Source organism: Bradyrhizobium sp. 197 (assembly GCF_023073375.1).
In the GTDB taxonomy this organism is placed as follows: domain Bacteria; phylum Pseudomonadota; class Alphaproteobacteria; order Rhizobiales; family Xanthobacteraceae; genus Bradyrhizobium.
The window spans coordinates 1-113,113 of record NZ_JADPJJ010000079.1 but is presented as its reverse complement, the minus strand read 5'-3'; the positions used below and the strand labels follow the sequence as shown (position 1 = coordinate 113,113).

Here is a 113,113-nt window from a genome sequence, read left to right as displayed (position 1 = left end):
CTCTCGATCCTGGCGTGATACGGCTCGTCGCCTGCGGGAATGTCTAGCTTTGCCAAAAACGCCTTGCGGAAATCATCCGACCTGAAAAGGCCGTGCAGATAACTGCCTTGCACACGTCCGTCGCGCGAGATCGCGCCTTCCGGTTCACCATTCAGCTTTGCGAATGGCCGCGCGCGGTCGGGCCCGTCGGTGCGGCCGATGTGGATTTCGTAGGCTTCGATCGGCTGATCCGTCGCGGCATGCACGGCCGCGATGCGCGTCAGCGTCTTCTGCGGGCTCATCACCGTTTCTACGTCCAGAAGTCCGAGACCCGGTGTGTCGCCCGCGGGGCCCTCGATGCCATCGGGATCAGTGACGCTGTGTCCGAGCATCTGATAGCCGCCGCAGAGGCCGAGCACATGGCCGCCTCTGCGGTAGTGCGCCAGGAGATCGATGTCCCAGCCCTGCGCGCGCAGGAAGGCGAGGTCGCCGCGGGTGGACTTCGAGCCGGGAATGATGACGAGCCTGACGTCGCCGGGAATGGCTTCGCCCGGCCGCACCATCACGAGATCGACGCCAGGCTCGAGTTTTAGCGGATCGAGATCGTCGAAATTGGCGATCCGCGACAGCGCGAGACATGCGATCTTGCATTGCCCCGGCTTGCGCGCATCGCTCAGGCCCAGCGCATCCTCGGCCGGCAGCTCGCCGGCGCGCGTGAACCAGGGCAGCACGCCGAAGCCGCGCCATGATGTTTTCTGCTCGATCAGCTTGTAGCCGTCGTCGAACAGCGTGGGGTCGCCGCGGAACTTGTTGATGACAAAACCCTGGATCATCGCGGCATCGTCCGGGTCGATCACCGTCTTGATGCCGACGAGTTGCGCGATGACCCCGCCGCGGTCGATGTCGCCGACCAGTACCACCGGCACATCGGCCTTGCGCGCAAAGCCCATATTGGCGATGTCGGCCTCGCGTAAGTTCACCTCGGCCGGACTGCCGGCGCCTTCGACCAGCACGAGATCGGCGCGCACCTTCAGCCGCCCAAAGCTCTCCAGCACGGCGCCCATCAATGACGGCTTCATCGCCGCATATTCGCGCGCGCGCGCGGTCGCGATGCGTTTCCCCTGCACGATCACCTGCGCGCCGACATCGGTCTCGGGCTTCAGCAGCACCGGGTTCATGTCGGTGTGCGGCTCGACGCCGGCGGCGAGCGCCTGGAGCGCCTGGGCGCGGCCGATCTCGCCGCCGTCGACGGTCACGGCCGCATTGTTCGACATGTTCTGCGGCTTGAACGGGAGCACGCGCAGGCCGCGTCGCGTGAAGGCCCGCGCGAGGCCGGCGACGATGAGCGACTTGCCCACGTCCGAGCCGGCCCCCTGGATCATCAATGCGCGCGCCATCGCGTCGTGCTCAGAACTCGACGCCGGCTTGCGCCTTGATGCCGGAGCGGAAGGGATGCTTGACCAGCGTCATCTCGGTGACGAGATCGGCGATCTCGATCAGCTCGTCCTTGGCGTTGCGTCCCGTGAGCACGACATGCGTCATCGGCGGCTTCTGCGTAGCCAGAAAATCGACGACCTCGGCGATGTCGAGATAGTCGTAGCGCAGCGCGATGTTGATCTCGTCGAGCACGACCATGCGCAGGTTGTGGTCGAGAATTAGCTCCTTGGCCTTCTCCCAGCCGGCGCGCGCGGCGGCGATGTCGCGGGCGCGGTCCTGCGTCTCCCAGGTGAAGCCTTCGCCCATGGCGTGGAACTGGCAGAGGTCGCCGAAATGGCCGGTAAGCATGCGGCGTTCGCCGGTATCCCAGGCACCCTTGATGAACTGCACGACCGCGCAGGGGAAGCCGTGGGCGACGCAACGGACGATCATGCCGAAGGCGGAGGAGGACTTGCCCTTGCCGGCGCCGGTGTGGACGATGATGAGGCCCTTTTCACCGCTCTTGGTCGCTATGATCTTGTCGCGGGCGACCTTCTTCTTCGCCATTTTCGAGGCGTGGCGGGCGTCGGTCTCGTCGACCGTTTGGGTATCCGGTTCAGGCGTCATCGGACGGGGTCCTTCGGCTTGACAAGAGGCGGCCGGGGGCAAATGGTGGCCCGGCGTTGGTTCCTGTCCTACGACAGGCGAAGAGGGAATGCGATAGGGTCCGAATCGGCAAGATTTGGTTCCAAAATGCAGCCGCCCCCGCGACCGTGACCGGAGAGATGCCCGAAGCCACTGACCCCTTGGGGATCGGGAAGGCGGGGATCGAAGGGGAAACCCTGCTCCGGAAGCCGGGAGACCTGCCAGCGCGGACGATTTTGGACCGGCGGACGGGGTGTTCCGCGACGGGGAAGCGGGCCTTCGCAAGAATGGTTCGTGCGCCTCTTCGCTTCCCGCTATTTATTCTGGAAGAGGCGATGACCGTCACACTTCACGTCTGCATCACCTGCCGTGCCGGGGAGTCGCTCGGCGAGGGCGAGGCGACACCCGGCAAGCGCCTGCATGGTGCGATCCTCGATGCCGGCGTGCCCGACGGCGTCAATGTAGTTCCGGTCGAATGCCTGTCTGCATGCAGCCAGGGCTGCTCGGTCGCGCTCAGCGCGCCCGGCCGCTGGTCTTATGTCTATGGTCGCCTGTCGGATGCGAATGCGCCCGACGTGGTCGCGGGCGCCGCCGCCTATGCCGCCGCGCCCGACGGCCTCGTGCCCTGGCGCAGCCGTCCCGAGATCTTCCGCAAGCAATCGCTTGCCCGCATTCCCCCCATGGCCGTCGTGCCGGAGACCGCCGAATGAATTCGCTCGCAAAAGTCCCGGTCACGGTGGTCACGGGATTTCTCGGCTCCGGCAAGACGACGCTGATCCAGCATCTGCTCGCCAACGCCAACGGCAAGAAGCTTGCGGTGCTCGTCAACGAGTTCGGCAGCCAGGGCGTTGACGGCGAGATCCTGAAATCCTGTGCCGATGCCAATTGCCCGGAAGAGAACATCATCGAGCTCGCCAATGGCTGCATCTGCTGCACCGTCGCCGACGATTTCATTCCGACCATGGAGAAGTTGCTGTCGCGGCCGGTAAGGCCCGATCACATCCTGATCGAAACCTCGGGCCTGGCGCTGCCAAAGCCGTTGCTGAAGGCATTTGACTGGCCGGAGATCCGTTCGCGCATCACGGTCGACGGCGTAATCGCGCTGGCCGATGCCGAAGCTGTCGCCGCTGGTCGCTTCGCGCCCGACCCGATTGCTGTCGAAGCGCAGCGCGCGGCGGACAAAAATCTCGATCACGAGACGCCGCTGTCGGAGGTGTTCGAGGACCAGATCGCCTGCGCGGACATCGTGCTGCTGACCAAGGCGGATCTTGCGGGCGCGGCAGGCCTCGAAGCGGCCAAGGCGGCGATCACCGCCGAGATGCCGCGCCGCGTGCCGATGTTGCCGGTGACCGATGGCGCGATCGACGCGCGCCTCATTCTCGGTCTCGGCGCTGCCGCCGAGAAAGATCTTGCTGCGCGTCCTTCGCATCACGACGGCGAGGAAGAGCACGAGCACGATGATTTTGCTTCGGTCGTGATCGATCTTCCTGAAGTCGCCGATGTCGATGCGCTGGTCGCATCGGTCCAGCGTCTCGCACGCGAGCAAAACGTGCTGCGCGCCAAGGGTTACATCGCGGTTGCGGGCAAGCCGATGCGCTTGCTGTTGCAAGCAGTCGGTGAACGCGTGCGCCACCAGTTCGACAAGCCCTGGGGCGCTGGTCACAGGCAGTCAAAGCTCGTCGTGATCGGCGAGCACGGAAATATTGATGAAGCCGCGATCAAGGCGGGACTCGGTATCTGATGCACGTCGTCTTCCGCGAGAGCCGCGGTCTCGAGGAGACCGCGACGCCAAGGGACATCGGCCAGGACCCGGCCGATCTCGTGGTGCTCTCGTATTCGGATTCCGATCTTGCGGCGTTCGCGGCCGGCTGGCGCCGTGGCCGCGACACTCTGCCGTCGCTGCGGCTCGTCAATCTCGCAGAGCTCCGTCATCCGCTTTCGGTCGACACCTATATCGAGCGTACGCTGTCGCAGGCGCGCGGCATTCTGGTGCGTCTGATCGGCGGTGAGTCCTATTGGACGTATGGGCTCGCGGCTCTGCAGCAACTGGCTAGGGATCGCGGCATCGTCCTGGCCGTGCTGCCGGCCGACGGCCGCGACGACACGCGGCTGGACGCATATTCGACCTTGCCGGTCTCGACGCTGCGGCGGCTCAAGGTGCTCTGCGACACCGGCGGCCCCGTCGCGGCGCAAGCGGCGATCGCGCAACTCGCGCTGGCCTCCGGTCTCTATGCCGGGCCGGTTATCGGCGAGATGAACGTTCCCGAGATGGGTTTTTACGACCCCGCGCGCGGCGTCATTGCGGCGCCGACTGACGGCGAGGGCAAGCCGCGCGCGCTGGTGACGTTCTATCGCTCCTATCTCACCGCCGCGGACACCGGCCCGGTCAATGCCCTGATTGCCGCGCTGCGCGAGAAGGGATTTGATGCGCATGGCGTGTTCGTCACCTCGCTGAAGGCTGCGGGCATCTCGGATTGGCTTAGGGGGTATTTCGCGAAGAATCCTCCGGCTGCGATCGTTAATGCGACGGCGTTCTCGGCGGTGGGCGAGGACGGCACGACGCCGTTCGATGCTGCATCCTGTCCGGTGTTCCAGGTCGCGCTCTCATCGGTGCGGCGCGAGGACTGGACCGAGTCGCTGCGTGGTCTGTCGCCCGGCGATCTCGCGATGCATGTGGTGCTGCCGGAGGTCGACGGCCGTCTGTTCGAGGGCGTGGTGAGCTTCAAATCGGCCGCGATGCGCGATCCCGATCTGCAATTCTCGCATCTTGCGCATCGCGCGGATGAAGAGCGCGTGAACGCCGTCGCCGCGCGCGTTGCAGCCTGGCGGCGCCTTGCCGAGAAGCCGGCTGCCGACAAGCGGTTGGCGCTCGTGCTCTCGAACTATCCGGGTCGTCCGCACCAGATCGCGCATGCGGTCGGTCTCGATGCGCTTGCTTCGGTCGAAGCGTTGCTGTCCGACCTCGCGGAGGCCGGCTTCGATGTCGCGCCGATCCATGGACTCGGCGAGACGCTGCTCAAGCAGACCTTGAGCTGGAGCATTGCCGATTACCGCGCGGCGCTCGCGCGCCTTCCGCAAGTCTTGCAGGATGATCTCGCGCAAGCCTGGGGCGCGCCGGAGACCGATCCGAGTTGCCGCGATGGCGCGTTTCATTTCGCGGCCATCGCGTGCGGCCAATCGATCATCGCGGTTCAGCCGGAGCGCGGCGATGCGACCGCGCGCGATGCCGACTATCACGATCTCGCTCGCACGCCACGCCACGCCTATGTTGCGTTCTATCTTTGGCTGCGGGGGCAGGGCTGTGATGCCGTCGTGCACATGGGCGCGCATGGCACGCTGGAATGGCTGCCCGGAAAATCCGTGGCGCTGTCGCAGACGTGCTGGCCGGAAGCCCTGACCGGCGATTTGCCTGTCATCTATCCCTTCATCGTCAACGATCCTGGCGAGGCCGCGCAGGCCAAGCGGCGTTTGGGTGCCGTCACGATCGGCCATCTGCCGCCACCACTGGCAGCATCAGCGGTGCCGGACGGGTTGCGCAGGCTCGAACAGCTCCTGGACGAGTACTCGACCGCCGATGGCCTCGATCCCGCCCGCCGCCAGCGTCTGATCGCCGCGATCCGTGACGAGGCACGCGCGGCTGGCCTCGAAGACGATCTTGGCCTCGATGCAGCGGCCGCGCCGGCCGAAGCGATCCCGCGGATCGACCGCTTCGTCTGCGATCTCAAGGAAAGCCAGTTCGGCGACGGCCTGCACGTGTTCGGCCGCGGACCCTGCGGCGACGCGGAACGAGACGCTCTGCGAGCCGCGCTTGCAGGACAGCGTGTCGCGCCGGGGCCGTCAGGTTCGCCCTATCGCGGGCGTCAGGACGTGCTGCCCAGCGGACGCAATCTCTTTGCCGTCGATCCGCGCGCGGTGCCGACGCCGTCGGCGCATGCCCAGGGCGTCAAGCTCGCGGAAGAATTGCTACGTCGTCACCTGCAGGATCACGGCGACTGGCCGAAGGGCCTTGTCGTCGATCTCTGGGGCTCGGCGACGATGCGTACCGCGGGCGAAGAGTTTGCGATGGCGCTGCATCTGGCCGGTCTTTCGCCGCGCTGGGATCACGCCTCCGGCCGTCTGACCGGCTACGACATCATCGCGCCGGCCGAGCTTGGCCGGCCCCGCATCGACGTCACGCTGCGTGTCTCGGGCCTGTTTCGCGATGTCTTCGCCGGCCTCGCGCAATTGTTCGAAGCCGCCTCCGAGGCGCTGGCGACCCGTGAGGACGAGGGCGATGAAAATCCGTATCGCCATCGTACGTCGCGCGTGTTCGCGCCGCGCCCCGGACAATACGGCGTCGGCCTCTCGGCGATCCCTGACGCCTTCACGCCCGAGACGCGCGAAGCCGCCGGCGAAGCCTGGCTGTCGGCATCGTCCTGGGCATTCTCCGCGGACGGCGCGATCAAGCCCGATCGCGCCGGCATCGAATCGCGGCTCGCATCCGCCGATGCTTTCGTGCACGTCCAGGACTTGCCGGAAACTGATCTTCTGCTCGCCGCCGACTATGCCGCACATGAAGCCGGCGTCGCGGCGGCTGCAGCGCATCTCGGCGCGGCGGGACCATCGCTCTATCATCTCGACACGACGCGGCCCGAGCAGCCGCATGCGCGTACGCTGACCGAGGAAATTTCGCGCGTGGTCCGCGCGCGCGCGGCCAACCCGGCCTGGATCGCCGGCATGATGCGCCACGGTTTTCGCGGGGCGGCCGAGATCACGGCAACGCTCGAGCACATGGCGGCCTTCGCGCATCTGGCCGGCGCGGTGCCGCCGCATCTGTTCGACCTCTACTATGATGCGACGCTTGGCCATGACGACGTCCGCGCCTTCATGGCCCGCGAAAATCCGGCAGCGCTGGCAGCGATGGAGACATGTTTCACGCGCCTGCATGAGGTCTCGCTCTGGCGAACGCGCCGCAATTCGATCGCGGCTGCGCTGCGGGAGGCGTCATGAGCGCTTCCGTGGTCAAGGGCTGGTGTCCCGGCGCGCTGCGCCCGATGCAATCGGGCGACGGGCTCGTGGTTCGTGTACGTCCGTTCGGCGGACGGCTCGATGCTGCACAAATCTCCGGACTGGCCCGTCTCGCCGAACGCCATGGCAACGGCCTGATCGACGTGACCAGTCGGGCCAATCTCCAGATCAGGGGCGTCAGCGACACCAGCCACAGGCTGCTGCTCGACGGCCTTTCGGAACTGGCGCTGCTCGACCCCGACGCTGACACCGAATCCCGTCGCAACATTCTTGTGACGCCGTTCTGGCGTGCCGGAGACACGACACAATCGCTCGCCGCCGAGCTTGAGGAGGCGCTCGCTGACAGCAAGCTCGAACTTCCAACCAAGTTCGGCTTCGCCATCGATGACGGCACCTCACGCGTGCTTGCGGGCGATTCCGCGGACGTACGAATCGAACGCGATCGATCCGGCGGACTGCTGGTGCGGGCCGATGGCGACAAACTCGGCCGCTCCGTCGCGCGCGGCGAAGCCGTGACCACCGCGCTCGCGCTCGCCAACTGGTTCGCGATCTCAGGCGGCGCCAGGGGCGGGCGAGGGCGGATGGCGGCGCATCTGGCCGCCGGTGCAATCCTGCCGGCGGCATTGCTCGGCGCTGCCGAGCCGGCGCCGATCATGGCCGCGGCGCGTCCCGGCCTCTATTCGCAAGGTGCGATGGTCGGCGTCGCCTTCGGACAGATGGCGCATGCGACGCTCGACCAGTTCGCCGGTTTCGGACATGCGCTGCGCATGACGCCGTGGCGGATGGTTTTGAGCGAAGGCAAGCGGGTGATGCTGAACGCGACTGGCCTGATCACCGAGGCCCACGATCCTGCGCTACGCGTGATCGCCTGCAGCGGTGCGCCACGCTGTCGCGAGGCGCATGCCGATACCCGCGGTCTGGCCGCGGCCCTGGCTCCGAACATCGGCGCGGCCGCACGGCTCCACGTCTCTGGTTGCGCCAAGGGCTGCGCCCATTCCGGTGCCGCCGCCATCACTCTGGTCGCGACCGGCGCAGGCTTCGATCTCGTGCGCGGTGGGTCGACACGCGATGAGCCCATCCTGCGGGGGCTGAGCCGCGACGATATCGTCAGAGATCCCTCCATCCTGATGGGGGGGCACTGATGCCGCACTCGTACGAGACCGACGGCGCGGCGATCTACCGGCACTCCTTTGCGACCATCCGGGCCGAAGCCGATCTTGCGCGCTTCACGCCGGACGAGGAGCAGGTGGTGGTGCGGATGATCCATGCCGCCGGAATGGTCGGCCTGGAGGCGCATATCCGCTTCACATCAGGCATGGCGACAGCCGCGCGCGCAGCCTTGCAGAAGGGCGCACCGATCCTGTGCGACGCGCGCATGGTCTCCGAAGGAATTACGCGCGCGCGGCTTCCCGCGGCCAATGCTGTCATCTGCACGTTGGGCGACGAGACCGTTCCCGCGCTCGCGCAATCCATGCGCAACACCCGCTCGGCTGCGGCTCTCGAATTGTGGCGCCCGCATCTCGATGGCGCGATCGTGGCGATCGGCAACGCGCCGACCGCATTGTTTCATCTGCTCAACATGCTGGAGGACCGCGACTGTCCCCGGCCAGCGGCGATTATCGGCTGTCCCGTAGGCTTCGTCGGCGCCGCCGAATCCAAGGCTGCGCTGATGGCCGAACCGCCGGTGCCGGCGCTCACGGTCGAGGGCCGCCTCGGCGGTTCCGCGATCACGGTCGCCGCCGTGAACGCGCTGGCGAGCCGGAGCGAATAGCGATGGGACGCATCATTTGCTGCGGTCTCGGCCCCGGTGATCCCGATCTGATGAGCGTGCGCGCCGACCGCACGGTGCGCGGCGCGAAACACGTTGCCTATTTCCGCAAGAAGGGCCGGCCCGGCCAGGCGCGCCGCATCGTCGAGGGCATGCTGGCTACCGACGTCACCGAATATCCCATGGAATATCCTGTTACGATCGAGATCGCCTTCGACACGCCTGAATACGTCCAGCTGCTTTCCGGTTTCTACGACGAATGGGCGGAACGCCTGGCGCGGCTGGCGCGCGGGGTCGATGTCGTCGTGCTCTGCGAGGGCGATCCTTACTTCTACGGCTCTTTCATGCATCTGCACACGCGCCTGCAAACCCGCGTCGAGATCGTGGTGATCGCGGGCATTCCCGGCATGGTCGGTTGCTGGAATGGCGTGGGACAGCCGATCGCGCTCGGCGACGACGTGACGACGGTGCTGATGGGCACGCTCGCCGAGGACGAGCTTGCACGCCGCATGCGCGATTCCGATGCACTTGTGATCATGAAGACCGGGCGCAATCTCGCAAAGGTGCGCCGCGCGCTCGCTGCCGCCGGACGGCTGGACGATGCCTGGTTGGTCGAGCGCGGCACCATGCCGGGAGAGCGCGTGGTGCGGCTCGCGGAGATCGATGCCGCCGACTGTCCCTATTTCGCGATCGTGCTCGTGCACGGCAAGGGCCGGCATCCGGACGCCGCCGAATGACGGGAACCCTGACCATTGCGGGTCTTGGGCCGGGCAGTGATGCGCTGGTGACGCCCGAGGTCTCCGCCGCGCTTGCCGCCGCGACCGACATTCTGGGCTATGCGCCCTATGTCGCGCGGGTGCCGCCGCGGCCGGGTCTCAAGCTGCATCCGTCGGACAATCGCGAAGAGCTGCAGCGTGCGAGCGAGGCCTTGCGGCTCGCGGCCGAAGGCGGCCAGGTCGTCGTCGTGTCCTCCGGCGATCCCGGTGTCTTCGCGATGGCCTCGGCCGTGTTCGAGGCGCTCGAACAGGCGCCGCAATGGCAAGAGCTGCCGATCCGTGTGCTGCCCGGCATCACCGCGATGCTGGCGGCTGCCGCGCGCGCCGGCGCGCCGCTTGGCCATGATTTCTGTGCGATCAACCTGTCGGACAATCTCAAGCCGTGGGCGGTGATGGAGAAGCGCCTGCGGCTCGCCGCGGAAGCCGACTTTGCGATTGCGATGTATAATCCGCGCTCGGCGAGCCGGCCGGAAGGGTTTGGCCGTGCGCTTGCGGTGCTGAAGGAGGCCGGCTGCGGCGGGCGTCTCGTGATCTTCGCGCGCGCGATCAGCGCCGCCGATGAAAAGATCGAGACCGTCACGCTGAACGAGGCGACGCCTGAAATGGCCGACATGCGCACGCTGGTGATCGTCGGCAACTCGCAGACACGCCGAGTCGGTCGCTGGGTCTATGCACCGAGGCAGGTCCGATGACCGAGCCACTGCATGATCTCGGCCACGCTCTCGACTCGCAATCGTTCCGGCAGGTGCGGCCGCGAGATCATGATCACGGGCAGCCCGAGCCTGCGGGCGGCGTCGATCTTGGCGCGCGCGCCGTCGCCGCCGGAATTGCGGGCGACGATCCGGGTGATACCTCGCGCGCGCATCATTTCCAGCTCGCCCTCAAGCGTGAACGGCCCGCGCGACACGATGACGTCCGCGGCGAAGGGCAGCGGCGCTTCGGGCGGATCAACGAATCTCAGCGTATAGGCGTGCTGCGGCTTGGCCGCGAATGGCGCGATGTGCTGGCGGCCGATGGCGAGGAACACATTTTCCGCCGCCTCGGGCAGCGCGGCGACGGCAGCGTTGACGTCTGCGACCTCGATCCAGTTGTCGCCGGGAATCTTGGTCCATGGCGCACGCTCAAGAGCGATCAGCGGCGTTCCGGTTTCCGCGCACGCCTCGATCACGTTGCGGCTCATCTCGGCCGCGAAGGGGTGCGTCGCATCGATCACATGCGTGATGTCTTCACGGCGAATGTAGTCAGCAAGTCCGCTGGCGCCGCCAAAACCGCCGATGCGGGTCGGCAGCGGCTGATCGGCAGGTGCACGGGTGCGGCCGCCATAGGAATACACGGCGTCAATGCCTGCGCGCGCGATCTCCGCCGCGAGCAGGTTTGCGTCGGCCGTTCCGCCCAGAATGAGGGCGCGCGTCATGGCTGATCCCTGGCTGACCATTATCGGTATCGGCGAAGATGGCCTTGCCGGGCTGTCCGAAGCAAGCCGAAAGGCGCTTGCCAATGCTGAAACCGTCTTCGGCGGGGAACGGCACCTCGCGCTTGCCGGTGTGACCAGCCGGGGTCGCCCGTGGCCCGTGCCGTTCGATGCAGATGTCGTGCTGAGCCGCCGCGGCCGCCCGACGGCGGTGCTCGCCTCCGGCGATCCGTTCTGGTACGGCGCTGGCGCGGGCCTCGCCGAGAAGCTGGACGCCGGCGAGTGGGTCGCGCATTCCGCGCCGTCGACGTTTTCGCTAGCCGCCGCGCGGCTGGGCTGGCACCTCGAAGCAATTGCCTGTCTCGGTCTCCACGCCGCGCCATTCGAGCGTCTCGTGCCGCATCTGGCGCGAGGTGCGCGCATTATTTGTCTCGTACGCGACAGCAAGGCGGCCGGCGATCTCGCGAAATGGCTGACGGCGCGCGGTTGGGGTGCCTCGTCATTTTGGACGCTCGCCGCGCTCGGCGGGCCGCGCGAAGATATCAACGAGCATCGCGCCGATGGCTTTGCGGGTGATCTTGCCGAGAGCCTGGTTGCAGTGGCCGTTGAGGCGACGGGCATGCAGGGCCTTCCTCGCAGCTCGGGATTATCAGACGATCTCTTCGTCCATGACGGCCAGATCACCAAGCGTCCGGTCCGTGCGCTCGCGCTTTCGGCGCTGGCGCCGCATCCCGGTGAACGGCTGTGGGACATCGGCGCCGGTTCGGGCTCGATCTCGGTTGAGTGGGCGCTGTGCGGCGGTACGGTGATCGCGGTCGAGGCGCGCGAGGATCGTGCCGCGAACATTCGCAACAATGCTGCGGCGTTCGGGTTGGCACATCGGATCACAGTCATCACGGGAAAAGCGCCCGAAGCTCTGGTTGCGCTGGAAGTGCCGGATGCCGTCTTCATCGGCGGCGGTCTCGACGTCGCGATGTTCGACGCCGCCTGGTCGCGCCTCGTGCCCGGAACGCGGCTCGTTGCGCATGCGGTGACGCTGGAGACAGAAGCGCTGCTCGGTGAGCTGCACCAGCGCCACGGCGGCGAATTGATGCGGGTCGAGATTGCGCACGCCACTCCGCTCGGCCGCTACCGGTCCTGGGAGGCGGTGCGGCCCGTGGTGCAATGGAGCGCGGTCCGATGAAGGTCGCCGGGCTCGGATTCAAAAAGGATGTCACGCTGGCTTCGCTGCGTGAGGCGCTGCTGGCGGCCGGCGGTTCCGAAGGCCTCGCGGCTATCGCGACTGTGGGTGACAAAGCCGAGGCAGAAGCCCTCAAGCAGCTCGCGCACGAATGCGGCGTGCCGATCAAGGCGATCGCCGCCGAAATGCTGGCCGGCATCGACACGCCGACACAGTCAGAACTCGTTGCGGAAAAGTTCGGGACGGGATCGGTCGCCGAGGCCGCAGCGCTCGCGGCAGCCGGACCTCGCGCGCGACTGATCGCAACGCGGGTGGTCTCGCAGGATCGCACCGCGACCGCGGCCATCGCAGAAGGAGACGGCACGTGACGGTGCATTTCATCGGCGCCGGACCGGGCGCTCCCGATTTGCTGACACTGCGCGGCCGCGATCTGATCGCCACGTGCCCGGTCTGCCTCTATGCCGGCTCGCTGGTGCCGGAGGGCGTGCTGGCGCATTGCCCGCCCGGCGCGCGCATCGTCAACACCGCGCCGCTGTCGCTCGACGAAATCGTCACGGAGATCGCCGCCGCGCATGCCGACGGCAAGGACATCGCGCGGCTGCATTCGGGCGACCTCTCGATCTGGTCGGCGATGGGTGAGCAGCTCCGCCGCCTGCGCGCGCTCGACATTCCCTACTCCGTGACGCCGGGCGTGCCTTCCTTCTCGGCCGCCGCAGCCGCATTGGAGGCCGAGCTGACGCTGCCCGGCCTTGCCCAGACCGTGGTTTTGACGCGCACCCCGGGCCGCGCCAGCGCGATGCCCGAAGGTGAGAAGCTCGCCGCGTTCGCCGCCACCGGCGCGGTGCTCGCGATCCATTTGTCGATCCATTTGCTCGACAAGATCGTCGCCGAGCTGACGCCGCATTACGGCGCGGATTGCCCGGTCGCGATCGTCTGGCGTGCGAGCTGGCCCGACCAGCGCATCGTCCGCGCCACGTTGGCAACGCTCGATGCCGCTGTGGGCGGCGAGATGGAGCGCACCGCGCTTATCCTGGTCGGCAAGACGCTGGGCTCGGCGGATTTTTCCGAGAGCCGTCTCTATGCCGCCGATTACGACCGCCGCTATCGCCCCGTGGGCGCAGAGCCGCGCTTTCCGGAGGTGTCGTGATGGCGGCAGGTCTCGTCATCTCCGCGCCGGCCTCCGGCGTCGGCAAGACGACGCTGACGCTGGCGCTCGCTCGCGCCTGGCGCAATAGCGGATTGCGGGTGCAGTGCTTCAAGAGCGGGCCTGACTATATCGACCCTGCGTTTCATGCGGCCGCTACGGGACGCGCCTCCGTCAATGTCGACAGCTGGGCGATGGATCGCGGGACGATCTCGCATCTCGTCAGCCGCGGCACCGACGCCGATGTCGTGCTGGCCGAAGGCTCGATGGGCCTGTTCGACGGCGTCGCCGCGCGGGGCGTCTGCGGTACCGGGGCGACTGCCGACATTGCAGAGATGCTGGACTGGCCGGTGCTGCTGGTGATCGATCCCTCGGGACAGGCACAGACGGCGGCAGCGATCGCCGCAGGCCTTCGCGACTATCGTCCCGGCGTGCGCCTTGCAGGCGTCGTGCTCAATCGCGTTGCCAGCCCGCGCCATGAAGCCCTCGTGCGGCGTGCGCTGCTGGATGCCGGCATTGCCGTGTTCGGCGCGCTGCCGCGCCATGCCGAGATCAGCCTGCCGAAGCGGCATCTCGGACTGGTGCAGGCCGAGGAGCAAGCGGAGATCGGCAAGTTGATCGACGAGGCCGCCCGCTTCGTCGCCGAGCATGTCGATCTCGATGCGGTGCTGCAATCGGCTGCCAGCTGGTCGCCGCAACCTGCCGCAAGCGGCGTGAACGCGACGCCGCCCGGCCAGCGCATTGCGCTTGCCCGTGACGCTGCGTTCTCCTTCGTCTATCCGCATATGCTGGAAGCGTGGCGCGCGGCGGGTGCGGAGATATCGACATTCTCGCCGCTGGCTGACGAAGGTCCTGATCCGGGCGCCGATGTGTGCTGGCTGCCCGGCGGTTATCCCGAGCTCCAAGCCGGGAAGATCGCGGCCAATGCGCGCTTCCGCAGCGGATTACGCGCCTTCGCAGCGACGCGGCCGGTGCACGGCGAATGCGGAGGCTATATGGTGCTGGGTACCGCTTTGACCGACGCCGACGGTATCCGCCACGAGATGACGGGCTTGCTCGGCCTGGAGACGAGCTTTGCCAAACGCCGCATGCATCTGGGCTATCGCTTGGCCGAACTCACAGCGCCGATGCCGGGTCATCAGGCGGGTGCACGCCTGCGTGGCCATGAATTCCACTATTCGACGATCCTCGCGCAGCCCGACACGCCGCTGGCGGTCGTGCACGACGCGACAGGTGCGGTCATCACCGAGACCGGCTCGCGGCGGGGACAAGCCACCGGCACGTTCTTTCATCTGATCGCGGAGGACCGGTGAGCGGTTTTGTCTCCTTCGTCTCCGCCGGCCCCGGCGATCCCGAGCTCCTCACGCTCAAGGGTGCCGCGCGGCTGCGCGAGGCCGACGTCGTGCTCTATGATGATCTTGCTTCGGGCGCGATCCTCGATCTGGCCCGTCCCGGCGCCAATCTCGTCGCGGTGGGAAAGCGGGCAAGGCGGCCCTCGACCAAGCAGCACCACGTTAACCGCCTCCTGGTCGACTACGCCGCAACCGGTGTGCGCGTAGTTCGCCTGAAGTCGGGCGATGCCGGTATCTTTGGCCGGCTCGAGGAGGAGCTCGAGACGCTGCGCGATGCGGGCATCGGCTATGAGATCATTCCGGGCGTCACCACGGCCTGCGTCGCTGCGGCCCAGGCCGGGATTCCCCTGACCCGGCGCCATACCTCGCGCCGGGTGCAGTTCATCACCGGCGCGGACGTCACGGGCGAGCTGCCGCCAGACCTCAACTGGGCGGCGCTGGCCGATCCGGAGGCGACGACCGTGGTCTATATGGGCCGCCGCACGTTTCCGGCGCTTGTCGCAAAATTGATCGAGCATGGGCTCTCCCCAACCGCGCCGGCCTTGTTCGCCGAATCCCTCGGCCGTCCCGATGAACGATTGGTCCGCACCACCATTTCGGAGCTTGCCGAGCAGCTTGCCCGGGGCGGGGCGGCCTCCACGGCGGCCGTGATCCTGTTCGGCGCGCTGGCGGGGGATTATCCGTCATGACGGCCTCGGCCGCCCTTCGCCCCTTGACGCCCGGCTTGCGAAAGGGGCACACAGGAGACGCATGGTGCTCGACGCGGCGCAAAGCGCCGGAGCATAATCGGGAATGGGGATGGGCGGACCCAGTTGCGGCGCCCAAAACCCCAGCCGCCCCCGCGACTGTAAGCGGTGAGGGACTTCGATCAGCCACTGGGCCGCAAGGTTCGGGAAGGCCGGAGACTCCCAGTGAACCGCGAGCCAGGAGACCGGCCCTGCACGTTTTTAGGCCAAGGCCGTCGGGTGTGACGGCAAGAAGGATCTGAGCCATGCATATCGAACCCGGACTAGTCTCGGACGCCAAGCTCGTGTTGAGCTACGCAACCGGCATCGCCGTCGGCGGCGTTGCGTTGAAGCTCGCGGTCGAGACCGTGCGCGAGCAGGGTATCACGTCGTTCGCGGCGCGCACGCTCGCCACCACGGGCCTCGTGTTCGTCTTCTTCGAGATCCTGCCGCACTTCCCGGTCGGCGTGTCCGAAGTGCACTTCATCCTCGGCTCGACCCTGTTCCTGCTGTTCGGTGCTGCGCCAGCGGCCTTCGGCCTCGCGTTCGGCCTGCTGTTCCAGGGCATCTTCTTCGAGCCGCCCGACCTGCCGCAATATGGCATGAACGTCACCACGCTCCTGGTGCCGCTGTTCGCGATCCAGGCGATCGCCACGCGGATCATTTCGCGCAACACCGCCTATGTCGATCTGAAGTACCGCCAGGCACTGGCGCTTTCGACGACGTATCAGTTCGGCGTCATCGCCTGGGTGGCGTTCTGGGCGCTCTATGGCTCCGGCTTCGGCGCGACCAACCTCGCCAACATCGCGACGTTCGCGGCGTCCTACGCGCTGGTCATCGTGATCGAGCCGCTCGCCGATCTCGGCGTGCTGGCGCTGGCAAAGTCGTTGCGCGGCGTCACCGCGCCCGGCCTCGTCACCCCGCGTTTGCATAGCGCGGCCTGAGAGACAAGCGAATGGGCGGCTGTCATGGTCGCCCTTCGCAGCCTCGATGTTCACGCTCTCCCTGATAGGCATCGGTCCCGGCAATCCCGAGCAGCTGACGCGCGCCGCGATCGCTGCGATCAACGCGGCCGATCTCGTCCTGATCCCCCGCAAGGGGACCGCAAAATCCGATCTCGCCGATCTCAGGCGGACGATCTGCGCGGATGTGCTCACCAGCGACACGACGCGCATCGCCGAGTTCGATCTTCCCGTGCGCGATGCGGCTGAAGCGGACTACCGCAAGGGCGTGGACGATTGGCACGATGCCGTGGCCGAGACCTGGTCGCAGGCCATCGCAGATCATCTCGAAGCTGACGGCAAGGTCGCGCTGCTGATCTGGGGCGATCCATCGCTTTATGATTCTTCGCTGCGCATTGCGCGGCGGCTCAATCCCTTGCCTGAGATCGAGGTCGTGCCCGGCATCACCTCGATCCAGGCGCTGTGCGCGGCGCATGCGCTACCGCTCAATGATATCGGCGAGCCATTCCTGGTGACGACGGGCCGCCGCTTGCGCGATGGCGGCTGGCCGCAAGGTGTCGATACCGTGGTGGTGATGCTCGACGGCGGCACGGCGTTCCAGTCGCTCGATCCGGAAGGGCTTCACATCTGGTGGGGCGCCTATCTCGGCATGCCGGATCAGGTCATCATGTCCGGCGTGCTGGCCGAGATCGGCCCGCGTATCGTCGCCGTGCGGCAAGAGGCGCGCGAGCGGCATGGCTGGATCATGGACAGTTACATCCTCAAGCGCAGGCCGTAAGGCAAGCGAGGCAACATGCTCCCCGAATGGGTCTACCAACAGTGCCCCGATATTTCGGCAGTCCATCGCGAGGCGGCGGTCGCGCGGCAGGCGCAATTGACGAAACCGGCCGGCGCGCTCGGACGGCTCGAGCAGCTCGCGATCGAGCTTGCGGGCCTGCAAGCAACTGAGCAGCCGCGCGCGGCGCGGGTGCCGATCATCATCTTCGCCGGCGATCACGGCATTGTCGCGCAGGGCGTCTCGGCCTATCCGCAACAAGTGACCATCGCGATGCTGGCGAATTTTGCCTCCGGCGGCGCCGCGATCTCGGTGCTTGCGCGTGAACTGGGATCAAACCTGGAGGTCGTCGACGCCGGCACGCTGGCGCAGCAGGAGATGGCGGGAATCGTTACCGACAAGCCGCGTAGCGGCACGCGGGATTTCAGCGTCGAAGGTGCGCTCACCCCCGCGGAGCTGGCGTTTGCCTTCGAAGCCGGCCAGCGCGCAGTTGCTCGCGCCGCGGCCAGCAAGCCCGATCTCCTGATCTTCGGCGAGATGGGCATCGGCAATACCACGACATCGGCGGCGATTGCGGCGAGCCTGCTCGGCATGGGTGCCGAGGAGATCGCTGGCAGCGGTACCGGCGTCGACGCGGCCGGCCGTGCGCACAAGGCGCGGGTGATCGACGCTGCGATTGCACACCATGGCGTTGCGGGCGCTTCGCCTGAGAAAATCTTGTGCGCCGTCGGCGGCCTCGAAATCGCGGCTATCTGCGGCGCCGTCATTGCGGCTGCGCAGCGCCGCGTCCCTGTGCTGCTCGACGGCTTCATCGTGTCGGTGGCGGCGCTGGCGGCGACGCGGCTCAACCCCTCTTGCCAGCCATTCTTGTTGTCATCGCATCAATCGGCGGAGCAGGGGCACCGGCTGGTGCTGCGCGCGCTGAACGTGCAACCGCTGATCAGCCTCGATCTCAGGCTCGGCGAAGGATCGGGCGGGGCCATCGCGCTGCCATTGGTGCGATCCGCCTGCGCTCTCCACAACGGCATGGCGACCTTTGCGCAGGCCAATGTGCCGGATCGTCCGGCCTGATCAAAGCATCCGCTGGTTGACGGAGACGACGCGCCAGCCGGTCGCGAGCCGGTCGATCCGGGTCAGCGACAGCGGATCGATGACGAAGCGCAGGGCCGCTTGAGGCGTCAGATCCAGCGCGATGCACAGCGCCGCGCGGATGGTGCCGGAATGCACGACGAGCGTGGCCGATCCGGCTCCGATCCGCGAGAGCCCCAGCCGGACGCGCGTGACCTGATCCTCAAAGCTTTCGCCGCCTGGCGGCCGTCCGCGCCCTGGATCGTTCCAGAACTGCGCATAGGCGCCTCCTCCGGTCGCTGCGAGATCGTCATGCCGACGGCCGGTCCAGGCACCGAAATCCTGCTCGCTGAATTCGCCCTCCAACTCGGGTTCTAGCCCCAGCGCGCGGGCCGTCTCGACCGTGCGCCGCGACGGGCTCGCAAAGCTCGTGGCGTTCTGCGGCAGACGCTGCCGCAGCGCCTCCAACTGCGCGCGACCGCGGAGATCGGCCGGCGCATCGGCTGCATGGATCGTCCCGGCGATCCCGTCGACGGGCGCATGCCGTATCAGCCAGAGGAAGGTCTCGCCTTCCATGCTTATCTCCAAGGAAGTTGGTCGTTGTGGCAATAACGCCTGCTGGCACATTGACTCTGTCTGGATCGTAATCCTAGATGCTCGTGACGGTTTCCCCGAGAGGGGATGAAAAGGGAATGCGGTGCGGGGACTTTGTCCCCAATGCCGTGGCTGCCCCCGCAACTGTAAGCGGCGAATCTTGCGTCACGAGCCACTGGGTATCTCGGTCCCGGGAAGGCGACGCAAGGTAGTGACCCGCGAGCCAGGAGACCTGCCGTCAGCCGTGGTCACACGCGAAGATGTCGGTCGGGGAGTACAGACATTCGGCTTCATCGGAAGGCTGACAAGCCACGGTGAGACCTCGTTCGCTGTGACGTGCCACTGACGTCATACCGAGGTCTGAACCATGTTTTCCGTCCATGCCACCCGGCTGCGCAAATTCCTTGCGTCCGCTGCGCTCACGTCCCTTGCCGTCCTTGATCTGCCCGCTGCGATGGCGCAGCAGGTTCGCGAACCTCTGCCGCCCGTCGAGATATCGCCCGCTCATCCCCGGAAGCTGGCCAGGCCGGCCGCCCGGGAAGCGCAGAGCCCACGCCGCGCAGCAGCGCGCCGGCCGGCGACTGCATCCGCAGTGCCCAAGCCTGTCGTGCCGACCGCAGCGGCGCAAACGCCGCTCAACACCAATGCAGTCCCCGAGAGCGCCTCGCGTCTCGGTCTAACCGTGCGGGAGATCCCCGCCACCGTCGAGGTGATTTCAGCGAAAACTATGCGCGAGCAGGGCTATCGCACTGTTTCCGAGGTTGCGCAGGGCGCCGTCGGCGTCACCTCAGGGGATAACCCCGCCGAGCCTGCGGCGTTCTCGATGCGCGGCTTCACCAACAGCCAGATCAACATGCTCTACAACGGCATCAAGATCGGCCCGCAGAACATGACCTCGCGGATCATGGACACGGCCAATCTCGAAGCAGTGGAATTCCTGAAAGGCCCGGCCTCGCTGATCTCGGGCGAAGGTGCCGCCGGTGGCGCGATCAACACCGTCACCAAGCAGCCGCACACCGGACCAATCCGGAACGAAGCCGATTTCTCCTGGGACTCGCTGAACTCGTTCGGCGCGCATTACGGTTCGGGCGGCAGCACCAACGTAGCGGGACTCGACTATCGCTTCGATGTCAGCCGTGCTTCGCTCAACGGCTTTGCCGACGACACCAACACCAAGACGCTCGACGTCTCCGGCCAGCTCAACTACCGCATTTCGGACAGTCTCAAGATCTGGGGCGCGATCGAGTATCGGGAAGACCGTTCGAAAGCCTATTGGGGTGCACCGCTGGTGCCGATCGCCTTCAGCGGCTCGCATGCGACGACGGGGATCGTTTCGGGCAATTACTTCAACAGGACTGATCTTGGGGCTGTCACCATCGACGACCGCACTTTCAACACCAACTACAACGTCCTCGACAATCGAAACGTGGCGCAGGAGGTGTGGCTGCGCGGTGGCTTCGAGCTGAGGCTTGCGCCTGACCTGACGCTGAAAAGCCAGGCCTATGGTTATGGTGCAGAACGCACCTGGTTCAACAATGAAGTTGAGGCGTTCGACTCCACGACGAACAGGGTGTATCGCGAGCGCTTCTATGTCGCGCACAGCCAGCGCCTTGCCGGCAACATCACCGACTTGATCTGGGATGCCAACATCGCCGGCTTCGACAACCGCTTGGTCACGACGCTTTCGTCGAGTTATCTCGACTTCGTCAGGCCGGGCGCGGCAAACTTCCCGAACGACGATGTCTCCCTGGTCAATCCCGACCGCGGCTATTACGGCCTGCTCACGACCAAGCAGCAGACCGCCCGCATCGACAACGAGGCACTGTCGTTCGAGGACCGGCTGAAGTTGACGCGCAGCTTCGCGCTGGTCGGCGGCCTCCGCGTCGAGCATATCGGGCTCGACCGCAACTCGACCGACAAGACCGGGCTGGAGAACGCGAACTTCCCGTTCTCGAAATCCTGGGTCCCGACAACGGGGCGTATCGGTTACACGTGGGAAGCCGTTCCGGGTCTGACCTTCTTCAGCCAGTACGCCACCGGCGCCGACATCGCAGCCAACAACATCTTCCTGCTCAGTCCGACCGATCCGCTCAACCTGACCACTGCGCGCACCTATGAGACCGGCGTCAAGCACCTGTTCTGGGACAACCGGGCAGAGTGGTCGTTCTCGGCCTATGACATCCTGCGCAAGAACGTCTATGCCGCGGCCGGCGGCATGCAGCTCAACCTCGCCGGGCGGCAGGAGTCGAAGGGTGTGGAGCTGGCGGCATCCGTGCGGCCGATCGAGCCTCTGCGTCTCTGGGGCAACATCGCCTATGTCGATGCGCGCTATGCCGATTACAATTTTGTCGGCGGCTCGTTCTCCGGCAATACGCCGCCGAATGTGCCGCGCATCGTCGCGAACGCCGGTGCCTCCTGGCGCCTCTTCACGCCCTGGCCGGTGGAGCTCGGCATCACCGGCCGCCATGTCGGCGACCGCTACAACACCGATGCCAACGTCGTGACAATGAAGGCCTACACCGTCGCGGACGTCTACGCCTTCGTCGACATTCCCAAAACGGTGTTCGATGCGGTCGACCAGGCCCGCCTGACCTTCCGCGTGCGCAACATCGCCGACAAGCGTTATGCGATCTGGGGCGATCCGTTCTATCCCGACCAGATCCTCTTGGGTGCGCCGCGCACCTATGAGATCTCGGCTGCGTTCAAATGGTAGGATGCTGATCGATGATGAGCGCGATCGTTCTGCTGCATCGCTGGCTCGGGATCGCGTTCTGCCTGCTGTTTGCGATGTGGTTCGCGACGGGAATCGTGATGCACTTCGTTCCGTTTCCGTCTCTGACGGAGGCGGAACGCTTTGCCGGACTGGCGCCGGTGGATCGCGCAGAGGCGAGGATCGCGGTTGCCGATGCGGTGACCGCGAGCGGAATTGGGGATGCGACGCGCGTTCGCCTGATCCAGCGCAGCGACGGACCTGTCTATATCGTCTCGGCGCCATCGCGTGCAGGCGCAGTCCGCGCCTCCGATGGGGACGACGCGTCGGTCGCGTCTTCCGACATTGCACTGGCTATCGCGCGAGATCACGCTCGCAGCCGTGGACTCGATGCCGCGCGGGCCGCGATTGTCGCGCGCGCGGACTATGACCAATGGAGCGTACCGAACGGCTTTGACCGCCATCGGCCGTTGTTTCGCATTGCTCTCGGCGACGCCGCCGCAACGGAGGTCTACGTCTCCTCGCTCACCGGCGAGATCGTTTTGGATACGACGCGCAGCGAGCGCGGCTGGAATCTCGTCGGCAGCGTGCTGCACTGGATCTATCCAACGATCCTGCGAAGCAACTGGTGGCTGTGGGATCGCGTGGTCTGGACCTTGTCGTTGCTGGCCCTGATCGCAGCTTTGCTTGGCGCTGTGCTCGGCCTTACGCGGATCAAGTTTCGCGGAGGTCTGATCGGCTCACCCTATCGTGGCTGGCATGCCCTGCATCATCTCATCGGACTCGCGGCGACGGTCTTCGTGCTGACATGGATTTTCAGTGGCTGGCTCTCCATGGATCACGGGCGGCTGTTCTCGCGCGGGCAACTGACCTCGGCAGAAGCCGGCGTGATGAACGCTTCACCGAATTGGACGGCGGCCGCATCGCTCGATCCGCAGCCAATATCGCTGTCGGCCCGTGAAATCGAATGGTTTGCCTTCAACGGCAATCTCTATCGGCGGGATCGGATGGGCTTTGCCGGCCAGACCTTGATCGAGGCAGGCGATGCGCCCCGCGATAGATCAACGGGATTTCTGGATGCGCACGAGCTCCAGGGGCTGACCGCGCGCCTCGCGGCCGGCTGCGGCGCACCGTCCGTACTTGCCGACAGCGACGACTATCCCGTGCAGTCCACCGTCCCGGGTGCCCCGGTCTACCGCTTGCGCTGCGGTGATCTCTGGTTCGACATCGACGGCGCCGACGGCAATTTGCTGCAAAGGCTGGATTCGTCGCGGCGGGCTTATCGCTGGTTCTACGGCGCGCTGCACACGCTGGATTTTCCCGCCCTGATGGCGCATCCACGTCTACGCGATGTTCTGATTGTCGGACTATGTATGTTGGGACTGGTGTTCTCGGTCACCGGGATCGTCATCGGCTGGCGCCGGTTGCGGTTCTCATTGTCAGTCCGAGCTATTGGGCCGGGCCGCAGCGGCCGAAACGCATAGCCGGGGACTTGCGCGTCCGGCCGAATTCTCGAAACATGGGGCCATCAAGTGACGGAGACCCCTGTGACGCAGCTGACCGACGTCTTTTGAAGCCGACGTCGCCATCTACTCATTTCATATGATCATCGCCGATGCCATCAAGGAAACGGTCGAGGAGCACATTCCGGCGCTGGTGAAGCAGGGGCATGGATCAATCAAGATTTTCATGACCTATGACCGGCTCAAGGTCGACGACGATCCACCATCACAGCAGTTTTGCTCCAAAATTTCGTTCCGGATCCATGTCCGCCACGAGCCGGCCGGTGGGCTTGGCAAGCAAAAACAACCTCGTTCTACTGTGCATGGGGTTGGTTTCGCGTTTTTGGTTTTGCCCGCCCTCAGCCCTGGCGGCGCAGGAATCCGGTGATCGTGACCTTTTCCCAGATGCCGGCCGCCGCAAACGGATCGGCTCGGTTGAAGGCTTCGACTTCGCTGCGGCCGGGCGCCTCGATCAGGAACAGGCTGCCGATCATCCTCTCGCCGTCGTCGGAGACGAGCGGCCCTGACATCACGATCTTGACGCCGAAGCGCGAGGTGTCGCTCAGGAACGATCTATGGGCGTCGTAATTGGCGAGCCGCGTCGGCAGCGCGCCAGTGCGGTCGATGGCGTGAATGGCGAACAGCATGATGTCTCCGTTTCCTGCTCGGATTCTTGGGACGGCCGCGACGGCGGCCGTCCATGTTTGTCTTGATGGATACGCTTACTTGCCGCCGAGCTTGCCGGCTTCTTCGAAAGTCGGGCAGTTGCGCTGCTCCAGCGGCACGTCGAACGGCTGGTAATTGTCCTTGGTGATGACGGTCGGCTTCAGCACGATTTCGGCGATGACGGGCTGGTTGCGCAGGGATCGGATCGCCATCATGGTGCCGAGGCAGCCTTGGAAAAATCCATTGTAGTCGCCGCTCGCGAGCAATTTGCCGGACTTGATCGCGTCGATCGCTTCCTTGGTGCCATTGATGCCGATCACCTGCGCCTTGCGGTTGGCGCCGTCGAGCGCCTCGATCGCGCCGACCGCCATGGCGTCGTTGGCGGCGAGCACGCCGTCGATCTGCGCGTTCGACTGCATCAAATTCTCCATCACCTGGAGCGCCTGGAGCCGCTGATAGTTGCCGGGCTGCGAGGCCAGCAGTTTTGCGCCGGCGTTTTCCTTCAGCGCGTCGTTGAAACCGCGGACGCGGTCGACATTGGTCAGCGAGCCCTTGACGCCCTCGATGATGACGATGTTGCCCTTGCCGCCCAACGTCTTGAGCAGGAAGCGCGCGGTCTCGAGGCCGAGGCTGTAATCGTCGGCGCCGACGAAGGAGAGGAACTTGCCGCCGGCGGAGCGGTCGGTGATGTTGATAACGGGGATCTTGGCTTCGTTGATCTTCTCAACCCCCGGCACCATCGCCTTGTAGTCGACCGGCGTGAAGACGATGGCGCTCGGCTTCTTCACCACGACGTCTTCGATCTGGCTGAGCTGTTCTGGGATAGAGTCAGGCTTGGTCGGAATGTACTGCAGCGTCTTCGCGTTCAGCGTCTTCGCCATGTTATCGGCGCCGACCCGCACCGTCTGGAAGAACGGGTTGGTCTGGTTCTTGGTGAAGACGGCGATGGTCTCGCCGTCGGCACGAACTTCGGTGGTGAGTGCGGCCGCCATCAGCAGCAGCAGCGCCAAATAACACGACGGGTAACCCAATTTCTTATTCATGTTTCCTCCATCCCTCATTTTGCTTGTTGGAACTCCAGAACTCATTGCGCGCGGCGGCGGGTCTTCATGTCGAGCCAGACCGCGAGAATGACGATGATGCCGGTGACGAGCGGCTGCCAGTTTGCGCTGACCGACAACAGGTTCATGCCGTTCAGCACCAGCGTCAGTATCAGCGCGCCGATAAAGGTGCCGAAGACAGTGCCGACGCCGCCGAACAGCGAGGTGCCGCCGATCAGCACGGCCGCGATCGCGGGCAGCGTCAGGCTTTCGCCGATGTCGGCTTCGGCCGAATTAAGCCGCGACAGGAAGATGATCGAGGCGAGCCCCGCCATGGTGCCCGATACCGCGTAGACCAGCAGCAGGCGGCGCGCGACCGGAATGCCGGAGAGCCGTGCCGCGACCGGATTGGCGCCGATCGCATAGATCTCCTGACCCCAGATCGTTCGCTGCGCAAACAGCGTTCCGATCCCGAGGAACACCAGCAGCAGGTAGACCGGGATCGGCAGGCCGAACAGATAGCCGCTGCCGATCTGGCGGAAGCCCGCCGGGAAGCCGTGCAGGGTCTCGCCCGCCATGTACCAATAGGTGAGACCGTTCAGCACCCAGAGCATGCCGTAGGTGGCGATGAAGGAGGGGATGCGCAGCGCCGTGACCATGATTCCGTTGAGGAGCCCAACGATGCCGCCGCAGGCAAGCCCGGTGAGGATGCCGAGCGCGGGCGAGCCGGTCTTGTGGATCACGGTGCCGGCGATGCAGGCCGACAGCGCGACATTGGCGCCGACGGAGAGATCGAGACCGGCAGTCAGCACCACCAGCGTCAAACCCGAAGCGATGAAGAAGGTCAGGCTCGCCTGCCTGAGCACGTTGAGGATGTTGCCGAGGCTCAGGAAGGAATCGCTAAGCACCGCCAGCACCGCGCAGATCAGCAGTGCCGCGAGCAGGCGATAGAATACCTGGATCGCGTCCTGCGACAGGAACGAGCGCGGCGGCGCGATGGCGTCTTTGCTGATGTCGGTCATGCGCGGCTCCGCAGGCCATCCAGAAACAGCGCGACGATGACGAGGACGCCGACGCTTGCGACCTGCACCGAGGACGGCATCGAGATCAGGTTAAGCCCGTTGCGTAAGACACCAACCGAGACGACACCGAGCACGGTGCCGAGAAGCCAGCCATTGCCGCGCTCGAACGAGGTGCCGCCGACCGCAACGGCGGCGATCGCATCGAATTCGAGACCGAGGCCCGCGGTAGGGTGACCCGAGTTCATCCGCGCTGTCATCAGCAGGCCGGCGATGCCGGCCATGGCGCCACCGATCGCGTAGACCGCGATCAGCAGCCGGTTCGGCGAGAGGCCGGCATAGCGCAGCGCCTCCCGGTTGCCGCCGAGTGCGAAAATGTAGGTGCCGAAGCGGGTGTGATAGAGCAGGCCGTGGAACGCCGCATAGGTCACCAGCGCCATCACGATCGGCACGGGAATGCCCAGCAGCGTCGCCGAATAGATGTCGCGCACGCTGTGGGGAATCCCGACCACGCTCTGGCCGTCACTGACGATCAGCGACAGGCCTTGCGCCATGCCGAGCGTGCCGAGCGTCGCGACGAAGGGCGGGATGCCGAGGATGGCGACCAGCCAGCCATTGATCGTGCCAAAGGCCGCGCCGACCAGCAGGCCGGCGCCGAGGCCCAGCAGCATCGAGTGGGTCGCGAGCGAAACGATGGCGACGCAGAGCGAGGTCAGCGTCAGCACCGCGCCCATCGACAGGTCAAGCCCCTCGGTCATGATGATCAGCGTCATCGGCAGCGCGAGCATGGTCAGGATGGTCGACTGCACCAGCACGTTGGAGAGGTTGGCGACGGACAGGAAGCCGGGCGCGATCGCGCCGAACACCACGATCAGCAGCACCAGCACGATGGCGACGCCGGGAATCCGTTGCAGTGGATTGGACTGTGAAACGACCGCGGCCTCACGCATGATGCATCCCCAGTCGCACGATGTTCTCCTCGGTGAGCTCGCTGCGCGTCAGGTGCCCGGCGATGCGCCCCTCGCGCATCACATAGGCGCGGTCGCAGACATGGCAGATCTCGACCTGCTCGGACGAGATCATCAGCGCCGCCGCGCCTTCCGCGACAAGGCGATCGATCAGGGCGAAGATTTCAGACTTGGCACCGATGTCGATGCCCCGGGTCGGCTCGTCGAAGATGAAGAGCTTTGATCCCGCAGCCAGCCATTTGCCGATCACGACCTTCTGCTGGTTGCCGCCGGAAAGAAGGCCGACGGTCTGGCGTGCGCTTGGCGTCGCGATGCGCAGCTGCCGGATCAAGTCGTCGGAAGTGCGCTGCGCGCCACGCTGATCGAACAGGCCGCTCGGGAACAGCTTTCGCAGCGCCGATACCACCAGATTGTCACTGACCGATCGCAGCAGCGCCAGGCCCTCGCTCTTGCGGCTCTCCGGGATCAGCGCGATGCCGCGGCGGGCGGCAAGATCGGGTTCGCCGGACAAAGCCTTGCCGTCGAAGAAGATCTCGCCTGAGCTCACGGGATCGGCGCCGAAGATGGCGCGCGCGACCTCGCTGCGGCCCGAGCCGACCAGGCCGCACAGGCCGACGATCTCGCCCCGGCGCACCTCGATATTGATGTCCGAGATTCCGGTGGAGGCGCTCAGCCCCTTGACCTCGAGCAGCAGCTCGCCGGGCTTGTCGGAAAAATTACGCGGATAGGTCATGTCCACGTTGCGACCGACCATCATGCGGACGAGCTGGTCCGGCGTGACGTCGGCAGGGCGAACGCCGTCGATGCGGCGGCCGTCGCGCAGCACCGTGATGCGGTCGCCGAGCGCGAACACCTCGGCCATGCGGTGCGAGATGTAGACGATGGAGACGCCGTCGGCCTTCAGCCGCGCGATCAGTGCGAACAGCAGCTCGGTCTCGCGGTCTGACAGCGCCGCGGTCGGCTCGTCCATCACGAGGATGCGCGCGTTCTGGCTGATCGCTTTCGCGATCTCGACCATCTGCTGCTGCGCCACCCCTAACTTGTCGACAATGGTGGAGGGATCGATCTCGAACCCGATCATGCCAAGCACACGCCTGGCGTCGGCGAGGATCTTGCTGCGATCGATCGTGCCGGGGATGCGCCCCCGCGGCTCGCGGCCGAGGAAGATATTCTGGGCGATATCGAGATGAGGGACGAGCGAGAATTCCTGAAAGATCACGGCAATGCCGAGCTTCTGCGCATCCGCGGTCGAGTCGATCGCGACCGGCTCGCCCTTGTAGTAGAACTCGCCGGCATCGGCGCGGTAGGCGCCGCACAGCACCTTCATCAGGCTCGACTTGCCGGCGCCGTTTTCGCCAAGCAACATATGGACTTCCCCGGGGAAGACGGCAAAGGACACGTCGTCGAGTGCCTTGACGCCGGGGAATTCCTTGCTGATGCCGCGCAGCTCCAGCAGCGGGGCAGGTGAGGCAGGTTCAATGGCCAATGCGGCGGTGCTCATGCGCGCGCTCCGCTTGCGAAGATCTTTCCGGGATTCATCAGGCCGTTGGGGTCGAGTGCCTGCTTGATCGACCGCATCACATCGACGGCCTCGCCGAGTTCGTCAGCGAGATAGTCGATCTTGCCGAGCCCGATGCCGTGTTCGCCGGTGCAGGTGCCGTCCATGGCGATGGCGCGGGCGACCATGCGGGCCTGCAGCGCTTTGGCGCCTTCGACTTCCTCCGGCTTTGCCGGGTCGATCAGGATCAGCATGTGGAAATTGCCGTCGCCGACGTGGCCGACGATGGGCGCCGTAAAACCGTGCTCGTCCGCGTCGCGCCGGGTCTCGATCAGGCATTCCGCCAGCCGCGAGATCGGCACGCAGACATCCGTGATCACAGCACGCGCGCCGGGGCGTAAGCCGAGGCCCGCATAGAGCGTGTTGTCGCGGGCGTGCCAGAGCCGGCTGCGATCCTCCGGCGCTTTCGCCCAGGCAAAACCATGGCCGCCATGGTCGGAGGCAATGGCCTGCGCGGCCTCAGCCTGCTCGGCGACGGACGTCTCGGAGCCGTGGAATTCGAAGAACAGGGTCGGGGCTTCGCGATAGCCGAGTTTTGCGTAGGCGTTGATACCGCGCATCATGACGTCGTCGAGCAGCTCGATGCGCGCCACGGGGATCGCCGACTGGATCACGGAGATTGCGGTGTCGACGGCATTGTGCAGGGTGTCGAAGCTGCACACCGCGGCCGAGATCGCCTGCGGCACCGGATGCACCTTCAGCGTGATCTCGGTGATGATTCCGAGCGTGCCCTCGGCGCCGACGAACATCCGCGTCAGATCATAGCCGGCGGCCGACTTGCGCGCGCGCCTGGCGGTCCGGATCACGCGGCCGTCGGCGAGCACCACCTCCAGCGCCATGACGTTGTCCTTCATGGTGCCGTAGCGCACCGCCATGGTGCCGGAGGCGCGCGTGGACGTCATGCCGCCGATCGAGGCGTCGGCGCCGGGATCGATCGGAAAGAAAAGTCCGGTGCCGCGCATTTCCGCATTGAGCTGCTTCCGGGTGATTCCCGGCTGCACCACGACATCCATGTCGCTCTCGTGCACCGTCAGCACCTTGTTCATGCGCGCGAAGTCGAAGCAGACGCCGCCCGCGACCGCGGCCGCATTGCCTTCGAGCGAGGTCCCGGCGCCGAACGGCACGATGGGCATATTCCCACCGGCGCACAGCTTGACGATTTCGGCGACTTCCTGCGTGGTTTCAGGGAAGACGACGATGTCGGGCGGCAGGTTGCGATAATGCGACGCGCTCTGCCCATGCTGATCGAGCACGCCACGCGCGACGCTCGCGCGCAGGCCGATCATGCCCGTGAGGCGATCGGCCAATATGCTCGTGCTGACCCGCGGTCCCATCCTTGCTCCCTGTCTGCGCCTGTTGCCGGACGCTTGTCTGGTCCGCCGTCGTTCAGCTTAAGCGGCTCTTGCGCTGCTCGCGACCTGCTTCAGGCCGAATTCATAGGTGAGATGAAAATACTCGCTGTCCACCATGCGACCATCCGGCGCACGGCCGGGCGGGCAGCGCACAAATTCCCGGATCAGGCTGTCCTTGACGCCGAACACCACGTCAGAGTCGAGATATTGGTCGCCGGCGACGAACACATGGGTCACGAGCTGCTCGAAGCCGGGCGCCGAGATCATGAAATGCACATGCGCGGGACGCCAGGGATGGCGGCCCTGGACCTCCAGCATGTCGCCGACCGGGCCGTCATGCGGGATCGGATACGCCGCAGGCTTGATCGACCAGAAATTGAAGCGGCCATTCTGGTCGGTGTGGAAGCGCCCGCGCATAGCGAGATCGCCGATCTTGTCGAGCTGCTGCACGTCGTAATAGCCATCATCGTCGGAATGCCAGACGTCCACGACGGCGCCGGCAAGCGGCCGTCCGTCGACGGTCGAGACCGAGCCGGTCACCAGCATCGGATCGCCCTCCATCGGACCGGAGATATCGGCGCCGTTGTTTTTCTCGGGCGAGGCCTGCACGAAGAACGGGCCGAGTACCGTGGTTTCGGTCGCGCCTTCCGGCACCGGATGGTTGATCGCGTCGACCAGCATGGAGACGCCGAGCGTATCCGACAGCAGGATGAACTCCTGGCGCTTGTCGTCGCACATGTGGCCGGTGCGGGTCAGGAAGTCGATGCCGTATTCCCATTCCTTCTGGGTCGGGCGCACCTCGCGGACGAAGGCATGAAGGTGGCGCACCAGCGCCTCGCTGACCTGCTTGATCCGCGGATCGATCGCGCCTGCGATCCGCTCCAGCACTGCGTCGGTGATCGTGTTCTCGTCGAAGTTACGCATGTGTGCCTCCGCCGATCAGAGTTTGGGTTCGCCAAGCCCGGACAATCGTTCCAGGTGCTTGACGGTCGCGATGAAATCAGTGTCGCCGTCGCCCTGCGCCACCAGCGAGCCATAGGTTTCGCGCACTTGAGCCGCGAGCTGAAGCGGAACGCCGACGGCGTGGCCGGCGCCGAGGATCAGATCGAGATCCTTGGCCATCTGCTTGCAGGAGAAAGTCGAGTCGAAATCGCGGTTACGCAACGGCGCGGTCTTGTACTTCACCATCGGTGAGGCGACCGCGCTGTCATCGAGAACTTTCAGAATATCCTGCCAGCCGATGCCGCCCTTGCGCGCCAGCGCCAGGCTCTCCGCCATCATGGCGGCCGACACCGCGACCATCAGATTGACCGCAAGCTTCGCATATCGCGCTTCCTCGCCGGGCCCGAGATAGGTCTGGGCGCGGGTGAAGGCGGCGAACAGCGGCTTTGCGTTTTCGTAGGCGTCCTTCGGGCCCGAGACGAAGCAGCTCAGCGCGCCGGTGTGAACGATGCTGGCGTTGCCCGAGACCGGCGCCCGCAGATAGGCAATGCCGCGCGCCTGCGCGGCGATTGCAACTTCCGTGGAGGCTTCGACGCTCACGGTGCTGGTCTCGATCAATACTGCTGCCGGCGCCATTGCGGCGATGAGACCGGTCGGGCCGAGCATCGCGCCGCGCAACGCCGTGTCGTCCGGCAGCGACGTGACGATCGCGGCCTTGCCGCGCACGGCCTCGGCCGGTGAAGCGGCAATCGAGATGCCTTGCGCGCGCGCCTCGCTGAGCCGTGCGTCGCTCCGGTCGAACGCGGTCACGGCGTAACCGGCCTTGGCGACGAGCACCGACATCGGCAGGCCCATCTTGCCGATCCCGATAAAAGCGATGTTCTCTAGCGCGTCTGTCATTGTTGTTGTCCTTGACGCCCTCAGGCGGCGTGTCCCTGTCGTTCGATGTCGTGCACCAGCCGCCGGCCGGATTGCACGAGCAGTTCCTTTTTTGCCTCCAGACCGTCGGCCAGCAGCCGCCCATTCCGCTTCTTCCACACGCCGCCGATCATCACGGCCTCGATATTGGCAAGGCTCGTCTGCATCACGACCGTTGCGACGGGATCGCGCACCGGGACGAGGTTGAGATCGCTGGCATTGATGATGACGAGGTCGGCGAGCTTGCCCGGCGTCAGCGAGCCGATCTGGTTCTCGCGGCCGAGCATGCGCGCGCCTTCCGTCGTGATCCAGCGTAGCGCCTCGCGGACGGGGATCGTGGTCGTCGCCGGAATGGTGCCGTTGACCTTTCGCGACTCGGCGTTGTCGAGCGACCGCTGCGTCGAGAGCGCAACGCGCGCAGCGGAGAAGAGATCGCCGGCAAGCACGGATTCCAGATCGATGCCGATGGTCGGCCGCACCCCGCGCTTGAGCAGCCGTCCAGTGATCGGAAAGCCATGGCCCTGGATCATCTCGTTCTCCGGCGTCACCGAGAAGGACACGCCGAGGTCGACCATCCGGTCCAGCAGATCGTCAGGCAGGTCGTTGCCATGGACGATGTTGATTCCGGCGCCGACGAGGCCGGCCTCGATCAGCTTCTCCCAGCCATCAGGCGTCTTCGCGGGACCGCCGCCCTGATGCATCGATGCGATCAGCTTGAGCTCCCGCGCCATGCGGAAATCGTGCATGGCGACGTCGAGCGTCGAATAATGCGGGCCGAGGATCGCGAGCCCAAGCGTGACGAGGCCGTCGCGGTCGGCGAGGGGCCCCGCCAGCAGCCGCTCGACCTCGCGGCGTGGATGCGGCACCTCCGAGAAGTGCCGCTCGCCCGGTTTCGGCTCGGGCTTTGGCGAACCGTGGAAGAAGGCAGCGCGGATGCCGCTCTCGATCAGGCCGCGCACCGCAGCGTCGGTGTGATCTGGCGTCGGATTGTTGTGGCACCAGTCGACCAGCGTGGTGGTGCCTTGGTTGATCTGGTTCAACGCGCCGACCAAGGTCGCGATATAGATGTCCTCGGGCCGGAAGACCGTTGCGAGCCCGGCATGCATGCGGCGGAAATATTCCAGCAGCGTCCAGTTGGCGGCATAGCCGCGCAGCGCCGTCTGCCAGGTGTGCATATGCGCGTTGATCAGGCCGGGAATGACGATGCGCCCCTCGGCCTCGACGATCTCGGGGTCGCTGCCGACGTCGATCGATGGGCGCACGTCGACGATGCGGTTGCGCTCGATCAGCACGTCGCCAGTGCTGAAATCGCCGATCGCATCATCCATGCTGATGATGACCGCGGATTTGATCAGCGTGTGCCGCATGGAATCAAGCCACCGCTTTGACGTCGGCGGGCGGCTCGCCGGCCCAGGCGCGTGCGATCAGGTCGCGGATGGCGTTGCGCTCGAGCGGCCGCGGGTTCCAGTAGGCGTTGGTGACGGCCAGGTCGGCAGCCTTGCCGATGCCGTCTTCGGGCATGCCGATGTCGCGTAGTGCAAGCTTTGCACCTAGCCGCTTTGCTAGATCGTAGAGCCCGCGCGATGCATCGACAGTACCGATCGCGCGCGAGATGCGTGCCATCGCATCGGGCACGGCCGGCGCGTTGTAGGCCAGCGCATGCGGCAGCACGATGGTGTGGGTTTCGGCATGCGGCAAATCGAAGGTGCCGCCGAGCGTGTGGCAGAGCTTGTGATGAAGCGCCATGCCGACGGTGCCGAGACAGACGCCGCATAGCCACGCGCCATAGAGCGCTTCGGTGCGGGCCTCGCGGTCGTCACTCTTGGCGGCGATGGCGGGCAGGGCACGTGCCAGCGCGCGAATGCCTTCTTCCGCCATCAGCGACGTGACCGGATTGGTGTCGCGCGCATAGAGCGCCTCGACTGCATGTGCGATCGCATTGATGCCCGAGCTCGCAGCCAGGCTCGCCGGCAGCGTCAAAGTGAGATCGACATCGTAGATCACGGTCTCCGGCAGGATGGCGGCGTCGCGTACGGTGGTCTTCAGGCCGTTCTCGGTCTGGCCGACGATCGGCGTCATCTCCGAACCTGCATAGGTTGTGGGAATGCAGAGCTGGTTCACACCCGTGCGTAAGGCGAGCGCCTTGCCGAGGCCCGTGGTCGAGCCGCCGCCGAGCGAGACGACGCAGTCGGCCTCGCATGCCTTCATCGCCGCAAGCGCCCGCTCCGTGACCTCGACCGGCGTGTGCATGGTCGCGCCCGGAAAGATGCCGCCATAGAGCGAGCCGAGTGCCGCGCCCAGGCTCTTGCCTTGCGCCTCCTGCTGCGGCGTCGTCAGCACCAGCGCGCGTTTGCCGCCGAGCCGCTCGACCTCGGTTTTGGCCGAGGCCAGCGTTCCGCTGCCGAACACGACGCGGCAGGGCAGGTTTTCAAAGGTGAACGTACCGATCATGCGCCGGTCTCTTTGATGGGATAATCGACCTGGAAGCGCCCGATCCGCAAGTCGCCCAGCGCCTCGCGCACCCGTAAATGTTCCGGGTGGGTGGCGTAGGCCTGGAGCGAGGCGTGGTCGGTGAATTCGGAGAACAGGACGACGTCGCAGGCGTAGTCGACATCGCTGACATCCACGCCGACCTCGATATGGGTGAGGCCGTCGATCCTGCCGCGCAGCCCCTCGAACAGGGTTTTGACCTTGATCCGGGCGGCGGAACGCTCCGCTGGCGTCTCCCCGCGCAGCCGCCACATCACGATGTGCCTGATCGGGCCCGACATTTCCCTGTTTCCTCGCCTGCTATCTTGCTTGTGTTGGCGCCATTTTGACTTGCGGGATGCGGAAATAAAGACCAATAATCGCAAGTCTCTTTTTCTATTTGCGAAAAAATGGACCGCCTGCTCCAACTCGAAGTGTTTGCCAAGACGGCCGAACTCGGCAGCCTGTCCAAAGCTGCCGAAGCCCTGCGGATGTCGAATGCTGCCGCGAGCCGCCACCTCAGCGCGCTCGAGGAGCGGCTTGCGGTCCGGCTGATCGAGCGCAACACCCGCCGGCTGTGGTTGACGGAGGCGGGGCAGGAGCTGCTGGAGCGCTCCAGCCGGGTCTTGAGCGAATTGGCGGAGGCCGAGGACATCGTCAGCGACCGCGCGCTGTCGCCGCAAGGCACACTGCGGGTCACGAGTTCGCTGTCCTTTGCTGTGATCTATCTGGCGCCGATGCTGCCGGCCTTCCGCGCGCGCTATCCGAAGCTCAACATGCAGATCACCACCGCCAATCGGTACTCCGATTTCATCGAGGCCGGCATCGACGTGGCGATCAGGACGCGCGAGCAGGAGCCGGATTCGAATATCATCGTCCGCCGCATCGGCCAGATGCGGCGTGTGCTCGCTGCTGCGCCCTCGTATCTCGCAAGCTGTGGCGAGCCGGAACAGCCCGCCGATCTCGCGCGCCACAACATGCTGGTCTACAATCTCGCCAACGATCCTTATTCGCTGCGGCTGCGCAAGGGCAACGGCGCGCAGACTGTCCGCATCACGCCGACGCTCGACAGCAATGACGGCCAGGTCATCCGCGGCGCCGCACTGGTAGGGCTCGGCATTCTCATCCAGCCGCTCTACATCGTGCAAAGCGATATCGCGGCGGACCGTCTCGTTCCGGTCCTGATGGACTGGGAGCTGCCGCTGCTGACGATGAACATCGCCTATCAGAATCGTGCCGGACTCCCCGCCAAGATCAGGGTCTTTTCCGACTTCCTGGTCGCTCACATCCGCGAGCATTCGCAGCCGGGGATCTGGATCGACGCGGCGAAGTGAGACGAACGCTTTGAGTTTCGACCGCCGTGATCCGGCAGTTGATTGGCGAGCCGATTGATCAGTGTGCCGAGTTTGCGCTGGTCCGCGGCGACAAAACGCGCGATGGAAATTTGCTCGTGAAGGCACGGGTCTTGGGTTGGACACGCGATCCGTCGATCACCTCGAGCCGGCCGCAGCGGTTCAAGGTGTGCAGCTTCCTGCCGGGCCAGGCCGGTCCGGGCCTCAGGGAGTGGCGGACGATCTGCTTGAACGTCGTCGGTGACAACTCGACGATTTCCGCCAGGGCGAGCGCTGCCCCGTATCCGCCAGCACAATCCTGGACCGGTCGCCACAATCGGTCATTGACGGTAATGAAATTCCCCGCAGGTCGCGTGCTCGCGCGGTCGATCAGGACGGGGTTGCTGGCATGCGGCAACCACGGGCCCATGAGGTGCTCGGCGTAATAGATCGCCAGCGAATCCGAATACCCGCCGGTGCCGTCGCGCCAGGCCCCGAACAGATAGTTCAAGCCGTTGTGCCGCGTGATCGTCGCATCGGCGAGTTCAAGTCCTGAAAGCAGCGTCGCGTGCCGCTCCCATTTGTCCGGAAACCGAACGCATTTATAGATGGCGACGTCCGCATTGGTCGAACTCTCCGGGATCATCCACAACGCACCATCGTCCTCGATGAGGAACGGATAGGAGAGGTGCCAAGGCTCCTCCAGCACGGGGACGACCTCTCCGACCGGGCCGGCGTCGTTGAACTCGATCGCCGACACGATGCCTTTTCCAACCCGGTGGTCGAGATCTTCAAAGAAGACGAATGTTCGGCCCTGCCAGGTGATCGGGAAGGGGTCGGCGTAAAAGTGGTTTCCGGGATCTGCAAGGACGTTCCAGCCTGGGCCGGAGAGATCTCCGGTCTGCCAGACGCCTGCACCATCATTGAAGCGCCATCCGACATGCCAATGCGGGGCATAGCAGCAGAGGCGATAGATCTCCTTGGCGATCGATACGGCGAGGCCGCGCGCGACGTACGCCGCTGGCGGGCGGCCGTTGCCGGCTCGGGCCGGGCGTGCCAGCTGCGGCACGATGCGCGGTCTTCCCGACAGGATGACCGCCACCATGGTCAGGGTTCGCGCCATGACCGTTTCGAGGCCGCCGCTCAGACCGGCCGCGATTTCGGCGGAGGGGTGGCCGCGATCGAGGATTGCACCGTCGACCTCGTCCACGATTTCGATCACCGGCAGGTCGCCGGCGAGAATGGCGGCAAGGGCTGCGTTTTCGCCTGCGGCTCCGTTGAACAGCGGACGAAGATACTGCCGGGCGGAGCAGTTCGGATCCCGCGCGGCGCCGGTGAAATCGACGATCGTGTCGGCCGTGCCGGCGCGAGCCTGCATCCGTTCCGGACTGGTCTTCAGCCTGTCGGCGCCGCTGTGCTTGCCCTTGTGCAACACCAAACGTTCGAGCTCGAACAGCGCGTCGAGACCGGTGGGGCGCGGCTCGGCCGTTGCCGTCCATGCGATCTGAACCGGTACATCCCGGCCGTCGACCGACAGCGTCTCGCGGCCCATCCACCGCCGCGCATGCTCAGTTTCACAGCGAAACTCGATGATCATGTCGAGCCAATCCATTTCAATGCGACCCGGTCAAATGACCTGGCCGAGAATTCGAACGTATTCCTCCACCATGGCATCCACTGAATAGCGCAGCTTCAGGCCTTTGGCGTTTTGTCGCAGTTCGTCGCTCAGTTGTTGGTCCGTCAGCAGCCTGGAGACGGCCGCCGACAGCTTCGTATGATCGGAAGCATCGACGAACAGCGCCGTCGGCTTTCCTTCAACGGACAACACCTCGCGCAAGACCGGAAGATCGGTGACGACCGAGGGAACGCCTGCGTTCGCGGCTTCCACAGCGGCCAGACCGAAGGTCTCTGCCTGGGTCGGAAATACAAAAACGTCGAGAGCGGCGAGAAAATCCGCCATCTGCCGCGGGGTGATTTCGCCGAGCAGATGCAGCCTGTCCGAGACTTTCAACTCATCAGCCAACTGCCTCAGCCGGGCCTCGTCGGCTCCCTGGCCGGCCAGTGCGAGGTGCCAGGATGGTTGATCCGGCAACAGGCGTATCGCCGCATCGAGCCGCTTGTGCGGGTGCAATCTTGCTGCGCAGCCGAGCAGGATGGCATCCGGTGGCAGATTGAATTTCTGTCGTGCAGCTTGCTTCGACAGGGTGAGGGCCTTGTCGTCGAAGCCGTGCGGGACATGCACCATGCGCGAGCGATAGGCCGCAGGGTAGCGCGAATACTCGCGCTGCATGTCCAGCGAGTTGAGCGTGATGCGGTCGAAGAAGCCGAGGCTGCCCATGACGATGTCGGCCGCACGGACCGGCCAGCTCATCGACAGCGCCGATGAAACCTGATTGGCGATAACAGGCGCGCGGCAGACGAGGCGCGCCACGCCGGCGCCGATGACATTGCCGAAGTGCTGAAACGTCAGAACGGCGTCGGGCCTGGTGGCCCTGATATGGCGGCCGAGCGTCCACAGCAGTTGCAGCAGTGCCAGCGGATGTCCCGGCCGGTGCGATGCGCAATAGACCGTATCAGGCGGCTCATCGAACGAATCCGACTTGCGGAAGAAAAACAGATTGGTGACCCGGTAGCCCCGCGCGGTCAGCCCGGCGCCAAGCAGTCGCGAGATCTCCTGCGCACCGGCGTTCTCGGCCTGGGTCTGTACGAGAAGCACGTGCAGCTTTCGTCCGCTGCCCTCGGGCGGCGGGAGTGCTGTCGCAGCCGTCTCGCCCAACTCCTTGTTTGGCTGGTAATGGAGCACGGATCCCGACCCACTGATGAAACGAAATGTTCACCTTCTTGACTCCGTAGCTACCATGCGGGCATAGCGCGGACACCGACTAGCAATAAACGGAGTTAATGCGCGGCCTGCCGGAAGGGCACCGTTCGCGAGAGAATTCCGCTGGCTCCCAACCAAATGAAGCGAGCGCGTTAACCAATTGGTCATGGTCGGATGAGGCGCGGGTAACCGCGGATTAACCATAGATATTTACGTTGGAGGAGGCCACTGAACAGTGTTCGCCAGTTGAATCCGAGTAAAATCCATGACGTTCGGTCGCCGTGCAGACCCGACAAGTTCCGGATCGACCGGTGTCGCCGCGTCGTGGCTGACTCGAAATGCGTCGAACGGCGAGGCTCGTGAAACCGCCGCACGCTCTGGCGGTGCGCTCACGGCCGCGGGTGCGCTCTCCTTCTTGCGGGACAACGCTCGCCGCATCCTGACGTTCGCAGTCGCGATTTTTGCCGTTGGCGTCGTCGTTCTCCTGGTGATCCCGGTTCGGTACGCAGCGACCGCGCTGGTCGTGGTCGATCCCCGCGAGCAACGCGTGACCACCGAGCAGGACGTTCTGCCGGGTATCGGGCAGGATAGCGCCGCGCTGCAAAGCCTGGTCGAAGTGGCGAAGTCCGACGGCTTTCTGAAGCCGCTGATCGAGCAGCTCAAGATTCGCGACGACGAAGACATTTCCGGGGGACACACCGACCCCGCGCGCCTGCTCGAGAGATTCCGCAACCGCCTCGACATTTCCCGTCGCGGACTGACCTATGTCATCGCCATCCGCTTCACCTCGAGCCGGCCGGAGCGGGCGGCCTACTACGCCAATGCGATCGCCGAGGCGTTCGTCGCCAGCCAGGGCCGCAGCCGCACCGATGCGACCGACGAGGCCGCCGACTGGCTCAGTGGCCGGCTCAAATCATTGAACGAACGGTTGAAGACGTCAGAGGACGCCGTGGCCACGTTCAAGCTCGAGCACAGGATCGTCAACGCGGGCAAGGATTCCACCACCCAGCAATTGCGGGTTACTGAACTGTCGCAGCAGGTTGCCGCTGCGCGCGCCCGAACCGAAGAGGCGAAGGCCCGCTACGAACAGGCGCAGCGCGACGTGAAGGCGAATGTCGAGAGCCCCGTCAAGCAGGATCTCCTGAGCGCTCTGCGCGCACAGCGGTCGGCGCTCAATGACCAGATTGCGCAGAAGCGGGCGGTGTTCGGCGATCGCCATCCCGACCTCGTCATGTCGTACAGCCAGTTGACCGATCTGAACAGGCAGATCGAGGTCGAGCGGACCAAGGGCGTCGACACAGCAAAATCGGAATACGAGGCTCAGCGTGAGCAGCAGAAGGCGCTGGAAGGCCAGATGAAGGCGGCGGAATCGCAGCTTCTGGTCGACGGTCAGGCTCTGGTCCGGCTCCAGGAGCTGCAGCGCGACGCTGAGGCCAACAGAAACATCTACGAGCAGTTCCTCTCGCGCTCCAAGACGACGAACGAGCAGCGCCTCTTGCAGAGCTCTCAGACCAAGATTGCATCGTCCGCCATTCCGCCGCTGCGCTCGACCCTGCCACCGCTGTCTTTGCTGCTCGCCGCTCTCGCGATCGGTTCGCTGCTGACATCGACGGCGGTCGTCGCCGCCACGAGACGCGGATCGGACAAATCCGCTCCTGATATCCGCGACCCCGAACCGGCTCCGCGCCAGCCCGCGACCTGGTCACGTCCGCCCGTGTGGGCCCGCATTCCCGACCTGACGCCCGCCGAAGTCCCCAGAAACATCTGGCAAGGGCCGGTGTCCGCGACCACCGAACTCGATCTCAGTCCCCATCTGCGTCCGTTGCTGGAGCGGCTGGAGAAGGTGCCGGGACCTCGTGGCAAGGTCGTCTTCGTGATGTCGGTCGGCAAGCGGGCCGGCGGCAACACCGTCGCGCGGTCGCTGAACCGATGGGCCGTGAACACGGGGAAGCTGAGCGTCCTGATCCGGGTCGAGCCGGACCTCGGCGGTGCCGGGGCTGGCCTCGCCAACGGCCAGGCCGACGGCATGACCACCGCGGACTTTCGCAGCGTCGACGAGCTCCTGGGCGCCGGCAAGAAGCCCGCGACACAGCCCGCGGACGATATTCGTTCGGAGTTCGATCTGATCGTCGTCCACGCCACCTCTCTGGCCTTGCAGCCGGAGGCGGCGGCGCTGGCGGATCACGCCGATCTTGTCATCCTGGTCGCTCGCGAAGACGCGGTCGATTCGGCCGCAATGCGCAGGGCTATTGCTGCGCTCTCCCGGTTTGTCGGTGTGCCGACCGGCATCGTCGTCAACCGTGTGCCGGCGGGCCCGTCGGCATCCCGTCGCGGCGAAGTGCTGGGGCTGGCTGGTTGACGCCACGCGGCAACGGATTGCCGAGCCATGCAATGCCCTGACTGAGAAGACGTCTATTCGCCGGGTTCCGCGCCGCGGACCGCGTAGGCGCCGCGCTTCGATGCCGAGAAGCGCAAAAGTCCCAGAACCGAAGGATCGACCCCGGTTCGCCGCCGACAGAGGATGTTGAGGGCGATGGTCGCGAGCGCCAGCGAGACAGTGGCCGAGATCGCTGCGCCAAGAACGCCGAGCCAGGGAATGAGGACGAGAAATCCGATCAGCCGCAACGCCACGTTGGCGGCAACGACAGGGACATACTCGCGCTCGTGGCCGGTCAGCTGCAAGATCGCCGCAGATGGACCGCCCGCTGCCTGGAAGGCCGTCCCGATCGCGAGCACGATCAGGACCCAGTGCTGCGCGGCAAAATGCGGCCCGAACAGGTTGAGAAGATGGGGACCGCCAACCCAGATCAGGAGAAGTCCGCTGACCACGCACAGCGCGGTCACTTCCGCCATGAGCCGCAAGGTTCGCTCGAATTCCTCGTGGTTCTTGCTGAAGTACAGTGACGGGAGCCGCCGCGCGCCAAAACTGTACAATGCGGCGGACAGCATGGCGAACATGTTGGCCAGGCGCGAAGCGGCGAAATAAATTCCGGCGGTTGCCGGGTCCAGCATCCAGTAGACCAGAATGACGTCGAAATACTGGTTCGCTGCTTCCAGGATGGACGCAACCCAGAAATGGAGCGCGCTCGATCTCCAGCGCGACGTCTCGGAGCGCACCGCCGTGCCGCGGAAATCCGGCAGAACTCGCGCAATCGCGATGGTCTGCGCGACCAGCCCGACCGACATGGCAATCGTCATCACGGCGATCAATTCGGCGGGATCGAGCTGCCGATGGCCGGACATGATTGCGAGCAGAAACAGCACGACGCTGACGCGCCAGAAGAACTCCCTGTTTCCTTCTCCCATGAGAATGCTGACCAGCGAGCGAGCGATCTGGCTGCCAAGCATCAGTCCCGCATTGACGGCGATGTAGGCCGACACCGCGATGATCAGCAGCCACGAATCGCCTCTGATGTTCGCGCCGATCGCGGTTGCGCCGATCGCAATCAGCATTGCGACGGAGGAAATCCTGAGGCTCGATAGCAGAACGCCTTTGGTGAGATCGGGCTGATTTCCCACCCGATACTCGTTCAGAAATCGCACCAGCAGCGATTCCTGTCCGACCAGCCCGACGACCGCCGCCATCTGGGCCACCGAAAGCCAGGTCGCAAAGATGCCGAACCCATCGGGCGACATCGTTCGTGCCGCCAGCGAGAACAACGCAAACGCAAGCGCACCGCTACCAACCTTGAGGAGGATGGTTCCGGCAACACCGCGCGTCACGTCGCGCCGCATGAACTGGACGATGGAATCGATCATGGGAATTGAAGGGGTAACTCCCCCTGGAGAGACATTTTCCGATACAGCCGACAGCCTAGCATGCCGAAAAACCGCGAGTGTTAATGGGCGGCCTCCATGCGCTTGCCGGCCGCGACGATGTCGTGGCTATGCCGGCTGCTTCACTATGGAACATCGCTGACCCCACTGTCCCAGATCAAGCAAAGCCCGGCCCGATCGCGTGGCGGCATAGCGCCGCATCGACGGTCAATGAAGGCGAGATGAGCCGTTTGAATGCGGACTGGCTCGCCCGGAATGGCCGCCGAGTTGCCGGAGACCGAGGTTTGCAGGGCATCCTCAGCAAGGCGCGTGCCGGATATCGTCAAGCCGGGCAGCCCTCTGCTTCATTAACCGAGATATCGAGAAATGATCGCGTTTGGTCCTGTGATGCGACATCAGGCGAGAGAATTGCACGTGCAACCATCGTTGACCGTGGGAGCCTGGACTATGACGGCCGATAGCAAGTTGACTGAGCCGAACGCTAGATCTGCGACCGCGACGATCGTCGCCGACATCGCCATTGTCGGCGGCGGCCTTGCGGGATCGCTCGCGGCGGCGGTGCTCGCGCGGGCAGGGCATCGTGTCGCTCTCGTCGACAAGCGCGCGGTCTATCCGGACGAGTTTCGGGTCGAGAAAATCGGCGGCCATCAGCTGGTCATGTTGCGCAAGCTGGGCTTCCTCGATGCGCTCGACCGCGTGGCCTGCCGATATGATCAGGTACTCAATATCAGGGAAGGCAAGGTGGTCGATGTCAGCGTCGGCCAGGCTTACGGGCTTCCCTACGCCGATCTCGTTGCCATGGCGCGCAGCCAACTGCCTGATCCGTCGAGCCTGATCGTCGACGAAGTCACTGCAGTCAATTGTAGCGACGATATCCAGCATATCGAGCTCGCTTCCGGAAGGCGCCTCGACGCGCGTCTCGTCGTTCTGGCTACGGGCATGGCGGGCGTTCTCGGCTACAAGCTCGGCATCAAGCGGCGCGTGCTGGCCGAGCGCCATTCGGTTTCGTTCGGCTTCACGATCGCCCGCCGGGACGATGCGCCGTTCGCTTTCGAGGCGCTGACCTGTTACGGCGAGCGCACGGCTGACGGCATCGATTATCTCAGCCTGTTTCCCGTGCGTGCCGGTATGCGCGCAAACCTCTTCATGTTCCGCGACCCGGCCGATCCGATCATGCGCGAGCTACGCCGCGAACCGGAAGCGACGGTTTTGCGCCTGCTGCCGGGATTGCGGCCTTACCTTGGCGATTTCCACGTGACCGACCGGGTGCAGAATTGGGTGATGGACCTGTCCGTCGTGGAAGGACATCTCCAGCCCGGCGTCGTGCTGATCGGCGATGCATTCCAGACCAATTGCCCCGCCGCCGGCACGGGCGTTGCCCGGCTGCTGGTGGACGTCGATCGCCTGTGCACCGAATATGCGCCGCGTTGGCTCAAGACCGAGGGCATGAGCAAGGAGAAGATTTCGGAGTTCTATTCCGATCCCGACAAGGTCGCGGCGGACCAGCAGTCACTGAAGATGGCGCGCTTCCGCCAGGCCCTGACGTCCCGCAACGATATCGGTTGGGACGTGCGGCGGCGGCTGCACTTCCTGCGCCGCAGTCTCACCCACCGGGTCGATCAAATGCGGCCGGGCTGGCTCGCGCATGTTCGAAGGGCGCTACACGCCTGAGAGTCGCACCCTGTCGGCGCCTTGCGCTGGTCAGCGCGTCGGCGTCGAGGTGCGGGTCGGCAGGAGCCTGAACTCCGACATTCGCTTGGCGGCGAGTTTCAGCCAGGGCGCTTGTTTCAGGGCGAACAAGGATATGGCGCCAACGGTGCTGCCCGCCTGTGTGACCGCCCACATCGGCGAAGGCTGCGCGCCGAACAGTTTCTTGTAGGGTTCGTCACCGATGGTGAAATCGAGCATCCGATCCCCGCGCTCGATGCAATCCCTCGCCACTTGCTCGAACATTAGCGCGCCCAAGGACTGGCTCTTGTATCCGGCAATGTCGAAGGCGCTCATGATGACAAGGAAGCTGCCTTGATGGCAGAGTCCGAGCACGGCGGCGATCACGTCGCCGTCCATCTTCATGGCATAAAGCCGGACAAAGGAGCCGAGACCGCGGAGCGCCATTTCGGAATAGAAGCCGTAATATTCCGGGCGCTGGAGCAGGTCTCCGTCGCCTTGCGCCTGAAAGCGCGGACCGCGCAATTTCCTCATCACGTCCAGCGCCTCGATCACGGAGGCGCCGTCGCTGCAGCATGAAAAACTCAAGTCGCCCTTCTTCTGGAGCTGCCTGGACTTTTTTGCGAGCTCCTTCTGATAGGAGCGATCCATCGCACTGGCGCGCCATTGCTCGAACGGCGCGACCAGAACGCTCGCGTAGGCATTGGAGTCCATCGCGACGCGGCGGGGCGTAGCCAGGAGGTTCTCGATCGGAAGCCGTCCGTCTGGCAGCTTGGCCATTCGCAGCAGATCGAACGGGCGGACGAGGCAGCGGATTTCTGCGCAGGCACTCTCGTCCTTGAGCAGCTCGGAAAATACCTGCGGGCTGCACACCGGCGCCAGATAGTCGGAGACGCGGAGGTCGGCGAATTCGACGGTCCGTATCGGGCCGCGCCGGACCCGCAGCAAGGGCAGCACCATCGCAAGGGTGCCCATCGGGCGGTGGCGGACCGCGACAACCAGGGGAGTTGCGCCTGCATGAGACGCGAGCCTGGTGTAGAGGGTATCCAGCCAGAGCGGATGCTGGAACGCGGTGGCGGCCGAGTTTTCAAACAGCTTCGCATAGTCCGGCGACAGGAAGTCGAATCCCTGCTCGATGGCGATGTCGAACGTGTTGCTAGGTCTGTTCATGCGCAGCCAGGGAAAACCAGATAGCTCGGGACGATCGAGCCGGATCTGTGCTTTATAGCAGGGTCGTTACGGGTGAGACACCGGCGGCGTGTGATTTGCATTAATGCTTCGAGCAACGTTCGTATCGTTACCAAATCCTTAAATTTCGCGCCCGAGCGGCCTCGTGGCGCGGAGATCGACCTGCGCTAGCAAATAATTAACCGCGCTTAAGGAAGGTCGTTTCATGGCCAGCCTGTACACCGAGGTGGATTCCGGGGCATCCGGGAGCGCGATCTGGAAGACGCGCAGCGTTGGCGCTGAGAGGATTGCCAGGGCGGCGATCAGCTGGTCGATCACCGTCAACGTGGTCGCATCGATGGGCATCTTCAACGCCGGGCTGCTGCCGGCGGAGCTGAGCTTTCTGCAGCAGGCCATAGCCATTCTGATGTGGGGTGTCCTGATCTACGCTAGTGCATTCGTGCAGCCGCGTCTGCGGTTACAGGTCAATCCCGATCTGGTGGCGCTGGTCGCATTCTACAGCTTCGCCGTTGTCTCGGTGTTCTGGTCCAGTCTGAACGTCGCAGCGATCATGAAGAGCGCTGCGCTTGCGATGACGACGTTCGGCGCATTCTGTCTCGTTACGCGCGTCGATCTGGACGAGGTCGTGAGGACCACGGCCAATGGGCTTTTCATACTGGTCGCCGCATCGGCTTTCTGCGCGATCGCCGTGCCCGACATCGGGGTCGACCACAGCTGGATGCACAATGGTCAATGGCAGGGCGTCTACGAATCCAAGCAGACACTTGGTTTCGTGGGTGCCTATCTGATGTTCCTTGCCTGCTACCGGAAGATGACGGGCCAGGGGTGGCTGGCCTTCCTCGTTGTATTCCTGCTGGCGTCAACAAGCGTCCTCGCGTCGGAATCGCGCGGCGCCGGTGCTGTCGCCCTGGCTGCTTGCGCAATGCTCGTGACCTCAATGTGGTCGGTCGGCTGCATGAGGCTCTATGCGGTCCTGCCATTCGTCATGTGCATTCTGGCCGGATTCCTGATCCTGTATTTTTATGCGACGGGATATGACGCCATTCATATCGGCGACGCGAGTGTCGATTTTACCGAGCGGACCTTCATCTGGCACTACGCGATAAGCCATTTTGACGATGCGCCGTTGCTCGGCTTCGGCATCAACGGCTTTTGGACGATCCCGTCGATCTACGATTATTTCGAACAGAACCACGGCTGGGTGCTCGACAATTATCACAGCGGCTACATCGCGGTTCTAATGGAAACGGGATTTCTGGGGTACACGCTATTTGCCGCGAGCGTCCTGCTGTTCTCGCACAAGATCCTCCATCTCATTTCCGCACGCACGATCGACCGATCGCACTGTGCTCTCATCATCGGATTCGTCGTCCTCAGCTTTCAGACCAATTTCACGGAGACGACATTCCTTCGCTCGACGATGTTCACATCGGTGCTCCTGGTGGGGTTTTTCTTCGCGACGTGCAGACCGGTGCGATCGACGGAATTGCAGTCTTTACCAATGGATGCAGGATGACCGCCGTACGCGCTCGTTGGCCGAGAAGCTTCAATCTTGCAGCAACGGCTTTTTTCCTTCTGTTCTCCCATGTCCATGGGGCCGAGCAGCCCGCCTCCCGTGACATGCCAAAACTCGGTCGCGGCATCAACATTCTCGGCTACGATGGAATCTGGGAAGGTGGCCAAAACGCGCCATTTCGCCTGAACAATTTGACCGCAATCAAGAAGGCCGGGTTCTCGCACGTCAGGATCAATTTTTTCGGCTTCAAGTTCATGGGCCCAGGGAACGTCCTGGACGAGATCGTGCTGAGGCGGCTCGACGCCGTGATCGAGGACGTCCTTGCAAGGAAACTCGTTCCCATCGTCGATGAGCACGATACCCACCTTTGCCAACGCGACGTTTCCGAATGCGGCGAGAAGCTCAGGGCGTTCTGGCGGCAGATCGCCGAGCGCTATGCCGGCAAATATCCGGCGCTCGTCTTCGAGGTCTTGAACGAGCCTGGTGGAGAAATGAGGTCCGCCAGCTGGAATTCGCTCCTCAACGAATGTCTCGGCATCATCCGCCGCACCAATCCCGAACGGCCGGTCATTGCCGCCGTCCTCAACACGGATGAGATCCCGGTCGACGAACTGGCTCTGCCGGCCGACGACAGGCACCTCATCGTCACGTTCCATTATTACGCGCCGATACGGTTCACCCATCAGGGCGCGCCCTGGTCTCCGACGTTTTCGCGGATCGGGCCCCTGGATTGGGGCAGCCCGGAGGACGAAGCGAAGGCGGCCGCCGATTTCAAGAAGATGAGCGTATGGGCGGAGAAAGAGAAGCGCCCGGTTTATCTCGGTGAGTTCGGAGTGTACGAGCGTGCGCCATCCGACAGTCGCGAGCGCTATTTGTCGTTCGTGGCGAGAAGCGCCGACAGGCTCGGCTGGGCATGGGCCTATTGGCAATTCGATCACGACTTCGCGGCCTTCGACAGCGCACGTCAGGCCTGGAAGCCGGGCATCCTGCGCGCCCTGATGCCGCCAACGCGTTGAAATCGCGCGCCCGATTCTTCTGCACGGTTTGCTGCACCTCCGAGCTTGCCGCAAATATCAGCCAGATCGCGATTGCCTTCAGGCGACAGTGAGAAAGTCAGCTCGGCGAGGTGGGGTTGCGTCAAGCGGAACCAATTCACCTCACGGAACGATTGTCGCGCTGAGACCTGTCGGGCAAAACACTCAGCACCCCGTCAATCCCTTCCGACAAAAATATTCCACTTTACCGAAATTCGGAAATGACGTATGTGTCGCCCATCCCGGCTCACCCTTGAGGGGCGATCTTGTGTCGTCACGTTTCGCGAGCCGGGCTTGCGGTGGACGCGACAGCGTCGGGCGCGAAAGTGCGGGCAGGGCGGATTGCTCTCCGTGAGCCCAGAACTTCGTGCCGACGAGCGGCGCTGTCAGGTTCGTCTCGTCATCAGGTCGGCGGCAACGTGCACAACGTCGTCGAAACCGGTGGCGACAAGCGAGCCGTGCGTACGGCAAAACCGTGTGGTCCTGGCCGTCGTTGCTACGGTCAAGCCTTTGCGGAGGCGGCATTCGCGTCAACCGGCGCGGTGTCCGCGACTTTCGTGAAGGCGAGGGAGGCCAACAGGAACTCGGCTCCCGGGAGAGCACGGCATAAGCCGTAAAGCCACTGCGCAGGGAAGGCCGAGTGATTGGCGACACCTGTATGCTGCTGTGCGGTTTCCTTGCGCTACCTTTCGCGCAGCGGACCGCGGGTGCCAGCCGGCACCCGGCCTTCCCTGCGCCCTCCTGGACAAGAGGGTGAAGCGACCAAGCAAAGCTCGGGCGGCATGCGTCGCGAGAAGGCAGCCGTGCGTCCGAAGCCTGCGCAGACGCTCGGGCACCGATGTCTTGTCCCTAACGCTAGGGACAGACACGTTCCTCCGGTCCGCTTACGGTGGTCCGCCCGGTTGCTCAGGACCGCAGGAGCAAGCGCGTATGTCGGACGAAAGCGGACGAGGAGGAAACAGGACATGAAGATCGGTTTCGCGCGAGCTTCGATTCTTGTGGCATGCGTCCTTTATGGAAATACGGCGAACGCGGAGATTAAAATTGGAGTTGTGATCTCGGCAAGCGGTCCGGGATCCGCGCTGGGGCAGCCGCAGCTCAAGACGGTTGCAGCCCTTCCGAAAGAGATCGCCGGAGAGAAGGTCACCTATATCACCCTGGACGACGAATCAGATTCGACCAAAGGGGTTCAGAACGCACGCCGGCTCGTGATCCAGGACAAGGTCGACGTGCTGGTCGGCTCCTCGCTGACCCCGGTGACCATGCCGATGCTGGATATCGCGCTCGAATCGAAGACGCCGCTGCTGTCGCTCGCCGCCGCTACCGCGATAGTTCAACCGATGGACGAGAAGCGCGCCTGGGCCTTCAAGGTCGTTCCCAATGATGACCTCATGGCGGCCGCCATCCTCAAGCATATCGCGAAATCGGGCGTGAAGACGCTCGGCTATATCGGCGTTTCGGATGGGTACGGCGAAGGCTACTACAAGGAGGTGAGCCGCCTCGCGCCCGCTCTGGGTCTGACCGTGACCACACATGAGGTCTATGCGCGCGCAGACACGAGCGTCACCGGTCAGGCGCTCAAGGTGATGTCGACCAATCCCGATGCCGTCTTCATTGCTTCCGCAGGAACTCCGGCGGTCTTGCCGCAGCAGGCGCTCCGCGAGCGCGGATACGCTGGGAAGATATTTCAAACACACGGCGTGGCCAGTGAGGAGTTCATCAAGCTCGGGGGCGCGAACGTCGAAGGTGCCGTATTTGCAGGCGAGGCCTTTACCATTGCCGCCGATCTTCCCACAGGAGATCCGTTCCGTCGCTCGACGGAGGAATTCGTGACCGCGTATGAAGCGGCGAACGGGCAAAAGCCCAACATGTTCGCTGCCCACCTTTGGGATGTCGTCGCGCTGATTGGAAGAGCTGCACCGGATGCGCTGAAGACGGCAAAGCCCGGCACAACCGAATTTCGCGCGGCTCTGCGGGGCGCGCTCGAGCGCGGGCAGAACATCTATCTCAACAATGGGCTGTCGAACATGAGCAAGGCCGATCACAACGGCTATGACGAACGCTCCGCCTTTCTGATCAAGGTGGAAGGCGGGAAATTCCGCCTGGCAAAGTAGCGGCGCCCGGACAGAGTCTTCGCCGGATTATTGCGGCTCGATTCCGGCGGCCTTGATGATCTTTCGCCATTTGGCGGTCGCACTCATGAACATCAGCCCCGATCAGGAGCGTATCCGCATCAATATTTTCCTGCGCGACAATCTGCCCTGACTTAGAGTCGCTTGCGGAGTGCATCAGAAGCTCCCGGCCATTGCGGCCAGGCGTTGATGGGCTCGTTCGCGGGAAGCCTCGATGGGCTGTAGCGGTCCGATGGTTGGCCCGATCGGTACGAAACGGACATTGCTGATCCCGACAAAACGCAAAATTTCGCGCATGTACGGCGTTGCCATGTCGATGCGACCGCGGTTCATTCCGGTGGCGAAATCGCTGCCACTGGCGATGATGACGATGGTCGGCCGGTCCTTCAGCAACGGGACATATCCCAGGGATGGGTCGAACCGGAAGGTGAGCCCGGGCTGGACGATAACGTCGAACCATTGCTTGAGCTTATAGGGAATGCTGAAGTTCCACATGGGAGTCGAGATCAGCACCCGATCGGCAAGTGCCAAGCGGAGCGCCACACGCTCGGCCTCCGCAAAGCTGTCCCGTTGCGCGTCGTTGAAGGCTTCCGCCTTCATCCGTGCATATTTGGCCTCGACGATAGGGCCCGAAAATTCCGGCAGGCGCTCCCGCCAGAGATCCATGACATCCACGTCCCAATCGGGCCGGACCCGGCGAAAGCCGTCAAGGAAGACGTGTGCGCTGGCGCTCGACCAGGAGTCGCTGCGGGGCGAGCAGGACAGGTGCAGGAGCTTTGCCACCGCTCATCCCAGCGCTTTGATGACTGCATCGGCCTTGGTCACGACGGCAACGTTTTGCATGGCGAAGTTGATCGATGCAGCGTGCCAGTCGGCGTTCATGGTGGAGCAGCAATCCTCAGGAACTACCATGAAGTAACCCTTGTCGGCACCGGTCCGTGCCGTGTGCTCGACCGACATGTTGGTCCAGGCGCCGGTGTTGATGATCATGTCGCGGCCGGTGGCTTTCAGGATCGTTTCGAGCCGCGTGCCCTCCCAGGCGCTCATTCGCACCTTCTCGACCACGAAATCGCCGGGCCGTGGCTCGAGACCTGACACCGGCGCGGCCCCCCAGCTTCCGCGCACCATCGCCTTGCTGTCGACGAGACCCTCGAACAGCGGCGCATTCAGCGTCACGCCGGGCGCGCCGGCTTCGACCACGAACCAGACATGGATGATGGCGACGCCGCGGGCCCGCGCAGCTTCCGCAAGACGCCGGACGTTTTCGACGACTTGCTGCTGCTTCGCGTGACCTGGTGCGCCGGAATCGGCGAATGCGCCGCCGTCCATGATGACGTCGTTCTGGAGATCCTGGATGATCATGGCACAGCGTCGCGGGTCGAGCTGCATCTCGCTGTCGGCCACGATCGGCGCTGCTGGCGCGGTGCCAGTGCCTGTACCGCTGCCACTCCGCCGTCCGCTCATATAGGGCTCATGACGCGGGCCGACCTTGGTCGGGATCGCGTAGACCGAATGCGTCGAAGTCAGATAGAGGGTGCGGAAATCCGGCCCGCCCCAGGCGAGGTTGGCGACCAGTTCAGGCACGCGGAGCTTGCCGAGCAGCTCGCTCCGCGGCGAATAGACCCAGATCCCGCCGGGTGCAGTGACCCAGACATTGCCGTGCTGGTCGCACTTCATGCCGTCGGGCAAGCCGGGCTCGAGCTCGGAGCGGATGCCGCTCGCGAACACACGCGCACCAGACAGCGAGCCGTCGCCGTTGACGTCGAATACGCGGATCAGTGCCTGCACGGTGTCGTTGACATAGAGCAGTTTCTCGTCGGGCGAGAAGCACAGCCCGTTCGGCTGGTCGAATAGATTGCGGTCAACGACCAACTTCGGGTCGGCGCCGGGCACGACGCGATAAACGCCCTGGAAGCCGAGCTGCCTCGGCCGCTCGACGCCATAGACCGGCATGCGGCCATACCAGGGATCAGAGAAATAGATCGCGCCGGAGGAGTGCACGCAGACGTCGTTGGGGCTGTTGAGCTCCTGTCCCCCAAAGTGCGAGGCCAGCACCTCGCGCCGTCCGTCCGGCCGCTCGCGGATCAACGACGATGTCGCGTGCTCGCAAACGATCAAATTGAGCTCGGCGTCATAGGTCATGCCGTTGCATTTGTTCGACGGCCGTTTGACTTCGGCGATGCCGCGCCGCGCATCCCAGCGCCGGCGCACGTCGCCCGGCATGTCCGAGAACAGCAGATAATGATCGACCGGATGCCAGATCGGTCCCTCCGTGAAGTCAAAACCGGTGCCGACCTGCGCGACCGGCGCGTAGGGGTCGATCAGGGTCTCGAATTCGGAGCGCAAGGTGACGTGCGTCATCGTCCATCCTCTGGTGTCTAGGCCGGAAACCAGTTGCGCTGGGGCACAGACTGCACGATCGGTCCGGGGACCTGGTCGTGCAGCCGGCCGACGACGTTGCCGCCCTCGATCTTGGCGGGACGGTCGTGGACCGGCAGCAGATAGCGCGAATTGCTGAGCAGCTTTTTGATGGCGGCCTTCTCGGCGCGCTTGGTGGTGCCGTGGTTGCCGGTGGTGCGCGGCTCCCAGTCGTGGATCTCGTTGAAGGGCGTCACGATCTGGTCGTTGAAGTCATAGATGACGTCGCCGCAGATGGTAGCAATGCCGTCGGCGGTCTCGACGATGATGTTCATCGAGCCTTCGGTGTGCGCATTGGCTGCGTCGCAGTAGACGCCCGGCATCAGCTCGATGGGACCCGTGATCTCGAGGTCGAGAAAGCGCAGCGCGCTCTTGGTGTGCAGCCGGTCGATCAGATGCTTGATATCCGGCGCCGGATATTGCGGATGCATCAGGCCGGACACGGAATACTCGAGCTCGCGGCGGTTGACGACGACGGTCGTGTTCATCGGAAACAGATCGTCCTTGCCGGCGTGGTCGATATGCAGATGGGTGTGGCAGACGAAGCGCACATCGCCCATGCGCACGCCGTGCCGCGCAAGCTGGTTCTCGATCATGTGCTCGTGATACTGCAGGCCGCGCATCCCCAGCGTTTCCATGATCTGGTTGGAGCGGTAACCCGTATCTACCACGACCGGATATTTGCCGCCGAGGATCAGGAAGCCGAGGGTGAGGACACGGCGGGTGCGGCCGCAGTCGTGGCCGAGAACCAGAAAGCTCGATTCCAGCTCGATATCGCCATAGTCCAGGATCTTGATTTCCAGCGGCATTCCGTCCCTCCCTGTGTCCGTTCTCGTTCGTTTCCTCAGCGCTCAGAGCCGATAGACGCGCACGGCGGTGGTCTTGAAAATGGCTTCGCGCTGATCATCTCGCAGCGGCGCTGCGGCGGCACGGAACGCATCGATCAGCTCGCGATAACTGGTCCACAATTTCTCGATTGGAAAATTAGAGCCGAACAGGCAGCGTTCGGCGCCGAAGATCGCAATCGTGTCGGTCAGGACGGATGCGATATGTGCGGGGTCGTTGCGGTGGATGAAGGTTCCGAGCCCCGACAGTTTCGACACGACGTTCGGGCAGGCGGCGAGGCGGACCATCCCGGCGCGCCACGCCGCGCGACCTGAGGGTGAAAGGTCCTCCAGCATGCCGGCGTGCTGGAGAATAAAGGTCACTTTGGGACAGGCTTCCGCAAGGTGTGCGGCGTCCGGCATCTGCGGCGTGAACACCTGGAGGTCAAAACTCAAGGCATAGTCCGCAAGGCGGGCGATGTTGCGCCGTACCACGGGATCGGTGCAGAGATCGGGGCGGGCCGCAAAGCGATAAAGCGGGTTCTCGTGCCAATGAAGTTGCATGCGGACGCCGCGTACGAGGGAATAGCGCTTCAGGCGGTCGAGTTGCGGACGCACGTCGTCCACTGAGAAATCGGCGTAAGCCACGATGGCATGCGGCCAGCCGTGCGCCTCGGCGGTCTGCTGCACCCAAGCGGCCTCGTCCTCGAAGCGGTCATTCGTCCAGTTGGTCTGGACATAGACCGAGCGGGTGACGCCGCTGCCTTTGAGGTCGCCGAGATATTCCTCGATCGGGTAATCGCGTCGGATCGGCTCGTATGGACCGAAGATGCGCGGCTGCATCGAGCCGACCAGCCAGGGCAGGTCGGCCTGGCGCCAGATATGATGGTGCCCATCGACGATGTCGGTCACGCAACTCTCCTTTGTCCCAGCGCCAGCACATGCGCGACGATCGACGCGCTCGATCCGCCGTCGACGAGGTCGTCGACGAACCGTTCGATTGCGACCAGCGCTTCGGTCTGCGGACGAAAGCCGGGACCGGCCGCGAGCGGCGTCAGCCAGCTCACGCGCCACGCACGGCGCGACAGTTTCGCTACCGCATCGCGCAGCGCATCGGGTTCGCCTCGCTCCAGACCGTCGGAAACGATGATCACGGCGGCGCCGCGCGCATATCCGCCGAAGCGGGGTATGGCGAGAAAGGCCTGAAGCGCGTCGCCGATTCGGGTGCCGCCGTCCCAGTCGCTGACCAGATAGGCTGCGGCGTTGAGCGCCTGCTCGCGGCGCCTGAGACGTAACGGGCGGGTGATACGGGTCAGCCGCGTGCCGAAGGTGAAGACCTCGACATTGGGCGCCGCCTGCACCAGCGTGTGCGCGAGCTTCATATTCTCTTCGGTGCGGGTCTTCATCGAGCCGGAGACGTCGATCAGGAGCAGCACCTTGCGTGGGCGCTGCCGACGCTTCAAGCGTCCCAGCCGAAGGATTTCGCCGTCGCTGCGAACAGAGTCACGCAGGGTGCGGCGCAAATCGGCGTAGGGCCCCCGGCGGGCTCGCATGCGGCGATGGCCGCGCCGCTTCGGCAGGCGCCTGGGCGCCTCACGGGACAGCCGGCGCAGCGCATCAGTGGTCGAGAGCTGCGCAAAGCGGCGCTCGACCAGGGCTTCCGCGCGCGCTGCTGCGAGACCGGACTCGTTGGCCTCGTCCGACAACAACGGCTCATCGTCTCCGCGGGCCTCCTCTTGCAGCCGAACAGTCTCGTCGTCCTCCCCGTCGTCGACGCGCTCGATTGCCTCGTTTCCGCGAAAGTGCAGATCGAAAAGCCGGTCGAACGTGGCACGACGCTCCGGCGGAGGCGCCAGTGTTGCGAGGGCTGCCTGCCGAATGTCTTCGAGGCTGCGTGGGCCGAGCAGCTGGATCGCGGCCAGGAACGAGGTCGTCTGTTCCGGTGCGACGGCAAACCTGTTCGTTCGCAACAGCCCTACGAAGGAGATGAAGACACGCGCAGCGCGCGGCAGTTCGGGTTCGGTGCTCATGCAGAGGCCTCCGCCAGCAGGGCGTCGAGGCGCGGCGAAATGAAGTGCAGATCCTCCTCGTCTTTCAGCGCAAGGCCGATCGAACGCCTGAAGGCATCGGGCCAGCGCGCGCCGCCCTTGTGCAGCAGCGTGGCGGCTTCAGCCCAGTCGACGGCTTCGGCGATCCCCGGCGCCTTGCTGAGCGGCTCGCGTCGCAGCTTCTCGACGGCCGCGACGACGGCCCGCGCGGTCCCCTCGGCGACGCTGGAGGCCCGCATCATCACGATGCGTGCTTCGCGCTCGGCGGAAGGATAGCCGATCCAGTGATAGACGCAGCGCCTCCGCAACGCTTCATGAAGATCCCGCGTGCGGTTTGAGGTTAGGACGACGACCGGGCGCTCCGAGGCGCGTACCGTACCGCGCTCCGGGATCGAGATCTGGAAGTCGGACAGAAACTCGAGCAGGAACGCTTCGAACTCCTGGTCGGCGCGATCGATCTCGTCGATCAATAGCACGGTCGAGTCGGGCGCGCGCAGCGTCGCCAGCATCGGCCGCTCGATCAGAAACGCTTCGCCGTAGATATCGATGCTCTCATCGCCGGCCTGGCGGATGGCGAGCATCTGGCGCGGATAGTTCCATTCGTACAGCGCGGCGGACGCGTCGATGCCTTCGTAGCATTGCAGGCGGATCAGCCGGCGGCCGAGGACAGCGGCAATGGCTTTGGCGGCCTCGGTCTTGCCGACGCCCGGCGCACCTTCGAGCAGTAATGGCTTGCCGAGTGCCAGACCGAGATAGGCTGCGGTCGCCAGTCCCTCGTCGGCGAGGTAATAGGCCGCCCGAAGCGCCTTCTCCAGTGCCTCGGGGCTATCGATGCCGACGATGTTGCTGCGGACGGCCATCGAAACCTCAGCGCCGCGCCTGAGGGCGTGCGCCGCCCTCGGCCTTGATCGCGCGCAGCACTTTTTCCGGCGTAATCGGCAGGTCGTCGATGCGGACGCCGACGGCGTTGAAGATGGCGTTCGCGACGGCCGGCAATACGGGATTCGCGCACATTTCGCCGGGGCCCTTGGCGCCGAAAGGGCCATCGGGAGCGGGGCGTTCCAACACGGCGATGTCGTGCGGGCAGACGTCGCCGGGGCCAGGCATGACATATTCGACGAAGTCGCGAGGGCCGTGGATTGGGTCGGGATAATAGGGTTCGGGCGTCTCGTAGAGCGCGTGACTGACGCCCATCCAGGCGCCACCGACGAGCTGTTGCTCGACCAGGCGCGGATTGAGCGCACGGCCGAGTTCGTAGGCAGAATCCATGCGGATCATCGTGACCTCGCCAGTCTCGTCGTCGACCTCGACCTCGGCGACAAGACAGGCATGGGCGTAGCAGGTCGCCGGCGACATCTCGCCAGTCTCGGGATCGACGTTGGATAGCGGCACCAGGAAGATGCCGCGGCCCGCGATAGTCTTGCCCTGTTTGAACTGCGCGGCGATGGCGACGTCCTTGGTGGAGATCGAGCGGTGCGGTGCGCCCTTGACGTGGATGTTGCCACGCCCGTCGGTTTCGAGATCGGCGGCATTGACCTCGAGCTCCTCGGCGGCGGCCTCCATCATCACGCCGCGCGCCTCGCGCGCCGCCGCCATCACGGCATTGCCGACGCGATGGGTGCCGCGCGAGGCGAACGAGCCCATGCAATGCGGGCCCGTGTCGGAATCGGCGGTGTCGACATAGACGTCCTCGACGGGCACGCCGAGCGTCTCTGCGCAGATCTGCCGCGTTACCGACTTCATGCCCTGGCCGAGGTCGATCGACGACAGCGCCACGGTGAACTTGCCGCTTGGATTGGAATGGACCAGGGCCTGGCTGGGATCGCCACCGAGGTTCATGCCGATGGGATAATTGATCGATGCGATGCCGCGTCCGCGATGTCGGGTCATCTCAACGTCTCCTGGTGCCGAACACGGATGAGAAGCGGCCCGCCCCATGCGAGGGCGACGCCGGTCGCGGTGACGGCGGCGGTGCGGGTGGTGGCGGCTCGCGCGGTGGTTCGCGCGCCGCGGCCGTCGGCAGGCGATCATAGCTCGTGCGCTGCTGCGCCGGCGCGGTTGTCCCCGCGTTGGTGTCGGCAGGCGTCCGCGGGATGGCGGCCCGGCTGCCGCCACCGTCCTTGCGGGAGGAGGCGCGCTTGAACTCGTCGCGGATCGGCCATTTGGCTTTCTCGGCCGCGACCTGGACGCACTCGATCAGCGCTGTGTTCTTGGCCTCGCGCCGATGGGCCTTCATGTCGCCGTCGCGATAGGCATTGAGGATGCGGAACTCCATCGGATCCATGCTGACGAGATGCGCCAGCTTGTCCATCTGGCACTCGATCGCAAAATCCATTGCAGTGACGCCGAAGCCGCGCATTGCGGTCGCCGGCGTGCGGTTGGTGAAGACGCAGTAGACGTCGCCATAGACGTTAGGGATGGTGTAGGGGCCGGGCAGGTGGGCTGCGCATTTCACCGCGGCATAGCTCGAGAGCCGCGTATATGCGCCGCTGTCGAAATATGCGCGGACCTTGCGAGCGACGACACGGCCGTCGCGCATCACGCCGTCCTTGATGTAGATTCGCTCGGCGCCGCGCGGAGGGCCGTATTGCATCTCTTCTTCGCGTCCGAACACGTAGCGCACGGGACGTCCCGTCAGCATCGCGCCCAGGATGCATAAAGGTTCGGTCAGCGTGTCCACCTTGCCGCCAAAGCCGCCGCCGACGGTGCCGCCAATGAAATGAAAAGTGTTGGAGGGGACGTCGAGGATCTTGGCGCAGGTGTCAACCGAGAAGAACAGCGCCTGCGTCGACGTATAGACGACATAGCGGCCGTTGGTGTCGGGCGCCGCGATCGATCCGTTGGTTTCGGTCGGCGCGTGCTCGATAGGCGACATCTGGTAGCGCTGTTCGAGCACGTGATCGGCGGTCGCGAGGGCCGCATCGGCGTCGCCGAAGCGGAGTTTCTGGTGGTCATAAACGTCGTGGTAAATGAAGGCATTCTTCGGATAAGTATCGTTGACGATCGGCGCGCCGGCCTTCAGCGCATCTTCGACGTCGAACACGGCCGGCAGGGGTTCATAGTCGATCCGCACCTTCGCGATCGCCTCGAAGGCCTCGCGCTCGCTGTCGGCGACGATGGCCAGGATCGGTTCACCCTTGTAGCGGACCTTGTCGACGGCCAGCGACGGTTCGTCGTCCTTGCCGAAATTGATCAGGCTCAAGAGCGTGTTGAGATTGCGGGGCACGTCGGAGCCGCGGATGATCCGGCGCACGCCGGCTGAGCGCTCGGCGTCCGCGGTGTCGATCCGCCGGATTCTTGCATGCGAATGGGTCGAGCGGACGACTTTCAGGTGCAGCATGCCCTGGAGCTTGTGGTCGTTGAAATAGCTCGACGTGCCCGTGACATGGCCGAGCATGTCCTGGCGCTGGGTGCCCTTGCCGATCTCCTTGAGATTGTCGTCGCGCTCGTCGGCGAAAATGTCCTTGCGCAATTCCAGCATGGTTTGGTCCCTTAGGCGCTTGCCCGGTCGCCGGAGGCGGCGAGGATGGCGTTGATGATCGGCTCGTAGCCGGTGCAGCGGCAGATGTTGCCGGAGATCGCCTCGACGACTTCGGCGCGACTCGGAGAGGGATTGCGGTCGAGCAACGCCTTGGCCGCCATCAGCATGCCCGGCGTGCAATAGCCGCACTGGGCGGCAAAATTCTCGGCGAAGGCGCGTTGCAGCGGATGGAGGTTGGGTCCCTGCTTCAGGCTATCCAGCGTCTCGACGGAGCGGCCGGCGACGGTCTCGGCCAGCGTCAGACAGGAGAGATGGAGTTCGCCGTCGATCAGGACACTGCACGTGCCGCAGCCCCCTTGTCCGCAGCCGAACTTCGGCGTCATGTCGCCGATCAATTCGCGAAGCGCCACGAGCAGGTTGGTTCCGCCATCAACGAAAATGGCGACATCGCTGCTGTTGTGACGAAATTGCAGGGCAGTCTTGGCCATACGATCTATTCCTGACCCAAGAGAAGACGGCGCAGATGCACGCCGACGATCTCGCGGCGGTACCAGGCGCTACTGAGCGCGTTGTCAGACGGCGATGTTCCTTCCGCGGCTGCCGCGGCTGCGGCCTCGACGGTCGCAGCGTCGAGCGAGCGGCCTTCCAGCGCGCGTTCGGCCGCCCGCGCACGTATTTGCGTCGGCGCCATCGATCCCAATGCAATGCGCGCCCCGGCGATCCGTCCGCCACTGATCGGCAGATGTGCGGCGAGCGTGATGACCGAGCCGCCTTTGGGCTTGATCCGTGCGATCTTGCGGTAGCGGAAAGCCTCTGCGCTTGCCGGTCGGGTGCAGGACACCGACAGCACGATCGTGCCAGCCTGCCTCTCGCGCGATTGCAAAAACTCCTCAATCGGAATGTCGCGCGATCCGAAGCCGCCTTGCAGGGTCACCGTGGCATCGAGTGCAAGCAGGGCGACGGTGAAATCACCATAGGGATTGGGCGCGAACAGATTGCCACCCACCGTACCCATGTTGCGGACCGCCGGGCCACCAATCGAGCGGGCAGGGGCGTGTAGGAAGGCGAGGTCGCGCTCGCCCAGAATCCGGGCGAAAGTTACGCCAGCACCCAGGGTGATCCGCGGGCCGGATGGGTCGATGCGCGTCAAGGTTTGGTCATTGGCGCGCACGACGGTCGAGAGCGAGATGTCGCCTTCGTTCAGTGCGCGCATCACGAGCGTGCCGCCGCCGAGATAGCGCGCGTTGCGATCGGACGACAGCGCGGCGGCGGCCTCGCTTGAACTCGTGAAGGTCTTCACCGTCACAGTCATGTTGACACAGCCTCCTTGAGGTGTCGGCGGATCGCTTCGAATCCCGCCTGGTAGATGTCTTCCGCGACCATGTGCGTGATGCGGTCCTTGTCCTCCGGCCGCGTCGAGAAGCGGGATTCCCAGTGCCAGAAGGTGCGGTCGCCGTCCGTCACGGGCAGCAGGCGGACATGGGCCACGTAGTTGAACATCGGGACCGGCGTATCGAGCAGGCAATAGCTGAAGGTCTGCTCCAGATCGGACAGCGTCAGCAACTGCTCGCGCAGCTCCGAGCCGTCCTGCAGCTTGAAGCGCCTGACACAGCCGATCTTGTCCGAGGCCTGCGCACGCTCGATCGTGGAGGCCGCGACCGCCGGATGCCAGCGATCGTGCCCGTTGAAATCGCGCAGCACGCCCCACACGGAACCGGTCGGCGCATCCAGGATCGTGCTCTTGACGACATGCGGCACGGCGCTCACCCTCCGAACTGGCGCTTGAGGGCGTCGAAGCCGCCCTGGAACACGCCGCCGCCGATATTTCCGACGAGTTCCGCCTCCCGTTCGGGTGCGCAGTCGAACTCTGCGGTCCATTCCATGAAGGTCTGGTCGCCATCCGTGACCGGCGTCAGCCGTAGCGTCGCGACGTAGTTCTCGACCCCCATCGGGGATTCGAGGATCGAGTAGGTGCAGAACATGTCGTAATCGGACAGGCCGAGCAGCTTTTCCCGGATACGATCGCCGTTACGCAGGCGAAAATCCCTGACGCAGCCGATCTTGTCGGAAGGCTCGCCGCCCTCGATGCGGCTTTCCGCAATCGCGGGATGCCAGTTCGGTAGACCGTTGAAGTCGCGCACCCGCGCCCAGACGCGGTCGTTGCGCGCGTTGACGACGGTTGAGATGTAGACGCGGGCCATGGTGCGACCTCAGCCTTTCTTCCGGGGGCTGCGCTCGGCGGGCGGCTCGCCGTCGGCCGAAGGCGAGGGCGCAGCAGCCGGCTTCTCGCCGCCACCGCCGCCTTTACGCGCGGACTCCTTGATGCCCTGCATGTCGCGCGCTTCCCGGATCAGGCCCGGCATCTTGGCGAGGCTGCCGCCTTCGACGCCGATGTCCGCCAGAAGCGAGTCGATCAGCGGCGCCTGGACGCGATAACGCAGCGCCGAGTCGATCACCTCGTCGGTGGCGCTGCGGCCGCCATTGCCGCCATGGCCATTGCCGTTGAGGCCATCAACCTGAAGGATGCGGATGCCCTCGATCTTCTCCATCGGCTTGACACTCTCGCGGACGATGCCCTCGATGCGGTCGAGCAGCTTTCTGCGGAACAGCGAGTAGCGTGCCTGGTCGGTCAGTACATTTTCTGCCTCGTTGAGCATACGCTGCGCCTCGGCCTCGACCGCGGCGCGGATGCGCTCGGCTTCCGCGGCAATTCGCGTTTCCTCAGCCTGCTTCTCGGCGATCAGGATCTCCACGGTCTTCCGGCGCTTCGCGATCTCGCTCTCGCGCGCGGTGATGACGCGCTCGGTGGCTTCGGTCGCATGCACACGCGCCTCCTCGGCCGAGGTTTTGGCCGCGGATTCCTCCAACGACTTCAGGTGGATCGCAATCGCCTTCTCCATCAAAACGGTCTCGACCTCCTTCTCGCGATTGATTTCGAGTTTGCGCAGCTCGCGCTCGCGGCCGATGCGGGCCTCGTCCAGGCCGCGATCGGATGCGATGCGGGCGCGCTCGACCTCTTCGCGCGCGGCAATCTCGGACTCCTGGAGGGACTGGACGCGGGCGACCTCGAGTTGTTCGATCGAACGGCGGCGTTCGATCCGCGCCGCCTCCAGCGCTTGCTCGCGCGAGACGTCCGTGGTCTCGAGCTCCTTGCGTGCGACGATCTCGGCCTGCTTAACTTGGCGGTCGGCGTCGATGCGCTCGGACTTCTTGGTCGAGATCGCAATGACGCGGTCCTCATCCGCGATCTCGATCGCCTTCTTATGCTCGATATTGAGCACCTCGCGTTTCCTGGAGGAAGTGATCCGCTCAGCTTCGAGCGCGAGATCGACGCCGATGCGCTGTCGCTCGATGGCGTCGCGACGCTTCAACTCGGCGGCCTCGAGCACGGCGGTGCGCTCGATCTCGAGCGTGCGCGTGTCACGCTCGGCCTGAATACGCTCGGCTGCAACGGACTTCTCCTGCGCAATCCGGGCGGCCTCGATGGCTTCGCGGGAGGCAATGTCGGCTTCCTCGACGACGCGGTTGCGGGCGATTTCCAGGGAACGAACACGTTCTTCCTGGGTGATACGGGCAGCTTCCGTCGCTTCGCGCGCTGCGACCCCTGCGACTTCCAGCGTCTGGTTGCGTTCGATCTCCAACTGACGGGTATTCTGCTCGGCCGCGATGCGCTCGGCGGCGAGCCTGTGCTCACGGGTGATGCGCGCGCTCTCGACGGCGCGCTGGGCCTCAATCTCGGCTTCCTGGATGATACGCACCTGCTGGATCTCCAACGCGCGGGTGCGCTCATCAGATGCGATACGCTCGACATTGACGATCATGGTCTGGGCGATGCGGGCCTTTTCGGTCGCCTCGCGGGCCGCGATCTCGGCTTCGTCCACGGCGCGGGTCCGCTCGATCTCGCGGCGCCGGGTCTCCTCTTCGTTGGCGATGCGGGCGTCGGTGACCACGCGGTCCTGCTGGATACGCGCTTTCTCGATCGCCTCGCGGGCGGCTATCTCGGCTTCCTCGATGGTCCGCATCCGCTCGATTTCGCGCTGGCGCACCTCGCGCTCGGAGGCGATGCGGCTGGTATCGATCGAGCGCTGGTTGGCGATCCGGGTCTTCTCGATCTCCTCCCGTGCGAGCAGCTCCTTCTCTTCGATGGTGCGGGTGCGCTCGATCTCCCGCTGACGGGTCTCACGCTCCGAGGCGATGCGGGCTTCGGCGATCGCCTGGTCGTTGGCGATGCGCGCCTTCTCGATAGTCTCGCGGGCGGAAATCTGCGCCTGCTCGGCTTCGGTCTCGCGCAGGGCCCGCTCGCGCGCGACCTCGGTGCGTTGCAGGGCGCGGCGCATCTCGATGTCGCGCTCCTGCTCGAGGCGCGCCGTTTCACTTTCGCGCTCGATCTCAAGGGCCTGCCGCTCTGCCTCCAAATTTCGAGAGCGGATCTTGATCATCGAATCCTGCTCGATGTCGTTGCGCAGCTTGCGCTTCGCCTCGATGTCCTCCATCAGGCGTGTCAGACCTTCGGCGTCGAAGCGGTTCGAGGGGTTGAAGAATTCGAGATCGGTCTGGTCGAGATCGGTGATCGCGACCGATTCCAGCTCGAGTCCGTTCTGGGCGAGGGCCTCTGCCGCGTTCGCCTTGAGGCGGGCGACGTACTCACCGCGCTGCTCGTGCATCTGCTCGAGGGTCATCTCCGAGGCAACGGAACGAATAGCTGAGATGAATTTTCCGGCAAGGAGGGCGTGGAGCTGTTCGGGTTCCATGGTGCGGCGGCCGAGCGTGGCGGCCGCGATGGACACGGCTTCGCGGGTCGCCTGGACGCGGACATAGAAATCGGCCTCGATGTCGACGCGCATGCGGTCACGGGTGATCACAGCGTCCTGCCGGGAGCGCACGATGCCCATCGGCTGCACGTTCATGTTGACCGGCGTGTAGTCGTGAATGAAAGGCAGCACGAACGCGCCGCCGTTGATCACGACGCGCTCACCGAGCAGGCCGGTCCGGACGAATGAGGTCTCCTTGGACGAGCGGTGATAGAGCCAGTTCACGATGTAGACGCCGACCACGATCACCACGACCGCGACGATCAGCCAGAGGATCAATTCACCGACTAAAGTCCCTGACATGTTTCTCTCCCTCGTCCTTCCGGCGTTATCGCGCGCCGATCGCCTTGAATTTGCGCACCTGATCCGTCAGCGCCCGCTCGACCGGCAGCCGCTCCATCGAGGAGGCGCCGTAGAAGCCGTGGCAGTGGCGCGTGTTCCTCATGATGAAATCGGCATCGTCCGGATCGGCAATCGGTCCGCCATGAGCGAGCACCAGAATGTCTGGATTGACGCTGAGCGCGGCGGAGGCCCAGGTGTCGATGTGCGCTGGGCAATCCTTCAGCTTGAGCGCGGTCTGCGCGCCGATGGTGCCCCCGGTCGTCAGGCCTAGATGACAGACGATGATATCTGCGCCCGCGATCGCCATCGCAGCGGCTTCCTTCTCGCTGAAGACGTAGGGTGTCGTCAGCAGATCCTTCTCGCGCGCCTTTGCGATCATGTCGATCTCCAGCGCATAGGACATGCCGGTCTCTTCGAGGTTGGCACGGAACACACCGTCGATGAGGCCGACGGTCGGAAAGTTCTGCACGCCGGCGAAGCCGAGCGCCTTCAACTGATCCAGGAAAAGATCCATGTCGCGGAACGGATCGGTTCCGTTGACGCCTGCGAGCACTGGCGTCCTGGTCACGATGGGCAGCACTTCGCCGGCCATTTCCAGCACGATGGCGTTGGCATCTCCGTAAGCCATCAGTCCCGCGAGCGAGCCGCGGCCGGCCATGCGGTAGCGACCGGAATTGTAGATGACGATGAGGTCGACACCGCCGGCCTCCTCGCATTTGGCCGACAGACCGGTGCCTGCGCCGCCGCCAACAATCGGCTCGCCGCGCCTAGCCATGTCGCGGAATCGTTTCAACAGTGCTGCGCGTTCAAACCGGGCCATCGGTCACCTCGCTAGTCTCCGGCGCGCCCCGGTGCGGCCGAACAATGTTCGGAACGCGCCGACAATGGTGGAGGCGAACTCGCGATCGTTGATGTTCTTGGGGACGCGGATGAGCTGACGGTTGGCGGTCTGCCGCACGTTCCGCTCCAGCGCGCGGAACAGCGCCGCATCGGCGTCCGGATCCCAGAATGGCTGTCCTCGCGCGTCGAGCGCGGAGACGCCGCCCTCGGGCAGGAAGAAGCGCACCGGGCCGTCCATCCGGTTGAGCCGATCGGCGACCCATTGCCCCATGCGCTCGTTCTCCTCCGCCGTGGTCCGCATCAGGGTGACCTGCGGGTTGTGGACGTGGAATTTCCTGCCGCGGTAGCGCTCCGGGATGGTCTCGGGGGCACCGAAATTCACCATGTCCAGTGCGCCTACCGAGCCGATGAAAGGCACCCGGCCGCGGATGATGGCGCCAAAGCGGTCGTCGGTTGCCGGGAACACGCCGCCCATTAGGAGATCGCCGACCTCCGTGGTCGTGAGGTCTATGACGCCTGCGAGCTGTCCGGAATCGACGAGCTTCTCCATTGAGCGGCCGCCAACGCCGGTGGCGTGGAAGACGATGCACTCGAAATCCTCGCCTAGGTCGGCCGCGATCTTCTGTACCGCCGGCGTCGTGACACCGAACATGGTGATGCCGACCGACGGCAATCCGCTGTCGCCGCGATCCTTGCGTGCATGCTGTTCGAGGCGCGCCTTGACCATGCCCGCCAGCGCGTTGGCGCCATTGGCGAGCACGGCGCGCGAGATCGAGTTGAGGCCCTGCACGTCGGCGACCGAATGCATCATGGTGATGTCCGCGGCGCCGACATAGGGCCCGACGTCGCCGGAGGCGACGGACGAGATGATCAGCTTCGGCACCCCGACAGGAAGGGTCCGCATACCCGGTGCGACCAGTGAGGCCGCGCCCGAGCCGCCCGCCGAAATCACGCCGGCAACATTGCTCTGGCGCCGCAGCCAGCTGGCGAACGCCTCGGCCATCGCGGTGACGGCGGCGCCGCGGTCGGGTCCGAACACCGCCGATCCGCCCCGACCGTGGTTCAAGGCGATCTCCTGAGCGGAGACGTCGCTGGCCGCGTGCCTGCCGCTGGTGGAGACATCGACCAATCGCGTGCGCAGACCGGCTCCGGTGATGATGTCGCGGATGAAGCGGAGCTCCGTGCCCTTGGTGTCGAGCGTACCGACGACGAGCACGACCGGGTGGCCCTGCGTTTGCGCCGCGACCGGTTCGCGCCTGCGCCGTGCCGTCTCGTCGAGACGCATCGCCTGTGCCGAGAACGTACGGGCGGCGGCCTCGATGCGAGCGATCGGCACCGGCTGCGACCAGCGCGTCGGCGGCGTCGGGTTCGACATGTAGATGCGGATCGCGCCGCCTGGGCGCGCTTGCCGCGGGGCAGGCTTCGCCTCCGTACCCGCGGGCAAGTCGAGGTCGAGCTCGAGCTCGGCGTGCAATCCGACGCCGAGCAGGCGCTGCTGCAGTTCGCGGTCGGCGGCCAGCCGCGCCGAATCGATGATGCGGTTGACGCGACCGTTGACCATGATGGCGACGTTGCGCGACACGGCGGTCGCCACGCCAATATTCTGCTCGATCACGAGGACGGACATGTCGCCGTCCTCGCCAAGCTGTAGCAGCATCTCCTCGACCTGGGCGACGATAACAGGCGCAAGCCCCTCGGTCGGCTCGTCCATGATCAGGAGCCGCGGGTTGGTGAGCAATGCGCGCGAGATCGCGAGCATCTGTTGCTCGCCGCCGGAGAGCTGGCCGCCGCCGTGACTCTTGCGCTCGGCCAATCGCGGAAATGTCTCGTAGATGCGCTCGACCGTCCAGGCGCCGCGGCGCAAGCCTGCAGCAAGCTGCAGATGCTCGTCGACGCTGAGCGAACGCCACAGCCGCCGTCCTTGCGGGACGTAGCCGACGCCGAGTCGGGCTATGTGGGCGGGCGGCCGCCGGGTAATGTCATCGCCGCGGACGCGGATCGAGCCGCCGCTGACCGGCGCCAGCCCCATGATGGCCTTGCACAGAGTGGTCTTGCCCATGCCGTTGCGGCCGACGACCGAGAACACGCCGGCCTCGAGCGTCAGGTCCACGCCCTGCAGCGCATGCGAATGGCCGTAGTAGACGTCCAGGCCGCGGACTTCGAGCGCGGCTGCGGATCGGCGGGCCTCACTCATGGCCGCCTCCGAGGTAAAGCTCCTGCACCTCGGGATCGGACTCGATCTCCTGCGGACGGCCTTCCTTGAAGATGCGCCCGTTGTGCATCATCGTGACGCTCTCGACGACGCGCAGGGCCACGTCCATGTCGTGCTCGATGATGATGTAGCCGATATGCGCCGGCAGCGAGGTCAATATCTCGATCAGCTCGGCACGCTCGGTCGGCGACAGTCCTGCGGCCGGTTCATCGAACAGGACGAAGCGAGGCGCGCCGGCAAGCGCCAGTGCGATCTCGAGCTGGCGCTGCTGGCCATGTGCGAGCTCGGCAACGTGCTGATCCTTCACGCCCATGAGATGGACGGCCTGCACGAGATTTTCGGCCGCGTGCATCAGCGCGTCGTTCTGGCCGGGGCGGAGAAACGAGAAACGCCCCCGTGAGACGCCGCGGCAAGCGAGATAGACATTGTCCTGGACGGTGAGGCCGGGGAACAGCGCGGAGATCTGGTAAGTCCGGCGCAGGCCGCGGCGGATTCGCTCATAGGGCGGGAACTGCGTGACGTCCTCGCCGAAGAAGCGGATGGTGCCGGAAGAAGGCGGGAAGTCGCCGGTGATGCAGTTGAACAGCGTGGTCTTGCCGGCGCCGTTGGAGCCGAGCACGGCGCGCCGTTCGCCGGGGCGGACGGTAATGGTGACGTCGGTGAGCGCCGCGAGCGCGCCGAACATGCGCGTCACGCCGCGAAGCTCCAGCGCTGCGCCGGCACCGACGGCAGAGAGGCGTTGCGCGACGCTATCCATGGCTGGATCCTTGGCCAGATCCTTGGCCAGATCCTCGGCCACGTCGTCCGCTTGAACTGGCGGCGCCGGAACGTTGGCGCTGCCGCCAGTTCTGCCAGAGCCCGATGACGCCGTCCGAGGACCAGAACACGATGGCGAGGAAGCCAAGGCCGATCAGGAGCCGGAAGCGGTTGCCGTCGAGCCCCAGCTTGACCAGGAAGTCGAGTGCGAAGGTGCGCAGCAGCACGAAGATCAGCGCGCCGATAAAGGGCCCGATGGGCCGCGTGATGCCGCCGACCACTGCGATGATGAGGATATCGATGCAGGCTGCAACGCTCACGGATCCCGGCGAGATCTGTCCGTAATTCCAGACTTGGAGCACCCCGGCCAGCGCCGCGACAAAGGACGCGAAGGCGTAAGCCGCGACGCGGTGCGCATTGACGTGGAAGCCGAGTGCCGCCATGCGGCGGGGATTGTCGCGCACGCCTTGCAGCGCCAGGCCGAACGGGGCGCGAGAGATGTAGTCGACGGCGAAGTAGCAGAGTGCGGCTACCGCGAGCACAATATAGTAGTAGGGAATGTCGGCGCGCCAGTTGACGCCCCAGAAATGCGGCGTGGCAACGGTGTTGATGCCGGTATGACCGTTGAAGATCGCCCAGTTCTGGTTGGTGAAATAATAGAACGCCGCGCCGATCGCGAGCGTGATCATGATGGTGTAGATGCCTTCAGTGCGCACGGCCAGCGCGCCGCCAAGCGTGCCGAAGATGGTCGCCAGCGCGAGTGCCATCGGAACCGCGAGCCACCACGGCCAGCCCAAGCTGATATTGGCGTTGCCGCTGACGCCGAACACCGCGACCATATAGGCGGAGAAACCCGCGATGGTGAGCTGCATCAGGCTGACCATGCCGCCATAGCCGGCAAGAAACATCAGACTCAGCGCCATGATTCCGAGAATCAGCGCGGTCGCGAAGATCTCGATCAGGAAGAAGCCGTTGGCGATCAGCGGCATGATCAGGAGAATGGCCGCGACGATCCAGGCCGCTGGATTGTCGATCTCCGGCCATCCGCGCAATTTGGAGTCCTGAACCGCAGCCGTGGGACGAACCGTGACGTGGGCGTCGTGAGCGAGGGACATGTCAGCGCCTCGCCAACAGGCCCTGCGGCCGAATTGCCAGCACCAGCACCATGATCAGGAAGGTCACGACGATAGCGTAGGTCGGGATGTAGACCGAGCCGAGCTGCTCGGCGAGGCCGATGATGAGCGCGCCCAGCGCGGCTCCCGGGATCGAGCCCATGCCACCGACGATCACGACAACGAGGGAGGCGAGCAGGAAGCGGATATCCTCGCCGGGCGAGAGCGACTGGAAAGTCCCGCCGACGACGCCGGCGATGCCGGCGAGCCCGGCGCCGAGTGCGAACACCACCACGAAGACGAGCTGGATCCGCACTCCGGTCGCAGCCAGGATGTCGCGATCGTCAACGCCGGCGCGGATGATCATGCCGATGCGCGTGCGGTTGAGCGCCAGCCACATCGCCACGCCGATCACGACGGAGGCGGCGAAGATCACGAGCCGGACCAAGGGATAGCGCAGATAGACCGGCTCGCCTGATGATTTGATCGCGGTGACCAGCGGCAGCTCCACAGGTCCGATCAGCCAGTTCGGGGTCTGAATCTGATAGAAATCGCCGCCGCAGGCCCACAGCATCAAATCGGCGAACACGATCGAAAGGCCGATCGTCACCATGGTCTGGCGCAGGTCCTGGCCCTCCATGCGGCGGAAGACGAGGACCTGAAGCAGGACGCCGACCAGTGCCGTCAGGATGAAGGCGACGATGAAGCTGAGAACCCATGAGCCGGTCGAGGCGCTGATGGCGTAGCCGACATAGCCGCCGAACAAATAGAGCGAGCCGTGCGCGAGGTTGACGTTGCGCATCAGGCCGAAAATCAGCGTAAAACCGCTGGCGACCAGGAAGTAGAGCCCGCCGAGCGTGATGCCGTTGAAGACGGCGTTGAGGAAGACGCGCTTGCGGCCGATCGCCTCTTCAAGGCCCTGCGGCCACACCGCGAAAATCAGCCAAAGCGCCACCGCGATCGCGATGATGACAATCAGTGCCCAGGCGGGATGGCGTTCGACAAAGCGGGTCATGATCGCCGCTCCGTCTTCACGTCACCCCAACTCTCACCCCGCAAGCGGGGCGAAGGGGCACGCAGACCGTTGCCGGCCGCAAGCCCTGCCATGAACGTGCGCTCCCTATCGAGTGCGATCCTCTTTTCGGGACCGCGTTTGGCGCATCCTAATGCGGCCATAAGGGAGGCACTTGATCGTGAGTATCTTTTCGCGTGCCGTCAGGTGCGCAAAACCTTGGCCGCGCGGCGATAATCGGTCGGCGCCATGCCGACATTGGCGGCGAAGAAGCGGGTGAATCCGCTCTGCGACGAGAAGCCGAGGTCGAAGCCGATATCGGCGATCGGCGCTTCGCTCGCCACCAGCGCCTCCAGCGCCTGCTCCATCATCAGCGTGTTGAGATAGAGGTGTGGGGTGACGCCGGTCTGGGTGCGGAATAGCCGATAGAAATGCGGCCGCGACAGGCCGGATTCGCGCGCGATAGTGTCGAGCTCGATCTCGGCGCCGGGACTTTCCGACATCATCTTGATGCACTTGCGCACGCGAAAATCTGTGACGGAGCCGTTTGCGCGCGGATCACGCGCGGTCGCGGCCTGCTGCCAGCTTTCGTCGTAACAGATATCGATCAGACCTCTCAGCTCGCCATCGAGGCTGTTGAGCGAGGGTGCGCCGCACACGAGGGCGGCTGCGTGCCTGATCTGCTTGTCCAGCGCAACCGACCGCGTGAACTGGGTACGGCCGAAGCGCAGGCGGTCGGCGCCGGGCGCATCGGGCGCAAACCACTCCGCATTGACATAGAGTACGAAGAAAACGGCGCCGCCTTCCAGATCGGATGGCAGGAAATTATGCGGCTCCCATGGATTGACCGCGACGACAGAACCTTCGGTGAGTTCGTAATGTCCCTCGCTGACATCGATGCAAGCGGGACGTCCCCCGACATGGAAGATCAGATGACCTTCGCGATGTGCGTGGATGTTGAAAGGGCGGTTCAACTGATAGACCGTCGCCCGGCCAAAGCGGCCGTGGAAGACGGCGAGCGCCCGGCTCATGCCTTCCCTCCCAAAAGCTCTTGTCGTTTTTTGGTAGCGTTCAACAACCGGGGAGAGAATGCAAGGGCGCACGAAGTCCGCGCCTTGCAAATCTCTCCCAAGTCCGCCATCGCTCGCGAACGAGACTACGTCAGTACTTCTTACATTCCGGTACTGTACGGCTGGGCAAACCGATCTTGGCGAACACCGCGGGATCGTAGCCGAGCGTCTGGTTGACGTTCGGAATCACCTTCACGACCTTTGAAAACAGCGCGCCCTTTCCGTCGTCGACGACCTCGGTGACGAAATTGGTGCCGATCGCCTGGCGGTTGGAGTCCAGCTTGATCTTGCCGTTGGGGGCGTCGAGTTCGATCTTGGCGAGCGCTTCCTTGTACTTGGCCTGGTTGTTGGAGAGATCACCGTTGACCTGACGCAGCGCCAGGATCAGCGCCATGGTCGAGCCGTAATAGTTGGTGGCGAGCAGCGAGGGGCTCGGGAAGCGCTTGTTGGGCGGGAAGGCGTCCTGATAGTCCTTCACGAACTTCTGCCAACCGGGGTTTTCCCAGGTGTCGGCCTGGCCGCTCGCGGCCAGTGTGCCGACCAGCGCGTTCTTGGCGTTGCCCTTGGACGACAGGATGGTCTGGTCGATCATGATCGAGCCGCCCATCAGATGCGCCTTGCCCCCGGCCTGCTGGTACTGATTGAGAAAGTTGACGGCGTCGGCGCCGCCGAGGCCGAGATAGATCGCGTCGACGTCGTCGGGCAGCGCGGCGATGACCGAGGCAAAGTCCTTGGTGCCAAGCGGCACCCATTGCCGGTTGGTGACCTGTCCGCCGGCACCGCAGAATTCGAGTACGAGGCCGAATACCTGGGTGTAGATGAAGGAGTAGTCTTCGCCGACGGTGGCGATCTTGCGATACTTCTTTTCCTCAAAGGCGTATTTTCCGAGGCCGACCTGCCACTGCGCGCCGTCCATGTTGTAGCGGAAGAAATTCGGAGCCGGATCGACATAGGTCGTTTCCTGGGCACCGGAGGCGGCGTTGATGAAGGTCAGCTCTGGATGGGTCTTTGCAAAATTCTTGACCGCGATGCCTTCGTCTCCGGACAGCGGCGACAGCAGAATCTGCACCTTGTCCTGCTCGATCAGTTTTCGTACGGCCCGGACTGCGGAGTCGGGCGTCGCGTCGGTCGAGGCGACGACGAATTCGAGCTCCTTGTCGCCGACCTTCTTGCCGAGCACGTTGAGGGCCGTCTGGAAGCCACGGATGCCGTCCTCGCCGAGCACGGTGTAGGTGCCTTCGAGCGTCGCGGTGACGCCGACCTTGATCTTCGCCTGTGCGAAGGCGGTGCCCGAAAGTAACAGGCTGCTCAACGCGATCAGTCCTAGACTGCTTTTCAACATTGCTCCCCTCCCTGGGCGTTCTTATCGCAATTTTTTACCGCACCCTCGCGCGTCCGCCGCGAGGTGCGGCGTTTTGGCAAGGGTTGGCGGTTCTTGAAATGGAAGCTAACCGAACTCGGATGCAGCGCACGTGTCGGAGCCGTGCGCGGCTTAACGGCCAGTCTCATTTTGAATGTTGCGGCGCAAATCGTTCTGCGGTGCACTCTCGCGCATGTCTTCGGCAAAGAGATGAACGAGCAGCGTGCTTGTTGCAGGCTTGGATGCGTCAGCTCCCAGCTGGCTAATGCGAAGCCCTTATGGCCGGGAGCGTCGGGTCAATCATCCCGCCAAGAAACCGCCGTCTACGGCGACAACCGTTCCGGTCGCGTATTGCGAGGCCGGCATGCAGAGGAAGGCAACGGCGCCTGCAATGTCTTCCGGTTGCCCCCAGCGCTTGAACGCGGTGCGGTCGGCGATGCGCTGATAATGTGCGAGATCGGTGCGGCCGGCCGCGTTGATCGCTGTTTCGATATAGCCGGGCGCCACGGCATTGACGCGGATGCCTTCCTCGGCCCATTTCAAAGCGAGCGCCTTGGTCAGCATCACGACGCCGCCCTTGCTGGCGCAGTAGGCGGGAATCCGCGGCAGCGCCAGCGTGGCATTCATCGAGGCGATGTTGACGATCGACCCTCCTCTCTCGGCGAGCAGCGGACGGAACGCCATGCAGGTTCGGAACGTGCCGGTGAGATTGACGTCGAGCACCTTCATGAAGGTCTCGATTTCGAATTCCTTGTCGCGCGCGAGAATCCCGGCGCAGTTGATCAGCGCGTCGACGCGCTCGTGCTGTCGGGAGAAAGAGGTGACAGCGTCGTCGTTCGTGACGTCGAGCGATGCGAGCGTGAGTCCGGTACGCGATTTCAGCAGGGTGCGCGCAAGATCGGTCTCGTTGGCACCTGTTGCAGTCACCGTTGCGCCGAGGTCGCAAAACTGGTTGCTGATTGCGGCGCCGATGTCGCCGGCCCCGCCGATCACCACGGCATGAAAGCCGGGGGCAAGAGAAAAGCTTGAGCTCATCGCAAGGATCTCACTTCAGGATTTGGGAGGCGAAGCTGTCGATTCGCGGACTACCAGCGAAAAATCGATCTCTCGATGCATGATGGTTTGCTCGCCAGCGAGGCTGCGCACCAGATATTCTCCTGCGCGCTGCCAGGTCTCTCCGGTCGGAACATGGATCGTGGTCAAGCTAGGTCGCAAATGGCGGCTCCAGTCGAGGTCGTCGAAGCCGACGACTGATAGATCGCGCGGCACCGAAAAACCGCTGCGTTCAGCCTCGAGCAGGACGCCGTAGGCGATAACGTCGTTGCCGCACACCACGGCCGTTGGACGATCACTCAGATTGAGGAGATAGCGCGCCGCCTCGCGCGCGTCGTCCAGCGTATAGGGCACCTCGACGTGCCATTGCGGGGGGCGTTCGAGGCCGTTTTCCGTGAGCGCGCGGTGAAAGCCGGCAACGCGGGCGCTGGCGCGGTCGTTGTTGCGCTGGAGGGCCGAGACGATTCCGATGCGGCGATGGCCGAGTTCGATGACATGCGTGGCTGCGCGGTGCGCGGCAGCTTCATTGTCGGTTCCGACGCAGGGGTAGGGCCGGTCCGGCTGATAGATGCCGACATTGATGAAGGGCACTGCATTGTCCGCGAGCAGCTTGCGTAACCCGTCATGATGGCAGTCGCCGCGAAGCACGAGGCCATCGACACCGCGGCTGATCAGGTTGCGCGCTTGCTGTAATTCGACATCGAGATCATAGCCGCTGGTGGTGAGAAACAGCATGTATCCAACCGAGGAGAGATACTGCTGAAGCGAGGCGATACCGCGCGCGAACATCGTATTGTCGATCGTCGGCACGATCGCGCCCAGCGTGCGCGAGCGCCGCGACGACAGGATGCGCGCCGGCGCATGCGGGATGTAGCCGAGTGCCTCGATGGCCTGCGTGATGCGCGCGCGTAAAGAGGGACTTACCGCGTCGGGATTGTTGAGAACGCGCGAGACCGACGCGGTCGAGACGCCGGCGCGTGCCGCAACGGCGCGGATGCCCTGCTTCACAGATTTGGCGTTCGTCAGTCTCATAAATGTAACGTTACATTGACATCAGGCGGCCGTTGGGTAGCGGCGATATTGTAAATCTGCCTTAGATTGTGCAGTTTGTCCATCGCTTGACAGGGCCGATGTGATGCTTAGGATGTAACCGTTTTCAGCCAATGTTCAAACAGATCGCGTTCAAAAAGGTCCGCCAGCGTAAGGCGGGCCAACCGGGAGGAGAGTTCGATGAAGGCCAGGATGCTCGCGACGCATGTCGCATTGCCGGTTCTCGCAATTGCCGCCGCCAGTGCGCAGGCTCGCGCGGCCGATTTCGACTGGATGAAATTCAAGGGCAAGACGGTCACCTTTCTCGCCAACAACAATCCGGTCTCGCAGGCGCTGCTGACCTACAAGGCCGATTTCGAAAAGCTGACCGGCATGACGCTAAAGGTCGACGGCTATCAGGAACAGCAGATGCGCCAGCGTCTGATCACGGTCATGAATGCGAACAGCGACGAGGTCGACGTGTTCATGACGCTGCCCTCGCGTGAAGGCGAACAGTTTGCCGCCGCCGGTTGGTACGGGGATCTCACCGCGATGGCCAAGAACGATGTCGCCAGGGAATACGACCCGGCCGGGCTGAGCCAGGCCCTCCTGAAGGCTGCGACATTCGGCAGCAAGCTGACCAGCATGCCCATGAACATCGAAGGTCCGATCTTCTATTACCGCACCGACATCTTCAAGAAATGCGGCATCGAGGCGCCGAAAACCATCAAGGACGTCGAGGCCGCGGCCGAGAAGATCAAGACCTGCGACAGCGCGGTCACGCCGTTCGTCTCGCGCGGCCTCAAGCCTGCGATCGCTTACACCTTCAGCAATGTGCTGCACAATGTCGGCGGCAGCTACATCGCCGCCGGCAAGTCGAACCTCTGCTCGGCCAAGGGCAAGGAGGCACTCGACACCTATAGCCGGTTGCTGCGTGACTTTGGACCGCCCGGCGTCGTCAACTACAGCTTCCAGCAGATTTCCGCGCTCTACCGCAGCGGCCGCGCTGCGATGGCGTTTGAATCGTCGAATGAGTTGCGCACGGTGATGGAAGGCGGCGCGCGCCTCAAGGATACGGGGCTCTTGCCGTTCCCAGCGGGCGAGGCCGGGCAGGTGCCAACCACGATCGGCTGGGGCATGGCAGTGTCCTCGCACAGCAGGCAGCCGGACGCAGCCTGGTATTTCGTGCAATGGGCGACCAGCCCCGAGGTGCAGAAGAAGATGGCGCTCCAGGGCATCGCTCCGCCGCGCCCGTCCGTCGCCAAGGATCCTGAATATCGCAAGTGGATCGACGAAGAACCGGTGCGCAAGGAATGGCAGGCCGCGCTCGACGTGCTCGCCACCAAGGGCTCCTCCGAGGTCGGCTATCCCATCGTCGCCAACCCCGAGTCGCGCGAGTTCATCGGCCAAGCCGTGCAGGATCTCATCTTGAAGCAGAAGCCGATCGACCAGGCTTGTGCTGACGCCGACAAGGCGCTCGACGCGCTGATCGCACAGAAGTAACGGCCCGATGCCGGTCGGCTTCGTGCCGGCCGGAATCTCAACCGATCAAGGACACGGACGCATGTCTGATGCGGCTGCGACAATAACGCGGGACCGACAGCGACTGGAAATGTCGGCCCTCTCGGCGCCGGCCGTGATCTTCACGGTCGCGATGATCGCGTTTCCGGTCGTCTATACGATCTGGCTCGGCTTCCAGACTTTCTCCTCGACCGGCAAGCAATCCTTTGCCGGCCTCGCCAATTACTCCAAGCTGATCTCCGACTACGAATTCTGGCACGGGCTGTGGATCACCATTGCGCTGTTCGTGCTGTCGCTGATGCTCCAACTCGTCTTCGGGGTCTGGCTCGCGCTGGTGCTGTTCCACGCCAAGCGCCTGCCCGGAATCGTGCGCTCGCTATTCATCTCGCCGTTCATGATGCCGCCGGTGGTGGCCGGCATGATGTGGCTGGTGATCCTCGATCCTTCGCTGGGTGCGGCCAACTATATCCTCCAGTCGTTAGGCCTGCCGCCATCCGACTGGCTGGCATCGCCGTCACTGGTCATTCCGACCATCGCACTGATCGACAGCTGGCAGTGGACTCCTTATGTCGCTTTGATCGTGCTGGGTGGCCTGCAATCCCTGCCACCGAGCGTCTACGAAGCCGCGCAAATCGACGGCGCAACTCCATTCAAGACGTTCCAGCGCATCACGCTGCCGCTGCTGCTGCCGACGATCGTCACCGCGGCGATCCTGCGCAGCGTCGATCTCCTGCGCTTCTTCGACATCATCTACATCACCACCCAGGGCGGCCCGGGCAACGCCTCGAACACGCTCAACATCTATGGATTCCGGGTCGGCTTCGAATTCTTCAACATCGGCTATGCCAGCGCGCTGATGCTGACGCTGACAGCGATCGTGTTCGGCGCCGTGCTCGCCTTCAACCGCCTTCGCGGCGCGGTGGCATGGTGACACCATGACGGACGCAGTCAACACCGATCGCTGGATCCGCCGGCTCAATCTGGTGCAGCTCGTGCTGGCCGGAATCATCATCATGGCGCCCACGGTCTGGATGGTGCTGTCCTCGTTCAAGCCATCGTTCGAGGTGACGGCCTATCCGCCGACGTTGGTCTTTACGCCGACGCTGGATAACTATGTCGAGCTGACGAAGACCACGCCGTTCCTGAGCTATGCCCTCAACAGCCTCATCGTCACCGTCGGCTCGACTGTGCTCGGGCTGCTGTTCGGAATTCCCGCCGCTTTCGCCGTGTCCTGGACGCGGATTACGTGGCCGGCGATCCTGACGCTCGCGGCGCGCATGGCGCCCGGCACGCTGTTCCTGCTGCCGTGGTACGTCATGTTCAGGCAGGTCGGCATGATCGGATCGTACACGGCGCTGATCCTCAGCCACGCGGTCATCACGCTGCCGATCGTGATCTGGGTACTGCTGCCGTCGTTCGATGGTATCCCGCGCAGCATCTTCGAGGCGGCGCAGGTCGACGGATGCAGCGTTACGCGCATCCTTTGGCGTATCGCGCTGCCGCTGGTGGCATCCGGCGTCGCCGTCGCCGCGATCCTCGCCTTTGTATTCTCGTGGAACTACTTCCTGTTTGCGCTGGTGCTCTCGAATGGTGACACCAAGACGCTGATCGCGGCGGCCTTCAACTTCATCGGCGAAGGCTCGACGCAATGGGGCGCCCTCATGGCCGCGGCGACGTTGATCGCATTGCCGCCGCTGGTGCTGGCCGCCCTGGTTCAGCGGTGGCTGGTGTCCGGGCTGACGCTCGGTGCGGTGAAAGGTTAGGTATCTGATGAATTTGTCACCACGACCGAATTCGATCATGCAGGCGGCGGTCTTCCACGGCCACGACCGCATCACCATCGAGCGGGTGGCGATGCCTGAGGTCGGGGCAGGCGAGCTCCTCGTGCGTGTCTCGCGCACCGCGCTGTGCGGTTCGGACTTCAAGCTCTGGCACAAGGGCGCCGAGTTCACCGCTGGCCACGAGATTTTCGGCGTCGTCGAACAGCCCGGTCACCGCCTGCATGGCCGCCGTTGCGCCGTCTATATTCCTTTGCATTGCGATCACTGTGCCGCCTGCAAGCGCGGCGATACCCAGATGTGCCTCGAAGTCTCCAGCCTGATCGGTTGGAACAGGCCCGGCGGCTATGCCGAATATGTGCCGGTGCCGGAAAATTGCCTGCTTCCGGTGCCCGACGATATCGAGGACAGCCTCGCGCCGCTCCTGCTCGACACCATCGGCACGTCTGGCCACGCCGTGCGCTTTGTCAGCCGCGTGGTGCCGCCGGGCGAGGCGGGGCCGGTTCTCGTGATGGGAGCAGGGCCTGTCGGTCTCGGCGTCGTACTGGCGCTCCGTGCGCTCGGCTACGACGACATCCACGTCGCCGATCCGAACGCGGCGCGCCTGAAGATCGCGCAATCGTTCGGTGCGAAGGCGCATCCGGTGGGCGATGCGTCAAAACGCTTTGCCCTCATCATGGAATGCTCCGGCGCGCATGCCGCGCGCAACCTCGGGATCGAACTCGTGCTGCCGCGGGGCGCGCTGGTGTTGGTCGGCGAGAACGCCGCGCCCTGGACTATCGAGGAAGGCAAGGTGTTCCGCCGCAAGGATTTTTACATGATCCGGACCTTCTATTTCCCGGTCTCGGACTTCGAGCCGAATGTCGAGTTGCTACGCAAGTACAAGGACGAGTACCGCGTGCTCGTCGATGGCGAGTTCGGCCTGTCGGCTCTGCCCGGGAATTTCGCGCGGTTCGCCAAGGGCGAGTTGATCAAACCAGTTCTGGCGCTGGATTAAACGATCATGGCCTCGATATCGATCCGTAACCTCGTCAAGCGCTACGGCAATTTCACCGTGATCCCCGATCTCAATCTGGAGATCGCTGACCACGAATTCGTAGTGTTCGTCGGCCCGTCCGGCTGCGGCAAGTCGACCCTGCTGCGCATCATTGCGGGCCTCGAGCCGATTTCATCGGGAGACCTTTATATCGGCGACAAGCGCGTCAACGGCGTCCAGGCCGCGCGGCGCGACATCGCGATGGTGTTCCAGGACTACGCGCTCTATCCGCACATGCGCGTCTACGACAATATGTCGTTTGCGCTGGAGTTGCGGGGGACGCCGAAGGCGGAGATCGATGCGCGGGTGAAGCGCGCCGCCGCGCTTTTGCACATCGAGCCCTATCTCGACCGCAAGCCGAAGGAGCTCTCCGGCGGTCAGCGCCAGCGTGTCGCCATGGGCCGCGCGATCGTGCGCAATCCCAAGGCGTTCCTGTTCGACGAACCGCTGTCCAATCTCGACGCAAAACTGCGCGGGCAGGTGCGGGCGGAGATCAAGGCGCTGTCGCAGGAGCTGAAGACCACCATGGTCTTCGTGACCCATGACCAGATCGAAGCCATGACCATGGCGGACCGGATCGTCGTACTCCAGAGCGGCACGATCCAGCAATATGACACGCCGGAGACGGTCTACGAGCGGCCGGCCAACCAGTTCGTGGCCGGCTTCATCGGCTCGCCCGCCATGAATTTCTTCGCCGTAGAATGGCGCGAGGAGCGTGCGATCCTTTCGCAAGGAGGAGCAACGCTGCCGTTGGATGGCGAGACCGCGGGCCGCCTGCGGCAGGCCGGCAGCGCTGTCGTCGGTATTCGCCCTGAACATTTTACGATTGCTCCCGATGCCGCCGACGGCATCGCCATCAACGTCAAGCTCGTCGAGCCGCTCGGCTCGGATACGCTGATCCATTTCGATCTCGCCGGCGTGTCGTCGATCGCGCGGGTCGATCCGTCCCTGCGGCCAAAGGTCGGCGATCGTCTCGGCCTGCGTCCGCAGGCGGGCAAGACCCATTTGTTCGATGCGACCAACGGGCAGGTCTTGCGGTGAGCGCGTCGGCGAACATCGGAGATATGTCGGCGCTGGCGGCCGTGGCGTCCGGGGCCCGGCCTGTGCAGGTGGTCTGCCTGGGATTGTCCGCGCTCGACCAGGTCTGGCGCGTCGATCGTCTGTTCGCGGGTGGAAGCGAGAAGATCAAGGCCGCCGGCTACGGCACCCTTGGCGGAGGCATGGCCGCCAATGCGTCGGTCGCGGTGGCAAAGCTCGGCGCTTCCGTCGCGTTCTGGGGCCGGGCAGGCAATGATGCCGCGGGCGCGGAGATGCGCTCCGCGTTTGTTGCCGAAGGCGTCGATGTCGATAATTTCCGGCTGTTTCCCGACGGCCGCTCCTCCGTCTCCGGAATCATCGTCGACCGTTCGGGTGAGCGGCAGATCGTCAACTTCCGTGGCCTGTTCCCGGAAGCTGCGGATTGGCTTCCGCTCGAAGCGGTCGCCCGCGCATCCTCCGTGCTGGCCGATCCGCGCTGGGTCGAAGGTGCCGCAACGTTGTTCCGTGAAGCCCGCGCGCGCGGCATTCCCGCGGTGCTTGACGGCGACGTGGCCGATGCCGACGTATTCGAGCGGCTGCTGCCCTTGACCGACCACGCGATCTTCTCCGAACCCGCGCTCACATCCTTTGCCGGCTCGGCTAGAGATGAATCTCTTGCCTCGCTCGCGCGCTTCGGCTGCCATGTCATCGCCGTCACGCGCGGTGATGCGGGCGTGAGCTGGTACGAGAATGGCCAACTGCACCAGCAGGCCGCGTTTGCGGTTGATGTCGTCGACACCACCGGCGCGGGCGACGTCTTCCACGGCGCCTATGCGCTTGCGATCGGCGTCGGCCTCGATGTGCGCGCCGCCATGGCGTTTTCGGCAGCGACAGCTGCGATGAAATGCCGCCACGCCGGCGGCCGCAACGGAATCCCCACCATCAACGAGTGTCTTGCATTCATGAGGACGAAGCCATGAGAACGATTGGAAAGAACCGCGGCCTGGCACGGCTCGCAGACGCGGATGGCCACTTTCGCATGGTCGCGCTGGATCAGCGGCCGCCACTTTTCGATGCCATCGCGAAAGCAAGAGGCATCGCGCGGGATCAGGTCGAATATTCCGACGTGACGGCGGCCAAGCGCCTCCTGGTCGAGAACCTCGCGCCGCATTGCAGCTCGATGCTGTTCGATCCAAATTTCGCGGTGCCTGCCGCGATCGATCTGCTGCCGCCGCGCTGCGGCCTGATCATGACGCTGGAAGAGCATCGCGTCGAAGAAACCGCAGGCGGTCGCAAGTCACGCGCAATCACCAACTGGAGCGTGGAGAAAATCCGTGCCATGGGGAGCGATGCCGTCAAGGTGCTGGCCTGGTACCGGCCGGATGCCGATGCCGCAGTGAACGAACATCAGAAGCGGTTTGTCCGCGAGATCGGCGAGGACTGCGCCCGCCACGACATTCCCTATGTCCTCGAACTGCTTGTCTATCCGTTCCTCGGCAGCGCCAATCACACCGCTGATTACGTGGAGTCGCCGGGCAAGCTGCCGGGCCTCGTCATCGACAGCGTCCGCGAGTTTGCCAAGCCGGAATACTGCGTCGATCTCCTCAAGCTGGAGAGCCCGCTGGCGGCCAATAGCCTGCCGGCCCGCGACGGCAGTGCGCAAGCGAAAGCCGCGCAGAAGGAATTCGATTCGATCGGCGATATCTGCCGCGAGCGCAACATCCCCTGGGTGCTGCTGTCGGGTGGCGCTGCGCCCGAAAAGTTCGAGCGCGTCCTCGACTTCGCCTATGCTGCAGGCGCCGGCGGCTTCCTCGCCGGCCGCACCATCTGGCTCGATGCCGTCCTGAAGAATTTTCCGGACCGCGCGGCGGTGTCGGCAAGCCTGCGCAACGATGGCCTCAACGTGCTCGAACGGCTCAGCGAACTGACCACGGCCAAAGGCACGCCGTGGAAGGCGCGCTTTCCTGTGTTCACTGATATCAAGCAGGAAGGTGACTTCGCGCGCGCCTATTGAGAGGGTGGCAGTTCAGCGTGGTCCGATCTCGCTCGCAGGATCTGCAACATGACGACTGACAGCTTCACCATCCGCTCGATCGAGGCGTTCTGCTATCGCTATCCGTTGGCGACGCCGGTGGTGACGTCGTTCGGAAAAATGCTCAACCGCCCCGCCGTCTTCGTTCGTGCTGTCGACGAAGACGGCGTCGAGGGGTGGGGCGAAGCCTGGTCCAACTTCCCCGCACCGGGGGCGGAGCATCGCGCACGGCTCGTCAACGAGGTGCTCGCGCCCGGCCTCGTAGGGCGCAAGTTCGATAGTCCCGCGCTGGCATTCGAGGTCCTGACCAAGGGCACCGAGGTGCTTGCGCTTCAATGCGGCGAGCCCGGCCCGTTCGCGCAGGCGATTTCGGGCATCGATCTCGCTCTGTGGGATCTCTCCGCGCGTCGGCAGCGCTTGCCACTGTGGCGGCTTCTCGGCGGGCAGTCGCGCAGGATCAAGGTCTATGCCAGCGGCATCAATCCCGGCGGCGCCGCGCAAACAGCCGAAGCCGCGCTCAAGCGCGGCCATCGCGCGTTGAAGCTGAAGGTCGGGTTCGGAGCCGAGACCGATCTCGCCAATCTGGCTGCACTGCGCGCGATCGTTGGTGCCGACATGCTCGCCACAGATGCCAATCAAGGCTGGTCAGTCACGCAGGCGCTGGAGATGATGCCGCGCCTTGCCGAATTTGATTTGCGTTGGTTGGAAGAGCCCATCAGGGCCGATCGGCCGCGCGAGGAGTGGCACAAGCTGCGCGCCGAGGCGAAGATGCCGATTGCCGCCGGCGAAAACATTTCGAGCGTCGAAGGCTTCAAGGAAGCCCTGGCCGAAGACGTGCTCGGCGTGGTCCAACCCGATATCGCGAAGTGGGGCGGGCTCAGCGCCTGCGCTGGACTGGCTCGCGACATTCTGAAGGCGGGCAAGACCTTTTGTCCGCACTATCTCGGCGGCGGCCTCGGCTTGCTTGCGTCCGCGCATGTTCTCGCCGGTATCGGTGGCGATGGCTGGCTGGAAGTCGATGCCAATGACAATCCGTTGCGCGATCTGTTTTGTGGCCCGATCCTCAATGTGAGGGAGGGCACGGTTGAATTGGACCAGGATCCGGGGCTCGGAATAGTGCCTGAACTTTCATATATCGAACGCTATCGCAGCAGTTAGACTTGCAGGCGATCTGTCGGCCTTCTGGCGACTGTGGATCACTCTTGATTGAGCTCGATTTCTTTGGCCACGATTTCGAGGCGTGGAAAGCGAGCAATGAGGCCCAGGGGCTTCCAGGTGAGTAGGCGATCCTCACGGCCGGTGCTCATAGGCGCAGATGCTCGATGCTTGCGGACCGGTCGATCCGATTAGAACCAGCGCCAGCCGCAAACACGGCGGCCGCGATGCCACCAGCAAACCCATCGGCGCCGACGCCGGCGCGGCGGAGGCCCCCAACCGGGACCCCACTGTGCTTCAGTCACGAAGTCGGGCCGCTTATCGGCAGGTCCGGGGTTGGACGCGACCGGCATCGCCTCCGCTGTGCCGATGAAGCGAAGTGCAATCGCGCCAACCGCGCCAGCGGCGACGGCGTTCTGGGCGAGACCGAGGAAATCGCGACGGGTGGGAGCGTTCATGGTTTTCTCCTCTTCGGGTTAGGTTAAGCGGCTCTCCCCTGGGATTGCAGCGCGTAGAGTAGCCACGCGAGCCCGTGCGAAATCAGATCGACTCCCAGCAGGAATCCAAGCGCCCAGACGCTGATGGATGAGAAGCCAAACACGATCAGGAAGCCGGCGAGCAGTCCGATCACGCCAGAAACCAGCATCAGCCAGCCACCCTGTCGCCAATGTGCAAAGCTCAGCACGCACCGGATGATGCCCGATGCCAACAGAACCGCGCCCAGGAGGGAGGTCAGGATGAGGGCACCGGCTGCCGGTTGCGTGAGCAGCAGCAACCCGAACGCGAGATAGAGCGCGCCGAGCAGGATCTGCCACAGGAATCCGCCCCATCCCTTTGTCCAGAAGGCGTGGATGATCTCGAATGCACCGGCAAGGATTGCGGTAAGCCCGATCAGCTTGACGCTGATGATCGTTGCGAAGACGATGTCGCCCAGCGCCAAGATGCCGGCCGCGATCATCACGACGCCAAGGAGCGCGCATGTCCACCGGGATGGAGAACTAAAGGTCTTTACCTGGGGGCTGCTATCGTAGGTGGCCACGTCATCCTCCCGCATTCCGGCGGCCAATCAAGTTGGCGCCACGGAAACGCTAGTCGCCGCCGCGCAACATCGACATCCGATGAAACCCTGAATGTGTCGGCGGGAATATTCGCGGTGTCCCGAAGCCTGCCGGAAAGTGCTTCCCGGCGTTCTGGACGCGCGGGTCAGGTGGTTCGCGCCGGAACCGATCGTGCCTTCAGGCGCTCGCGCAGGCGCTGGAATGTCACATAGAGCATTGGCACCATAAAGATTCCGATCGAGCTTGCGCCGAGCATGCCGGCAAAGACGGCGGTCCCGACCGCCCTGCGGCTCAGTTCAGCGGCGCCGGTTGCGAGCACCAGCGGCAGCAGCCCGAGAATGAAGGCAACCGAAGTCATCATGACCGCGCGGAACCGCATATGCGCCCCCTCGATGGCGGCCTCCGCAAGTTCCGTCCCGGCTTCTCGTCGTTCCTTCGCGAATTCCACGATCAGGATGCCGTTCTTGGCGGCAAGCGCGATCAGCACCACGAGGCCAATCTGGCCATACAGATCGAGATCGAGGCCGGCGATTTTGATCCCGATATAGGAGCCGAGCACGCCGACAACGACGGACAGCAGCACCGGGATCGGGATCACCGTGCTCTCATAGAGCGCCACCAGGAACAGATAGGCGAACAGCACGGCCAGCGCGAGCACCGCTCCGGTTTGTCCTGAAGCCTGTTGCTCCTGATAGGCGGTGCCGGTCCACTCGAAACTGTAGCCCGCGGGCAGTACGGCATTGGAGACCTCCGCCATGGCCGCTATCGCGGTGCCCGACGAGACGCCTGGCGCCGGGCTGCCGTTCACCGTCACTGAGCGATAATTGTTGTAGCGGGTGATGACCTGAGGCCCGGTTACGATCTTGATGCCGGCGAGCGACCGCATCGGAACCATCTGACCGGTATTGTTGCGCACATAGATGCGCCAGATATCGGAAATGTCGGCGCGGTCGAGCGCCTCGCCCTGCACGTTGACCTGCCAGGTGCGTCCAAAGAGGTTGAAGTTGTTGACGTAGATGCCGCCCAGCGTCGCCTGAAGGGCGGTGAAGATATCGCTGATGGTCACGCCGAGCGCCTGCGCCTTGCGGCGATCAATGTCGAGATAGATCGATGGATTGGTCGCGGTGAAGGTCGAGAACACGCGCGTCAGTCGTGGATCGGCATTGGCCGCTCCGATCAACGCACTCGTGACACTGGAAATCGCGGCCGGGTCCTGTCCTTCCAGCGCCTGGAGCTGGTATTCGAACCCGCCTGAGGTCGAGAGTCCGATGATCGGCGGCATGTTGAACGGTAGCACATTGGCCTGCCGGATTTGCGCGCCGGCTGCGTAAGTCTGCCGGATCAACGCCTGCACCGAATCCGCGGCCGCCTTGCGATCGGCAAACGGCTTGAGGCGCGTCACCACCAGCGCACTGTTGGGCTCGGACGCCCCGTCGAGCAGGGAGAAACCTATGATGGCCAAGACGTGGTCGACCGCAGGCATCTGCGTCAGGACTCGCTCGATCTGTCCGGTGACCTCGCTGGTCCGCGCGACAGACGCGCCGTCCGGCAGTTGTATCGAGGTGAAGAAGGCGCCCTGGTCTTCCTCGGGAAGGAACCCTGTCGGAGTCAGGTGCGACATCCCGAAAATGCCGGCCGCGAACATTGCGGCGAGTATGAGCGAGAGGCTTGCCACGCGCAGTAGACGTCGTACACCGCCGCTGTAGCGGTCGCGAATCCAGTCGATGCCGTCAAGAACGCGTCCGATCACGCCGCGCCGCGGTCCGGTATGCCGTAGGATGAGCGCACACAAAGCGGGCGACAGGGTCAGCGCATTGAGCGCCGAGATTATCATGGCGGCGCTGATCGTCACCGCAAACTGCCGAAACAACGTGCCGGAAATGCCGGGAATGAAGGCGATCGGAACGAAGACGGAGAGCAGCACCAGCGTGATCGCAACAATCGGCGCCGTGATCTGCCTCATGGCCTTCTTGCTGGCCTCGGCCGGCGAAATATCCGGTTCTTCCTCCATCACACGCTCGACGTTCTCCACGACGACGATGGCGTCATCCACGACGATGCCGATGGCGAGCACCATTGCGAGCAGCGACACCGTATTCGCTGAATAGCCGAGCATCAGCAACACGGCGAAGGTGCCGACCAGGCTGACCGGCACGGCAACGGCCGGTATCACCGTCGCGCGAGGATTGCCGAGGAACAGATAAACCACGATCACGACAAGGACGAATGCCTCGCCCAGCGTCCGCAGAACTTCCGAGATCGTATCTCGTACGAAGCTCGTGGAATCGTACTGCACGAGATAGCTCAACCCCATCGGGAATCGCTTGGACAGCCGCTGCATCGTGGCTGCGACCGCCTGCGCGGTCGTTACGGCATTGGCGCCCGGCGCCAGATAGATCGCGAGAGGCACCGCGGCGCGCCCGTCGATCCTCGCTTCGCTGTCAAGGTTCTGCGCGCCCATCTCGACCCGGGCGACGTCCTTGACGAGCAGCGTCGAACCGTCCGGGTTGGCGCGCAGCACGATATTGGCGAACTGGTCGACCGTTGCGAGCCGCCCCAGGGTCTGCACGTTGAACTGGAATTGCTGGTCGTCGTTGATCGGACGCGCACCGATGCGGCCGACCGGCGCCTGGACGCTCTGCGTGCGAATTGCTGCGATCACGTCCGAGGGCGTGAGATTGAGGCTGGTCAGCCGCTGCGTATCGAACCAGATCCGCATCGAGTAATTCATCTTGGCGAACAGGTGAGCCTGGCCGACGCCGGGTGTGCTGGAGATCGCGTCGAGCACGTTGATGATCGCGTAATTGGTGATGAACAGCGGGTCCTGCTGACCTTCGGCGCTGTACAGCACCAGAAATTGCAGGATCGCCGACGATTTCTTCTGCACCGTCACGCCCTGCTGCTGTACCTCAGTGGGCAATTGCGACAGCGCGCTCTGCACCCGGTTGTTGACGTTGACGGTGTTGATATCGGGGTCGGTGCCGAGCGCAAACGACACCGTCAGGGTGTAGCTGCCGTCGTTGCCGCTGGTCGATTTCATGTAGAGCGCACGATCGACACCGATCACTTGCGCTTCGAGGGGCTGAGCGACGCTGGTCTCCACGACCTCGGCAGACGCGCCGGGAAAGGTGCCGGCGACCGTGACCTGCGGCGGCACGATGTCCGGGAACTGCGCTACCGGGATCCGCGTCAGCGCGAGCGCGCCTGCGATGGTGATGATGAAGGCAACGACCATCGCAAGTCGCGGGCGATCAATGAAGACGGCGGACATCATGGTTTTTTGTCCTCCGGGCGCGTTCCGGTCGAGGCGTCACGGTCTGGCAACGAGGGTGCGTCGCTTGCGCCGGCCTTCATGCTCGACTGGATCAGCGCACTGGCCGGACCCGGCGAAACCGCCTGACCTGGACGAACCCTTTGCAGGCCTTCGACGATGACCTTGTCGCCGGCGGCGAGCCCATTGATGACGGAAGCGATGGTGGGCGTCGACTGCCCAAGCTGGATACGACGTTGTTCGGCCTTGTCGCCGGTGCCGACGATGAGAACGTAGTCGCCCTGCTGATCGGACAGCACCGCCGAACGCGGGACCGCCAACACCTCGATGGGCTGGATACCTTCCAGCACGACCGTAACGAACTCGCCGTCGGTCAGTTCGTGGACGGTCACGCCCGCGACGGACGGCGCGCGCAGGATCGGGTTGTCGATCTCGCCGCGCACGGTGATCGTGTCGGTATTCTGGGCGATCGTGTTGTCGACAAAGTTCAGCTTGCCGGACTGGCCATACATGCGGCCATTGGGCAGTCGCAGCCGGATCACCACGGCTTCCAGGCCCCCTTGCGGTCCATAACGTTCGCGCAGTTCGAGTGCCTGACGCAGCGGCACCGGGAAGGTGACGTACATCGGATCCTGGCTGACGATCGTGGTCAGCACGCCCGAGCTTGGACCGACGACATTGCCTTCAGTCATGGCTGTGCGTCCGATCTTGCCGTCGATCGGCGCGCTGATCATGGTGTAGTCGAGGTTGATCTGGGACGCATTGACTTGTGCTTGTGCGGCCTGGACCTGGGCTTCCAGGCTGCGCTCGTTGGCGATCGCTGCGTCGTAGGTCGATTGCTGACCGGCTGGCCCACTGAGCAGCGTACGCGCGCGCTCGGTCGTCTGCTTGGCGTTCTCGAGCATCGCCTGGAGCTGGGCCACCTGCGCCTGCTTTGACGCAAGATCGGCCTCGAACGGGCCGCGCTCGAGCCGGTAGAGCGGGGCGCCCTTTTTGAGCTCGGCACCGTCGACGAACAGTCGCTGTTCCAGAAACGCGGTGACGCGAGCCACGATATTGACCCGATTGACCGCCTCGATCCGCCCGAGAAATTCGCTGCTCTCGGTGATCGGTCGCTTGATCGCTTCGACGATGCCGACAGCAGGCGGAGCGCTGGAGGCTGGCTGTGCTAAGGCCATGCCGCCAGCGATGAATGTCAGGAAACTCGCCGCCAGCATCCTGACCGAAATTTCCGCAAGGTCCATTGTCCGCTCCCGGCTCCAGGGCTTGGGACAAGTTGCTATCGCTGTCCGCGCGGGCCGAGTGTCAGGTTCGTAATCCCCGCCGCAAGGTTCAATCCGATTGATCGCTCGATCGACAGCGGCTGGAGCGCAATCGTCCGGCGAGAGCCTCCAATGAGAACGTTTGCTCCGAGCCCGGGACCGAACGCGACATTGCCGCTCGCGCCCACGTAGCTCCCCCGCAGCGTGCCGGGGCCGACGCGCGAGTTCCTGGCGAAGACGGCCCATGAGAGGCTTCCGGCGCTGGTCACGCCGATGTCGAGACCAACCCGCCTGATCCGCCCGTCGTAGACGTACTGCCGAGTCGGGCGTGTGGTCGTGAATACGCAACGAAGCTCCTGCGCGGAGCCAAGCACCAGCCCAACGCGTGGTGTGCTGGCGCAGATAAGCCGGCCGACTCGGAACGTTTCCGCGTGCGCGGGCAGGGCGTCGGCGCACATCAAAGCGAATCCGCAGATGATTGCGAGAAGCAGGTTAATGCGCATTCAGGCCTCCGTTTGGCTTCCAGTGTTGTCGGGCAAGCTCGCTGGGGTGCGGTCCTGACGAAGCCAGAACGTGATACCGAGGCCAATCAGCAGGACGGCGCCCAACAGGAAGAAGATGACGGATTGCTGCAACCAGGATATCGCCGGAACCGTGATGCCCATCGCAAGGCCGAGGAAGGCGATCTGGGCGGACTGGAGACTGACGCCGGCGAGGAATGTCCCGAGCGCGAGCAAGGTAAGGAGAACCAGGCTTGTCGCCGGCGTCGGCAGCAACTGCTGAACTCCGGATACCAGCATGATGTTCATCGCGACCAGAACGGCGACCCAATGCAGCGCCTGGGTCCAGATTAGCCGCCAGCGCTCCTCCCTGCCCTCGACCTCGGGCCACTTGTTGATGACGCAGACTACGCCGATGGCAAGGGCAAGGAATTCCCAGTAGCCGACGAGAGGCTGATGCGAAGCATTGGTGTAGGCGACGCCCGCAATGGCGAGCACAAGCGCGACGATGTAGGGCAGCTGCTGCCACAACAAGCGGGTCATCCCCGGATGTAATGCCGGCGGATCCGTTGCGGCGTTCCGTTCAGCTTCGAGCTCGCTCATGCGGCACCTCAGGATCGTCCCTTGTTGACCACCAGCGGGGGATCGCCGAGATAGTCCTCGACGTAGAACCTGATGATCGCGACCCGACCGACCGCGACGAGTGGCATGGCGAGCGCGATGCCCATGACGCCGAACATGGCGCCCAGCAGTACGATCGCCACCAAAGTCCAGGCCGGGGGGATTTCGACGGCTTGGCGCTGGATCAGGGGGCCGATCACGTATCCTTCGATCGACTGGATCAGGGTATACACGACAACGGCCCAGATCAGCGGTGATCCCCCGAGCGGCATAGCGACGAGCGCGATCGGAATTGCGGCGACGATCGGCCCGAGATACGGGACGAAGTTCGATAAGCCCGCCTGCAAACCAAGCAGGAAGGGACCAGGCAGCCCGATCCAGTAGAGCGCGATCCAGACGCACAGCGTCATCAGGACGATGCGGATAAGTTGTCCTACGAACCAGAGCCGCAGGACGCTTCCCATCTGGTCCATCACGCCGCGCATCCGTGCGCGATAGGACGGCTTCGCGAGTATGACGAGACTTTCGCGGTGGCTATCGGGATCGAAGGCGAAGAGGATGCCCAGGAACAGGATCACCAGCACGCCAGTCAGGAAGCTCGACGCCCCGCCAAGGACGAATTGGGCGTGGCTGAAGAACCGGCCTTGGTCGGAGACCAGCCATTGCGTGAAATCCCGGCCCCATTCGGGACCGAGCAGATCGACGCCATAGGTCAGAAGATGCTGCTGCAGGACGTCAAACTGGGTGTCCATGACCTTGAGCAGAAGACGAGTTTGCTCCGGAAGCTTGCCGGCTCCCCACACGAGGCCAAGTCCGACCGCTGCAGTGAGCAGCAGCAGCACCAAGGTCAGGCGCCAGATGCGACCGAGGCGGACGACAGGCGCAATCGCCCTTGCGGCGGCATCCAGAAGCGCCGCAAACAGCACGCCCGCGAAGATGATGAGCAGGCTCGAGACGGTTTTCCAGATCAAAAAGAGGGCCACGCTTACGCCGAGCAGAGCGAGGCCCGTTGCGAGAATGCTGCGCGGGCCGTGTTCGATCGCCGGCGTCCTGCGGATCGCGCTCTCGTGGAGTTGCTCGTGTCCGGACGTCGCGTCGCTCATCGTGGGAACTCGAGGATTGCAGCTGGGACCGTCGCATCCGCCCATCAGGTACGAACACGGCGGCTGCCATAGTGAGGATGCGAGCCGCCGCGATGGCGCCAATGGCGATGCTTGGTCGGGTTCGTATTCGTATTTGGTGTGGCGGCTGCGGGCGCTGTCGCTGCGGGTTTCGGCGTCGACGCGGTCGATTGCGCTTGGGAGAAACTCGGCTGCGCGGCCGCGATCGACCCGATTAGGATCAGTGCGCCATAGACGGTCCGGACGTTCATGTTCGCCTCCTTTCGACCAACAACACCTCAGATCGAGATCGCGCCGACGGCCAGCGCATACACGCCGGCACACGCAGCGAGTGCGATCGCAGCAAAGATGATCGCCTCGAACGGCTCGAAGACGGCCTCTTTGCGCTCGCGTTTGGCCAGAAAGAATAGAACCGTTCCCGGCGCGTAGAGTATCGACGACAGCAGGAGAAACGTCGGGCCACCGGCGTAGATCATGCCGATGGCGTAGAGCGTTGCGATGGCCGAGCGGATCCCGTCGACGGTGCGGGCGCGTTCGCCGGCACGGTAGGAATTGCCGAGATATGACAGTTTGAGGCCGTACGCCGCGACCAGGAAATATGGGATCAGCGTCATCGCGCTGGTCATCTTCAGGGCGACGGTGAACGCGTACTCCGCGAACCAGGTGACCAGAACGAAGGCTTGGATGACGCAGTTGGTGAGCCAGAGTGCTCCGACAGGGACTTCGTGTTTGTTCACGACCGCGAGAAAGGAAGGCATGGTGCGGTTGATGGCCGCGGAATGCAGCACCTCGGCAGCGAGCAGCGACCACGACAGGTAATTGCCCAGAATCGACACCAGCAGCGCCAGGCTGATGAAAATGCCGCCCCATCGCCCGACCATCGCTTCCATCACGCCGGCCATCGACGGTGTCGGCAGGCCCGCGAGCTCCCGTCGCGGCAGCACCCCGTAGGATAGTATCGTCACAAGGACGAGAAGGCAGAGAACGGACAGGAATCCGGTGACGGTCGCAAATCCGATGTCAGAGCGGTCGCGGGCGTAGCGCGAGTAAACGCTCGCACCCTCGATTCCGACGAAAACGAATACGGTGAGCAACATCGTACTTCGGACCTGTGAGGACACCGCTGCCGCGCCCGGCTGCTCGGTCCCCCAGAAATTCTGCGAGATCAGGTCCGGATCGAGGACGATGAACGCCACGCCGATGAAAAGCAGGATCGGGATGATCTTGGCGTAGGTCGCAATTGTGTTGAGCATGGCGGCGTTCTTGATGCCTCGCAGTACGAGGAAATGGACGCTCCACAGGAGGAGGGATGCCGCCGCGATCGCCGCCGGCGTCGTGCCGTCGCCGAAGATCGGAAGGAATTGGCCGACTGTCGCCTTGATCAGGATGAGGCAGGCGACGTCTGCGAGGCAGCATCCGATCCAATAGCCGGCCGCCGAAGCGAAGCCGATATATTCACCGAAGCCAGCCTTGGCATAGGCGTAGATGCCGGCGTCCAGGTCCGGCCGACGACGGGAGAGCGCCTGAAAAACGAAGGCGAGCATCAGCATGCCGGTGCCCGCGATGATCCAAGCGATCAACGTCCCGAGGACGCCCGTGGCGTGTCCAAACGATGCGGGCAGCGCGAAGATGCCGGAGCCGATCATCGACCCGACCACGAGCGCGACGAGCGCGCTACGCGAAAGCTTTTGGTCGACCTCGTTCGACGAAGGAGCCATGAGGAGAATGGCTTTCCGGCCGGAGATGAAGTGGGCGCGACCTCGAAATGAAACGGGGCGGGCCGGCCACTCTTGGTCGAGATCTTAGAAGCGACCTCCCGGTCGGAACATCAGGGATTCCATGTAGAGGGCAATGTCGGAAATCGGCCCGACCGCGACCCCGCGGCAGCGGTGTGACGCCGGCGGGGAAGGAAGCTGTGCTCTAATGCCGATTGGCCGGTCCAGGCGCCGCGGCGACGATCAGCACGAAGCTGGCGCGGCAGAATTCGCCTGCTTTTGCGATTTCTGCTGCGATACGTCTGGCGTGTACGACCGCGGCTTCCTGATCCACGTGCTCATATCCGGTCCCGTCCAGGCAGAGCCCGTACTTGTCGACGATATGAAAAAAGTAGCGCATGCGGATTGAGTAGGCCGCTGTGCCGCGAGCTACCAGTGACAAGCGTGTAAGGAATCTAGGCAAAAGGGATGAGGAACTCGCGCGCACGCTATGGTCGCGGGCCACCAGCGCGTCCGGAGATAGGTATTGTATCTGCCTGCGATCGGGTGATCAGCTGATGTTGCAATCGCAGGCCGGCCGGTATTGTGCATACTTCCTGCCCAGACGCGAGGAGGCCAAGCGATGTCCGACTATGATCCGAACGCGACTTTCTCGACCACGGCTGGCACGTCGCCTGCGATCGACGTTGGATTACGCGCCTACATGCTGCGCATCTACAACTATATGGCCGCGGGCGTTGGCCTGACCGCCGTTGTTGCGTGGCTGACTTATGAGGTTACCGGTCCCGCATTGCTGGAGAGCCCGCTGATGTGGGTTTTCATTCTAGCTCCGCTCGGGCTGGTGTTTTTTATCGGAGCGCGCATCAATACGCTGTCGGCGGCAACGGCGCGGCTGTTGTTCTTCGTCTATGCCGCGTTGGTCGGTGTCTCGCTCTCGATCCTGCTGCACATCTACACCAGTGCCTCGATCACGCGCGTCTTCTTCATCGCGGCCGCAATGTTCGGAGCGCTCAGCATCTTCGGTTACTCCACAAGGCGAGATCTGTCCGGGCTTGGGAGCTTCCTGTTCATGGGCCTGATCGGCGTCATCGTCGCAAGCCTGATCAACCTCTTCCTGAGGTCGACGGGGCTCGATTGGTTGATCTCGATCGTCGGCGTCGGTGTCTTCGCGGGGCTTACTGCCTACGACACCCAGCGGATCAAGGCGATGTATGACAACAGGGACGACGAGACCACGGCAGGTCGCAAGTCCGTGATCGGGGCGCTGTCGCTCTATCTGAACTTCATCAATCTGTTCATGATGCTCCTGCGCCTCTTGGGCGGTCGGCGCTGAAGGCTAAGCTCGAGCGGTCGTTGTCGCGGACCGGCTTTGCTATCCTGCTCGTCGATCAATGACCGAAACGACTGCATCCATGTCGACGACGAGGAGCTTATCCACGGCACCGAACGTAGCCGCGCGCGCCGCCTGTGCGACTACCCAGGGCCTCCCTCTCAACCACGAGAAATGACTGGCGCGCCTCACCTCAGGTCGATGCTGGAAAGCAGAGACCGGCGGTTTCAGGAAGCCGGTCGCTCCGCCGCGCTGGCGAGCGCGTCGCGCAGGATCTTTTCCTTGGTCTCGTCCAGAGAGGTCTTCAGCACGACGCCGCCGGCGTCCTTGATCTCGTTGAGGACCTTGTCGGCGGTCATGTTCTTGATCAGGACGAAGAGGGCCGCGTTGCCGGGGTGGAGCGATGCCGAAAGCTCCTTCACGAACGCGTCGTTGATGCCAAAATCGGTCAATGCGCCTCCCAGCGCTCCGGACGCGGCGCCGAGCGCCACACCGATGATCGGATTGAGGAAGAGGACGCCGATCAGGAGGCCCCAGAAGCTGCCGGAGATCGCGCCCGTCGCCGTGGTGTTGACGAGCTGGTTCAGCTTCACGCTGCCTGTTTCTGTCTTCACTGCGATGACGGCATCGCTGATGGAGATCAGATACTCTTTTTGCAACTTGAGCAGCCGCTGGCGGACGTCCTCGGCCTTCGCCTCGCTCGGGTACACGATCGCGACAAGATCAGACATGGAGGCCTCCGTTTACATTGAGGTAGCTCGTCCAGAAGGGACTGATCCCGGCTGCACGGTGCGACATCGAGACTAGAAGGTGAGAGGCCAACCCGGCATCCGAGAAAACCCTCGGGGGTAGGGAGGATGTTCCGGACCTGCCGGAACGCGATTCCTTCGCCGGCCTTCAATTGGCGGCGAACATCAGCGCGGCGAGCAGCAACGCGACCAGGAGGAGGGATATGCTGGCCGTCGACCATTGGCGAAGAATGCCGTCGCCCGTTTCGACGAGGCTGCCGAGTCCGATACAGGTTCGCCGCAAGGGGGCGATCAGCTGCATGATCGTTTTCCCGGCTGCCGAAAATGCCAGGGGATGCGGCCAGGGGCTGAGCAGGATCGCAAGCGCGGCACCTCCGAACACGGTTACGAGCAATTTGACGAGCGCTTCGACTCCGAACAGTTTCGATTCCACGGTATACGTGATCGGCAAATACGGCTCCCATGGCAGCAGGCCAAGCACTAGCGAGCAGAGTGCCAAGGCAAGCGCCGCCAAACCGCTGCCGCGTGGCGGCTTCGCGACGAGGGCGACCGGCTGATCCGGAGGCGAAAGCGCATGGGCAAGTACCAGAACGACATAGGCGGCCGTGAACATCCCGCCGACCTGGAGCACGCCAGCCCACCACCACTGTCCCGTCCTCGCCGTCTCCTGGAGCAACAACTCCTTTGCGAGGGACGCGCCGCTCGGTTGAATTCCCATCAGTGCGAAGCCGGCTAACCCGAAGGTCATGACGCTCAAGGGCAGGGCGCGTGCGGCGCCGCGGATCCCGGTGATGCGATCATGGCCCAGTCCTGCGTAGATCGACCCGACTGCCAGGAACATTGCCGCTTTCGCGGCGGCGTGGGAGATCGCCTGCATCAATCCGCCCGCCAGGGCCTGTCCCGTTTCGAGCCGTCCTGAGGCATCGAGAGCGAGTGGAAACAGCAGGAAAAGGTACCCGATCTGGGCCATTGTCGAATAAGCGACGAGCAGCTTGAGGCGCTGCTGCCGCAGGGCGACGATGCTTCCGACTACGATCGCGCCGGCTCCCAACGCTGCCAGAAATTGTGCAGCGGCAAAGCCGGGCACGCCGGGCAGCACGTTGAACCACACCCGCAGGAGGATGAAGAACGATCCCTTCACGACCAGGCCGGACAGGATCGCGCTCGCTGCGGCCGGGGCGCCGGCGTGAGCGGGCGGCAGCCAGAGGTGCAGCGGAAACAGCGCGGTCTTGGCGAGGAGGCCGGTCGTCATCAACGCCGCCGCAATGAGCGCGCCGGGCTCCGTGGAGACGCGATGAGACAGCAGCACGATATCGAGCGTGCCGTAGAGGCCGTAGAGCAGCGCCGTGCCCATCAGGTAGAGGACGGACCCGACCAACGCGAAGAGAAGGTAGCGCAACGCTGCCTGAAGCGTCTCCGCCTGGCCCTCCAGAGAGACCAGCGGCACCGCGGCGAACGTCAGTAATTCCAAGGCAACGTAAAGGGTGAAGAGGTCGCCTCCGACGAAGATGGTGTTCAGCGCCGCCCAAACCGCTAGCAGAAGAATCCAGAATGCGAACGGTGCCCGGCCGTATCCTGCTGCAAGACGAAAATCGGCTGCGGCAAAAATGGCGACCGCACAGACTACGATGGCCGTGGCGGCGAGCATCACCGCCGACAATCCGTCCGCGCGCAGGGCCACCCCCAGAGGTGGTGGCCAGGCACCGAGCAGATAGACCAGGTGACCGTCGTTCTGCGGCAACGCCAGGAGAACGCCCCCGGAAATTGCTAGGCCGACCGGTATGACCGTGAAGGCGACCCGCCGGACATAGCGGTCGCCGAGCGCGAACGCCAGCAGCACGCCTGCGACTGGCACGACGATCAACAGCACCAGCAGGAGATCTGCCGCCGTCGTCGCCAGCGCGGAGGGAGTGGCCATCATCAGCCGCCGGGCGCGTCGGAACGCGAGCTCGTCGGCGCGCGACTGCCGAGCGTCGTGGAGCCGCTGGTGTGGAACAACCGCAGCAAAAGGGCGATCGCCATTGCCGTCGCGGAAAACGCGACCACGACCCCGGTGATTACCAGGGCCTGCGGCACCGGATCGTTGCCAACACCCGCCGCAGCCCCCCTCCGTCCGACGATCCCGAACAGAAGGAACACGCCGCTGCCGAGCAAGTTGAACGCGAGGATCTTGCGGAGCGATTGCGGGTTCGTGATCAGGCCGTAAAGCCCAAGCCCGACCGCAGCGGCCGCGCACAATCCGAACACCGATACGCTGCTCATCGCTATGTATTCCTTTCCGGCGCGCCGGCGAGGAGGAGGGCGAGGGTCGCTGCGATCGTGAGGATCATCGCGACCTCGATGCCGAGAATTAGCGGTTTGGCGAACGCAACCGGATAGGCGAGGAAGGCCGCTCCGAAACAAAGCCCGCCGAGGCCAACGACAAGAAACAGGCAGGGCCCGGCGACCAGGATAAACCGTAGCCATCGGCTGCTCACCGGTGGTGTGTCCGCCAATCCAGCCATGATGACCAGCAGCCACATGGACGCGAGAACCGCACCGCCCTGAAATGCTCCGCCGGGGTGATCGGCGCCTGTCCACAGCATGTAAATGCCGACGACGATCCCCGCTGGGGGCAACAGGCGGGCGAGGAAGGCGAGAACGCCATTTGGGTCGGCTTCGTGACGCGGTCCCGGACGGCCGCCCCAGGCCCGGTCCGACGCGAGCGACCAGACGCCCACGACGGCCAACAGGAGCACGACCTTCTCGAGCATGGTATCCAGCCCTCGAAATGCCATGAGGACATTGGTGACCGGATTGGCCATTCCGGTCGCCCCGGCATTCGCGACGACCGCCGGTGCCAGCGTCGGAGCATAATCGGGCAGGATCAAGATCGCGAACGCCAGGGCTGCCGCGATCGATGCGGACAGGATAGCGGCGATCAGACGTGTAGAACGGTCTGGTCGTTCGGCTGCCGTCGCCTCGGCATCGCGCAACCGGGCAGCCGCACCCAACAGCACAACGCCGCCCAAGCCGCCGCCGATGGCGGCTTCCGTCAGTGCGACATCGACCGCGTCGAGACGGACCCAGATCAGCGCAACCAGGAGACCGTAGGCGACGAAACCGACGGTGGCCGAATACGTCTCGGGGACGGCGATGGTCCAGATGGCGAGGCCCAGTACCACGGCGGCGAGTGCGATCTCGAAGACCGTTGCGATGCTCATCTGGCCCCGCTTCGGCGCACCGCGCGCGCGATCAATTGCGAGACGGTGGCGCCCGCCAGCAGTGCGAACATCCAGATGCTGATCAACTTCAGCCCGTCGCGAAGGCCTTCAGCTTGCGGGAGCAACCCGAGCACGACGAATCCGAGGCCGAGGTTGTCTGCCTTGGTCAGCGCGTGGAGGCGGGTCAAGGTGTCGGGGAAGCGAAGGAGGCCCACTGTACCTGCCAGGAAGAAGAACGCGCCCGTCGACACGCACGCAATCGTCATGATGTCCCGCGCGAGGTTCATTTGCCCTCCGCCGAACCGACGCCGTCGCTTTCCAGGCGGGACAGCCCTTTTTTGACGAACGCGATGGACGCGAAAGTGGCGAGCAGCGCGAGGATCAACGCCACGTCAACGGCCGCCCGGACGCCTGTCACGGTGCCGAGGAGCAGCAGCACGGCAATGCCCGCGGTGCCGATCAGCTGCGCAGCCATCATCCGATCGGCATCGCCCGGACCGCGCAATATCGACACAAGGCCGAGGGCCAGCAGCGTCAGGATCAAGCCGACGGCGGCGGTCAGGAATTCAGTCATTGTAGAGGGCCCGAATGAGTGCCGCTTCCTCGGCGGCGAGATCGGCAAGGACCGGCTGCGTGACATCGAGGCAGTGATAGATGATCTGTCCGTTCTCCTCGCCGGCAGGCACTGTTCCGGGCAGCAGGCTGGTCAGTGTCGTGAAAACGTTTTGCCGCACGCCTCGCGGCAGCCGCGTCGGATAGGCTACGAACCCGGGACGCAGAGGCAATCGGGGGTTCAGCGCGCGGCCTGCCACGTCTATTCCGGCGACGACGGAGTGATACAGGAAAAGCGACGCCAGACGGGCAATGGCTGGGAGCGACCGCCGCGAACTGCCCGGCTCCAGCAAGTACAAGCTTGTCCAGGTTGCTGCGGCGATTGCGACCGCTGCGGCAGGAACGTCTCCGACCTGAGCGCCAGCGAGCACGAGCCAGAGGCAGCCGAACCCGACCGCACGCGAAGCAACGCTCGACCACCACCCTCGGGTGATGGTGCCCGCCGGCACGTTTCGTTGTCCTGAGGATCCGCTCATGCTGGAAATCCTCCATCGGCATCACATCGCATCGTCGGGCTACAGGGTACCTGAAGGGATCAGCCTTCGCGTTGGTGCACGACCGCGCGTAGCGATACATCATAGGTCGTTCGTCCGGCGCCAGCGTGCCGGTGCTTCGCCGGACGATTCCATCATGTGTCCTGGGCGTAGGCGGCGATATCGGGTGATTGCCTAATCGGGTCTCGGGAATCTCCCAAGCCGCGAACCCGGGCAAACCGCGATTACATCCGGACGCATCGGGTAGATTTACCGATGTCCGGGACCGGCGCTTCCGGCAAAAATGGCGGCGGGGATCGTCGGAAGACCGAGGCCTGCGGAAAGCCGATTTGCCAGGCGACGTTTCACACCGGGAACGGAAGAGCTCATGTTCAAGCGCGGCAGCCATTCCTCGTTCAGACGCATCAGAGCTATGGCCATTTTGACGGCGCTCTCGCCGGTGCTGGCAGCCTGCGGGAGGGAAACGGCAGCGAATGACACGCCAGCGCCTCGTATAGTGCGCACGACGACCGTGGAAAAGCGCAAGCTCACGACGCCCCTGACGTTCTCCGGACGGATCGAAGCCGAAGATGAAGTCAATCTGGCATTCCGGATCTCGGGTCGGCTGTTGAACAACGACACCAGGATCGGCGATCGGGTCAAAGCCGGTCAGGTGCTGGCGCGATTGGAGTCCCAGAACGAGTTGAACGCGCTGCGCCAGGCACAGGCGTCGCTTGCCGCGGCACAAGGGCAGCTGACACAGGCGCGCAATCATTTCGACCGTCAGGAGACGCTCCTGGCGCAGGGTTGGACCACACGGGTCAACTACGATGCCGCGACGCAGGCCCAGCAAACGGCGCGGTCGCAAGTCGACGCCGCCGAAGCCGCGCTGAGTGCCGCGCATGACCTCGTCGGCTTCACCGAACTGAAAGCCGATGCCCCAGGCGTGATCACCGCCACCGGTCAGGGAGCCGGGGAAGTGGTGCAGGCCGGACAGATGATCGCGAGGATCGCGCGGCAAGACGGTCGCGATGCCGTCTTCGACGTTCCCTCTCAACTGGTCAGATCGGCTTCGGCCGATCCGGAGGTCGAGGTCAGCCTGGCGGATGATCCGACCATCAAGGCCAAGGGGCGCATCCGCGAGGTGGGCGCGCAGGCCAACGCCGTGACCAGGACCTTCGAGGTCAGGGTCGGCCTGACCGACCCACCGCCGGCGATGCGCCTTGGTGCGACGGTCGTCGGGCGGGTGAGCACGAGCGCGGGGCCGATGATCGATATTCCGGCCTCAGCCCTGACGAGGATGAACCAGCGACCCGCCGTGTGGATCGTCGATCCAACCGCCAGTACGGTGTCGGTGCGCAATGTGGACGTTCTGCGGTTCGACGAGGCCCAGGCGGTGATTTCGCAAGGATTGGACACCGGCGAGATCGTTGTTACCGCTGGGGTGCAGGCGCTTCATCCGGGCCAGAAGGTCCGGGTTCTCGGATCAGAGCAATGAGCGGGGTCAATCTGTCCGATTGGGCGCTGAAAAGCCGTTCGCTGGTCGTCTATATGATGATCATCGCGGTGGTTGCGGGTGGGCTGTTCTATTTCCGCCTGGGTCGCAACGAAGATCCGGCCTTTATCATCAAGACCATGGTCGTTCAGGCCGCTTGGCCGGGCGCGTCCGTCGAGGAAACGATGAAGCAGGTGACGGAGCGCCTCGAACGCCGCCTGCAGGAGACGCCGCATCTCGACTTCCTGCGAAGTTTTACCAGGGCAGGCGTCTCGACCGTCTTCGTGAATCTGAAAGGCAGTGCCAGCGCACGAGAGGTCACAGACACCTGGTACCACGTGCGCAAGTCGATCGGCGACATGCGCCATACGCTACCCGCCGGAGTGATCGGGCCTGGGTTCAACGACGAATTTGGCGATACTTTCGGAATTATCTACGGCTTTACCAGCGACGGCTTCAGCCAGCGTGAGCTGCGCGACCGGGTCGAAGATATCCGCTCAAGGCTGCTTCTCGTGCCCGACGTGTCGAAGATCGAGCTCCTGGGCGAACAGGACGAGGTGATCTTCGTCGAGTTCTCCACGAAGGAGCTTGCGGCACTCGGAGTCGACCGGTCCGCCCTTATTGCGGCCCTCCAGTCGCAAAACATCGTACGTCCGGCCGGAACGATACAGACGAGCGCCGACAGCATCTCGATACGGGTATCTGGCGGGTTTCAGTCGGAACGGGACATCGCCGACATCAATTTTTCCGCGAGCGGACGCATGCTTCGCCTGAGCGACATCGCGCGGGTGCGTCGCGGTTACACGGACCCGCCCCACCCGATGTTTCGGGTCAATGGGAAGCCGGCGATAGGACTCGCAATCGCCATGCGGGACGGCGGTGATATTCTTGCGCTGGGTGCGAACATCACGAAGGCGATGGCGCAGATTACCGCGGACCTCCCGATCGGGATCGAGCCAAGCGTGGTCGCGGATCAGCCCGTCGTGGTCAACCACGCCATTCGGGAGTTCATGGTCTCGCTGCTTCAGGCGATCGCCATCATCATGGTGGTGAGTTTCATCAGCCTCGGCGTGCGACCCGGCCTGATCATAGCGCTTGCCATACCGTTCACGCTGGCGATCGTCCTGCCGATCATGGGTCTGCTGAGCATCGACATGCAGCGGATATCGCTCGGCGCGCTGATTATCGCGCTCGCGTTGCTGGTCGACGATGCGATGACGACGACCGACGCGACCCTCACCAAACTGGCGGAGGGCGCCGGCAAGGTCGAGGCGGCAACCTTCGCCTACCGGACCCATGCGATGGCGATGCTCGCGGGCACGCTGGTGACGATCGCGGGATTCATCCCGGTCGGCTTTGCGGCAAGCTCGGCCGGCGAATACACGTTCTCGCTGTTCGCGGTGGTGACGATCGCGCTGCTGGTGTCGTGGTTCGTCGCGGTCATTTTCACGCCGCTGCTTGGCGCTGCGATCCTCGTCCCGCCCAAGCAAGGCAACTCAGCCGACCCGGGCAGGATTTTCCGGATCTACCGCAGTTTCCTAACATCGGCGATGCGCGCGAAATGGCTGACCATTACGATCTCGGTGGCGCTCTTCGTCGCCTCGGTTCTGGCGATGCCGATGATCCCGCGGCAGTTCTTTCCCTCGTCGGATCGGCCGGAGCTACTGGTCGATGTCAGCCTGCCTCAGAACGCTTCGATCTACGCGAGCGAAGCTGCGGCGAAGCGCCTCGATGCAGCGCTCGCGAGCGACCTCGATGTGGCGCGGTGGAGCACCTACGTCGGACGGGGTGCGATCCGCTTCTATCTGCCCCTCAACGTCCAGCTCCCGAACGACTTCTTCACGCAGACCGTCGTGATCGCGAAGGATGTCGCCGCACGCGAACGCCTGCATTCCAAGCTTGAAAAGCTGCTCGCCGAAGAATTTCCCAAGGCCATCGCGTTCGTATCTCCGCTCGAGCTCGGGCCGCCGGTCGGTTGGCCGATCCAGTATCGGGTCAGCGGGCCTGACGTTGAGCGGGTGCGCGAGATCGCGCTGCAGGTCGGGAAAATCGTCGCGTCCAGTGCGGACACCAAGCAGGTGAATTTCGATTGGATGGAGCCCGACCGACAGGTGCGCATCCGTGTCGACCAAAACGAGGCGCGACAACTCGGCCTGAGCTCGCAGGCAACCGCGACCGTCCTGAACGCCGTCATCACGGGCACGCCCATCACCCAGGTCCGTGACGATATCTACCTGGTCAACGTTGTGGCGCGGGCTACCGACGAGCAGAGGGTCTCGTTGGACAGTCTGCGCAATCTGCAAGTGGGACTGCCGGGCGGACAAACGGTTCCTCTCAGCCAATTTGCGTCCTTCGAGTATGACCAGGAGTTTCCGCTCATCTGGAGGCGAGATCGGGTTCCGACCTTGACGGTCCAAGCCGCCATCGCCGGTGACAGCTTGCCGGAAAGCGTGGTCGCCTCGCTATTGCCGGCGATCGAGAAGTTCCGGAAGACGCTCCCGCCATCGTACAGCGTGGTGGTGGGTGGGACAGTGGAGGAAAGTCAGAAGTCGCAGGCATCCGTGCTGGCGGTCGTGCCGGTGATGCTATTGGTCATGTTCACCGTCCTCATGGTGCAGCTCCAAAGCTTCCCTCGACTGTTCATGGTCTTGAGCGTGGCTCCCCTGGGGCTGATCGGGGTCGTCGCAGCGTTGATGTTGTCCGGAAGGCCGCTTGGCTTCGTCGCCATTCTGGGGGTCCTCGCGCTCCTCGGCATGATCAGCAAGAACGCGGTCATCCTGATCGGTCAGATCGACGCGGAACGCGCCCTCGGCAAGACGCCCTGGGACGCGGCAGTCGACGCCAGCAGCTCCCGGTTCCGGCCGATCATGTTGACGGCCGTATCCACCGTCCTCGGGATGATCCCGATCGCGCCGACGGTGTTTTGGGGACCGATGGCATTCGCGATCATGGGCGGCTTGCTGGTGGCGACGGTCCTTACGCTCGTCTTCTTGCCGACGATTTATGTCGCGTGGTTCGGCGCGACCGAGCGGGCCGGCGGCGCCGCTCTGCGCAAGCCGTCAGAGGGGCAAAGCAAAGCCGGATAGGGGAATCCTCGTCATCGGCTAGGTAGTCAACCCTATGTTTTTCCGCTCCGTGATGGGTGCATCTGTGACGACAGATAATCGGGACGCTTCCAATGACCACCAATAAGGACGTCCAAAGATTGCCGCTCCGGACCCTGACAGCCATGGTGGTCGGCGGCATGGTCGGTGCCGGCGTATTCTCGATACCGCGCAACTTCGCGCAGGCGACGGGCATCTACGGGGCCCTCATCGCCTGGGCCATTGCCGGTGCCGGCATGCTGATGCTCTGCTTCGTGTTTCAGACGTTGGCCAACCGCAAGCCGGATCTCGATGCCGGTGTCTACGCCTATGCGCGGGCGGGATTCGGGCCGTATGTCGGCTTCTTTTCGGCGTTCGGCTACTGGGCCAGCGCCTGCGTCGGCAACGTGTCTTACTGGATCCTGATCAAGTCGACGCTCGGCGCATTCTTTCCCGCTTTGGGCCAGGGCAATACCTTGACCGCAGTCCTGATCTCCTCGGTCGGGATATGGGCATTCCATTTTCTGGTGCTGCGCGGCGTGAAGGAAGCAGCCGGAATCAACGCCATCGTCACGGTCGCCAAGATCATTCCGCTGCTGCTGTTCTTGGTATTGTCGATCTTCTTCCTCAAGCCGTCCGTGTTCGTGGACAACCTCTGGGGCGGCGCGGCGGGCGACTATGGTAACCTGTTCGAGCAGGTCAAGGCGACGATGCTGGTGACCGTCTTCGTGTTCCTGGGCATCGAGGGTGCGAGCAACTATTCGCGCTTCGCGGAGAAGCGCGAGGACGTGGGTGTCGCTACCGTCACGGGATTTCTCGGCGTGCTGGCGCTGTTCGCGTCGGTGTCGATATTGGCCTACGGCGTCCTGCCACGCACGGAGATCGCGCAGCTTCGCCAGCCCTCTGTCGGTGGCGTGCTCGAGGCCGCGGTCGGCCATTGGGGAGCGGTGTTTATCGGGGCCGGCGTGATCGTCTCGGTTCTTGGCGCTTATCTGGCGTGGACGATGATGGCTGCCGAGGTGCTTTCGGTGGCCGCCAAAAAACTGGACATGCCGGCGTTCCTGGCACGAGAGAATGCCAATCAAGTGCCGTCATCGGCGCTGCTGATGACCACGCTGCTGATTCAAGTGGTGCTCGTCGCCACGCTGTTCTCAGACGACGCCTTCACCTTCGCGCTGTCGCTCTGCAGCCACCTCTCGTTGATTCCGTACTTTCTGTCAGCGGCCTTTGCGTTGATGCTGGTTTTTCGCAGAGAGACTTACGAAAAGGACCCGCGCGACCTCCGCAAGGACACCATCATTGCGGTTCTGGCGACGATCTACACGATATTCCTGTTGTTCGCCGGCGGGACGAAGTTCCTGCTGCTCGGCTTCATCATCTACGCCCCCGGCACGATCCTGTACTACATCACGCGGAAAGAGCAGGGCAAACAGCTCTTCACGCCGGCCGAATGGGTCTTGTTCGCGGTGGCGGTGATCGGATGTGTCGTCGGTATCCATGGCCTCGCTACCGGCTATATCAGCATCTAGCCCCAGTACGAAAGGAGCCACCAATGGCGAATTCCTCAGCCTTCGGCGTTCATTCGGAGGTCGGTCAGCTCCGGAAGGTGATGGTGTGCTCGCCAGGTCGGGCGCATCAGCGGCTCACGCCGTCGAACTGCGATCAGTTGCTGTTCGATGATGTTCTCTGGGTGGAGAACGCCAAGCGTGACCATTTCGACTTCGTCACCAAGATGCGCGACCGGGGCGTCGATGTGGTGGAAATGCACAACCTTCTGGCCGAAACGGTGGCGGTACCGGAGGGTAAAAAGTGGATACTCGACAATCAGGTCGTGCCCAATCAGGTCGGGCTCGGCTTCATCGACGAATTGAGGAGCTACCTTTCCGGCCTCGACAATCGCGCGCTTGCGGAAACCTTGATCGGTGGCCTGTCGACTCATGACTTTCCTGAAGAGCATGGCGGCCAGGCGATCAAGATGGTCAAGGAGGCGGCGGGTGCCACCGAGTACCTGCTGCCGCCGCTGCCGAACACGCTGTACACGCGCGACACCACCTGCTGGATCTATGGAGGCGTGACGCTCAACTCGCTTTATTGGCCGGCCAGACACGAGGAAACGATCCTCACAACCGCGATCTACAAGTTCCATCCTGATTTCGCCGGCAAGGTCAATGTCTGGTGGGGCGACCCCACGCACGACCATGGGCTGGCTACTCTGGAGGGCGGCGACGTGATGCCGATCGGCAAAGGAGTCGTGCTGATCGGGATGAGCGAACGTACATCCCGTCAGGCGATCAGCCAACTCGCGGCGACGCTGTTTGCGAAGAAGGCGGCCGAACGCGTGATCGTCGCGGCGATGCCCAAGATCCGCGCAGCCATGCATCTCGACACTGTGTTCACCTTCGCCGACCGCGACTGCGTACTGACCGCGCCCGACTTCATCAATCAGACCCGCGCCTACTCCTATCGCCCGAGCGACCAACCGAGTGGCGTCGAGTTGCACCCCGAGAACAAGCCATTCGTCAGTGTCGTCGAGGAAGCGCTGGGTCTTAAGAAGCTTCGTGTGGTCGAGGCGGGAGGAAGCGATTATCAGCGCGAGCGCACGCAATGGGACAGCGGCGCCAACCTCGTCTGTGCGTCGCCAGGCGTGGTGTACGCGTACGATCGAAACACCTACACCAACACACTGCTGCGCAAAGAAGGTATCGAGGTCATCACCATCGTCGGGGCGGAACTGGGCCGTGGTCGCGGTGGCGGCCACTGCATGACGTGCCCGATCATCCGTGACGCCGTGGACTACTAGCGCAGAGGCACCCTGGCGGGTGAAGCCAGGATGAAGCCTGGGCGAAGCCCAAGGCATCGGAGGCCGTGAGTTCGGGAAGCTCGGCCGGCCTCGCGGCCGTTCAGCGGCCTCGGCACATGCAGGAGCTTGCATCGACGGCCCCGAGCCCGCAATGGGCAGGATCGTCACGAGGCTCTCGCCTTCCTTGCAGCTGTTTCACACGCTCGACCCCACGCAGGCGCTGTTTAAGGCCGGGCGCCGCTCACTGATCATCGGCATCGTCATCCTCGCGATCTGTCTGGCAGTCGGATGGCTTGCTTCATTGATGCTCGGAGATGGACCTCTCCCAGAATGAATCTGCGCCGGTCTACGGTGGCGCGGTTTAGGAAGCGATGTGCACGTTTCTTTCGGCAGTCTCCGAGCTTGTGTGATCCGAGATTGTGTGGTCACGCAGTAACAACATTCCGCGAAAGGGTCGTGCGTTGTCGGCGTCGCTTGACACAACTACTGCGGGGCCTATGGTCGCGTCGTTGGGGAAGGCGGGGCCGACAGTCTCGAGGTTCAGATGCGTGTATCTGGAGTTCTTCTGCAGCTGGTTGGAGCCTTGGGTGCCACTGCTGCAGTGGCCGCGGACGTGGACCTGAAAGAGTTCAGGGCGGATCCGCCGGCACTGCCGCTGCCTTCGTGGAGTGTGGTCGGTTCCGTGTCGTCGATGTTTACCGACAACGCTCTGTTCACGCGCGACGCCCGCAAGTCGGATGGTTATTACGAGCCCGATATCAGCGCCAGACTGGACGGATACCTGACGAACGACCTGTCCTATCGCCTCTATGCCCGCGCGCAGTATGAGGCATTCGCAACGGAGAAGGACGGGAATGCCGCAATCGCCCGCTTGGGAGGACGATTGACCGAGAACTGGAATGGCTGGCGGTTCTCGGCGATCTACGAAAATCGTTACGACTTCGACGGCGTCTACCGCGGCCTCGCGTTTACCTCGAACGACGTGATGGGATCGGTGGCCCGCGACTTTCGTATCAACAACGTCACCCTGTCGCCATTGTTGCTGCTGACCTACCGGTTTTCCGATCTTGCGGAAGCGCGCCGCTGGCGCTTCGATGCCGTTCTCGGAATCGAAGTGCAGCTCGACTCCAAATGGTCGGTCGTGAGCTCGCCTCTGTTCGAAGCCTATTGGTTCACCGATGGATTGAATTCAGGACGGCAGGACCAGCTCTATTCGGCGGATATCGGTCTGAAGTATAATTTCGCGAGCAATCTGTCGCTCACGACCACGGTGCTGTACGAGGCCCGGACGTCCAACGTTCCGATTCGGCACTACAGGGATCTTCGGATCGGTCCGCGGCTCGACTTCGCCTTCTGAGAAAGAATACGAAATGTCAACGAGACGACTCTTCGTCCTGCTGTGGACGGTTTTCGGAATGACGGCGGCAACCGCCGCGTTGGCGGACCCCCGTGATTCCGTCGAGCGGAGCCAGCGCATGGATACCGACGCGCTCCGGGATGACATCGGGCAGAATCGCCTGCGAGTTCCCGCTCATCCACTGGTGATAGTACCGGCCCCGCAAACTCCTCCGGTCTCTCGGACGAAGAAGAAGTCGGGCTCAGCCAAAGATAGCGGTCGATAGGACGTCGTCGTGCGATAGTTCGGGCATCTGGCGATGTGCCAGAAACGACGCCACCCTGCATTTCCATAAAGCTCGTCCCTGATGGTCTGGACCGTAAGGTGACGTTCGGTCGTGTCCGGATGCGCGACGAAGAATTTTAGCAGTCATTGTCTCATTTTATCGCGTTGGTTCCAGCGATTGGCACAAACTGCATATACCGGACGAAAACTCATGTCAGTCATGCGCAGGTTTTGAAGTATTATGAATTAACCCCTTGGTTGTATGGAAAACCAGGAGGTATGATAGTGCACGTCATTCCCTTAGGGGTGCGCGTCGAATTGCGGCCCTCATGGGACATGTTGAACGGGTCATTATCTAGGTCGTCGATTGGCGACAGTCGATGTCCAGGACGGACTTAAAAGCTGGATGCGTCCAATGAAGCCGTGCAGCCTTCCTGCGAGCCTGTTGAAGCCACATGGAACCGCGAAGCGCCTCGGTCGACACCGGATGAGCGTTCTTGAGTCTTCTGAAGAACAGCCGGATAACCCAACCGGTCGTGATTTGGCTTCCATACAGGAGGGTATTCAGCAGCGGATTGCCTCGGAACTTCATGATTCGACTTGTCAATATTTGGTCGCGGCAAGTCTTGGGTTGATGCGAATCCGCGCCTGCGTCGGCGGAGCAAACGGCGTCGATAGGCTTTGCGACGACGTTGATGCATCGATCGACCGTGCTCTGAGGGATATCCGCTCGCTTACATATTTGCTGCATCCACAGGACGTGATGGAGGAAGGACTGAAGGCGACGATCGAATGCTACGTCCGCGGCTTTGCTGCGCGCACCGCCTTGCGCGCCCGGAGCGTCGTCGACGCTGGAGTGGACGGGCTGTCATACGACAGCCAAAGGGCATTGCTGCGGATCGTTCAGGAAGGACTCGCGAACATATTCCGGCACGCGAGCGCGACGGAGGTCAAAATCCTCGTCCAGGCAACCCGCGGGCAGTTTCGACTGACCATCAGCGACAATGGACGCGGCTTCGCGGCTCACCGCGCTGAACGAGGCGGCGGAACGACGTCGATGGGTGTCGGCATTCCCGCCATGAGGGAGAGGCTCGCGCGCCTTGGCGGCAGCCTCGAGATTCGATCCGATCCGGAAAGCTCCGGGACCACGTTGTACGCGGTTATCCCGGTTCGCAACGAGGCGAAGCGGCACAAGCGGCGCTTGTTGTTGCAGTCATGAGAGCCGACGCGCATCTCCAAGGACGAGATCCGTCGGGCGACCGTCGCGCTCCGATATGGCCATCGGCTTGCGGTACTCGAAGCGGCGGCGATCGAAGCAGGAGCACTTTGCATGAAACGTATCCTGATCGCCGATGATCATGAGGCTGTCCGTTCAGGTATCCGAGCGGTGCTTGGGCAACGTGCCGATTGGGAGGTCGTGGCGGAGGTGAGCGACGGCAGAAAGGCAGTTGCCGCCGCGATCGAGAGCAGGCCGCATGTCGCCATTCTGGATTTCTCCATGCCGCGCATGACCGGAGTTGAGGTGACCCGGCGGATCAGGGAGTGCTCGCTCCCCACCGAGGTCCTGATCTTTACCGTTCACAGCTCTAGCTTGCTGGCGCAGCAGGCCTATCAGGCCGGCGCGCGGGCCTTCTTGTCGAAGTCGGAGGCGAACAAGCTGCTGCTTGCGGCTGTCGATTCACTCCTGGTTCACAAATCGTTCGGCGTTGGAATCGGGGTTGACCATATAGATTGCGCACCGCTCGATGAGGCGAGGCTGACGCCCCGCGAGCAACTGGTCGTCAAGCTCGTTGCCGACGGATACAGCAACAAGGGCATCAGTGCCATCTTGAACCTCAGTGTGAAGACCACAGAAGCTCACCGGGCCGCCGCGATGCGGAAGCTCGATGTGAACTCGACAGCCGGTCTGGTCCGATACGCGGTTAGAGCCAAACTGGTCGACGAGTGATGGAGCATTCCGGCGATCGGGACATCCGCGACCCGATCTCAGGGTTTTGTGGGATAACTTTCCGGAAGAGGGTCGATACAGTCAGCCGACTTGGCTGCCAGTCATCTCCGTTGATTGCCCGATAGGTTCTGGGTCGACATACGGGAGCGCCGTCGTGAAGCGCATCGTCATTGCCGATGATCATGAGGTTGTACGGTCGGGGCTGCGCGCGATCGTCCAAATGCGCTCTGATTGGGTCGTCGGCGGCGAGGCTTGCGACGGCGAGCAGGCCCTGGCTTTGGCGATCGAAACGCGTGCGGACGTCCTGATCGCCGATTACTCGATGCCGTTCATGAATGGACTCGAAGTGAGTCGCCGCCTCAGCGCTATGCATATGCGAACGGAGGTGTTAATCCTGACGATGCATGACAGCGAGGAACTGTTGACGGAGGCCATTCTGGCCGGCGTTCGCGGCTTCCTGTTCAAGTCTGATGCCCGAGAGCACCTGATATCCGCGATAGACGCCTTGCTTGATCGCAGGCCGTACTTCACTGGCGTGTTGCTGGAAAAGCTTCTGCGGGACTTCCAACTCAACAAGCAGAACAAGTCGGGCGTACTGCTCACCTCGCGGGAGCAGAGCGTGGTCCAGCTCATTGCGGAGGGGCATACCAACAAATCGATCAGCGCCATCTTGAAATTGAGTGTGAAAACCATCGAGACCCATCGTGCCGCGGCGATGCGCAAGCTCGGGATGTCATCGACGGCGGAGCTTGTTCGCTATGCGATTCGAAAGAAACTGGTCGCGCCATGAGTGCGACGACAGCGACCGACCCTGCGCTCCGAGGCTAGTTTTCGTCGTCTCGTCGAAGCACACGCGCATGCTGGCAGCGAATTCCGAGGATCCGGACCGGGCGGCCGGCGCAGACGCATTTAAGGTCCCCCAGCTGGACAAGTTTCCGCGATCCGGTTGAGTTCGCCATCATTGCGGGACTAGAGTGCCCTTGCGGGGAAAATAAAACAATGATGGCACGGCGCTATGCGGTCCGAAAGTCTTGCCCTGGCTGTGGCAGGCCAATGAAGGGTTTGCCGGACGAAGCAGCGGAGGGACGGCTGCGCTACGTCTGCGCCAAATGCGACGACGACCCGCTGCGTGATCCTGCAGCGCGCAAGTGGGCGGACGGCCCGCTGCGTCCTCCGGAGAAATGAGCGCAGCTATTCCGATCGGTTAGAGCAGGAACGAAGGCTCTCCAGAGGGGCGAGCGCCGGTCTGCTCGATGCGCAGACTGAGCGCATGGCGATCATGTAGAACTCGGACCACGAGATCATCCGGGAGACGCACGACCAGATGCATTTTGCGGCGCGCGCTTGCCGGGTTTTCGCGGGCTTCGCGGACAAGATCTTTGGCGATACGATACCGCTGGATCAGCGCGATTTTTCAGAAACATCCTATTTCGTAGACGACTAAAACAGCTCGGCGCCGAGCGAGCATGATGGCAACTCGCTGCCATAATTTCCTAGGATGGGCGTTCGACGAAGGCGACGGCCTTGTTGCTATAGGTCCATGTCGCGCCGTCGCGTTTGCTGATCCCGAGAAAGGCGGTCGACGTACCGGCATATTTCATGGCCTGATTGCCGCCGTCGATGCCATAGGCCCATGGGTCGAGGCACAGAAACTCGGTGACCTTGTTGTCGGCCCCCGTAGTGCGGTGGCCGACGATGCCGACATAATGGGCGCCGCCGAGGGACGCCCGTACCGGCATCTTGTTTTCGAGATTCTTGATTGTCCAATCCACCGCTTTGCTGGGATCCCTTCCCACGCTCACTTGGTCGCGCGCCGTCGGTTCGGCCATTTTCCAGCCCATGTAGCGGACGAACACGATCTTGAGGATCGAACCGCACCAATATTCATTGTTCACCGCTTTGAGGAAGCCGCCATTGTTCTGGTTCCATGGCAGCTTGCTCTTCTTGTAGTTTTCCATCGACTCGTCCGTCGAGGTCGTCGACAGCGTGGGATGGGTGTGCAGCGGCTCATCCACCAGCATTTCATAGACGCGATGGCGGTTGTCCAATTCGTCGCTCGGGTCTTGGTTGCTGTAGAATTTGCGATAGGTGGGCACCTTGGCCGCCGTACTGACGGCGTGGAAATAGTGCCAGATCAAATCGGTTTTCCACGAGGGGTCGCGTGTATGGGTGTCGGACATGGAGACGTTCCATATGAGGTATTCGGCTGCTGCGGATTCGCGGCCTTTTCTCACTTGCGGTCAGACCCAGCCGCGCTGAAAGGTTAGTCCCCGCTCGATTGATGACGGTTCAATTTTGTAGGCGGAACCTCACGCGGTGCCCGCGCAGTGTTTGGGGATGCGGCAAACCCGGTTCTGGCTCTCAACCGCAGCGCAGGCGTCCGATATTGCGGTCCAAGCCGACATTGTCGCAGATAGCGCAGGCTCTTAAACAGGCGTTCGGAATTCAACGAAGTGCCGGCGCTGACCGCAGCCTCAACGTGCTGAAGGGATGCCGAGAACGAGTGCTCTTACCATGCGTTGAAGTTGGTGACGAGTTGCTTGTCCAAGGACAAGCTTTCCATGCCACTGGAAAGCAAAATATCACTTCGGCTATGGTGTCCACTCCCGGGCATGTTTCGTTTGTGGTGCAAGAAGTGACCGAGATTTCTAGTCCAGGTGCCTTGCGCGCAGATCTTGAAGGTCCTTTTTCAACGCCACCAGATCCAGCCCGCGAGGAAAAGTGAGGCGTCCAGAGCGGATCACGAGCCGGACGTACGGATAGCGTTCCTCGGCAAGCATCGGATAACTGATCTTGTACTTGTGCCAATCTTCAACGATGTGTGCCTGTTGCTCGACGTTGTATGAGTCCCAGGAATCGCCCGGCGTGTACTCGTAGCCGGCACCGACTGTCTGCGCCCAGAAGGAGCGCGCCATCGTCCAATTTGAATCGTTGAACGCCTGCCACACGTGGGTCATTTCGTGCACGAAGAGGTCGCAGATGCGACCGAAGTCGTCGCACAAGAGGCCGAAGGTGGGGTTAGGCGATGCCATGTTACTGAACGCGACATTGCCAAGATTGATGGCATACCGCATGCTTGGCACCATGGGATTGCTTCCCCTAAAGAACGGCCCATCGTTCGTCCACGGTCTTCCGCCTGCTCCCAGGCCATTGGTAATCGCAATTGTCTCCCACGGCGGCAGCGTTGGGCCAAAGACGTTGCGCGCGAAATTCCGCTCGCTGACGTCCAGCACGCGCGCGAAGTCCGGTCGGCTTCCTTCACATGCCGGCGGGGTTGGAGCCGCTGGGGTGGGCGCAACCGGTGGAGTGGGCGCAATCGGCGGGGGAGGCGGCGTACCTGGCGGCAGATAGATGAATCCCCCTCGCCACCCACCTTTCCCGCCGGTCGTACCGGAAGAGAACGCAAAATTCTGGCGGTCGGGCGACATCGTGCGGCAGCCTACATACTCGGCCAGGTACCAGTTCACCTGTCGTGTGGCTTGTTGGAAATCGCGCTGTTTGACGAGCTTGATGCCCGGAAAGTTGAACTCGATGAGGTCCCAGGGATCGATGCCGATCCGCTTGGCGAGGGATATCCAAGTCTCGCCCGCCGTCACGGCATGCCGGATTCCTGCTGGCGGTACATAGCTTTCGACGACAGGCTTCAAGGGCCTTTCCTGGTTCGGCAATGTAAAGCCTCCCCTGCTGATTCCTGCGGAACTACGCGTTCTCGCCACCAATATCTATTGGTCGCCACTACCTCGATGCGGTTCGATGGTTCCATTCATTCGATGCGCGAACTGGCAGTGGAAAATCGAGGAGCTTCATTCGTAACATGAAGGCGTAGACAAGGGTAACTGCCCAGGTGGCCGTTTGTATTCTCTTGACTGACCACATGTGTTTGTGAGTCAAGGTATGGGTGACGCCGCCAAATTCCTCATTGTCTGTGGAT

Annotated in this window: 104 protein-coding genes and 3 riboswitches (1 of these 107 cut by a window edge); of the genes, 42 read left to right on the top strand and 62 right to left on the bottom strand. The window is 63.9% G+C overall.

Annotated features, from left to right (window positions below; all coding sequences use genetic code 11):
• Positions 1 to 1,376, bottom strand: partial view of a cobyric acid synthase gene (locus tag IVB27_RS19330; protein WP_247444912.1) — the 5' portion only. Its footprint begins 73 nt before the window's first position; only the first 1,376 of its 1,449 coding nucleotides appear in the window; it begins with the start codon at positions 1,374 to 1,376; its stop codon lies beyond the left edge, outside the window.
• A 10-nt stretch (positions 1,377 to 1,386) separates the two neighbouring features.
• Positions 1,387 to 2,022 carry a cob(I)yrinic acid a,c-diamide adenosyltransferase gene (cobO, locus tag IVB27_RS19325; protein WP_247444911.1) on the bottom strand — a complete coding sequence of 212 codons (636 nt, stop codon included), beginning with the start codon at positions 2,020 to 2,022 and terminating at the stop codon, positions 1,387 to 1,389.
• A 40-nt stretch (positions 2,023 to 2,062) separates the two neighbouring features.
• Positions 2,063 to 2,280: riboswitch (cobalamin riboswitch) on the top strand.
• A gap of 95 nt (positions 2,281 to 2,375) precedes the next feature.
• On the opposite strand from cobO, the gene IVB27_RS19320 reads away from it, so the two are divergent.
• Genes IVB27_RS19320 through cobJ form a run of 7 tightly spaced genes read left to right on the top strand, consistent with a single transcriptional unit; the run spans position 2,376 to position 10,283 of the window.
• Positions 2,376 to 2,750 carry a DUF1636 family protein gene (locus IVB27_RS19320; protein WP_247444910.1) on the top strand — a complete coding sequence of 125 codons (375 nt, stop codon included), beginning with the start codon at positions 2,376 to 2,378 and terminating at the stop codon, positions 2,748 to 2,750.
• Positions 2,747 to 3,781: a cobalamin biosynthesis protein CobW gene (cobW, locus tag IVB27_RS19315; RefSeq protein WP_247444909.1), complete on the top strand. Its 1,035-nt coding sequence runs from the start codon at positions 2,747 to 2,749 to the stop codon at positions 3,779 to 3,781. The genes IVB27_RS19320 and cobW overlap by 4 nt, the downstream gene beginning before the upstream one ends.
• Positions 3,781 to 7,029: a cobaltochelatase subunit CobN gene (cobN, locus tag IVB27_RS19310; RefSeq protein WP_247444908.1), complete on the top strand. Its 3,249-nt coding sequence runs from the start codon at positions 3,781 to 3,783 to the stop codon at positions 7,027 to 7,029. The genes cobW and cobN overlap by 1 nt, the downstream gene beginning before the upstream one ends.
• Positions 7,026 to 8,189 (top strand): precorrin-3B synthase, encoded by a 1,164-nt coding sequence (cobG, locus tag IVB27_RS19305; RefSeq protein ID WP_247444907.1) that lies wholly within the window; start codon positions 7,026 to 7,028, stop codon positions 8,187 to 8,189. Before cobN ends, cobG begins: the two co-directional genes overlap by 4 nt.
• Positions 8,189 to 8,818 carry a precorrin-8X methylmutase gene (locus tag IVB27_RS19300; RefSeq protein ID WP_247444906.1) on the top strand — a complete coding sequence of 210 codons (630 nt, stop codon included), beginning with the start codon at positions 8,189 to 8,191 and terminating at the stop codon, positions 8,816 to 8,818. Before cobG ends, IVB27_RS19300 begins: the two co-directional genes overlap by 1 nt.
• A gap of 2 nt (positions 8,819 to 8,820) precedes the next feature.
• Entirely contained in the window at positions 8,821 to 9,552 is a 732-nt protein-coding gene (locus IVB27_RS19295; protein ID WP_247444905.1) for a precorrin-2 C(20)-methyltransferase, read from the top strand.
• Positions 9,549 to 10,283, top strand: a complete 735-nt coding sequence (gene cobJ / locus IVB27_RS19290; protein WP_247444904.1) for a precorrin-3B C(17)-methyltransferase — start codon at positions 9,549 to 9,551, stop codon at positions 10,281 to 10,283. Before IVB27_RS19295 ends, cobJ begins: the two co-directional genes overlap by 4 nt.
• Here the strand turns inward: cobJ and IVB27_RS19285 are convergent.
• Positions 10,259 to 11,005, bottom strand: a complete 747-nt coding sequence (locus IVB27_RS19285; RefSeq protein WP_247444903.1) for a cobalt-precorrin-6A reductase — start codon at positions 11,003 to 11,005, stop codon at positions 10,259 to 10,261. The genes cobJ and IVB27_RS19285 overlap by 25 nt on opposite strands.
• On the opposite strand from IVB27_RS19285, the gene cbiT reads away from it, so the two are divergent.
• The 8 genes from cbiT (at position 11,004) to cobT (ending at position 18,211) form a co-directional block, all read left to right on the top strand.
• On the top strand, positions 11,004 to 12,185 hold the full coding sequence (gene cbiT / locus IVB27_RS19280) for a precorrin-6Y C5,15-methyltransferase (decarboxylating) subunit CbiT (RefSeq protein ID WP_247444902.1): 1,182 nt from the start codon (positions 11,004 to 11,006) through the stop codon (positions 12,183 to 12,185). The genes IVB27_RS19285 and cbiT overlap by 2 nt on opposite strands.
• On the top strand, positions 12,182 to 12,550 hold the full coding sequence (locus IVB27_RS19275) for a cobalamin biosynthesis protein (protein WP_247444901.1): 369 nt from the start codon (positions 12,182 to 12,184) through the stop codon (positions 12,548 to 12,550). Before cbiT ends, IVB27_RS19275 begins: the two co-directional genes overlap by 4 nt.
• Complete coding sequence (cobM, locus tag IVB27_RS19270; RefSeq protein WP_247444900.1) at positions 12,547 to 13,329, top strand: precorrin-4 C(11)-methyltransferase; 783 nt, start codon at positions 12,547 to 12,549, stop codon at positions 13,327 to 13,329. Before IVB27_RS19275 ends, cobM begins: the two co-directional genes overlap by 4 nt.
• The gene (locus IVB27_RS19265; RefSeq protein WP_247444899.1) at positions 13,329 to 14,639 is read left to right on the top strand and encodes a cobyrinic acid a,c-diamide synthase CobB; all 1,311 of its coding nucleotides are present in this window, start codon (positions 13,329 to 13,331) and stop codon (positions 14,637 to 14,639) included. The genes cobM and IVB27_RS19265 overlap by 1 nt, the downstream gene beginning before the upstream one ends.
• Positions 14,636 to 15,367 (top strand): uroporphyrinogen-III C-methyltransferase, encoded by a 732-nt coding sequence (gene cobA, locus IVB27_RS19260; RefSeq protein ID WP_247444898.1) that lies wholly within the window; start codon positions 14,636 to 14,638, stop codon positions 15,365 to 15,367. Before IVB27_RS19265 ends, cobA begins: the two co-directional genes overlap by 4 nt.
• A 45-nt stretch (positions 15,368 to 15,412) precedes the next feature.
• A riboswitch (cobalamin riboswitch) is annotated at positions 15,413 to 15,632 on the top strand.
• 37 nt (positions 15,633 to 15,669) lie between these two features.
• A complete protein-coding gene (locus tag IVB27_RS19255; RefSeq protein ID WP_247350185.1) occupies positions 15,670 to 16,347 on the top strand; it encodes an energy-coupling factor ABC transporter permease in 678 nt (225 codons plus the stop codon).
• Positions 16,348 to 16,393: 46 nt separating this feature from the next.
• Positions 16,394 to 17,143, top strand: a complete 750-nt coding sequence (gene cobF / locus IVB27_RS19250) for a precorrin-6A synthase (deacetylating) (protein ID WP_247444897.1) — start codon at positions 16,394 to 16,396, stop codon at positions 17,141 to 17,143.
• Positions 17,144 to 17,158: 15 nt separating this feature from the next.
• Positions 17,159 to 18,211: a nicotinate-nucleotide--dimethylbenzimidazole phosphoribosyltransferase gene (gene cobT / locus IVB27_RS19245; protein WP_247444896.1), complete on the top strand. Its 1,053-nt coding sequence runs from the start codon at positions 17,159 to 17,161 to the stop codon at positions 18,209 to 18,211.
• Here cobT and IVB27_RS19240 read toward each other — a convergent pair whose 3' ends face one another.
• Positions 18,212 to 18,784 carry a histidine phosphatase family protein gene (locus IVB27_RS19240; protein ID WP_247444895.1) on the bottom strand — a complete coding sequence of 191 codons (573 nt, stop codon included), beginning with the start codon at positions 18,782 to 18,784 and terminating at the stop codon, positions 18,212 to 18,214. It abuts the gene before it with no gap.
• Positions 18,785 to 18,854: 70 nt separating this feature from the next.
• Positions 18,855 to 19,056: riboswitch (cobalamin riboswitch) on the top strand.
• A gap of 113 nt (positions 19,057 to 19,169) precedes the next feature.
• Here IVB27_RS19240 and IVB27_RS19235 point away from each other — a divergent pair.
• From IVB27_RS19235 to IVB27_RS19225, 3 genes are all read left to right on the top strand, one after another.
• A complete protein-coding gene (locus tag IVB27_RS19235) occupies positions 19,170 to 21,515 on the top strand; it encodes a TonB-dependent receptor (RefSeq protein ID WP_247444894.1) in 2,346 nt (781 codons plus the stop codon).
• Positions 21,516 to 21,526: 11 nt separating this feature from the next.
• Complete coding sequence (locus IVB27_RS19230) at positions 21,527 to 22,996, top strand: PepSY domain-containing protein (protein WP_247444893.1); 1,470 nt, start codon at positions 21,527 to 21,529, stop codon at positions 22,994 to 22,996.
• 118 nt (positions 22,997 to 23,114) lie between these two features.
• Positions 23,115 to 23,402 carry a hypothetical protein gene (locus IVB27_RS19225; protein ID WP_247444892.1) on the top strand — a complete coding sequence of 96 codons (288 nt, stop codon included), beginning with the start codon at positions 23,115 to 23,117 and terminating at the stop codon, positions 23,400 to 23,402.
• On the opposite strand, the gene IVB27_RS19220 is transcribed toward IVB27_RS19225, so the two are convergent.
• The 11 genes from IVB27_RS19220 to IVB27_RS19170 all read right to left on the bottom strand — a co-directional run bounded on the left by IVB27_RS19220 (position 23,374) and on the right by IVB27_RS19170 (position 34,248).
• Complete coding sequence (locus IVB27_RS19220) at positions 23,374 to 23,661, bottom strand: YciI family protein (RefSeq protein WP_247444891.1); 288 nt, start codon at positions 23,659 to 23,661, stop codon at positions 23,374 to 23,376. The two genes, IVB27_RS19225 and IVB27_RS19220, sit on opposite strands and share 29 nt — an antisense overlap.
• Before the next feature lie 75 nt (positions 23,662 to 23,736).
• On the bottom strand, positions 23,737 to 24,723 hold the full coding sequence (locus IVB27_RS19215) for a sugar ABC transporter substrate-binding protein (protein WP_247444890.1): 987 nt from the start codon (positions 24,721 to 24,723) through the stop codon (positions 23,737 to 23,739).
• Between the two features lie 41 nt (positions 24,724 to 24,764).
• Positions 24,765 to 25,742: an ABC transporter permease gene (locus IVB27_RS19210; protein WP_247444889.1), complete on the bottom strand. Its 978-nt coding sequence runs from the start codon at positions 25,740 to 25,742 to the stop codon at positions 24,765 to 24,767.
• Positions 25,739 to 26,689, bottom strand: a complete 951-nt coding sequence (locus tag IVB27_RS19205; RefSeq protein WP_247444888.1) for an ABC transporter permease — start codon at positions 26,687 to 26,689, stop codon at positions 25,739 to 25,741. Before IVB27_RS19205 ends, IVB27_RS19210 begins: the two co-directional genes overlap by 4 nt.
• Positions 26,682 to 28,208 carry a sugar ABC transporter ATP-binding protein gene (locus IVB27_RS19200; RefSeq protein WP_247444887.1) on the bottom strand — a complete coding sequence of 509 codons (1,527 nt, stop codon included), beginning with the start codon at positions 28,206 to 28,208 and terminating at the stop codon, positions 26,682 to 26,684. Before IVB27_RS19200 ends, IVB27_RS19205 begins: the two co-directional genes overlap by 8 nt.
• Positions 28,205 to 29,599 carry an FAD-linked oxidase C-terminal domain-containing protein gene (locus IVB27_RS19195; protein WP_247444886.1) on the bottom strand — a complete coding sequence of 465 codons (1,395 nt, stop codon included), beginning with the start codon at positions 29,597 to 29,599 and terminating at the stop codon, positions 28,205 to 28,207. The genes IVB27_RS19200 and IVB27_RS19195 overlap by 4 nt, the downstream gene beginning before the upstream one ends.
• Before the next feature lie 57 nt (positions 29,600 to 29,656).
• Positions 29,657 to 30,541 carry an intradiol ring-cleavage dioxygenase gene (locus tag IVB27_RS19190; protein ID WP_247444885.1) on the bottom strand — a complete coding sequence of 295 codons (885 nt, stop codon included), beginning with the start codon at positions 30,539 to 30,541 and terminating at the stop codon, positions 29,657 to 29,659.
• A 15-nt stretch (positions 30,542 to 30,556) separates the two neighbouring features.
• Positions 30,557 to 31,459, bottom strand: a complete 903-nt coding sequence (locus IVB27_RS19185) for an NAD(P)-dependent oxidoreductase (RefSeq protein WP_247444884.1) — start codon at positions 31,457 to 31,459, stop codon at positions 30,557 to 30,559.
• Between the two features lie 20 nt (positions 31,460 to 31,479).
• The gene (locus IVB27_RS19180; protein ID WP_247444883.1) at positions 31,480 to 32,844 is read right to left on the bottom strand and encodes an amidohydrolase family protein; all 1,365 of its coding nucleotides are present in this window, start codon (positions 32,842 to 32,844) and stop codon (positions 31,480 to 31,482) included.
• A gap of 4 nt (positions 32,845 to 32,848) precedes the next feature.
• The gene (locus tag IVB27_RS19175; protein ID WP_247444882.1) at positions 32,849 to 33,928 is read right to left on the bottom strand and encodes a maleylacetate reductase; all 1,080 of its coding nucleotides are present in this window, start codon (positions 33,926 to 33,928) and stop codon (positions 32,849 to 32,851) included.
• Positions 33,925 to 34,248 (bottom strand): Dabb family protein, encoded by a 324-nt coding sequence (locus IVB27_RS19170; RefSeq protein ID WP_247350212.1) that lies wholly within the window; start codon positions 34,246 to 34,248, stop codon positions 33,925 to 33,927. Before IVB27_RS19170 ends, IVB27_RS19175 begins: the two co-directional genes overlap by 4 nt.
• 108 nt (positions 34,249 to 34,356) lie before the next feature.
• Between IVB27_RS19170 and IVB27_RS19165 the strand changes: the two genes are divergently transcribed.
• A complete protein-coding gene (locus IVB27_RS19165) occupies positions 34,357 to 35,280 on the top strand; it encodes a LysR family transcriptional regulator (protein ID WP_247444881.1) in 924 nt (307 codons plus the stop codon).
• Positions 35,281 to 35,338: 58 nt separating this feature from the next.
• Here IVB27_RS19165 and IVB27_RS19160 read toward each other — a convergent pair whose 3' ends face one another.
• Together IVB27_RS19160 and IVB27_RS19155 are read right to left on the bottom strand one after the other, a co-directional pair.
• A complete protein-coding gene (locus IVB27_RS19160) occupies positions 35,339 to 36,874 on the bottom strand; it encodes a glucosamine inositolphosphorylceramide transferase family protein (RefSeq protein WP_247444880.1) in 1,536 nt (511 codons plus the stop codon).
• 30 nt (positions 36,875 to 36,904) lie between these two features.
• Positions 36,905 to 38,080: a glycosyltransferase family 4 protein gene (locus IVB27_RS19155; protein WP_247444879.1), complete on the bottom strand. Its 1,176-nt coding sequence runs from the start codon at positions 38,078 to 38,080 to the stop codon at positions 36,905 to 36,907.
• A gap of 283 nt (positions 38,081 to 38,363) precedes the next feature.
• On the opposite strand from IVB27_RS19155, the gene IVB27_RS19150 reads away from it, so the two are divergent.
• Positions 38,364 to 40,457: a GumC family protein gene (locus tag IVB27_RS19150; RefSeq protein ID WP_247444878.1), complete on the top strand. Its 2,094-nt coding sequence runs from the start codon at positions 38,364 to 38,366 to the stop codon at positions 40,455 to 40,457.
• Positions 40,458 to 40,510: 53 nt separating this feature from the next.
• On the opposite strand, the gene IVB27_RS19145 is transcribed toward IVB27_RS19150, so the two are convergent.
• Positions 40,511 to 41,857, bottom strand: a complete 1,347-nt coding sequence (locus IVB27_RS19145; RefSeq protein ID WP_247444877.1) for a lipopolysaccharide biosynthesis protein — start codon at positions 41,855 to 41,857, stop codon at positions 40,511 to 40,513.
• A gap of 465 nt (positions 41,858 to 42,322) precedes the next feature.
• Between IVB27_RS19145 and IVB27_RS19140 the strand changes: the two genes are divergently transcribed.
• On the top strand, positions 42,323 to 43,546 hold the full coding sequence (locus IVB27_RS19140; protein WP_247444876.1) for an FAD-dependent oxidoreductase: 1,224 nt from the start codon (positions 42,323 to 42,325) through the stop codon (positions 43,544 to 43,546).
• 30 nt (positions 43,547 to 43,576) lie between these two features.
• Here the strand turns inward: IVB27_RS19140 and IVB27_RS19135 are convergent, their stop codons facing one another.
• The gene (locus IVB27_RS19135) at positions 43,577 to 44,713 is read right to left on the bottom strand and encodes a GNAT family N-acetyltransferase (protein WP_247444875.1); all 1,137 of its coding nucleotides are present in this window, start codon (positions 44,711 to 44,713) and stop codon (positions 43,577 to 43,579) included.
• Between the two features lie 138 nt (positions 44,714 to 44,851).
• Positions 44,852 to 45,076 (bottom strand): hypothetical protein, encoded by a 225-nt coding sequence (locus IVB27_RS19130; RefSeq protein ID WP_247444874.1) that lies wholly within the window; start codon positions 45,074 to 45,076, stop codon positions 44,852 to 44,854.
• Between IVB27_RS19130 and IVB27_RS19125 the strand changes: the two genes are divergently transcribed.
• The 3 genes from IVB27_RS19125 (at position 45,069) to IVB27_RS19115 (ending at position 49,395) form a co-directional block, all read left to right on the top strand.
• A complete protein-coding gene (locus IVB27_RS19125; RefSeq protein WP_247444873.1) occupies positions 45,069 to 46,247 on the top strand; it encodes an O-antigen ligase family protein in 1,179 nt (392 codons plus the stop codon). The genes IVB27_RS19130 and IVB27_RS19125 overlap by 8 nt on opposite strands.
• On the top strand, positions 46,244 to 47,263 hold the full coding sequence (locus IVB27_RS19120) for a glycoside hydrolase family 5 protein (RefSeq protein WP_247444872.1): 1,020 nt from the start codon (positions 46,244 to 46,246) through the stop codon (positions 47,261 to 47,263). The genes IVB27_RS19125 and IVB27_RS19120 overlap by 4 nt, the downstream gene beginning before the upstream one ends.
• Before the next feature lie 983 nt (positions 47,264 to 48,246).
• A complete protein-coding gene (locus IVB27_RS19115; RefSeq protein ID WP_247445012.1) occupies positions 48,247 to 49,395 on the top strand; it encodes an ABC transporter substrate-binding protein in 1,149 nt (382 codons plus the stop codon).
• A 174-nt stretch (positions 49,396 to 49,569) separates the two neighbouring features.
• Here IVB27_RS19115 and IVB27_RS19110 read toward each other — a convergent pair whose 3' ends face one another.
• From IVB27_RS19110 to IVB27_RS19005, 22 genes are all read right to left on the bottom strand, one after another.
• A complete protein-coding gene (locus tag IVB27_RS19110; protein ID WP_247444871.1) occupies positions 49,570 to 50,196 on the bottom strand; it encodes an FMN-dependent NADH-azoreductase in 627 nt (208 codons plus the stop codon).
• A gap of 3 nt (positions 50,197 to 50,199) precedes the next feature.
• Positions 50,200 to 51,774, bottom strand: a complete 1,575-nt coding sequence (locus IVB27_RS19105) for an isochorismatase family protein (protein WP_247444870.1) — start codon at positions 51,772 to 51,774, stop codon at positions 50,200 to 50,202.
• 17 nt (positions 51,775 to 51,791) lie between these two features.
• Complete coding sequence (locus tag IVB27_RS19100) at positions 51,792 to 52,640, bottom strand: MBL fold metallo-hydrolase (protein WP_247340972.1); 849 nt, start codon at positions 52,638 to 52,640, stop codon at positions 51,792 to 51,794.
• 42 nt (positions 52,641 to 52,682) lie between these two features.
• Entirely contained in the window at positions 52,683 to 53,567 is an 885-nt protein-coding gene (locus IVB27_RS19095) for an amidohydrolase family protein (protein WP_247444869.1), read from the bottom strand.
• Complete coding sequence (locus IVB27_RS19090; RefSeq protein WP_247340967.1) at positions 53,564 to 54,685, bottom strand: vWA domain-containing protein; 1,122 nt, start codon at positions 54,683 to 54,685, stop codon at positions 53,564 to 53,566. Before IVB27_RS19090 ends, IVB27_RS19095 begins: the two co-directional genes overlap by 4 nt.
• Positions 54,682 to 55,563: an AAA family ATPase gene (locus IVB27_RS19085; RefSeq protein ID WP_247340965.1), complete on the bottom strand. Its 882-nt coding sequence runs from the start codon at positions 55,561 to 55,563 to the stop codon at positions 54,682 to 54,684. Before IVB27_RS19085 ends, IVB27_RS19090 begins: the two co-directional genes overlap by 4 nt.
• Before the next feature lie 7 nt (positions 55,564 to 55,570).
• Positions 55,571 to 56,593, bottom strand: coding sequence for a xanthine dehydrogenase family protein molybdopterin-binding subunit (locus IVB27_RS19080; RefSeq protein ID WP_247340963.1), 1,023 nt, complete (start codon positions 56,591 to 56,593; stop codon positions 55,571 to 55,573).
• Position 56,594: 1 nt separating this feature from the next.
• On the bottom strand, positions 56,595 to 58,184 hold the full coding sequence (locus IVB27_RS19075; RefSeq protein ID WP_247340961.1) for a xanthine dehydrogenase family protein molybdopterin-binding subunit: 1,590 nt from the start codon (positions 58,182 to 58,184) through the stop codon (positions 56,595 to 56,597).
• An 11-nt stretch (positions 58,185 to 58,195) separates the two neighbouring features.
• Positions 58,196 to 58,672: a (2Fe-2S)-binding protein gene (locus IVB27_RS19070; protein WP_247340958.1), complete on the bottom strand. Its 477-nt coding sequence runs from the start codon at positions 58,670 to 58,672 to the stop codon at positions 58,196 to 58,198.
• Positions 58,673 to 58,677: 5 nt separating this feature from the next.
• Entirely contained in the window at positions 58,678 to 59,496 is an 819-nt protein-coding gene (locus IVB27_RS19065) for an FAD binding domain-containing protein (protein ID WP_247444868.1), read from the bottom strand.
• Complete coding sequence (locus tag IVB27_RS19060) at positions 59,493 to 59,942, bottom strand: SRPBCC family protein (protein ID WP_247444867.1); 450 nt, start codon at positions 59,940 to 59,942, stop codon at positions 59,493 to 59,495. The genes IVB27_RS19065 and IVB27_RS19060 overlap by 4 nt, the downstream gene beginning before the upstream one ends.
• Before the next feature lie 5 nt (positions 59,943 to 59,947).
• Entirely contained in the window at positions 59,948 to 60,385 is a 438-nt protein-coding gene (locus IVB27_RS19055) for an SRPBCC family protein (protein ID WP_247340951.1), read from the bottom strand.
• 9 nt (positions 60,386 to 60,394) lie between these two features.
• A complete protein-coding gene (locus IVB27_RS19050; protein WP_247444866.1) occupies positions 60,395 to 63,298 on the bottom strand; it encodes a flotillin family protein in 2,904 nt (967 codons plus the stop codon).
• A 25-nt stretch (positions 63,299 to 63,323) separates the two neighbouring features.
• Positions 63,324 to 64,157, bottom strand: a complete 834-nt coding sequence (locus tag IVB27_RS19045) for a phosphoenolpyruvate hydrolase family protein (RefSeq protein WP_247444865.1) — start codon at positions 64,155 to 64,157, stop codon at positions 63,324 to 63,326.
• Positions 64,158 to 64,160: 3 nt separating this feature from the next.
• Positions 64,161 to 66,371 (bottom strand): ABC transporter permease, encoded by a 2,211-nt coding sequence (locus IVB27_RS19040; protein ID WP_247444864.1) that lies wholly within the window; start codon positions 66,369 to 66,371, stop codon positions 64,161 to 64,163.
• Positions 66,364 to 67,146 carry an ABC transporter ATP-binding protein gene (locus IVB27_RS19035; protein WP_247340943.1) on the bottom strand — a complete coding sequence of 261 codons (783 nt, stop codon included), beginning with the start codon at positions 67,144 to 67,146 and terminating at the stop codon, positions 66,364 to 66,366. The genes IVB27_RS19040 and IVB27_RS19035 overlap by 8 nt, the downstream gene beginning before the upstream one ends.
• Positions 67,139 to 68,260, bottom strand: coding sequence for a branched-chain amino acid ABC transporter permease (locus IVB27_RS19030; protein WP_247444863.1), 1,122 nt, complete (start codon positions 68,258 to 68,260; stop codon positions 67,139 to 67,141). The genes IVB27_RS19035 and IVB27_RS19030 overlap by 8 nt, the downstream gene beginning before the upstream one ends.
• 1 nt (position 68,261) lies before the next feature.
• Positions 68,262 to 69,272 carry a branched-chain amino acid ABC transporter permease gene (locus IVB27_RS19025; protein WP_247444862.1) on the bottom strand — a complete coding sequence of 337 codons (1,011 nt, stop codon included), beginning with the start codon at positions 69,270 to 69,272 and terminating at the stop codon, positions 68,262 to 68,264.
• A gap of 200 nt (positions 69,273 to 69,472) precedes the next feature.
• Complete coding sequence (locus tag IVB27_RS19020) at positions 69,473 to 70,300, bottom strand: helix-turn-helix domain-containing protein (RefSeq protein ID WP_247444861.1); 828 nt, start codon at positions 70,298 to 70,300, stop codon at positions 69,473 to 69,475.
• Positions 70,301 to 70,430: 130 nt separating this feature from the next.
• A complete protein-coding gene (locus IVB27_RS19015) occupies positions 70,431 to 71,681 on the bottom strand; it encodes an ABC transporter substrate-binding protein (protein ID WP_247444860.1) in 1,251 nt (416 codons plus the stop codon).
• Between the two features lie 318 nt (positions 71,682 to 71,999).
• Complete coding sequence (locus IVB27_RS19010; protein WP_247444859.1) at positions 72,000 to 72,734, bottom strand: SDR family NAD(P)-dependent oxidoreductase; 735 nt, start codon at positions 72,732 to 72,734, stop codon at positions 72,000 to 72,002.
• A 15-nt stretch (positions 72,735 to 72,749) separates the two neighbouring features.
• Positions 72,750 to 73,784, bottom strand: a complete 1,035-nt coding sequence (locus tag IVB27_RS19005) for a LacI family DNA-binding transcriptional regulator (protein ID WP_247444858.1) — start codon at positions 73,782 to 73,784, stop codon at positions 72,750 to 72,752.
• A 198-nt stretch (positions 73,785 to 73,982) separates the two neighbouring features.
• On the opposite strand from IVB27_RS19005, the gene IVB27_RS19000 reads away from it, so the two are divergent.
• From IVB27_RS19000 to IVB27_RS18965, 8 genes are all read left to right on the top strand, one after another.
• Positions 73,983 to 75,284, top strand: coding sequence for an ABC transporter substrate-binding protein (locus IVB27_RS19000; protein ID WP_247444857.1), 1,302 nt, complete (start codon positions 73,983 to 73,985; stop codon positions 75,282 to 75,284).
• 109 nt (positions 75,285 to 75,393) lie between these two features.
• Complete coding sequence (locus IVB27_RS18995; protein ID WP_247444856.1) at positions 75,394 to 76,233, top strand: carbohydrate ABC transporter permease; 840 nt, start codon at positions 75,394 to 75,396, stop codon at positions 76,231 to 76,233.
• Positions 76,234 to 76,237: 4 nt separating this feature from the next.
• Positions 76,238 to 77,065: a carbohydrate ABC transporter permease gene (locus IVB27_RS18990; RefSeq protein WP_247444855.1), complete on the top strand. Its 828-nt coding sequence runs from the start codon at positions 76,238 to 76,240 to the stop codon at positions 77,063 to 77,065.
• A 7-nt stretch (positions 77,066 to 77,072) separates the two neighbouring features.
• On the top strand, positions 77,073 to 78,077 hold the full coding sequence (locus IVB27_RS18985; protein ID WP_247444854.1) for a zinc-dependent alcohol dehydrogenase family protein: 1,005 nt from the start codon (positions 77,073 to 77,075) through the stop codon (positions 78,075 to 78,077).
• Between the two features lie 6 nt (positions 78,078 to 78,083).
• Positions 78,084 to 79,157: an ABC transporter ATP-binding protein gene (locus IVB27_RS18980; protein WP_247444853.1), complete on the top strand. Its 1,074-nt coding sequence runs from the start codon at positions 78,084 to 78,086 to the stop codon at positions 79,155 to 79,157.
• Positions 79,154 to 80,113 (top strand): sugar kinase, encoded by a 960-nt coding sequence (locus IVB27_RS18975; RefSeq protein WP_247444852.1) that lies wholly within the window; start codon positions 79,154 to 79,156, stop codon positions 80,111 to 80,113. Before IVB27_RS18980 ends, IVB27_RS18975 begins: the two co-directional genes overlap by 4 nt.
• Positions 80,110 to 81,147 (top strand): tagatose 1,6-diphosphate aldolase, encoded by a 1,038-nt coding sequence (locus IVB27_RS18970; RefSeq protein ID WP_247444851.1) that lies wholly within the window; start codon positions 80,110 to 80,112, stop codon positions 81,145 to 81,147. The genes IVB27_RS18975 and IVB27_RS18970 overlap by 4 nt, the downstream gene beginning before the upstream one ends.
• Before the next feature lie 48 nt (positions 81,148 to 81,195).
• Positions 81,196 to 82,323, top strand: coding sequence for a mandelate racemase/muconate lactonizing enzyme family protein (locus IVB27_RS18965; RefSeq protein ID WP_247444850.1), 1,128 nt, complete (start codon positions 81,196 to 81,198; stop codon positions 82,321 to 82,323).
• A gap of 188 nt (positions 82,324 to 82,511) precedes the next feature.
• Here IVB27_RS18965 and IVB27_RS18960 read toward each other — a convergent pair whose 3' ends face one another.
• The 10 genes from IVB27_RS18960 to IVB27_RS18915 form a co-directional block, all read right to left on the bottom strand.
• Positions 82,512 to 82,778 (bottom strand): twin-arginine translocation signal domain-containing protein, encoded by a 267-nt coding sequence (locus tag IVB27_RS18960; protein ID WP_247444849.1) that lies wholly within the window; start codon positions 82,776 to 82,778, stop codon positions 82,512 to 82,514.
• 23 nt (positions 82,779 to 82,801) lie between these two features.
• A complete protein-coding gene (locus tag IVB27_RS18955; protein WP_247444848.1) occupies positions 82,802 to 83,359 on the bottom strand; it encodes an HdeD family acid-resistance protein in 558 nt (185 codons plus the stop codon).
• A gap of 164 nt (positions 83,360 to 83,523) precedes the next feature.
• Entirely contained in the window at positions 83,524 to 86,652 is a 3,129-nt protein-coding gene (locus tag IVB27_RS18950) for an efflux RND transporter permease subunit (RefSeq protein WP_247444847.1), read from the bottom strand.
• Positions 86,649 to 87,893 (bottom strand): efflux RND transporter periplasmic adaptor subunit, encoded by a 1,245-nt coding sequence (locus IVB27_RS18945; protein WP_247444846.1) that lies wholly within the window; start codon positions 87,891 to 87,893, stop codon positions 86,649 to 86,651. Before IVB27_RS18945 ends, IVB27_RS18950 begins: the two co-directional genes overlap by 4 nt.
• Positions 87,894 to 87,928: 35 nt before the next feature.
• Complete coding sequence (locus IVB27_RS18940; protein ID WP_247444845.1) at positions 87,929 to 88,414, bottom strand: DUF992 domain-containing protein; 486 nt, start codon at positions 88,412 to 88,414, stop codon at positions 87,929 to 87,931.
• The gene (locus IVB27_RS18935; RefSeq protein ID WP_247444844.1) at positions 88,415 to 89,014 is read right to left on the bottom strand and encodes a hypothetical protein; all 600 of its coding nucleotides are present in this window, start codon (positions 89,012 to 89,014) and stop codon (positions 88,415 to 88,417) included. It lies immediately after the preceding gene.
• A gap of 8 nt (positions 89,015 to 89,022) precedes the next feature.
• Complete coding sequence (locus IVB27_RS18930; RefSeq protein WP_247444843.1) at positions 89,023 to 90,135, bottom strand: AI-2E family transporter; 1,113 nt, start codon at positions 90,133 to 90,135, stop codon at positions 89,023 to 89,025.
• A gap of 44 nt (positions 90,136 to 90,179) precedes the next feature.
• Positions 90,180 to 90,404 (bottom strand): hypothetical protein, encoded by a 225-nt coding sequence (locus IVB27_RS18925; protein ID WP_247444842.1) that lies wholly within the window; start codon positions 90,402 to 90,404, stop codon positions 90,180 to 90,182.
• Between the two features lie 27 nt (positions 90,405 to 90,431).
• Positions 90,432 to 91,871 (bottom strand): basic amino acid/polyamine antiporter, encoded by a 1,440-nt coding sequence (locus IVB27_RS18920; RefSeq protein WP_247444841.1) that lies wholly within the window; start codon positions 91,869 to 91,871, stop codon positions 90,432 to 90,434.
• Between the two features lie 202 nt (positions 91,872 to 92,073).
• Positions 92,074 to 92,268: a DUF6894 family protein gene (locus IVB27_RS18915; protein WP_247444840.1), complete on the bottom strand. Its 195-nt coding sequence runs from the start codon at positions 92,266 to 92,268 to the stop codon at positions 92,074 to 92,076.
• A 222-nt stretch (positions 92,269 to 92,490) separates the two neighbouring features.
• On the opposite strand from IVB27_RS18915, the gene IVB27_RS18910 reads away from it, so the two are divergent.
• Entirely contained in the window at positions 92,491 to 93,201 is a 711-nt protein-coding gene (locus IVB27_RS18910) for a Bax inhibitor-1/YccA family protein (protein ID WP_247444839.1), read from the top strand.
• Between the two features lie 224 nt (positions 93,202 to 93,425).
• On the opposite strand, the gene IVB27_RS18905 is transcribed toward IVB27_RS18910, so the two are convergent.
• The 7 genes from IVB27_RS18905 to IVB27_RS18875 form a co-directional block, all read right to left on the bottom strand.
• Positions 93,426 to 93,929, bottom strand: a complete 504-nt coding sequence (locus IVB27_RS18905) for a DUF1269 domain-containing protein (RefSeq protein WP_247444838.1) — start codon at positions 93,927 to 93,929, stop codon at positions 93,426 to 93,428.
• A gap of 166 nt (positions 93,930 to 94,095) precedes the next feature.
• Complete coding sequence (locus IVB27_RS18900; protein ID WP_247444837.1) at positions 94,096 to 95,865, bottom strand: complex I subunit 5 family protein; 1,770 nt, start codon at positions 95,863 to 95,865, stop codon at positions 94,096 to 94,098.
• 2 nt (positions 95,866 to 95,867) lie between these two features.
• Entirely contained in the window at positions 95,868 to 96,209 is a 342-nt protein-coding gene (locus IVB27_RS18895) for an NADH-quinone oxidoreductase subunit K (RefSeq protein WP_247340915.1), read from the bottom strand.
• A gap of 2 nt (positions 96,210 to 96,211) precedes the next feature.
• Positions 96,212 to 97,150: a hydrogen gas-evolving membrane-bound hydrogenase subunit E gene (gene mbhE / locus IVB27_RS18890; RefSeq protein ID WP_247340914.1), complete on the bottom strand. Its 939-nt coding sequence runs from the start codon at positions 97,148 to 97,150 to the stop codon at positions 96,212 to 96,214.
• Positions 97,147 to 97,437, bottom strand: a complete 291-nt coding sequence (locus IVB27_RS18885) for a cation:proton antiporter (protein WP_247340913.1) — start codon at positions 97,435 to 97,437, stop codon at positions 97,147 to 97,149. Before IVB27_RS18885 ends, mbhE begins: the two co-directional genes overlap by 4 nt.
• Positions 97,434 to 97,724, bottom strand: coding sequence for an MrpF/PhaF family protein (locus IVB27_RS18880; RefSeq protein WP_247340912.1), 291 nt, complete (start codon positions 97,722 to 97,724; stop codon positions 97,434 to 97,436). Before IVB27_RS18880 ends, IVB27_RS18885 begins: the two co-directional genes overlap by 4 nt.
• Positions 97,717 to 98,211, bottom strand: coding sequence for a Na+/H+ antiporter subunit E (locus tag IVB27_RS18875; RefSeq protein ID WP_247444836.1), 495 nt, complete (start codon positions 98,209 to 98,211; stop codon positions 97,717 to 97,719). The genes IVB27_RS18880 and IVB27_RS18875 overlap by 8 nt, the downstream gene beginning before the upstream one ends.
• A gap of 412 nt (positions 98,212 to 98,623) precedes the next feature.
• Here IVB27_RS18875 and IVB27_RS18870 point away from each other — a divergent pair, with 412 nt between their 5' ends.
• The 9 genes from IVB27_RS18870 to IVB27_RS18830 all read left to right on the top strand — a co-directional run bounded on the left by IVB27_RS18870 (position 98,624) and on the right by IVB27_RS18830 (position 109,972).
• Complete coding sequence (locus tag IVB27_RS18870) at positions 98,624 to 99,733, top strand: efflux RND transporter periplasmic adaptor subunit (RefSeq protein WP_247444835.1); 1,110 nt, start codon at positions 98,624 to 98,626, stop codon at positions 99,731 to 99,733.
• On the top strand, positions 99,730 to 102,816 hold the full coding sequence (locus IVB27_RS18865; protein ID WP_247444834.1) for an efflux RND transporter permease subunit: 3,087 nt from the start codon (positions 99,730 to 99,732) through the stop codon (positions 102,814 to 102,816). The genes IVB27_RS18870 and IVB27_RS18865 overlap by 4 nt, the downstream gene beginning before the upstream one ends.
• Before the next feature lie 92 nt (positions 102,817 to 102,908).
• The gene (locus IVB27_RS18860) at positions 102,909 to 104,342 is read left to right on the top strand and encodes a basic amino acid/polyamine antiporter (RefSeq protein ID WP_247340909.1); all 1,434 of its coding nucleotides are present in this window, start codon (positions 102,909 to 102,911) and stop codon (positions 104,340 to 104,342) included.
• Positions 104,343 to 104,365: 23 nt separating this feature from the next.
• On the top strand, positions 104,366 to 105,613 hold the full coding sequence (gene arcA / locus IVB27_RS18855) for an arginine deiminase (RefSeq protein WP_247340908.1): 1,248 nt from the start codon (positions 104,366 to 104,368) through the stop codon (positions 105,611 to 105,613).
• Between the two features lie 151 nt (positions 105,614 to 105,764).
• Positions 105,765 to 105,947, top strand: coding sequence for a hypothetical protein (locus IVB27_RS18850; protein ID WP_247444833.1), 183 nt, complete (start codon positions 105,765 to 105,767; stop codon positions 105,945 to 105,947).
• A gap of 357 nt (positions 105,948 to 106,304) precedes the next feature.
• On the top strand, positions 106,305 to 106,970 hold the full coding sequence (locus IVB27_RS18845; protein WP_247445011.1) for an outer membrane beta-barrel protein: 666 nt from the start codon (positions 106,305 to 106,307) through the stop codon (positions 106,968 to 106,970).
• A gap of 751 nt (positions 106,971 to 107,721) precedes the next feature.
• Complete coding sequence (locus tag IVB27_RS18840; RefSeq protein WP_247444832.1) at positions 107,722 to 108,453, top strand: sensor histidine kinase; 732 nt, start codon at positions 107,722 to 107,724, stop codon at positions 108,451 to 108,453.
• Between the two features lie 111 nt (positions 108,454 to 108,564).
• A complete protein-coding gene (locus IVB27_RS18835; RefSeq protein WP_247444831.1) occupies positions 108,565 to 109,182 on the top strand; it encodes a response regulator in 618 nt (205 codons plus the stop codon).
• Between the two features lie 154 nt (positions 109,183 to 109,336).
• On the top strand, positions 109,337 to 109,972 hold the full coding sequence (locus IVB27_RS18830; RefSeq protein ID WP_247444830.1) for a response regulator transcription factor: 636 nt from the start codon (positions 109,337 to 109,339) through the stop codon (positions 109,970 to 109,972).
• Positions 109,973 to 110,675: 703 nt separating this feature from the next.
• Here IVB27_RS18830 and IVB27_RS18825 read toward each other — a convergent pair.
• The 3 genes from IVB27_RS18825 to IVB27_RS18815 form a co-directional block, all read right to left on the bottom strand.
• Positions 110,676 to 111,362, bottom strand: a complete 687-nt coding sequence (locus IVB27_RS18825; protein WP_247444829.1) for a hypothetical protein — start codon at positions 111,360 to 111,362, stop codon at positions 110,676 to 110,678.
• A gap of 468 nt (positions 111,363 to 111,830) precedes the next feature.
• Positions 111,831 to 112,829 (bottom strand): hypothetical protein, encoded by a 999-nt coding sequence (locus IVB27_RS18820; RefSeq protein WP_247444828.1) that lies wholly within the window; start codon positions 112,827 to 112,829, stop codon positions 111,831 to 111,833.
• Between the two features lie 88 nt (positions 112,830 to 112,917).
• Positions 112,918 to 113,113: hypothetical protein (locus tag IVB27_RS18815; RefSeq protein ID WP_247444827.1), on the bottom strand; the 196-nt coding region annotated here is incomplete at its 5' end.

What these genes read in the sequence shown, in the direction of transcription:
- cobO (WP_247444911.1), bottom strand. Translation starts at nt 2,022, where the DNA reads ATGACGCCTGAACCGGATACCCAAACGGTCGACGAGACCGACGCCCGC.
- IVB27_RS19320 (WP_247444910.1), top strand. Translation starts at nt 2,376, where the DNA reads ATGACCGTCACACTTCACGTCTGCATCACCTGCCGTGCCGGGGAGTCG.
- cobW (WP_247444909.1), top strand. Translation starts at nt 2,747, where the DNA reads ATGAATTCGCTCGCAAAAGTCCCGGTCACGGTGGTCACGGGATTTCTC.
- cobN (WP_247444908.1), top strand. Translation starts at nt 3,781, where the DNA reads ATGCACGTCGTCTTCCGCGAGAGCCGCGGTCTCGAGGAGACCGCGACG.
- cobG (WP_247444907.1), top strand. Translation starts at nt 7,026, where the DNA reads ATGAGCGCTTCCGTGGTCAAGGGCTGGTGTCCCGGCGCGCTGCGCCCG.
- IVB27_RS19300 (WP_247444906.1), top strand. Translation starts at nt 8,189, where the DNA reads ATGCCGCACTCGTACGAGACCGACGGCGCGGCGATCTACCGGCACTCC.
- IVB27_RS19295 (WP_247444905.1), top strand. Translation starts at nt 8,821, where the DNA reads ATGGGACGCATCATTTGCTGCGGTCTCGGCCCCGGTGATCCCGATCTG.
- cobJ (WP_247444904.1), top strand. Translation starts at nt 9,549, where the DNA reads ATGACGGGAACCCTGACCATTGCGGGTCTTGGGCCGGGCAGTGATGCG.
- cbiT (WP_247444902.1), top strand. Translation starts at nt 11,004, where the DNA reads ATGGCTGATCCCTGGCTGACCATTATCGGTATCGGCGAAGATGGCCTT.
- IVB27_RS19285 (WP_247444903.1), bottom strand. Translation starts at nt 11,005, where the DNA reads ATGACGCGCGCCCTCATTCTGGGCGGAACGGCCGACGCAAACCTGCTC.
- IVB27_RS19275 (WP_247444901.1), top strand. Translation starts at nt 12,182, where the DNA reads ATGAAGGTCGCCGGGCTCGGATTCAAAAAGGATGTCACGCTGGCTTCG.
- IVB27_RS19265 (WP_247444899.1), top strand. Translation starts at nt 13,329, where the DNA reads ATGGCGGCAGGTCTCGTCATCTCCGCGCCGGCCTCCGGCGTCGGCAAG.
- IVB27_RS19255 (WP_247350185.1), top strand. Translation starts at nt 15,670, where the DNA reads ATGCATATCGAACCCGGACTAGTCTCGGACGCCAAGCTCGTGTTGAGC.
- cobF (WP_247444897.1), top strand. Translation starts at nt 16,394, where the DNA reads ATGTTCACGCTCTCCCTGATAGGCATCGGTCCCGGCAATCCCGAGCAG.
- cobT (WP_247444896.1), top strand. Translation starts at nt 17,159, where the DNA reads ATGCTCCCCGAATGGGTCTACCAACAGTGCCCCGATATTTCGGCAGTC.
- IVB27_RS19240 (WP_247444895.1), bottom strand. Translation starts at nt 18,784, where the DNA reads ATGGAAGGCGAGACCTTCCTCTGGCTGATACGGCATGCGCCCGTCGAC.
- IVB27_RS19235 (WP_247444894.1), top strand. Translation starts at nt 19,170, where the DNA reads ATGTTTTCCGTCCATGCCACCCGGCTGCGCAAATTCCTTGCGTCCGCT.
- IVB27_RS19230 (WP_247444893.1), top strand. Translation starts at nt 21,527, where the DNA reads ATGATGAGCGCGATCGTTCTGCTGCATCGCTGGCTCGGGATCGCGTTC.
- IVB27_RS19225 (WP_247444892.1), top strand. Translation starts at nt 23,115, where the DNA reads ATGATCATCGCCGATGCCATCAAGGAAACGGTCGAGGAGCACATTCCG.
- IVB27_RS19220 (WP_247444891.1), bottom strand. Translation starts at nt 23,661, where the DNA reads ATGCTGTTCGCCATTCACGCCATCGACCGCACTGGCGCGCTGCCGACG.
- IVB27_RS19215 (WP_247444890.1), bottom strand. Translation starts at nt 24,723, where the DNA reads ATGAATAAGAAATTGGGTTACCCGTCGTGTTATTTGGCGCTGCTGCTG.
- IVB27_RS19210 (WP_247444889.1), bottom strand. Translation starts at nt 25,742, where the DNA reads ATGACCGACATCAGCAAAGACGCCATCGCGCCGCCGCGCTCGTTCCTG.
- IVB27_RS19205 (WP_247444888.1), bottom strand. Translation starts at nt 26,689, where the DNA reads ATGCGTGAGGCCGCGGTCGTTTCACAGTCCAATCCACTGCAACGGATT.
- IVB27_RS19200 (WP_247444887.1), bottom strand. Translation starts at nt 28,208, where the DNA reads ATGAGCACCGCCGCATTGGCCATTGAACCTGCCTCACCTGCCCCGCTG.
- IVB27_RS19195 (WP_247444886.1), bottom strand. Translation starts at nt 29,599, where the DNA reads ATGGGACCGCGGGTCAGCACGAGCATATTGGCCGATCGCCTCACGGGC.
- IVB27_RS19190 (WP_247444885.1), bottom strand. Translation starts at nt 30,541, where the DNA reads ATGCGTAACTTCGACGAGAACACGATCACCGACGCAGTGCTGGAGCGG.
- IVB27_RS19185 (WP_247444884.1), bottom strand. Translation starts at nt 31,459, where the DNA reads ATGACAGACGCGCTAGAGAACATCGCTTTTATCGGGATCGGCAAGATG.
- IVB27_RS19180 (WP_247444883.1), bottom strand. Translation starts at nt 32,844, where the DNA reads ATGCGGCACACGCTGATCAAATCCGCGGTCATCATCAGCATGGATGAT.
- IVB27_RS19175 (WP_247444882.1), bottom strand. Translation starts at nt 33,928, where the DNA reads ATGATCGGTACGTTCACCTTTGAAAACCTGCCCTGCCGCGTCGTGTTC.
- IVB27_RS19170 (WP_247350212.1), bottom strand. Translation starts at nt 34,248, where the DNA reads ATGTCGGGCCCGATCAGGCACATCGTGATGTGGCGGCTGCGCGGGGAG.
- IVB27_RS19165 (WP_247444881.1), top strand. Translation starts at nt 34,357, where the DNA reads ATGGACCGCCTGCTCCAACTCGAAGTGTTTGCCAAGACGGCCGAACTC.
- IVB27_RS19160 (WP_247444880.1), bottom strand. Translation starts at nt 36,874, where the DNA reads ATGATCATCGAGTTTCGCTGTGAAACTGAGCATGCGCGGCGGTGGATG.
- IVB27_RS19150 (WP_247444878.1), top strand. Translation starts at nt 38,364, where the DNA reads ATGACGTTCGGTCGCCGTGCAGACCCGACAAGTTCCGGATCGACCGGT.
- IVB27_RS19145 (WP_247444877.1), bottom strand. Translation starts at nt 41,857, where the DNA reads ATGATCGATTCCATCGTCCAGTTCATGCGGCGCGACGTGACGCGCGGT.
- IVB27_RS19140 (WP_247444876.1), top strand. Translation starts at nt 42,323, where the DNA reads ATGACGGCCGATAGCAAGTTGACTGAGCCGAACGCTAGATCTGCGACC.
- IVB27_RS19135 (WP_247444875.1), bottom strand. Translation starts at nt 44,713, where the DNA reads ATGAACAGACCTAGCAACACGTTCGACATCGCCATCGAGCAGGGATTC.
- IVB27_RS19125 (WP_247444873.1), top strand. Translation starts at nt 45,069, where the DNA reads ATGGGCATCTTCAACGCCGGGCTGCTGCCGGCGGAGCTGAGCTTTCTG.
- IVB27_RS19130 (WP_247444874.1), bottom strand. Translation starts at nt 45,076, where the DNA reads ATGCCCATCGATGCGACCACGTTGACGGTGATCGACCAGCTGATCGCC.
- IVB27_RS19120 (WP_247444872.1), top strand. Translation starts at nt 46,244, where the DNA reads ATGACCGCCGTACGCGCTCGTTGGCCGAGAAGCTTCAATCTTGCAGCA.
- IVB27_RS19115 (WP_247445012.1), top strand. Translation starts at nt 48,247, where the DNA reads ATGAAGATCGGTTTCGCGCGAGCTTCGATTCTTGTGGCATGCGTCCTT.
- IVB27_RS19105 (WP_247444870.1), bottom strand. Translation starts at nt 51,774, where the DNA reads ATGACGCACGTCACCTTGCGCTCCGAATTCGAGACCCTGATCGACCCC.
- IVB27_RS19100 (WP_247340972.1), bottom strand. Translation starts at nt 52,640, where the DNA reads ATGCCGCTGGAAATCAAGATCCTGGACTATGGCGATATCGAGCTGGAA.
- IVB27_RS19090 (WP_247340967.1), bottom strand. Translation starts at nt 54,685, where the DNA reads ATGAGCACCGAACCCGAACTGCCGCGCGCTGCGCGTGTCTTCATCTCC.
- IVB27_RS19085 (WP_247340965.1), bottom strand. Translation starts at nt 55,563, where the DNA reads ATGGCCGTCCGCAGCAACATCGTCGGCATCGATAGCCCCGAGGCACTG.
- IVB27_RS19080 (WP_247340963.1), bottom strand. Translation starts at nt 56,593, where the DNA reads ATGACCCGACATCGCGGACGCGGCATCGCATCGATCAATTATCCCATC.
- IVB27_RS19075 (WP_247340961.1), bottom strand. Translation starts at nt 58,184, where the DNA reads ATGCTGGAATTGCGCAAGGACATTTTCGCCGACGAGCGCGACGACAAT.
- IVB27_RS19070 (WP_247340958.1), bottom strand. Translation starts at nt 58,672, where the DNA reads ATGGCCAAGACTGCCCTGCAATTTCGTCACAACAGCAGCGATGTCGCC.
- IVB27_RS19065 (WP_247444868.1), bottom strand. Translation starts at nt 59,496, where the DNA reads ATGACTGTGACGGTGAAGACCTTCACGAGTTCAAGCGAGGCCGCCGCC.
- IVB27_RS19055 (WP_247340951.1), bottom strand. Translation starts at nt 60,385, where the DNA reads ATGGCCCGCGTCTACATCTCAACCGTCGTCAACGCGCGCAACGACCGC.
- IVB27_RS19050 (WP_247444866.1), bottom strand. Translation starts at nt 63,298, where the DNA reads ATGTCAGGGACTTTAGTCGGTGAATTGATCCTCTGGCTGATCGTCGCG.
- IVB27_RS19045 (WP_247444865.1), bottom strand. Translation starts at nt 64,157, where the DNA reads ATGGCCCGGTTTGAACGCGCAGCACTGTTGAAACGATTCCGCGACATG.
- IVB27_RS19040 (WP_247444864.1), bottom strand. Translation starts at nt 66,371, where the DNA reads ATGAGTGAGGCCCGCCGATCCGCAGCCGCGCTCGAAGTCCGCGGCCTG.
- IVB27_RS19035 (WP_247340943.1), bottom strand. Translation starts at nt 67,146, where the DNA reads ATGGATAGCGTCGCGCAACGCCTCTCTGCCGTCGGTGCCGGCGCAGCG.
- IVB27_RS19030 (WP_247444863.1), bottom strand. Translation starts at nt 68,260, where the DNA reads ATGTCCCTCGCTCACGACGCCCACGTCACGGTTCGTCCCACGGCTGCG.
- IVB27_RS19025 (WP_247444862.1), bottom strand. Translation starts at nt 69,272, where the DNA reads ATGACCCGCTTTGTCGAACGCCATCCCGCCTGGGCACTGATTGTCATC.
- IVB27_RS19020 (WP_247444861.1), bottom strand. Translation starts at nt 70,300, where the DNA reads ATGAGCCGGGCGCTCGCCGTCTTCCACGGCCGCTTTGGCCGGGCGACG.
- IVB27_RS19015 (WP_247444860.1), bottom strand. Translation starts at nt 71,681, where the DNA reads ATGTTGAAAAGCAGTCTAGGACTGATCGCGTTGAGCAGCCTGTTACTT.
- IVB27_RS19010 (WP_247444859.1), bottom strand. Translation starts at nt 72,734, where the DNA reads ATGAGCTCAAGCTTTTCTCTTGCCCCCGGCTTTCATGCCGTGGTGATC.
- IVB27_RS19005 (WP_247444858.1), bottom strand. Translation starts at nt 73,784, where the DNA reads ATGAGACTGACGAACGCCAAATCTGTGAAGCAGGGCATCCGCGCCGTT.
- IVB27_RS19000 (WP_247444857.1), top strand. Translation starts at nt 73,983, where the DNA reads ATGAAGGCCAGGATGCTCGCGACGCATGTCGCATTGCCGGTTCTCGCA.
- IVB27_RS18995 (WP_247444856.1), top strand. Translation starts at nt 75,394, where the DNA reads ATGTCGGCCCTCTCGGCGCCGGCCGTGATCTTCACGGTCGCGATGATC.
- IVB27_RS18990 (WP_247444855.1), top strand. Translation starts at nt 76,238, where the DNA reads ATGACGGACGCAGTCAACACCGATCGCTGGATCCGCCGGCTCAATCTG.
- IVB27_RS18985 (WP_247444854.1), top strand. Translation starts at nt 77,073, where the DNA reads ATGAATTTGTCACCACGACCGAATTCGATCATGCAGGCGGCGGTCTTC.
- IVB27_RS18980 (WP_247444853.1), top strand. Translation starts at nt 78,084, where the DNA reads ATGGCCTCGATATCGATCCGTAACCTCGTCAAGCGCTACGGCAATTTC.
- IVB27_RS18970 (WP_247444851.1), top strand. Translation starts at nt 80,110, where the DNA reads ATGAGAACGATTGGAAAGAACCGCGGCCTGGCACGGCTCGCAGACGCG.
- IVB27_RS18965 (WP_247444850.1), top strand. Translation starts at nt 81,196, where the DNA reads ATGACGACTGACAGCTTCACCATCCGCTCGATCGAGGCGTTCTGCTAT.
- IVB27_RS18960 (WP_247444849.1), bottom strand. Translation starts at nt 82,778, where the DNA reads ATGAACGCTCCCACCCGTCGCGATTTCCTCGGTCTCGCCCAGAACGCC.
- IVB27_RS18950 (WP_247444847.1), bottom strand. Translation starts at nt 86,652, where the DNA reads ATGATGTCCGCCGTCTTCATTGATCGCCCGCGACTTGCGATGGTCGTT.
- IVB27_RS18945 (WP_247444846.1), bottom strand. Translation starts at nt 87,893, where the DNA reads ATGGACCTTGCGGAAATTTCGGTCAGGATGCTGGCGGCGAGTTTCCTG.
- IVB27_RS18940 (WP_247444845.1), bottom strand. Translation starts at nt 88,414, where the DNA reads ATGCGCATTAACCTGCTTCTCGCAATCATCTGCGGATTCGCTTTGATG.
- IVB27_RS18935 (WP_247444844.1), bottom strand. Translation starts at nt 89,014, where the DNA reads ATGAGCGAGCTCGAAGCTGAACGGAACGCCGCAACGGATCCGCCGGCA.
- IVB27_RS18930 (WP_247444843.1), bottom strand. Translation starts at nt 90,135, where the DNA reads ATGAGCGACGCGACGTCCGGACACGAGCAACTCCACGAGAGCGCGATC.
- IVB27_RS18925 (WP_247444842.1), bottom strand. Translation starts at nt 90,404, where the DNA reads ATGAACGTCCGGACCGTCTATGGCGCACTGATCCTAATCGGGTCGATC.
- IVB27_RS18920 (WP_247444841.1), bottom strand. Translation starts at nt 91,871, where the DNA reads ATGGCTCCTTCGTCGAACGAGGTCGACCAAAAGCTTTCGCGTAGCGCG.
- IVB27_RS18915 (WP_247444840.1), bottom strand. Translation starts at nt 92,268, where the DNA reads ATGCGCTACTTTTTTCATATCGTCGACAAGTACGGGCTCTGCCTGGAC.
- IVB27_RS18910 (WP_247444839.1), top strand. Translation starts at nt 92,491, where the DNA reads ATGTCCGACTATGATCCGAACGCGACTTTCTCGACCACGGCTGGCACG.
- IVB27_RS18905 (WP_247444838.1), bottom strand. Translation starts at nt 93,929, where the DNA reads ATGTCTGATCTTGTCGCGATCGTGTACCCGAGCGAGGCGAAGGCCGAG.
- IVB27_RS18900 (WP_247444837.1), bottom strand. Translation starts at nt 95,865, where the DNA reads ATGGCCACTCCCTCCGCGCTGGCGACGACGGCGGCAGATCTCCTGCTG.
- IVB27_RS18895 (WP_247340915.1), bottom strand. Translation starts at nt 96,209, where the DNA reads ATGAGCAGCGTATCGGTGTTCGGATTGTGCGCGGCCGCTGCGGTCGGG.
- mbhE (WP_247340914.1), bottom strand. Translation starts at nt 97,150, where the DNA reads ATGAGCATCGCAACGGTCTTCGAGATCGCACTCGCCGCCGTGGTACTG.
- IVB27_RS18885 (WP_247340913.1), bottom strand. Translation starts at nt 97,437, where the DNA reads ATGAACCTCGCGCGGGACATCATGACGATTGCGTGCGTGTCGACGGGC.
- IVB27_RS18880 (WP_247340912.1), bottom strand. Translation starts at nt 97,724, where the DNA reads ATGACTGAATTCCTGACCGCCGCCGTCGGCTTGATCCTGACGCTGCTG.
- IVB27_RS18870 (WP_247444835.1), top strand. Translation starts at nt 98,624, where the DNA reads ATGTTCAAGCGCGGCAGCCATTCCTCGTTCAGACGCATCAGAGCTATG.
- IVB27_RS18865 (WP_247444834.1), top strand. Translation starts at nt 99,730, where the DNA reads ATGAGCGGGGTCAATCTGTCCGATTGGGCGCTGAAAAGCCGTTCGCTG.
- IVB27_RS18860 (WP_247340909.1), top strand. Translation starts at nt 102,909, where the DNA reads ATGACCACCAATAAGGACGTCCAAAGATTGCCGCTCCGGACCCTGACA.
- arcA (WP_247340908.1), top strand. Translation starts at nt 104,366, where the DNA reads ATGGCGAATTCCTCAGCCTTCGGCGTTCATTCGGAGGTCGGTCAGCTC.
- IVB27_RS18850 (WP_247444833.1), top strand. Translation starts at nt 105,765, where the DNA reads ATGGGCAGGATCGTCACGAGGCTCTCGCCTTCCTTGCAGCTGTTTCAC.
- IVB27_RS18845 (WP_247445011.1), top strand. Translation starts at nt 106,305, where the DNA reads ATGTTTACCGACAACGCTCTGTTCACGCGCGACGCCCGCAAGTCGGAT.
- IVB27_RS18840 (WP_247444832.1), top strand. Translation starts at nt 107,722, where the DNA reads ATGAGCGTTCTTGAGTCTTCTGAAGAACAGCCGGATAACCCAACCGGT.
- IVB27_RS18835 (WP_247444831.1), top strand. Translation starts at nt 108,565, where the DNA reads ATGAAACGTATCCTGATCGCCGATGATCATGAGGCTGTCCGTTCAGGT.
- IVB27_RS18825 (WP_247444829.1), bottom strand. Translation starts at nt 111,362, where the DNA reads ATGTCCGACACCCATACACGCGACCCCTCGTGGAAAACCGATTTGATC.